Annotated in this window: 103 protein-coding genes, 1 tRNA gene, 2 rRNA genes and 5 pseudogenes (1 of these 111 only partly in view); 64 read left to right on the plus strand and 47 right to left on the minus strand. The window is 67.1% G+C overall.

All coding sequences use genetic code 11. The features are described from left to right. The 6 genes and pseudogenes from CYR75_RS14165 to tnpC all read left to right on the plus strand — a co-directional run. Nucleotides 1-1,093, plus strand: a 23S ribosomal RNA gene (locus tag CYR75_RS14165); it begins 1,740 nt to the left of the window's first position. 102 nt (nt 1,094-1,195) lie between these two features. Continuing rightward, nucleotides 1,196-1,310, plus strand: a 5S ribosomal RNA gene (rrf, locus tag CYR75_RS14170). A gap of 54 nt (nt 1,311-1,364) precedes the next feature. Continuing rightward, nucleotides 1,365-1,441 (plus strand) — tRNA-Met (locus tag CYR75_RS14175). 228 nt (nt 1,442-1,669) lie between these two features. Next, on the plus strand, nt 1,670-2,065 hold the full coding sequence (tnpA, locus tag CYR75_RS14180; protein ID WP_101498326.1) for an IS66-like element accessory protein TnpA: 396 nt from the start codon (nt 1,670-1,672) through the stop codon (nt 2,063-2,065). Next, a pseudogene (gene tnpB, locus CYR75_RS14185) lies at nt 2,062-2,407 on the plus strand (IS66 family insertion sequence element accessory protein TnpB). The gene tnpA and the pseudogene tnpB overlap by 4 nt, the downstream one beginning before the upstream one ends. Before the next feature lie 60 nt (nt 2,408-2,467). Next, nucleotides 2,468-3,964, plus strand: a pseudogene (gene tnpC, locus CYR75_RS14190) (IS66 family transposase). A 136-nt stretch (nt 3,965-4,100) separates the two neighbouring features. On the opposite strand, the pseudogene CYR75_RS14195 reads toward tnpC, so the two are convergent. From CYR75_RS14195 to CYR75_RS14215, 5 genes and pseudogenes are all read right to left on the minus strand, one after another. Continuing rightward, nucleotides 4,101-4,775, minus strand: a pseudogene (locus CYR75_RS14195) (transposase). A 239-nt stretch (nt 4,776-5,014) separates the two neighbouring features. Then, nucleotides 5,015-8,164: an efflux RND transporter permease subunit gene (locus tag CYR75_RS14200; protein WP_101500630.1), complete on the minus strand. Its 3,150-nt coding sequence runs from the start codon at nt 8,162-8,164 to the stop codon at nt 5,015-5,017. Beyond that, complete coding sequence (locus tag CYR75_RS14205; protein WP_225972749.1) at nt 8,161-9,414, minus strand: efflux RND transporter periplasmic adaptor subunit; 1,254 nt, start codon at nt 9,412-9,414, stop codon at nt 8,161-8,163. Before CYR75_RS14205 ends, CYR75_RS14200 begins: the two co-directional genes overlap by 4 nt. A 121-nt stretch (nt 9,415-9,535) precedes the next feature. Further along, on the minus strand, nt 9,536-10,297 hold the full coding sequence (locus CYR75_RS14210; protein ID WP_101500631.1) for a SpoIIAA family protein: 762 nt from the start codon (nt 10,295-10,297) through the stop codon (nt 9,536-9,538). Beyond that, entirely contained in the window at nt 10,291-11,049 is a 759-nt protein-coding gene (locus CYR75_RS14215; protein WP_225972750.1) for a TetR/AcrR family transcriptional regulator, read from the minus strand. The genes CYR75_RS14210 and CYR75_RS14215 overlap by 7 nt, the downstream gene beginning before the upstream one ends. Before the next feature lie 209 nt (nt 11,050-11,258). Here CYR75_RS14215 and CYR75_RS14220 point away from each other — a divergent pair, with 209 nt between their 5' ends. The 18 genes from CYR75_RS14220 to CYR75_RS14305 all read left to right on the plus strand — a co-directional run bounded on the left by CYR75_RS14220 (nt 11,259) and on the right by CYR75_RS14305 (nt 28,521). After that, the gene (locus CYR75_RS14220) at nt 11,259-11,561 is read left to right on the plus strand and encodes a recombinase-like helix-turn-helix domain-containing protein (protein ID WP_101500633.1); all 303 of its coding nucleotides are present in this window, start codon (nt 11,259-11,261) and stop codon (nt 11,559-11,561) included. Next, nucleotides 11,545-12,321, plus strand: a complete 777-nt coding sequence (locus CYR75_RS14225; RefSeq protein WP_225972751.1) for an ABC transporter ATP-binding protein — start codon at nt 11,545-11,547, stop codon at nt 12,319-12,321. The genes CYR75_RS14220 and CYR75_RS14225 overlap by 17 nt, the downstream gene beginning before the upstream one ends. A gap of 30 nt (nt 12,322-12,351) precedes the next feature. After that, nucleotides 12,352-13,323 carry an ABC transporter substrate-binding protein gene (locus CYR75_RS14230; protein WP_101500635.1) on the plus strand — a complete coding sequence of 324 codons (972 nt, stop codon included), beginning with the start codon at nt 12,352-12,354 and terminating at the stop codon, nt 13,321-13,323. Further along, complete coding sequence (locus CYR75_RS14235) at nt 13,320-14,135, plus strand: ABC transporter permease (RefSeq protein WP_101500636.1); 816 nt, start codon at nt 13,320-13,322, stop codon at nt 14,133-14,135. Before CYR75_RS14230 ends, CYR75_RS14235 begins: the two co-directional genes overlap by 4 nt. 42 nt (nt 14,136-14,177) lie before the next feature. After that, nucleotides 14,178-14,744 carry a cupin domain-containing protein gene (locus CYR75_RS14240; RefSeq protein ID WP_101500637.1) on the plus strand — a complete coding sequence of 189 codons (567 nt, stop codon included), beginning with the start codon at nt 14,178-14,180 and terminating at the stop codon, nt 14,742-14,744. A 74-nt stretch (nt 14,745-14,818) separates the two neighbouring features. Beyond that, complete coding sequence (locus CYR75_RS14245) at nt 14,819-15,862, plus strand: Rieske 2Fe-2S domain-containing protein (protein ID WP_101500638.1); 1,044 nt, start codon at nt 14,819-14,821, stop codon at nt 15,860-15,862. Continuing rightward, a complete protein-coding gene (locus CYR75_RS14250; RefSeq protein WP_101500639.1) occupies nt 15,862-16,599 on the plus strand; it encodes an SDR family oxidoreductase in 738 nt (245 codons plus the stop codon). Before CYR75_RS14245 ends, CYR75_RS14250 begins: the two co-directional genes overlap by 1 nt. 9 nt (nt 16,600-16,608) lie before the next feature. Beyond that, nucleotides 16,609-17,415 carry an alpha/beta fold hydrolase gene (locus tag CYR75_RS14255; RefSeq protein ID WP_101500640.1) on the plus strand — a complete coding sequence of 269 codons (807 nt, stop codon included), beginning with the start codon at nt 16,609-16,611 and terminating at the stop codon, nt 17,413-17,415. A 28-nt stretch (nt 17,416-17,443) separates the two neighbouring features. Continuing rightward, entirely contained in the window at nt 17,444-18,358 is a 915-nt protein-coding gene (locus tag CYR75_RS14260; protein WP_101500641.1) for a VOC family protein, read from the plus strand. After that, complete coding sequence (locus CYR75_RS14265; RefSeq protein WP_101500642.1) at nt 18,358-19,146, plus strand: SDR family oxidoreductase; 789 nt, start codon at nt 18,358-18,360, stop codon at nt 19,144-19,146. Before CYR75_RS14260 ends, CYR75_RS14265 begins: the two co-directional genes overlap by 1 nt. A 12-nt stretch (nt 19,147-19,158) precedes the next feature. Then, complete coding sequence (locus CYR75_RS14270) at nt 19,159-21,666, plus strand: thiamine pyrophosphate-binding protein (protein WP_158644667.1); 2,508 nt, start codon at nt 19,159-19,161, stop codon at nt 21,664-21,666. An 18-nt stretch (nt 21,667-21,684) separates the two neighbouring features. Beyond that, on the plus strand, nt 21,685-23,184 hold the full coding sequence (locus CYR75_RS14275; protein WP_225972752.1) for an aldehyde dehydrogenase: 1,500 nt from the start codon (nt 21,685-21,687) through the stop codon (nt 23,182-23,184). Beyond that, nucleotides 23,184-24,401, plus strand: coding sequence for an FAD-dependent oxidoreductase (locus CYR75_RS14280; protein WP_101500644.1), 1,218 nt, complete (start codon nt 23,184-23,186; stop codon nt 24,399-24,401). Before CYR75_RS14275 ends, CYR75_RS14280 begins: the two co-directional genes overlap by 1 nt. A 9-nt stretch (nt 24,402-24,410) precedes the next feature. Continuing rightward, nucleotides 24,411-24,878 (plus strand): flavodoxin domain-containing protein, encoded by a 468-nt coding sequence (locus tag CYR75_RS14285; RefSeq protein WP_101500645.1) that lies wholly within the window; start codon nt 24,411-24,413, stop codon nt 24,876-24,878. Then, nucleotides 24,878-25,477, plus strand: a complete 600-nt coding sequence (locus tag CYR75_RS14290; RefSeq protein WP_101500646.1) for a pentapeptide repeat-containing protein — start codon at nt 24,878-24,880, stop codon at nt 25,475-25,477. Before CYR75_RS14285 ends, CYR75_RS14290 begins: the two co-directional genes overlap by 1 nt. A gap of 12 nt (nt 25,478-25,489) precedes the next feature. After that, nucleotides 25,490-26,620: an FAD-dependent monooxygenase gene (locus CYR75_RS14295; RefSeq protein WP_101500647.1), complete on the plus strand. Its 1,131-nt coding sequence runs from the start codon at nt 25,490-25,492 to the stop codon at nt 26,618-26,620. Nucleotides 26,621-26,642: 22 nt separating this feature from the next. Then, nucleotides 26,643-27,626 (plus strand): MBL fold metallo-hydrolase, encoded by a 984-nt coding sequence (locus CYR75_RS14300; RefSeq protein ID WP_158644668.1) that lies wholly within the window; start codon nt 26,643-26,645, stop codon nt 27,624-27,626. 94 nt (nt 27,627-27,720) lie between these two features. Further along, a complete protein-coding gene (locus CYR75_RS14305) occupies nt 27,721-28,521 on the plus strand; it encodes an IclR family transcriptional regulator (protein ID WP_101500649.1) in 801 nt (266 codons plus the stop codon). 209 nt (nt 28,522-28,730) lie between these two features. Here CYR75_RS14305 and CYR75_RS14310 read toward each other — a convergent pair whose 3' ends face one another. Then, nucleotides 28,731-29,678, minus strand: coding sequence for a cupin domain-containing protein (locus CYR75_RS14310; protein WP_101500650.1), 948 nt, complete (start codon nt 29,676-29,678; stop codon nt 28,731-28,733). A 72-nt stretch (nt 29,679-29,750) separates the two neighbouring features. Between CYR75_RS14310 and CYR75_RS14315 the strand changes: the two genes are divergently transcribed. The 4 genes from CYR75_RS14315 to CYR75_RS14330 all read left to right on the plus strand — a co-directional run bounded on the left by CYR75_RS14315 (nt 29,751) and on the right by CYR75_RS14330 (nt 33,260). Then, nucleotides 29,751-30,566 carry an IclR family transcriptional regulator gene (locus tag CYR75_RS14315; protein WP_225972753.1) on the plus strand — a complete coding sequence of 272 codons (816 nt, stop codon included), beginning with the start codon at nt 29,751-29,753 and terminating at the stop codon, nt 30,564-30,566. Nucleotides 30,567-30,658: 92 nt separating this feature from the next. After that, nucleotides 30,659-31,678: an ABC transporter substrate-binding protein gene (locus tag CYR75_RS14320; RefSeq protein WP_101500652.1), complete on the plus strand. Its 1,020-nt coding sequence runs from the start codon at nt 30,659-30,661 to the stop codon at nt 31,676-31,678. Continuing rightward, complete coding sequence (locus CYR75_RS14325) at nt 31,678-32,484, plus strand: ABC transporter ATP-binding protein (protein WP_101500653.1); 807 nt, start codon at nt 31,678-31,680, stop codon at nt 32,482-32,484. The genes CYR75_RS14320 and CYR75_RS14325 overlap by 1 nt, the downstream gene beginning before the upstream one ends. Then, nucleotides 32,481-33,260 carry an ABC transporter permease gene (locus CYR75_RS14330; RefSeq protein WP_101500654.1) on the plus strand — a complete coding sequence of 260 codons (780 nt, stop codon included), beginning with the start codon at nt 32,481-32,483 and terminating at the stop codon, nt 33,258-33,260. The genes CYR75_RS14325 and CYR75_RS14330 overlap by 4 nt, the downstream gene beginning before the upstream one ends. 80 nt (nt 33,261-33,340) lie before the next feature. On the opposite strand, the pseudogene CYR75_RS16760 reads toward CYR75_RS14330, so the two are convergent. The 4 genes and pseudogenes from CYR75_RS16760 to CYR75_RS14350 all read right to left on the minus strand — a co-directional run bounded on the left by CYR75_RS16760 (nt 33,341) and on the right by CYR75_RS14350 (nt 36,568). Further along, nucleotides 33,341-34,299: pseudogene (locus CYR75_RS16760) on the minus strand (DUF5996 family protein). Continuing rightward, entirely contained in the window at nt 34,296-34,922 is a 627-nt protein-coding gene (locus tag CYR75_RS14340) for a glutathione S-transferase family protein (RefSeq protein ID WP_101500655.1), read from the minus strand. Before CYR75_RS14340 ends, CYR75_RS16760 begins: the two are co-directional and overlap by 4 nt. A gap of 181 nt (nt 34,923-35,103) precedes the next feature. Next, a complete protein-coding gene (locus CYR75_RS14345) occupies nt 35,104-36,069 on the minus strand; it encodes an arsenic resistance protein (RefSeq protein WP_225972754.1) in 966 nt (321 codons plus the stop codon). Nucleotides 36,070-36,079: 10 nt separating this feature from the next. Continuing rightward, nucleotides 36,080-36,568: a cytochrome b gene (locus tag CYR75_RS14350; protein ID WP_101500657.1), complete on the minus strand. Its 489-nt coding sequence runs from the start codon at nt 36,566-36,568 to the stop codon at nt 36,080-36,082. A gap of 82 nt (nt 36,569-36,650) precedes the next feature. On the opposite strand from CYR75_RS14350, the gene CYR75_RS14355 reads away from it, so the two are divergent. The 10 genes from CYR75_RS14355 (at nt 36,651) to CYR75_RS14400 (ending at nt 44,940) form a co-directional block, all read left to right on the plus strand. Next, nucleotides 36,651-37,289, plus strand: a complete 639-nt coding sequence (locus CYR75_RS14355; protein ID WP_225972755.1) for a TetR/AcrR family transcriptional regulator — start codon at nt 36,651-36,653, stop codon at nt 37,287-37,289. Then, on the plus strand, nt 37,286-38,662 hold the full coding sequence (locus CYR75_RS14360; RefSeq protein ID WP_225972756.1) for an NAD(P)/FAD-dependent oxidoreductase: 1,377 nt from the start codon (nt 37,286-37,288) through the stop codon (nt 38,660-38,662). Before CYR75_RS14355 ends, CYR75_RS14360 begins: the two co-directional genes overlap by 4 nt. Nucleotides 38,663-38,674: 12 nt before the next feature. Further along, entirely contained in the window at nt 38,675-39,031 is a 357-nt protein-coding gene (locus tag CYR75_RS14365; protein WP_101500660.1) for a DUF5368 domain-containing protein, read from the plus strand. Nucleotides 39,032-39,063: 32 nt separating this feature from the next. Then, nucleotides 39,064-39,522, plus strand: a complete 459-nt coding sequence (locus tag CYR75_RS14370; RefSeq protein WP_225972757.1) for a hypothetical protein — start codon at nt 39,064-39,066, stop codon at nt 39,520-39,522. A gap of 7 nt (nt 39,523-39,529) precedes the next feature. After that, a complete protein-coding gene (locus CYR75_RS14375; RefSeq protein WP_101500661.1) occupies nt 39,530-39,886 on the plus strand; it encodes a hypothetical protein in 357 nt (118 codons plus the stop codon). Beyond that, on the plus strand, nt 39,883-41,112 hold the full coding sequence (locus CYR75_RS14380) for an HlyD family efflux transporter periplasmic adaptor subunit (RefSeq protein WP_101500662.1): 1,230 nt from the start codon (nt 39,883-39,885) through the stop codon (nt 41,110-41,112). The genes CYR75_RS14375 and CYR75_RS14380 overlap by 4 nt, the downstream gene beginning before the upstream one ends. After that, nucleotides 41,109-42,281 (plus strand): FtsX-like permease family protein, encoded by a 1,173-nt coding sequence (locus tag CYR75_RS14385; RefSeq protein ID WP_101500663.1) that lies wholly within the window; start codon nt 41,109-41,111, stop codon nt 42,279-42,281. The genes CYR75_RS14380 and CYR75_RS14385 overlap by 4 nt, the downstream gene beginning before the upstream one ends. Further along, the gene (locus tag CYR75_RS14390; RefSeq protein ID WP_101500664.1) at nt 42,281-42,994 is read left to right on the plus strand and encodes an ATP-binding cassette domain-containing protein; all 714 of its coding nucleotides are present in this window, start codon (nt 42,281-42,283) and stop codon (nt 42,992-42,994) included. Before CYR75_RS14385 ends, CYR75_RS14390 begins: the two co-directional genes overlap by 1 nt. 219 nt (nt 42,995-43,213) lie before the next feature. After that, nucleotides 43,214-44,260 carry an NADP-dependent oxidoreductase gene (locus CYR75_RS14395; RefSeq protein WP_101500665.1) on the plus strand — a complete coding sequence of 349 codons (1,047 nt, stop codon included), beginning with the start codon at nt 43,214-43,216 and terminating at the stop codon, nt 44,258-44,260. Next, nucleotides 44,257-44,940 carry a type 1 glutamine amidotransferase domain-containing protein gene (locus CYR75_RS14400; RefSeq protein WP_101500666.1) on the plus strand — a complete coding sequence of 228 codons (684 nt, stop codon included), beginning with the start codon at nt 44,257-44,259 and terminating at the stop codon, nt 44,938-44,940. The genes CYR75_RS14395 and CYR75_RS14400 overlap by 4 nt, the downstream gene beginning before the upstream one ends. 96 nt (nt 44,941-45,036) lie before the next feature. On the opposite strand, the gene CYR75_RS14405 is transcribed toward CYR75_RS14400, so the two are convergent. Further along, nucleotides 45,037-45,630 carry an EF-hand domain-containing protein gene (locus tag CYR75_RS14405; RefSeq protein WP_101500667.1) on the minus strand — a complete coding sequence of 198 codons (594 nt, stop codon included), beginning with the start codon at nt 45,628-45,630 and terminating at the stop codon, nt 45,037-45,039. 200 nt (nt 45,631-45,830) lie between these two features. Between CYR75_RS14405 and CYR75_RS14410 the strand changes: the two genes are divergently transcribed. Both CYR75_RS14410 and CYR75_RS14415 read left to right on the plus strand, forming a co-directional pair. After that, entirely contained in the window at nt 45,831-46,544 is a 714-nt protein-coding gene (locus CYR75_RS14410) for a response regulator (protein ID WP_101500668.1), read from the plus strand. Beyond that, nucleotides 46,541-47,875 (plus strand): sensor histidine kinase, encoded by a 1,335-nt coding sequence (locus tag CYR75_RS14415; RefSeq protein WP_158644669.1) that lies wholly within the window; start codon nt 46,541-46,543, stop codon nt 47,873-47,875. The genes CYR75_RS14410 and CYR75_RS14415 overlap by 4 nt, the downstream gene beginning before the upstream one ends. A 404-nt stretch (nt 47,876-48,279) precedes the next feature. Here CYR75_RS14415 and CYR75_RS14420 read toward each other — a convergent pair whose 3' ends face one another. The 14 genes and pseudogenes from CYR75_RS14420 to CYR75_RS14490 form a co-directional block, all read right to left on the minus strand. Then, nucleotides 48,280-49,602, minus strand: a complete 1,323-nt coding sequence (locus CYR75_RS14420; protein ID WP_101500670.1) for a hypothetical protein — start codon at nt 49,600-49,602, stop codon at nt 48,280-48,282. A gap of 94 nt (nt 49,603-49,696) precedes the next feature. Then, nucleotides 49,697-51,565, minus strand: coding sequence for a glycosyltransferase family protein (locus tag CYR75_RS14425; RefSeq protein WP_158644670.1), 1,869 nt, complete (start codon nt 51,563-51,565; stop codon nt 49,697-49,699). Between the two features lie 54 nt (nt 51,566-51,619). After that, a complete protein-coding gene (wecC, locus tag CYR75_RS14430) occupies nt 51,620-52,900 on the minus strand; it encodes a UDP-N-acetyl-D-mannosamine dehydrogenase (RefSeq protein WP_101500672.1) in 1,281 nt (426 codons plus the stop codon). Beyond that, nucleotides 52,897-54,225 (minus strand): non-hydrolyzing UDP-N-acetylglucosamine 2-epimerase, encoded by a 1,329-nt coding sequence (gene wecB / locus CYR75_RS16710; RefSeq protein WP_158644671.1) that lies wholly within the window; start codon nt 54,223-54,225, stop codon nt 52,897-52,899. Before wecB ends, wecC begins: the two co-directional genes overlap by 4 nt. Nucleotides 54,226-54,263: 38 nt before the next feature. Further along, nucleotides 54,264-55,451: pseudogene (locus CYR75_RS14440) on the minus strand (IS3 family transposase). A 42-nt stretch (nt 55,452-55,493) separates the two neighbouring features. Beyond that, nucleotides 55,494-55,718, minus strand: a complete 225-nt coding sequence (locus CYR75_RS14445) for a hypothetical protein (RefSeq protein ID WP_101500673.1) — start codon at nt 55,716-55,718, stop codon at nt 55,494-55,496. 15 nt (nt 55,719-55,733) lie between these two features. After that, nucleotides 55,734-56,498: a glycosyltransferase family A protein gene (locus tag CYR75_RS14450; protein WP_101500674.1), complete on the minus strand. Its 765-nt coding sequence runs from the start codon at nt 56,496-56,498 to the stop codon at nt 55,734-55,736. Next, on the minus strand, nt 56,495-58,726 hold the full coding sequence (locus tag CYR75_RS14455; protein ID WP_158644672.1) for a glycosyltransferase family protein: 2,232 nt from the start codon (nt 58,724-58,726) through the stop codon (nt 56,495-56,497). Before CYR75_RS14455 ends, CYR75_RS14450 begins: the two co-directional genes overlap by 4 nt. A 211-nt stretch (nt 58,727-58,937) precedes the next feature. Then, nucleotides 58,938-60,485 carry a glycosyltransferase family 4 protein gene (locus CYR75_RS14465; RefSeq protein WP_101500677.1) on the minus strand — a complete coding sequence of 516 codons (1,548 nt, stop codon included), beginning with the start codon at nt 60,483-60,485 and terminating at the stop codon, nt 58,938-58,940. Between the two features lie 278 nt (nt 60,486-60,763). Further along, complete coding sequence (locus tag CYR75_RS14470) at nt 60,764-61,801, minus strand: glycosyltransferase (protein WP_101500678.1); 1,038 nt, start codon at nt 61,799-61,801, stop codon at nt 60,764-60,766. Further along, nucleotides 61,798-62,361 carry an SAM-dependent methyltransferase gene (locus tag CYR75_RS14475; RefSeq protein WP_101500679.1) on the minus strand — a complete coding sequence of 188 codons (564 nt, stop codon included), beginning with the start codon at nt 62,359-62,361 and terminating at the stop codon, nt 61,798-61,800. The genes CYR75_RS14470 and CYR75_RS14475 overlap by 4 nt, the downstream gene beginning before the upstream one ends. Continuing rightward, nucleotides 62,358-63,050, minus strand: a complete 693-nt coding sequence (locus tag CYR75_RS14480; protein WP_225972758.1) for a PIG-L deacetylase family protein — start codon at nt 63,048-63,050, stop codon at nt 62,358-62,360. Before CYR75_RS14480 ends, CYR75_RS14475 begins: the two co-directional genes overlap by 4 nt. Beyond that, nucleotides 63,047-64,132 (minus strand): acyl-CoA dehydrogenase family protein, encoded by a 1,086-nt coding sequence (locus CYR75_RS14485; protein ID WP_101500680.1) that lies wholly within the window; start codon nt 64,130-64,132, stop codon nt 63,047-63,049. Before CYR75_RS14485 ends, CYR75_RS14480 begins: the two co-directional genes overlap by 4 nt. A gap of 305 nt (nt 64,133-64,437) precedes the next feature. Then, nucleotides 64,438-64,644, minus strand: a complete 207-nt coding sequence (locus CYR75_RS14490; protein WP_101500681.1) for a cold-shock protein — start codon at nt 64,642-64,644, stop codon at nt 64,438-64,440. Between the two features lie 356 nt (nt 64,645-65,000). Here CYR75_RS14490 and CYR75_RS14495 point away from each other — a divergent pair, with 356 nt between their 5' ends. Both CYR75_RS14495 and CYR75_RS14500 read left to right on the plus strand, forming a co-directional pair. Next, nucleotides 65,001-66,347 carry a hypothetical protein gene (locus tag CYR75_RS14495; RefSeq protein ID WP_101500682.1) on the plus strand — a complete coding sequence of 449 codons (1,347 nt, stop codon included), beginning with the start codon at nt 65,001-65,003 and terminating at the stop codon, nt 66,345-66,347. An 89-nt stretch (nt 66,348-66,436) separates the two neighbouring features. Further along, on the plus strand, nt 66,437-66,985 hold the full coding sequence (locus tag CYR75_RS14500; RefSeq protein ID WP_101500683.1) for a metallophosphoesterase: 549 nt from the start codon (nt 66,437-66,439) through the stop codon (nt 66,983-66,985). Nucleotides 66,986-67,004: 19 nt separating this feature from the next. Here the strand turns inward: CYR75_RS14500 and CYR75_RS14505 are convergent, their stop codons facing one another. Next, complete coding sequence (locus CYR75_RS14505; protein ID WP_225972759.1) at nt 67,005-67,970, minus strand: ADP-ribosylglycohydrolase family protein; 966 nt, start codon at nt 67,968-67,970, stop codon at nt 67,005-67,007. A gap of 76 nt (nt 67,971-68,046) precedes the next feature. Between CYR75_RS14505 and CYR75_RS14510 the strand changes: the two genes are divergently transcribed. Beyond that, entirely contained in the window at nt 68,047-68,643 is a 597-nt protein-coding gene (locus tag CYR75_RS14510; protein WP_101500685.1) for a hypothetical protein, read from the plus strand. 5 nt (nt 68,644-68,648) lie between these two features. Here the strand turns inward: CYR75_RS14510 and CYR75_RS14515 are convergent, their stop codons facing one another. Together CYR75_RS14515 and CYR75_RS14520 are read right to left on the minus strand one after the other, a co-directional pair. After that, the gene (locus CYR75_RS14515; RefSeq protein WP_101500686.1) at nt 68,649-70,091 is read right to left on the minus strand and encodes a glycosyltransferase family 39 protein; all 1,443 of its coding nucleotides are present in this window, start codon (nt 70,089-70,091) and stop codon (nt 68,649-68,651) included. Beyond that, nucleotides 70,088-70,471: a GtrA family protein gene (locus CYR75_RS14520; protein ID WP_101500687.1), complete on the minus strand. Its 384-nt coding sequence runs from the start codon at nt 70,469-70,471 to the stop codon at nt 70,088-70,090. The genes CYR75_RS14515 and CYR75_RS14520 overlap by 4 nt, the downstream gene beginning before the upstream one ends. Before the next feature lie 151 nt (nt 70,472-70,622). Between CYR75_RS14520 and CYR75_RS14525 the strand changes: the two genes are divergently transcribed. The 7 genes from CYR75_RS14525 (at nt 70,623) to CYR75_RS14555 (ending at nt 79,844) form a co-directional block, all read left to right on the plus strand. Beyond that, on the plus strand, nt 70,623-71,639 hold the full coding sequence (locus CYR75_RS14525) for a glycosyltransferase family 2 protein (protein ID WP_101500688.1): 1,017 nt from the start codon (nt 70,623-70,625) through the stop codon (nt 71,637-71,639). Beyond that, complete coding sequence (locus tag CYR75_RS14530; RefSeq protein ID WP_101500689.1) at nt 71,636-72,400, plus strand: ChbG/HpnK family deacetylase; 765 nt, start codon at nt 71,636-71,638, stop codon at nt 72,398-72,400. Before CYR75_RS14525 ends, CYR75_RS14530 begins: the two co-directional genes overlap by 4 nt. Continuing rightward, nucleotides 72,397-74,178, plus strand: a complete 1,782-nt coding sequence (locus CYR75_RS14535) for a sensor histidine kinase (RefSeq protein WP_158644673.1) — start codon at nt 72,397-72,399, stop codon at nt 74,176-74,178. The genes CYR75_RS14530 and CYR75_RS14535 overlap by 4 nt, the downstream gene beginning before the upstream one ends. After that, nucleotides 74,168-74,785 carry a response regulator transcription factor gene (locus CYR75_RS14540; protein WP_101500691.1) on the plus strand — a complete coding sequence of 206 codons (618 nt, stop codon included), beginning with the start codon at nt 74,168-74,170 and terminating at the stop codon, nt 74,783-74,785. Before CYR75_RS14535 ends, CYR75_RS14540 begins: the two co-directional genes overlap by 11 nt. A gap of 94 nt (nt 74,786-74,879) precedes the next feature. Continuing rightward, nucleotides 74,880-75,632, plus strand: a complete 753-nt coding sequence (gene dsrO / locus CYR75_RS14545) for a sulfate reduction electron transfer complex DsrMKJOP subunit DsrO (RefSeq protein WP_101500692.1) — start codon at nt 74,880-74,882, stop codon at nt 75,630-75,632. A gap of 13 nt (nt 75,633-75,645) precedes the next feature. Then, a complete protein-coding gene (nrfD, locus tag CYR75_RS14550; RefSeq protein ID WP_101500693.1) occupies nt 75,646-76,764 on the plus strand; it encodes an NrfD/PsrC family molybdoenzyme membrane anchor subunit in 1,119 nt (372 codons plus the stop codon). Between the two features lie 11 nt (nt 76,765-76,775). Continuing rightward, nucleotides 76,776-79,844, plus strand: a complete 3,069-nt coding sequence (locus CYR75_RS14555) for a molybdopterin dinucleotide binding domain-containing protein (RefSeq protein ID WP_101500694.1) — start codon at nt 76,776-76,778, stop codon at nt 79,842-79,844. Nucleotides 79,845-80,006: 162 nt separating this feature from the next. Here the strand turns inward: CYR75_RS14555 and CYR75_RS14560 are convergent, their stop codons facing one another. The 10 genes from CYR75_RS14560 to CYR75_RS14605 all read right to left on the minus strand — a co-directional run bounded on the left by CYR75_RS14560 (nt 80,007) and on the right by CYR75_RS14605 (nt 90,207). Next, complete coding sequence (locus CYR75_RS14560) at nt 80,007-80,933, minus strand: FAD:protein FMN transferase (protein ID WP_101500695.1); 927 nt, start codon at nt 80,931-80,933, stop codon at nt 80,007-80,009. Beyond that, complete coding sequence (locus CYR75_RS14565) at nt 80,930-81,490, minus strand: nitrous oxide reductase accessory protein NosL (RefSeq protein ID WP_101500696.1); 561 nt, start codon at nt 81,488-81,490, stop codon at nt 80,930-80,932. Before CYR75_RS14565 ends, CYR75_RS14560 begins: the two co-directional genes overlap by 4 nt. Beyond that, complete coding sequence (locus tag CYR75_RS14570; protein ID WP_101500697.1) at nt 81,487-82,308, minus strand: ABC transporter permease; 822 nt, start codon at nt 82,306-82,308, stop codon at nt 81,487-81,489. Before CYR75_RS14570 ends, CYR75_RS14565 begins: the two co-directional genes overlap by 4 nt. After that, the gene (locus CYR75_RS14575; protein ID WP_101500698.1) at nt 82,305-83,204 is read right to left on the minus strand and encodes an ABC transporter ATP-binding protein; all 900 of its coding nucleotides are present in this window, start codon (nt 83,202-83,204) and stop codon (nt 82,305-82,307) included. The genes CYR75_RS14570 and CYR75_RS14575 overlap by 4 nt, the downstream gene beginning before the upstream one ends. Beyond that, on the minus strand, nt 83,170-84,510 hold the full coding sequence (locus tag CYR75_RS14580; protein WP_101500699.1) for a nitrous oxide reductase family maturation protein NosD: 1,341 nt from the start codon (nt 84,508-84,510) through the stop codon (nt 83,170-83,172). Before CYR75_RS14580 ends, CYR75_RS14575 begins: the two co-directional genes overlap by 35 nt. Then, nucleotides 84,510-86,441 (minus strand): TAT-dependent nitrous-oxide reductase, encoded by a 1,932-nt coding sequence (nosZ, locus tag CYR75_RS14585; protein ID WP_101500700.1) that lies wholly within the window; start codon nt 86,439-86,441, stop codon nt 84,510-84,512. The genes CYR75_RS14580 and nosZ overlap by 1 nt, the downstream gene beginning before the upstream one ends. Before the next feature lie 2 nt (nt 86,442-86,443). After that, nucleotides 86,444-88,654, minus strand: a complete 2,211-nt coding sequence (locus CYR75_RS14590) for a NosR/NirI family protein (protein ID WP_101500701.1) — start codon at nt 88,652-88,654, stop codon at nt 86,444-86,446. Then, the gene (locus tag CYR75_RS14595; RefSeq protein ID WP_101500702.1) at nt 88,651-89,004 is read right to left on the minus strand and encodes a hypothetical protein; all 354 of its coding nucleotides are present in this window, start codon (nt 89,002-89,004) and stop codon (nt 88,651-88,653) included. The genes CYR75_RS14590 and CYR75_RS14595 overlap by 4 nt, the downstream gene beginning before the upstream one ends. Nucleotides 89,005-89,086: 82 nt before the next feature. Further along, nucleotides 89,087-89,620, minus strand: a complete 534-nt coding sequence (locus tag CYR75_RS14600; RefSeq protein ID WP_225972760.1) for a hypothetical protein — start codon at nt 89,618-89,620, stop codon at nt 89,087-89,089. Beyond that, complete coding sequence (locus tag CYR75_RS14605) at nt 89,620-90,207, minus strand: helix-turn-helix transcriptional regulator (protein WP_158644674.1); 588 nt, start codon at nt 90,205-90,207, stop codon at nt 89,620-89,622. Before CYR75_RS14605 ends, CYR75_RS14600 begins: the two co-directional genes overlap by 1 nt. Before the next feature lie 597 nt (nt 90,208-90,804). On the opposite strand from CYR75_RS14605, the gene CYR75_RS14610 reads away from it, so the two are divergent. From CYR75_RS14610 to CYR75_RS14635, 6 genes are all read left to right on the plus strand, one after another. Further along, nucleotides 90,805-92,685 (plus strand): hypothetical protein, encoded by a 1,881-nt coding sequence (locus CYR75_RS14610; protein ID WP_158644675.1) that lies wholly within the window; start codon nt 90,805-90,807, stop codon nt 92,683-92,685. 138 nt (nt 92,686-92,823) lie between these two features. Beyond that, nucleotides 92,824-94,788: an autotransporter outer membrane beta-barrel domain-containing protein gene (locus CYR75_RS14615; RefSeq protein WP_158644676.1), complete on the plus strand. Its 1,965-nt coding sequence runs from the start codon at nt 92,824-92,826 to the stop codon at nt 94,786-94,788. Continuing rightward, nucleotides 94,785-96,755, plus strand: coding sequence for a type I secretion system permease/ATPase (locus CYR75_RS14620; protein WP_101500706.1), 1,971 nt, complete (start codon nt 94,785-94,787; stop codon nt 96,753-96,755). Before CYR75_RS14615 ends, CYR75_RS14620 begins: the two co-directional genes overlap by 4 nt. Further along, complete coding sequence (locus CYR75_RS14625; RefSeq protein WP_101500707.1) at nt 96,752-98,083, plus strand: HlyD family type I secretion periplasmic adaptor subunit; 1,332 nt, start codon at nt 96,752-96,754, stop codon at nt 98,081-98,083. The genes CYR75_RS14620 and CYR75_RS14625 overlap by 4 nt, the downstream gene beginning before the upstream one ends. A gap of 84 nt (nt 98,084-98,167) precedes the next feature. Beyond that, entirely contained in the window at nt 98,168-98,566 is a 399-nt protein-coding gene (locus CYR75_RS14630) for a DUF2177 family protein (RefSeq protein WP_101500708.1), read from the plus strand. After that, entirely contained in the window at nt 98,563-99,225 is a 663-nt protein-coding gene (locus tag CYR75_RS14635) for an SDR family NAD(P)-dependent oxidoreductase (protein ID WP_101500709.1), read from the plus strand. The genes CYR75_RS14630 and CYR75_RS14635 overlap by 4 nt, the downstream gene beginning before the upstream one ends. A 62-nt stretch (nt 99,226-99,287) precedes the next feature. Here CYR75_RS14635 and CYR75_RS14640 read toward each other — a convergent pair whose 3' ends face one another. From CYR75_RS14640 to CYR75_RS14680, 9 genes are all read right to left on the minus strand, one after another. Continuing rightward, nucleotides 99,288-100,820, minus strand: a complete 1,533-nt coding sequence (locus CYR75_RS14640) for a cryptochrome/photolyase family protein (RefSeq protein WP_101500710.1) — start codon at nt 100,818-100,820, stop codon at nt 99,288-99,290. Beyond that, complete coding sequence (locus tag CYR75_RS14645) at nt 100,817-101,380, minus strand: glutathione peroxidase (RefSeq protein ID WP_225972761.1); 564 nt, start codon at nt 101,378-101,380, stop codon at nt 100,817-100,819. Before CYR75_RS14645 ends, CYR75_RS14640 begins: the two co-directional genes overlap by 4 nt. Beyond that, on the minus strand, nt 101,377-102,087 hold the full coding sequence (locus CYR75_RS14650) for a hypothetical protein (RefSeq protein WP_101500711.1): 711 nt from the start codon (nt 102,085-102,087) through the stop codon (nt 101,377-101,379). The genes CYR75_RS14645 and CYR75_RS14650 overlap by 4 nt, the downstream gene beginning before the upstream one ends. Further along, nucleotides 102,084-102,812: an SDR family NAD(P)-dependent oxidoreductase gene (locus CYR75_RS14655; RefSeq protein WP_192876662.1), complete on the minus strand. Its 729-nt coding sequence runs from the start codon at nt 102,810-102,812 to the stop codon at nt 102,084-102,086. The genes CYR75_RS14650 and CYR75_RS14655 overlap by 4 nt, the downstream gene beginning before the upstream one ends. Continuing rightward, on the minus strand, nt 102,809-104,104 hold the full coding sequence (locus CYR75_RS14660; RefSeq protein ID WP_101500712.1) for an MFS transporter: 1,296 nt from the start codon (nt 104,102-104,104) through the stop codon (nt 102,809-102,811). The genes CYR75_RS14655 and CYR75_RS14660 overlap by 4 nt, the downstream gene beginning before the upstream one ends. Then, a complete protein-coding gene (locus CYR75_RS14665) occupies nt 104,097-105,254 on the minus strand; it encodes an SAM-dependent methyltransferase (protein ID WP_101500713.1) in 1,158 nt (385 codons plus the stop codon). Before CYR75_RS14665 ends, CYR75_RS14660 begins: the two co-directional genes overlap by 8 nt. 1 nt (nt 105,255) lies before the next feature. After that, the gene (locus CYR75_RS14670; RefSeq protein ID WP_101500714.1) at nt 105,256-106,038 is read right to left on the minus strand and encodes a DUF1365 domain-containing protein; all 783 of its coding nucleotides are present in this window, start codon (nt 106,036-106,038) and stop codon (nt 105,256-105,258) included. Next, a complete protein-coding gene (locus CYR75_RS14675) occupies nt 106,035-107,318 on the minus strand; it encodes an NAD(P)/FAD-dependent oxidoreductase (protein WP_225972762.1) in 1,284 nt (427 codons plus the stop codon). The genes CYR75_RS14670 and CYR75_RS14675 overlap by 4 nt, the downstream gene beginning before the upstream one ends. 142 nt (nt 107,319-107,460) lie before the next feature. Continuing rightward, nucleotides 107,461-107,985, minus strand: coding sequence for a fasciclin domain-containing protein (locus tag CYR75_RS14680; protein WP_101500715.1), 525 nt, complete (start codon nt 107,983-107,985; stop codon nt 107,461-107,463). A 165-nt stretch (nt 107,986-108,150) separates the two neighbouring features. On the opposite strand from CYR75_RS14680, the gene CYR75_RS14685 reads away from it, so the two are divergent. The 8 genes from CYR75_RS14685 (at nt 108,151) to hpf (ending at nt 113,652) form a co-directional block, all read left to right on the plus strand. Beyond that, nucleotides 108,151-108,696 (plus strand): sigma-70 family RNA polymerase sigma factor, encoded by a 546-nt coding sequence (locus CYR75_RS14685; RefSeq protein ID WP_101501076.1) that lies wholly within the window; start codon nt 108,151-108,153, stop codon nt 108,694-108,696. Next, nucleotides 108,689-109,405, plus strand: coding sequence for an anti-sigma factor (locus tag CYR75_RS14690; protein ID WP_225972763.1), 717 nt, complete (start codon nt 108,689-108,691; stop codon nt 109,403-109,405). Before CYR75_RS14685 ends, CYR75_RS14690 begins: the two co-directional genes overlap by 8 nt. A 122-nt stretch (nt 109,406-109,527) precedes the next feature. After that, entirely contained in the window at nt 109,528-110,142 is a 615-nt protein-coding gene (locus tag CYR75_RS14695) for a ribonuclease D (RefSeq protein WP_101500716.1), read from the plus strand. A 9-nt stretch (nt 110,143-110,151) separates the two neighbouring features. Next, nucleotides 110,152-111,096, plus strand: coding sequence for a KpsF/GutQ family sugar-phosphate isomerase (locus CYR75_RS14700; protein WP_101500717.1), 945 nt, complete (start codon nt 110,152-110,154; stop codon nt 111,094-111,096). A 2-nt stretch (nt 111,097-111,098) separates the two neighbouring features. Then, the gene (locus tag CYR75_RS14705) at nt 111,099-111,665 is read left to right on the plus strand and encodes a hypothetical protein (protein WP_101500718.1); all 567 of its coding nucleotides are present in this window, start codon (nt 111,099-111,101) and stop codon (nt 111,663-111,665) included. Nucleotides 111,666-111,719: 54 nt separating this feature from the next. Then, nucleotides 111,720-112,202, plus strand: a complete 483-nt coding sequence (gene lptA / locus CYR75_RS14710; RefSeq protein WP_101500719.1) for a lipopolysaccharide transport periplasmic protein LptA — start codon at nt 111,720-111,722, stop codon at nt 112,200-112,202. Beyond that, nucleotides 112,202-112,951 carry an LPS export ABC transporter ATP-binding protein gene (lptB, locus tag CYR75_RS14715; protein ID WP_101500720.1) on the plus strand — a complete coding sequence of 250 codons (750 nt, stop codon included), beginning with the start codon at nt 112,202-112,204 and terminating at the stop codon, nt 112,949-112,951. Before lptA ends, lptB begins: the two co-directional genes overlap by 1 nt. A 122-nt stretch (nt 112,952-113,073) precedes the next feature. Next, on the plus strand, nt 113,074-113,652 hold the full coding sequence (gene hpf / locus CYR75_RS14720; RefSeq protein ID WP_101500721.1) for a ribosome hibernation-promoting factor, HPF/YfiA family: 579 nt from the start codon (nt 113,074-113,076) through the stop codon (nt 113,650-113,652). Nucleotides 113,653-113,694 lie beyond the last annotated feature (42 nt).

A 113,694-nucleotide genomic window follows, 5' to 3' on the forward strand; every position in this document is an offset into this window, starting at 1 on the left:
AAACACAGGGCTCTGCGAAGTCGCAAGACGACGTATAGGGTCTGACGCCTGCCCGGTGCCGGAAGGTTAAAAGGAGATGTGCAAGCATTGAATTGAAGCCCGGTAAACGGCGGCCGTAACTATAACGGTCCTAAGGTAGCGAAATTCCTTGTCGGGTAAGTTCCGACCTGCACGAATGGCGTAACGACTTCCCCGCTGTCTCAAATGTGGACTCAGCGAAATTGAATTGTCTGTGAAGATGCAGACTTCCCGCGGTTAGACGGAAAGACCCCATGCACCTTTACTATAGCTTCGCACTGGCATCAGGATTGCGATGTGCAGGATAGGCGGTAGGCTTTGAAGCGGGGACGCCAGTTCCCGTGGAGCCATCCTTGAGATACCGCCCTTCGCACTCTTGATGTCTAACCGCGGTCCGTCATCCGGATCCGGGACCCTGCGTGGTGGGTAGTTTGACTGGGGCGGTCGCCTCCCAAAGAGTAACGGAGGCGCGCGAAGGTTGGCTCAGAGCGGTCGGAAATCGCTCGTTGAGTGCAATGGCAGAAGCCAGCCTGACTGCGAGACTGACAAGTCGAGCAGAGTCGAAAGACGGCCATAGTGATCCGGTGGTCCCGAGTGGAAGGGCCATCGCTCAACGGATAAAAGGTACGCTGGGGATAACAGGCTGATGATGCCCAAGAGTCCATATCGACGGCATCGTTTGGCACCTCGATGTCGGCTCATCTCATCCTGGGGCTGGAGCAGGTCCCAAGGGTACGGCTGTTCGCCGTTTAAAGAGGTACGTGAGCTGGGTTTAGAACGTCGTGAGACAGTTCGGTCCCTATCTGCCGTGGGTGTAGGATACTTGAGAGGAGTTGCCCCTAGTACGAGAGGACCGGGGTGAACGTTCCACTGGTGGACCAGTTGTCGTGCCAACGGCAGTGCTGGGTAGCTATGAACGGACAGGATAAACGCTGAAGGCATCTAAGCGTGAAGCCCCCCTCAAAACCAGGTATCCCTTGAGAGCCGTGGAAGACCACCACGTCGATAGGCCGGAGATGTAAGCGCAGCAATGTGTTCAGTTGACCGGTACTAATGGCTCGATAGGCTTGATTTGATCCGGAAGTGGCCAGATCGCAAAAAAACGATCCCCGCTTCCAAAAGCATCCTTGGACAACAACCCGCATGTCACGCGGAACGCTGAGCGTTTCTTCTCCGATCTGGTGGACATAGCACGAGCGAAACACCCGATCCCATCCCGAACTCGGCCGTTAAGCGCCGTCGCGCCAATGGTACTGCGTCTCAAGACGTGGGAGAGTAGGTCACCGCCAGATCTGAAAAGAAACGCAAATCTCTCGAACGATAAAAAAACGCCAAAACACAAATGGCGCGGGGTAGAGCAGCCCGGTAGCTCGTCAGGCTCATAACCTGAAGGTCACAGGTTCAAATCCTGTCCCCGCAACCAAAATACCTACGCAAGGCCAAAAGCCAATAGCCTCCCTCACGGGAGGCTATTTGCATTTGGTAACAACCGAGGTTAGTTTCGCACTGAGAATCGGAGAAAAACCGTTTGGAATAGCCTTTGCAACCGCTGGGAATAACAAGGGGTGCAGACGCGACCTGTCCGACGGCGCTAATTCTGATGGTAAGCGTCCGGCCTGACCGCCCTGCCGCGTGGTGAAAGAGGCGGATAGTGTCCACCATTGATAGTGGACACTATGGTGATGGCGTGGCGCGTCGGACGAAGCGACTTTGGACGGATGAGGAGAAGCGTTCGATCTGTTTCCAGACGGCGGCGCCGGGCGTTTCCGTGGCTCAGGTGGCGCGGCGCTACGCGGTGAACGCGAACCTGATCTTCAAGTGGCTGCGCGATCCCCGTTATGCGCCGGACCCCACCTCGGTTGCGCCCCCAGCAGAGGAGGCGCGGTTTCTGCCCGTAGAGATCGTCGCGGAGACCAGGTCTACTCCGGCGGCACCTGCCGCCGAGAACCACATCGAGATCGAGCTGGCGGGCGGTCACCGGATGCGGATCAGCGGCAGCTATGATCCTGAGGCGCTGGCGCGGCTGATCCGGGGACTTTCGGCGTGATCCCGGTTCCGGCCAACACGCGGGTCTGGCTGGCTGCCGGGGTCACCGACATGCGCAAGGGCTTTGCTTCCTTGGCGGCGCAGGCCGAGGCGGTGCTGAAGCAGGATCCTTTCGGCGGGCATCTCTTCGTCTTCCGCGGCCGTCGCGGTGATCTGGTGAAGGTCATCTGGTGGGATGGCCAGGGGCCTGCATGTTCATGAAGCGGCTGGAGCGGGCCGGTTCGTCTGGCCCTCGGCCAAGGAGGGGAAGGTGGCGCTGACACCGGCGCAGTTGTCGATGCTCCTGGAAGGGATCGACTGGCGTGCCCCGGAGCGAACGTGGCGGCCCTTGGCAGCGGGATAATCAGGGGGGGGCCACAAGAGAATGATTCCCATAAGGAATCCCGTGGGATAAACTCCTTGCATGCTCGATCAGACCCTGACCCTGCCGGAAGATCCCGAGGAGTTGCGCAGCTTCACCGCGCGGCTTCTGGCCGAGGTGAAGGCGCAGGCGATCCTGATCGAGAAGCTGCGGCACCAACTGGCCGGGCACCGGGCACACCGGTTCGGCGCGTCCTCGGAGACGGCAGAACAGCTTCAGTTGGCTCTTGAGGCCAGCGAGATCGCGGCCGCCGCGATGACGGCGCGGATGCGTCTGCCGGACATCGAGGAGAAGGGCAAACCCAAGCGCCGTCCGATCCCGGATCATATCCCCCGGATGGAGGTGGAACTGATGCCCGGCGCCGATGCCTGTGCCGATTGCGGCGGTCGCCTGCGCCGGATCGGCGAGGACGTCACGGAAGAGCTGGAGTATGTTCCTGGGCGCTTCATCGTGAACCGGATTGTCCGCCCCGGCTGACCTGCGCTTGCTGCGAACGCTTCGTCCAGGCCCGCTGCCGTCGCGCCCGATCGAGCGCGGTCGCCCCGGGCCGGGTCTGCTGGCCCATGTGCTGGTCAGCAAGTATGCCGACCATCTCCCCTCTATCGCCAGAGCCAGATCTTCGGCCGCGAAGGGCTCGATCTCGACCGATCGACCCTGGCCGACTGGGTCGGCAAGACCACCACCCTTCTGGAGCCACTGGCCGAGGCCATCGGGCGCCATGTCCTGTCGGCCGAGGCGATCTTCGCCGACGATACGCCGGTGCGGATGCTGGCGCCCGGCACCGGCAAGACCCAGACGGCCCGGCTCTGGACCTATGCCCGCGATGAGCGCCCATGGGATGGCGATGCTCCGCCTGCCGCATGGTATCGCTTCTCGGGCGACCGCAAGGGTCAGCACCCCAAGGATCATCTGGCCCGTTTCCGCGGCTGGATGCATGCCGACGGCTATGCCGGGTTCGAGGATCTCTACCGTTCCGGCGCCATCCGCGAGGTCGCCTGCATGGCCCATGTCAGGCGCAAGTTCGTGGACATCCACCGATCGCAAGGTTCGCCGATCGCTGAGGAGGCCATCGGCCGCATCGCCCGGCTCTATGCCGTCGAGAAGGAAGCCCGAGGTTCGCCACCGGACCGCCGCGCCGAACTCCGTAAGGCACATGCCGCCCCGGTCTTCGATGACCTGGAAGTCTGGCTGGCCATGCAACTCACCACGATCTCGGGGAAATCCCCGCTAGCGGCCGCCATCCGATACGCCCTCACCAGGATGGAACGCCTGCGCCCCTACCTCGACAACGGCATCCTCGAGCTCGACAACAACGCCGCCGAACGCGGCATGCGCGCCATCGCCCTCGGGCGGAAAAACTACCTATTCGTCGGTTCCGAGGCAGGTGGAAAGGCCGCCGCCATCGCCTACACCCTGATCGAAACAGCCAAGCTCAACGCCATCGATCCCCATGCCTGGCTCGCCGACACCCTGGCCCGTATCCCTGATTACAAGATCACAAAGGTCGATGACCTGCTGCCTTGGAAATGGCGCGGGTAGCGGTCAGGCCGGACGCTTACTTCTGATGCAGTCATCACCTGAGAGATGCAGCGAACAAATGCGCCCCGACCAATAAGAGAATGGCGGATTAGCGTTAGCGGGTCCCTTCTGATCTTGCCTCCGTTTCACCGGACACTCAGGCGGTTGCGGTTTGGGCTGCGATGAACTCGCGTGGTGAGTGCATCGTCAGCCCCAAATGGGGTCGTTCTCATTGTAGTCTTCGAACCATCCGGCAATCAGTCCAAGGACGGTGACGGCGTTTGGCAGCGGAGTGACGTTCACGTAGTCCCGCTTGAGTGTGTTCACGAATGCCTCGGATATCCCATTGCTCTGCGGGCTCTTCACCGGCGTATAGCAGGGTTTCAGGCCGAGCTGGCGGGCGAAGATGCAGGTTTCCCTGGCGGTGTAGGGCGAACCGTTGTCGCTGAACATCTCGACCTGGTGCGGTGCGCGGTAATCTGCAAACCGCGCCTCTACCGCTGCCAGCATCATGTCGCATACGTCCGATCCGCTGCTGCTTGCGTCCACGACGGCGCACCAGGCGATGATCTCGCGGTCATGGGCGTCGATGATGAATGCCGGACGGCGCGATTGCTTGTGACGTCATCGTCTCCTGACACGGCCACGGCTCCCCCTTCCAGCATCAGCCGCCGCCAACGATACGAGCCGGGTTCGGCGCAACGCCATTACGGCGCGCAACAACCGAGATGCTGGCAGTCTCGTCCAGCGTCTCCTCAACGATCCGCAGCTTCTCGGACGACGTCCAGCGACGCCTGCGGCCGCCATCGCTGATGATTTCATAGTCAGACATAAGCACGTGCCTGGGGCTATCCCTAAGCCTCCATGGTTATGCCTGAGTGTCCGGTCGAAAGGGGGGCCCGTTCACAACGCCCATGGCGAGGATCGCTATTGGCCTGACTGGGTCTCAGCAAGAGCATGGTTATTTGCTGGGCTCAATGGCGGAGACGGTCGTGCAGTTGGTGGTAGCAAGCAATGTCCGTGCCGGACCTTAGTGAGCGCAGGAGAAACATACAGCCTCGCATCCCCCCTTCACCCGCCCCGCACCGCCTCCCCGCGCACCGCTCCCTCGCCAACCGCCCCCCTCTCCCTCCGCCGCGCCTTCTTCTCGCCCAGCATCAGCATCGCGGGGGTCACGATCAGGGTCAGGACGGTGGCGATCACCAGGCCGCCGGCGATGGCCGAGCTGAGTTCGGTCCACCACTGGGTCGAGGGGGCGCCGTAGACGATCTCGCGGGTGAAGAAGTTGAGGTTTACGCCGATCACCATGGGCATCAGGCCCAGGGCCGTCGTGACCGAGGTCAGCACCACGGGGCGCAGGCGCTGTGCGCCGGTGCGCAGCGCGGCCTCGAGCGGGGACAGGCCGGCCTTTTTCAGATCGTTATAGGTGTCGATCAGCACGATATTGTTGTTCACCACGATCCCCGCCAGCGCGATCACGCCGATCCCGCCCATGACGACGCCGAAGGGGCGTCCGGTGACGATCAGGCCGAAGAGGACGCCGGCGATGGAAAAGACGATGGCGCTCATCACGATCAGGGCCTGAAAGAAATTGTTGAACTGGATCAGCAGGATCACGAACATCAGGAAGACCGCGGTGATGAAGGCGCCGATCAGGAAGCGCGTCGCGTCGGTCTGGTCCTGCGCCTCGCCGGCGAAGGAGGCCTCGATGCTGGGGGGCAGGTCCAGCGCCTCGATGGCGGCTTGCAGGGCCACCACCTGGTCGTTGACCAAGAGGCCTGGGGCGACATTGGCCTCGATGGTGATGACCCGCTGCTGATCGACGCGGGTGATGGTGCCGGTGCGGGGCGCGGGCTCGAAGGTGACGAAGTTCGAGATCGGCACCAGCCCGGCCGAGGTCGGCACGCGCAGCGATTGCAGCTCCTCGAGCGTGCGGTCGTTGGAGGGGAAGCGCACATTGATATCGACCGAACCCTCGGCATCGTCGGGGCGATAATCGGCCACCGTGATGCCGCGCGTCAGCAGTTGCACGGCCTGCCCGAGGCTGGAGATATCCGCCCCGAACCGCGCCGCTTCCGAGCGGTTGACCGAGATGAGCCACTCCACCCCCGGCAGCGGCCGGGTGTCGGTGATGTCGGTAAAGCCGCCGATATCGTCCATCGCCTTTCGGATCGCCTCGACCGCGGCGGCCTGCGCCTTGGGGTCGTCGGCCGCGACGCGCAGGCTGATCGGCTTGCCGGCCGAGGGACCCTGCGAGGCGGTCTGCACCTGCACGTCGATGCCGGGAATGGTGGCCATTTCGGCCCGGATCTGCTCGCCGATCTCGTCGGCGGTGCGGCGGGTGTCCCATTCGGTCAGCTCGATCTGGATGGTACCGATCAGGTCGGCATCGGTGCGGTTGCTGCCGCCCGACCGGGCATAGACCGAGGCGATCTCGTCGTAAGCGAACAGCCGCTGCTCGACCCGGCGGACCAGCGCGTCCTTCTCGAAGATCGAGAAATTGTCGCGGGCGCGGACCTGCACCTGCGCGAATTCCGGCTCGACCGAGGGGAAGAAGCTGATCCCGGTGCCGAACTGACCATAGGCGCCGAAGGCGCCCAGCAGCAGCGCCACCGCCATGATCAGCGTGGCCCAGGGCCGCAGGATGGCGAATTGCAGCACCCGGACATAGCCGCCGGTAAAGCCGCCCAGCTCGCGCGGATCGCCCTTTTCGGCGGCATACAGCGCCTGTTTCGCCGCCGCCGATTGCGGGGGCTTCTTGCCGATCAGCCCGCCGACCACGGGGATGAAGATCAGCGCCATGAACAGCGAGGCGGTCAGCGTCAGGATCACGGTGATGGGCAGGAACTTCATGAACTCGCCCACCGTCCCGGTCCAGAACAGCAGCGGAAAGAACACGCTGAGCGTGGTCGCGGTCGAGGCGATGATCGGCCAGGCCATGCGTTTGGCGGCCGCGGCATAGGCGACCTTGGGCGGGTCGCCTTCCTGCAGGCGGCGGTCAGCGAACTCGGTGGTGACGATCGCGCCGTCGACCAGCATCCCGACGACGAGGATCAGCGAGAACAGGACGACCAGGTTCATCGTGTAGCCCATGAACAGCAGCGCCGTGACCCCGGCCAGGAACGCGCCCGGAATGGCAAGTCCCACCAGCAGCGCCGAGCGGATGCCAAGCGCCCAGACGATGACGATCATCACCAGGATCACGGCGGCGATGACGTTCGCCTCAAGGTCGCTCAGCATGGTGTCGACCTGCTCGCTTTCGTCCTGCATATAGTCGATCTTCACACTTTCCGGCCAGTCGGCCTGCGCGGTCTGGATCAGGTCGCGCACCGCGTCCACGGTCTCGATGATGTTCGACCCCGAGCGTTTCTTGACCTCGAGCGCCAGCGCCGGCTGGCCGTCGATGCGGGCAAATCCGGTCGGGTCCTCGAAGGTGCGGCGGATGGTGGCGACATCGGCGAAGGTCACGACCGTATCGCCGCGCACCTTGACCGGCAGCGCCATGACGTCGGCGACATCCTCGATCAGGCCGGGCACCTTCAGCACGATGCGCCCGGCGCCGTTTTCTATGGCGCCGGCGGCGATCAGGCGGTTGTTGCGGTTTATCTGGCCGATCAGCTCTTCAAAGCTGATATTGTAGGTCTCGAACACGGTCGGGTCGATCAGCACTTCGAGCAGCGCATCGCGCGAGCCCCCGACATCGACCTCGAGCACGCCGCTCAGCGCCTCGATCCGCTTGGCCAGATCCTCGGACAGGCTGTTCAGCGTGCGTTCGGGCACCGGGCCGGACAGGATCACGGTCAGGATCGGAAACAGCGCGGTGTTGATCTCGGTCACGCGGGGGTCGGTGGCGTCCTCGGGCAGGTCGGGGGTGGCGCGGTCCACGCCTTCCTTGACCTTGTCCAGCGCGGCCACGGCATCGAAGCCCGGCTCGAATTCAAGCTGCAGGCTGGCATAGCCTTCGCCCGCGTTCCCGGTCATCTGCTTCAGCCCGGTGATGGTCGACAGCTCGGTTTCCAGCGGTTCGATCAGCAGGCGCTCGGCGTCCTCGGGCGAGATGCCGTCGAGCCCGGTCGAGACATAGAAGATCGGGATCGGGATTTCGGGCGAGCTTTCCTTGGGAATCGTCACATAGGCATAGGCGCCAAGTGCCAGGATCATTAGCAGCGACAGGATGACCACGCGGCTGCGGCTGAAGGCGGCGTCGATGATGCCGTTCATTGCGCGGGCCCGGCATTGGCGGCGACGGGGGTCCCGTCACCGGGCGCGGTGGTGATGATCGGCCCGGCCGGGTCGGCGGGTGCCGCGGCCTCGGGCGTGTTGGGTGCGGGCTGCACGGCGGGCAGGTCATCGCCGTCCTGTTCGGGTTGCGGATCGACCGTCTCGCCGTCATTCACGAAGCCTTGCCCGATCGAGATGATCTGCGCCTCGTCCGGCAGCCCGGCGACCCAGATCCCGTCGGTCTGGGCGCGGACGATGTCAATCTTGTGGAACTTGACGCGGTTGTCGTCACTAACGGTCTTGATCCCCAGCGTGCCGTCAGTGTCCAGCGACAGGATCGCGGGCGAGACGAAATGCGCCGTCAGCTCGCCGGTCAGGATGCGCAGTTGCGCGCTGATGCCGGCAGGGATGGCGCCGTCCTCGTTCGCCACCTCGATCCGGGCGCGAAAGGTGCGGGTTTCGGGGTCGGCGCTGGTGGCCACGAAGGTCACCGTGCCGGTCGTCGTCTCGCCGGTGATGAAGGCCACCTCGGCGATCTGGCCCACCCGGACGTCGCGCAGCGATTGCTGCGGCACCTGGATGCGGATGTTCAGGGGCGTGTTGTCCACGATCCGGCCGACATCGGCCCCCAGCGAGACGAACTCGCCCAGATTGATGTCCAGCGATTCCAGCCGGCCGGCAAAGGGGGCGCGGATCTCGGTATCCTCGATGGCCTTCCGGGCGGAACTGACGCCCGCCTCGGCCGCCGCCAGCGTCGCCCGCGCCTGCGAGACGCGGTCCAGCGTCGCCACGCCGCGTTCCAGCAGCGAGCTGGCATTGTCGAATTCGCGCTGCGCCCGGTCGCGCTCTTGCTCGGCGCGTTCCAGATCCGCCTGCCTTGCGGCGATGTCAAAGCGCGCGATGACCTCGCCCGCCTCGAGATCGGCGCCCATATCGACCAGCACCTCGCCGATCTGGCCCGAGGTTTCGGCCCGCAGCATGGTGTCGCGGTCGGGCAGGGCCTGACCTTCGGCGACGAAGACCTGCTTGACCGGCTCGGCCACCGATTTGCGGACGGCGACCGTCACCGGGCGCGGGGCGACGGGCTGTTTCGCGCTCTGCTCGGCCTGTTCCGAGGGCAGGATATAGCCGCTGCCCATCCAGCCGATGATGGCCAGCGCCAGCCCGCCCGCGACCCATCTGGATCGGGTCGATCCGGGGTCGCTTTCGAAGGTCAGTTCTTGCCGATCGTCAGTCGGGGTGTCGGTCATCGTCTGGTCTCCTCGGACGAACGCGTCCGAGCCCCGGGACGGTTCCAGTCAGCAATGGTGTCGCCGCAACCCCACTTGCGGTTCGTTCTAGCTGCAGGCCGGCGCCCGGCCAAGCGCGCGATCAGGTCCAGCCGACCCAGTCGCGGGCGGCGTCCTCGTCCGCCGCGTCGAAGCAGCGCATCTCGAACGGCATCGCCGCGCCCATGGCCGAGATCACGCCCTGCATCCAGGACGGCGCGCCGACCACGGCATAGCGCTTCAGATGCCCGATCATGGCGAATTTCGACCCGAAGATCCCGGCATCGGTCAGCAGCGCCGGATCGAAGCCGTCCCAGCGTTTGAACCGGGCGAGCAGATTGACCTTGGCATCGCCCTGCATCACCGTCTGAAGCCGCGCGAACAGGGCCTCGACATCCTTGGGCGTGATGCGGCCATCGACCTCGAACGCCACCACCCCGTCCGACCCATCGGCCAGCAGCGTCAGCCCGCCGTTAGCCGCGGTGTCGCGCTGATCCGGCAGGTCCGAGGCAAAGGCCTCGGCCGCCGCGACGTCCGAGGAGGGAAAGCTGCGCATCTCGATCATCGGCAGGATCGGGTCGATCCACCGCAGCAGCGCCGACACCGCCTGAAGGTCCGTGACCACGGCCATGCGCGCGATCTTGGCCCATTGCGTCAGCATCCCGAACTCGAATTTCATGTCCTCGGCCAGCGCGTCGGCGGTCATGTCCTGCCAGTGCTCGGCGCGGATGATCAGCCCAAGCGGACCATCGCCTTGCAGCACCGGGGTCAGCTCGCGCTCCATCGTCTCGATGTCGCGTTTCTCCAAGACGCCCTGCAGCGTCAGCTCATAGACATTCGATTTCAGTGTCTTGACGGTCAGCATGTTCGCTCCTGTCGTGTGATGTGGGTGCCGCCTGCCGCGCCGGTGATGGCGCGCAGCATCAGGCGATATTCGGTCGGGTTCGACAGGATGATGCTGCCCGCAGGCAGGCCCAGCATCCGGTCGATCAGCGCCCCTTCGGCCCGCATCCGCTGGTCCAGCGCGGCCACCGCCCGGTCCATCCGACCCGCCTCGGCGTCGCGGATCGCGGCGGTCAGCACCGCGCGCCGGCCCTGCGACATGGCGATGATGGTCTCGCCCACCAAGCCGATCTCGGGGACGTCAAAGGCGCCCTCATCGACGCCCTGCGCGATCATCTCCAGCAGGACGGGCATGGCGGCCGCACTCGCCGCGGCGGTGATACGGGCAAAGAGGATATCGTTGCCGGGGCGCAGCATCACGTCGAGAAAGAACTTCATCTGCGGCGCCTGCTCGGCCTTCCAGCGGCTCGATTCGGCCAGAAAGGCGTTGAAGCGCGTCAGCGCATCCCCCGACGCCGCCGCCCGCGCCGCCTGCGCCGAGATCAGCGCGGCGGTGGTGAACCGCTCGACCACGCCGTCCAGCAGATCCTCCTTGGCGGCGAAATGGTGGTAGAAACCGCCCTTGGAAATCCCGGCCCGGGCCAGAACATCGGCGATGGTGACGTCGTCCCAGCCGCGGGCAAAGAACAGCCCCTGCGCCGCGTCCAGAATATCCGCCCGCCGCTGATCGGGTGCCATGCGCAGACGTTTGTGGGGTTCGGGCGGATTATCCATTCGGTCAATATACAGACCAGTGGTCGGTAATTAAAGGGCGACACGAAATCGTCACCGATAATCCATGCGCGACCTGCCGCGCGACCTGTCGGACGACGCCCTTCGCGCCGCTTCTCAAAAAAATGTTGACTCGACGCGACTCAAAGTTCATTCTCTTTTGAACAAAGTGTTCGTATATGAACACACCTGCGGGATGGAGGAGACCAAGGGTGGATGCTTTCAAAGATCGACTCGCGCAGCATGGTCGCGACAACGCGCGCCCGGCGCTGGCGCATCAATGCCGGGGCCGCGAGCTGGAGCCTGCCGAGGCGGTATTGACCGACGCGCTGATGCAGATCTATGCCGCCGGCACGCATGATTACGCCGATGTCGCCGTGGCGTTGACCGAGCAGGGCGTGACCGCCCCCCGCTCTGGCCGCACCGATTGGAGCGAGGCGCTGCTGGCGCAAGAGCTTGCCGAAATCAACGCGTCGCTCGATGCGGCCTATGCCGAGCATGGCTATGGCGCTTGAGTTCCGGAACCTGACCAAGCAGTTCGCGACCAATTCGGGCGCCGTGCTGACCGCCATCCGCGATGTCACCTTCACCGTGAATACGGGCGAGTTCGTCTCGGTCGTGGGGCCGTCGGGCTGTGGCAAATCCACGCTGCTGTCGATGACGGCGGGTCTGTATCAGCCGACCTCGGGCGAGGTGCTGGTCAGCGGAGAGCCGGTGAACGGCCCCAACGATCACGTCGGCTTCATGCTGCAAAAGGATCTGCTGCTGCCCTGGCGCAATATCGTGTCAAACATCGAGTTCGGGCTGGAGTCGCGCCCGGTTTCCAAGGCCGAGCGGCGCGAGCGGGCGATGTTCGAACTGCGCCGCTGCCATCTGGACGGGTTCGAGCATCAATACCCCTATCAGCTTTCGGGCGGGATGCGTCAGCGCGCGGCGCTGGCCCGGACGCTGGCCATCGACCCCGAGATCATCTTGCTGGACGAGCCGTTCTCGGCGTTGGACGCGCAGACCAAGCTGCTGCTGCAGAACAGCTTTGCCGAGACCATCGCGGAAAGCGGCAAGACCACGCTGCTGATCACCCATGACCTTGCCGAGGCGGTGCTGATGTCGGACCGCATCTTCGTGCTGTCCGAGCGTCCCGGCCAGATCGTCGCCGAGATCCGCGTCGATCTGCCCAACCGCAACCATCCGTTGAAGCGGCGAATGATGCCCGAGGTCGCCGATTATGCCTCGCAACTGTTCCGGCATCTGAAGCTCGAAGAAAAAGCCATCTGAAGACTCCCACTTCCAACCGAGGACGATGATATGAACCGCCTGCTTATGACTGCCGCAGCCGCCGCGATCGCCTTGGGCGCCATGTCTGCCCAGGCCGCGGAAAAGGTGAATTACCTGTTCCCTGCGCCCGACTTCCTGCCCGCCTTCGCACCGTTCCAACTGGCTGAATCCAAAGGCTATTTCGACGAGGCCGGGCTGGACGTCACCTTCCGCACCGGCAAGGGCGGCGCCGATGTGGCGACGCAGGTCGCGGCCGGGAACGTCGATATGGGCGGCGGCATGGGCGACACCGCGATCATCGTCCGGCCCAACGGGCTGGAGGTGCGCGGCGTGGCGCTGCTGGGCGGCAAGGGCCTGACCCAGCTGGCTTGGCGCGCCGATAGCGGCATCACCGGCCCCGAGGATTTCAAGGGCAAGAATATCGGCGTCATCTCGTTTCAGGATACCGCCTATTACAACCTGCTGGGCGTGCTGGCCTCGGTCGGGCTGGACAAGTCGGATGTCAGCATACAGGCCGTGGGCGCGGGCGGGATCATCCAGCTGATGATCGCGGGCCGTCTGGACGCCATGTCGGGCGTGCCGGAATGGGTCGCGGCCATCGAAGGGGCCGGCGTCGAGATCGGGCAGGCGCCCGTCGACACCATCTTCCCGGCCATGGCGCAGGCGATCATCGCCTCGGACAAGACCATCGCCGAGCGTCCCGAGATGGTAAGGGGCTTTGTCGGCGCCGTCCTGCGCGCGGTGCGCGACATCGAGGCCGATCCGGCCCAGGCTGCCAAGGATTTCGTCGCCGTCGTGCCCCAGCAGACCGGCAAGGAAGCCGAGATCGAGGCGATCATGACCGCCTATGCCAACAAGGTCTATCCCGAGGGCGAGGGCCAGCCGCTGGGCGCCTTTGATCCGGCGCGGATCGAGGCGGTGCAGGATTTCTATGTCGAGGCCGGCATCATCCAGTCGCCCAGCCCGATCGATAGCCTGTACACCAACGAGTTCGTCCAATGAGCAGCGCCACCGCCACCGCCGGGGTCGCCCCCGCCCCGGTGCGGATCCGCCCGCCGCGCACGGCGATGTATGTAAGCCTCGGCTTCCTCGCCGTTCTGCTGGCAGCGTGGCAGATCCTGCCGCCGGCGCTGGACGTCCCGCGCTATATCATCCCGACGCTGTCGGAATGTCTGGCAGAGTTCGGCCGCATGTGGGCCAATGAGGGGCTGCTGGGCCACACGCTGTCGACGGCGCTGTATACCGTCCTCGGCTTTGCCATCGGCAGCGCGCTGGGTGCGGTGCTGGGCTATCTGCTGGGCATGTCCGAATTCTGGGAAAAGGTGCTGTCGCCCTACATCCTGGCCCTGCAGATCGCGCCCAAGGTCGCCTTCGCGCCGCTGTTCATCATGTGGTTCGGCTATAACGCCATGCCCAAGCTGCTGGTCACGGTGCTGATCGTGTTCTTCCCGGTGCTGGTCAACGTGCTGCAGGCGATGCGGACCATCGACCGCGATCTGGTCAACCTCGCCCGCGCCTATAACCTGTCGCGCTGGAGCATCTTTCTGAAGGTCGAGATGCCCTCGACCCTGCCCAACCTGATGGCCGGGCTGCGCATCGCCTCGACCCTTGCGGTGATCGGCGTGACCGTGGGCGAGCTCGTCGGCGGCAACACCGGTCTGGGCTTCCTGATTTCCTATGGCGGGGGGCAGGCCAATGCCGCGATGGTCTTTGACGCGATCATCCTGCTGACCGTCATCGGCATCCTGCTTTATTTCGCCATCGTCCGGGTCGAGACGCGCCTGCTGCACTATCTGCCGCGCGCCCAGGTCTGATCCGTCACCCCCTGCCAACCGTCACATCCGAAGGAGAAGTCCATGTCTGCCGCTCCAAAGAAGTTTCCGTCGGTCGAACCCGACGACGTGGTGATCCCCGAAGGCAAAAGCCTTGGCGAATGGGTCGAAAGCCGGACCGCGCGTTATGAGACGCGGACGCTCGACTGGGACGCGCTGAAGTTCCAGGCGGACTACGACCCGATCTATCGCCGTGCGCAGATGCGCTATATCGGCACCGGCGCCACCGGCGTCGCCGATGACGAGAACGTCGTCCCGGCCGAGAACTTCACCTTCTCGACCATGGTGCTGCCGGCCGGCTGCGAAGGGCCGCTGCACATCCACCGCGACGCCGAAGAGGTGTTCTTCATCCTCAAGGGCCACAAGATCCGCTTCTTCATCGAGCACAAGGGCGAGATGGTCGAGACGGTGCTGACCGAACGCGATCTGGTCTCGGTCCCGCCCGGCGTCTATCGCGGCCTGCGCAACGAGGGCATCGAAGAGGCGCTGATGTGCGTGCTGATCGGCAACCCCAAGCCGGTCACCCCGACCTATCCGCCCGATCACCCGGTCTCGAAGATCAAGCGCGACAAGAAACCCGACGCCGCCTGACATCGCCTGACATCGCGGGGCAGGGCGCCATCGCCCGCCCCCCTTTGGCCCCGGCCGCAAGGAGAGAGAGAGACATGACCGCCATCGACAAGAAGTCCCTCATCGAACAGCGCGTGAATACCGGCCTGCTGGGCCAGTGGTATCCGGTCGCCAAATCGGTCGAGGTCAAGGGCACGCGCCCGCTGGGCATCACCGCGCTGGGGCAAAAGCTGGTGCTGTGGCGCGACGGCGCCGGCCAGATCCAGTGCATCGAGGATTTCTGCCCCCATCGCGGCGCACCGCTGTCCTATGGCGAGGTGCATGAGGGCAATATCGGCTGCCGCTATCACGGCGTCGTCGTCAATGGTGAAGGCGTGGTGGTGCGGGTTCCGGCGATGCCCGAATGTGCGCTGGAAGGCCGCAAGGCGCTGGCCTCGTTCGAGGTCTTCGAATCCAACGACGCGGTGTTTGTCTATATCCCCTCCGCCGAACAGCCCGAGGCGCCCGAATTCGTGCTGCCGCAGGAACTGGCCTCGGACGAATGGACCGGCTTTCTGTGCACCGCCGTCTGGGGCACGAATTACCGCTATGCGCTCGATAATCTCGCCGATCCGATGCATGGCTGCTATCTGCATTCCGAAAGCTTCACGCTGGCCTACGGCTCGAAACAGGACCTGATGAAGCTCGACAAGACCGAGTCCGGCTTTCACATCAGCCGCGTCGGTCAGGTGGGCGAGAACTTCGACTGGAGCGAGTTCGAGGTCCATCCCGGCAACATGTTCTGCTTTCTGGACATCCCCTATCCGCCGGCCGCCGGTCCGGGCGGGTTCATGCGGATCGTCGGCATGGTGCTGCCCATCGACGAGACGCATTGCAAGGTGTTCTTCTGGCGGCTGCGCAAGGTCTCGGGCCTGGCCCGCGACAGCTGGCGCCTGCTGTATCGCGCCAAGCTGGAAGAGAACCACTGGAACGTGCTGGAACAGGACCGGGTGATGCTGGAAGGCATGCCCGACGACGCCCGCAAGCGCGAGATGCTGTATCAGCACGATATCGGCGTCAGCCGCATCCGCCAGATGCTGACCCGCGCAGCCAAGTCGCAGGTCGAGGCCGAACTGGCCCAGTCGCAGGCGGCCGAGTGATGCTGGCCGGTCGCACCATCCTTGTCACCGGCGCGGCGCGCGGTCTGGGGGCGGAAATCGCCCGCGGCCTCGCCCGACACGGCGCGACGCTGATCCTGGCCGACATCGCCGAGGATGAGGGCCGCGCCACCGCAGACGAGCTGGGGGCGAGCTTTCTGCCCGTCGATCTGGGCGATCCGGCCTCGATCACGGGGCTGGCCGAGGCTGTTGCCGACGCAGGCGGCGGGCGGCTGCACGGGCTGGTCAATAACGGCGCCATCGCCACCGGCATCGGCGGCATCGGCTTCGACGAGATCGAGATCGACAGCTGGGACCGGGTGATGCGGGTCAATGTCCGCGGCACCTGGCTGATGACCCGCGCCGCCGCGCCGCTGCTGCGGGCTTCCGGCTCAGGTCGGGTGGTGAATGTGGCTTCCGACACGGCGCTGTGGGGCGCGCCCCGGCTGCTGTCCTATGTGGCGTCCAAGGGCGCGGTGATCTCGATGACCCGCTCGCTGGCACGAGAGCTGGGCCCCGACCGGATCGGCGTCGCTGCCGTCGCGCCGGGCATACTGACCACCGCCTCGACCGAATACGTCCCCGAGGCGCGTCACCGGCTGTATGCCGAGGGTCGCGCCGTCCCCGGTCCGCAGCGCCCCGAGGAGATCGTCGACACCATCGCTTTTCTGCTGACCGAAGGGGCGCTGACCCTGACCGGGCAGCTTCTCCCGGTCAATAACGGCTTCGTCTTTGCCTGAGGAAACACGATGTTCACGCCGCGCCATTCCTTGCAGATCGACTATCGCGAACGGGCCGGGACCGGTCCGGCGCTGGTGCTGCTGCATGGCATCGGCTCGAACGCCGAGTCATTCGCGGGCCTGTTGCCGTTCCTGCCGATGGATTGGCGCGTGATCGCGTGGAACGCGCCCGGCTATCTCGGCTCGGCCCCGCTCGACACGGATTGGCCCATGGCTGCCGACTACGCGCAGGCGCTGGCCGGGTTGCTGGATCGGCTGGATCTGGACCGGGTGACGCTGGCGGGGCACTCGCTGGGGGCGCTGATGGCGACGGCCTATGCGGTCGCGCATCCGGACCGGGTCAGCCGTCTGGTGCTGGCCTCGCCCGCGCTTGGCCACGGCATCGCGCTGGGCGCGACCCTCAGCCCCGCCGCGCAGGACCGCATCGACGAATTGGCGCGGCTTGGCCCGCAGGAATTCGCGAAAGCCCGCGCGCCGCGCCTGGTCTTTCGTCCGCAGGACAACCCTGACCTTCTGGCCGCCGTCGAGGCCGGCATGGCGCAGGTGACAAGCCCCGGCTACGCGCAGGCGTCGCGGATGCTGGCCTCGGGTCGGCTGCTGGACGACGCGGCGCGGCTTGCGGTCCCCACCGACGTCATCGTCGGGGTCGAGGATGTCGTGACCCCGCCCGAGGGCGCGCGCCGGCTTTACGCGGCCATCCCTGCGCCCCTTCGCGGCCAATTGACCGAAGTGCCCGCCGCCGGGCACGCGCTGGCCACCCAGGCACCCCTCGCCTTCGCTCAGGCGGTGGCGGCCCAGAACACGCCGGTCCTGTGACCGGCCCGAACCAGAGAGGACACATGCGATGACAGAGCCAGTCCGAGTCGGATCGCTGCGCGGCATCATGATGCGCGGCCCGGATGTCAGCGCCACGCTGCCATTCTATCAGGACATGTGGGGGCTGAGCCTGTCCCATCAGGAAGACGGCCTGGCCCTGCTGCGCGGCACCGGGACCGAACCCTTCCTGTACGGGCTGAAGGACGGCCCGGTCTATGGGATCGAATATGTCCATTTCGCCATGCCCGACCGCGAGTCGATGGACGCCCTGCACGCGCAGATCGTCGCCCGCGGTCACACGCCCCTGGGCCAGCCGGCCGAGTTCGACGACTGGGTCGGCGGCTATGGGTTCGAGACGCTGGACCCGGACAACCGCCGGCTGCGGTTTCGCACCGACGCCCGCGTGCTGGACGACCAGAAGGACTGGGCCAAGCCGAAAAAGGTCAGCCATGTGGTGCTGAACACCCCCGACATGGAAGGCACGCAGAAATTCTATGAGGACGTGCTGGGCTTCCGCACCTCGGACTATTCCGCCGACCAGATGGTCTTCCTGCGCTGCAATTCGGACCACCACTCGATCGCGCTGGTCCGCGCCAATTACCCCAGCGTCAACCATGTCGCCTTCGAGATGCCGACGCTGGACGAGTTCATGCGCGGCATCGGGCGGATGAAGCAAAAGGGCCATGTCCCGACCTGGGGTCCGGGCCGCCACGGCCCCGGCAACAACCCGTTTGCCTATTTCGTCTCGCCCTCGGGTTTCGTGATCGAGTTCACCTCGGAACTGCAGCAGATCGACGAGGCGACGCACGAACCCAAGGTCTGGTCGCGCGCCGACCCCGAGGCGATGGACCGCTGGATGACCGCCGGCCCACCCACCCCGGCGCAGCGCGCCGTCATGCAGGGCCGGCCCGATCCCGGCTTTCCCGAGTTGAGGACCGAGTGATGGATTACGGCTATCAGGGCAAGGTCGCGGTCATCACCGGCGGATCGTCCGGCATCGGTCTGGCGACCGTGCGCTTTCTGCTGGAACAGGGGGCAAAAGTGGCCTTCTGCGCCCGCAATGAAGGGCGGCTGGACGATGTGCGCCGGGTGCTGGCGCGCGATCACGACGACGACCGCATCCTGACGCAGGCGCTGTCGGTGCTGGACCCGGAAGCGGTGGGCGCGTTCGCCGACGCCGTGAGGGACCGCTGGGGCAGTTGCGATCTGCTGGTGAACAATGCCGGGCAGGGCCGGGTGTCCACCTTCGCCGACACCACCGACGCCGACTGGCGCGAGGAATACGAGCTGAAGCTGTTCAGCCAGATCCACCCGATCCGGGCCTTCCTGCCGCTGCTGCGCGAAAGCCACGGGTCGATCGTGGCCGTCAACTCGCTGCTCGCCTACCAGCCCGAGCCGCATATGGTCTGCACCTCGTCGGCGCGTGCCGGGGTGCAGAACATGCTGAAATCCCTCAGCCTCGAACTGGCGCCCGAGGTCCGCGTGAACTCGGTCCTGCTGGGGCTGATCGAATCAGGGCAATGGACCCGCCGCTTTGCCGAGCGCGAGGACCAAAGCCAGAGCCGTGCCGAATGGTACGGCAATCTTGCCGCGAAAAAGGGCATCCCCCTTGGCCGCCTTGGCGACCCGACCGAAGCCGCTGCGGCCATCGCCTTTCTCGGCTCAAGGGCCGCCAGCTACATCACCGGTGCCCAGCTCGACGTGTCGGGCGGCCTTGCGCGCCATATCTGAAGGACAATGACCATGCTGCTTCAGCCGATCGACGAGACCGAGGCCCAGACCGAAACCGTGGGCGACTTCATCGCCCGCTATCTTGCCGGCATCGGCGTCAAGGCCATCTTCGGCGTGATCTCGATTCACAACATGCCGATCCTGGATGCCGTGGCGCGACAGGGCAAGATCCGCTTCATCCCCGCCCGGGGCGAGGCCGGGGCCATGAACATGGCCGATGCCTATGCACGCGTGACGGGGGGGCTGGGGGTCTGCATGACCTCGACCGGGACCGCCGCCGGCAATGCCGCCGGCGCGCAGGCAGAGGCGCTGACCGCGGGCTCGCCCGTGCTGCACATCACCACCCAGGTCGACAGCGAATTCGCCGACCGCGACCGCGCCGCCATCCACGACGTGCCGCGCCAGCCCGAGATGCTGCGCGGCGTGTCCAAGGCGGTGTTCCGCATGTGGGACGCCAATGGCGCCATCGGCGCGCTGACCGCCGCCGTGTCCGCCGCGCTGTCCGCGCCCACCGGCCCGGTCAGCCTGGAGATCCCGGTCGACGTCCAACGATCGCAAGCGCGCGGCCCGGCCCGCATCCACGTCCCGCAGCCGGTGCGGCCGCTGGCCCCGGATGCGGTGATCGACGAGCTGGCCGAACTGGTCAAACAGGCGCGCCGGCCCTTGCTGTGGCTGGGCGGCGGTGCGCGCGGTGCGGGCAAGCAGGCGACCGAGCTGCTGCATCGCGGCTTCGGCGTCGTCACCTCGACCAATGGCCGCGCCGTGGTGTCCGAGGAAGAGCCGGGCAATCTGGGTGCCTTCAACATGACGCCCGAGGCGGCCGAGCTGTATCAAAGCTGCGATCTGATGATCGTCGTCGGCTCTCGGCTGCGCGGGAACGAGACCCGCAACAACAAGATGCCGCTGGCGCGCCGGCTGGTGCAGATCGACGCCGACCCCGCGCAGGGCGGGCGCAACTATCCGGTCGATCTGTTTGCCCATGGCGATGCCGCCGACACGCTGCAACGCCTGCTGGACCGGCTGCCGCAAAAGCTGGACACCGATCCCGACCTGCCCTTTGACATCGCCCGCGTCCGGGCGCAGGCCGAGGGCGGGATGCGCGACCTGCTGGGCCCCTATGCCGCCATTGCCGAGGCGCTGACCGAGCGCGTGGCCGCCGGTGGCCGGCCCTGGGTGCGCGACGTCACCATCTCGAACTCGACCTTCGGCAACCGCTATGTTCGCATCGCCGCGCCGCGCGACGGTGTGCACGCGCTGGGCGGCGGCATCGGGCAGGGGATCGCCATGGGCATCGGCGCGGCGCTGGCATCGCCGGGGCCCAAGGCGGTGACGCTGCTGGGCGATGGCGGCGCGATGCTGGGACTGGCCGAGATGATCACCGCCGTCGATGAAAACGCGCCGCTGGTCTATGTGCTGATGAACGATCAGGCCTATGGCGTGATCCAGAACATCCAGGACGCGCAATACGACAGCCGCCGGCATTACTCCAAGGTCGCAGTGCCGGATTTCGGGCTGTTCTGCCGCTCGATCGGGATGCCGCATCAGGTGGTCCGCTCGCCCGAGGATTTCGCCGCCGCGCTGGATACCGCGCTGCAGGCCGACGGCCCGCAACTGGTCGAGGTCGACATGTGCAGCATCGGCCCCTTCGCCGAATCCTTTGCCGGCCCGCCGCCGGTGCCGCCGGCAACAAGGACTGATGCCATGCGTCTGGGTCTGATCGGCTTTGGCAATATCGCGACGGCGGTTCTGGACCTGCTGGGCCGGGACACACCGCCCGCGCATGTCGCGGTGCTGACCCGGCCCGGTTCGGTGGAGGATGTCCGTCGTCGGCTGGAGAGCGATCTGGCCCCGCCCGCGCCCAGCCATGCGGTGGTGACCGACGCGGCGGGGCTGCTGGCCGAGCGTCCGGATCTGGTGGTCGAATGTGCGGGCCACGCCGCCGCAACAGCTTATGTGCCGGCGATCCTGCGGGCCGGGACGGATGTGGTGCTGGTCTCGGTCGGTGCGCTGGCCGATCCCGATCTGGAAGCCGCGCTGACACGGGCCGCGACCGAAGGCGGTGCGAGTCTGGTCCTGCCCGCCGGGGCCATCGGGGCGGTCGACCTGCTGTCGGCCCTTGGGGCGGCGGGCGATCTGGCCGTGCGCTATCGCGGGATCAAGCCGCCCGGCGCCTGGGCCGGGACGCCTGCGGCAGAGATCCTCGATCTGGACAGCCTGACCGAGGCGCGGCGCTTTTTCACCGGCACGGCGCGCGAGGCGGCCACCGAATACCCCAAGAACGCCAATGTCGCGGCCACGCTGGCGCTGGCCGGGGCGGGTTTCGACGCGACCGAGGTCGAACTGACCGCCGACCCCGCCGCGCCGGGCAATGTGCATGAATACAGCGTCACCTCGCCGCTGGCGAATTACACCATCCGCATCGAGAACAAGCCCTCGCCCGGGAATGCCAAGACCTCGGCCACCACGATCTACAGCGTGGTGCGGGAAATCCGTAACCGGCTTGGCCCGATCGCGATCTGAGAGAAGGGGGCTTTCACCATGAGGGGAGACGTCATGACCGATCTGCCAGAGGGCAAGCTGTTCGTTGCCGGCGAATGGGAGCAGGGCAGCGGCGCCGAGATCACCTCGATCTTTCCGGCAGACGGCTCTGTCAACCGCGTCCTGAACGGCGCCTCTGAAAGCGACGGGCTGCGCGCCATCGAACGCGCGAAACAGGCGCAGGCCGACCCGGCCTGGCTGAACCTGCGCCCGCATGAACGCGCCCGGTTCCTGTATCGCATCGCCGACGGGATTGAGGCGAATATCGACCGCATTTCGCAGATTCAGACCCGCGATACGGGCAAGACGCTGCGCGAAACCAGTGCGCTGGCCGCGTCTGCGGCGGGCACGTTCCGGTATTTCGGTGCCGTCGTGGAAACGCTGGACGAAACCCTGACCACCCAGCGCGGCGACGCGCTGACGGCGTCGGTCCACGAACCGCTGGGGGTGGTCGCCGCGATCACGCCGTGGAACTCGCCCATCGCGTCCGACGCGCAAAAGGTCGCGCCCGCGCTGGCTGCGGGGAACGCCGTGCTGCTCAAGCCTGCCTCGTGGTCGCCGCTGGTCAGTCTGGAACTGGCGCGCATCATTGAGGAATCCGGCCTGCCCAAGGGGCTGTTCTCGGTCCTGCCCGGTGCGGGGCGCGAGATCGGCAACCTGCTGGTCGAACATCCCGACATCGCCAAGGTCAGCTTCACCGGCGGCACCTCGACCGGCCGCACGCTGGCGCGCAAGGCGGCGGAAAAGCTGATGCCGATCTCGCTGGAACTGGGCGGCAAATCCCCGACCATCGTCTTTGCCGACGCCGATCTGGATCAGGCGGTGGCGGGGGTGCTGTATGGGGTGTTTTCGTCGACCGGGCAAAGCTGCATCGCGGGGGCGCGGCTGTTCGTGCAGCGCGCGATCCATGACGAGTTCGTCGCGCGCCTTGTCTCTGCCGCCGAGCGGCTGCGCGTGGGTCACCCCTTCGACGCCGCGACGCAGGTCGCGCCGATGATCCATTTCGACCACCGCGACGCCGTGGCCGAGCACGTCAGATCGGCCCTGTCCGAAGGCGCCGAACTGCTGACCGGCGGCGCGCCGCCCACGGGCGAGGATTACGACCGCGGCGCCTATTACAGCCCGACCATCCTGTCCGGCGTCGACAACACCGCCCGCATCTGCCGCGACGAGGTGTTCGGCCCCGTGCTGGTGGTGCTGCCCTTCGACGACGAGGCCGACGTGATCGCGCAGGGCAACGACAATGATTACGGCCTCGCCTGCGGCATCTGGACCCGCGATTTCCCCAGAGCATGGCGCGTCGGGCGGGCGATCCGCACCGGCACCGTCTGGATCAACACCTACAAGCAGTTTTCCATCTCGACCCCCTTCGGCGGCGAAAAGGACAGCGGCATGGGCCGCGAAAAGGGCCGCGACGGCGTCCGCGCCTATATGGCGCAGAAATCGATCTATACCGACCTGACCGGCCACCCGCTGGCCTGGGCCGGGGGAGTTGCGTGATGCCGGCCTCGGTCGCCATCGTCGGGACCGGCCCCTCGGGCTGCTATCTGGCGCAGGCGCTGCTGAAGGCGCGGCCCGATCTGCGCGTCGATCTGATCGACCGGCTGCCGGTGCCCTATGGCCTTGTGCGCTATGGCGTCGCGGCCGATCATCAAGGCACCAAGGCCGTGACCCGCCAGTTCGAGCGTTTGTTCGAGCGGCAGGGCGCGCGGTTCATCGGCAATCTGGACATCGGCGCCGATGTGACGCTGGACGATCTGCGCGGCTGCTATGACGCGGTCGTTCTGGCCGCCGGGCTGTCGGTCGACCGCTGCCTGCAGATCCCGGGCGAGGATCTGGCCGGCGTCGCCACCGCGGGCGAGGTGATCCGCGCCCTGAACGAGCACCCCGACAGCAAGGCCTTGCCGCCGCTGGGGCGGCGCGTGGTGGTGATGGGCAATGGCAATGTCGCCATCGATCTGGTCCGCCTGCTGGCCAAAAGCGGCGAGGAACTGGCCGGCACCGATCTGGGCGAGGGGCCGTCGGCCTGGCTTCAGTCCGCCGGGGTCGAGGCCATCGACATCATCGGCCGTTCGCCCGCCGCGCAGGCCAAGTTCGATCCGGTGATGGTCAAGGAACTGCACCGGCTGGCGCATGTCCGCATTGCCGTCGAGGGCGCGGGCAGCACCGAGGACGCCGAGGCCCAGAAGCGGCTGGACGCGCTGGCGGCCATTGACGGCACCACGCATGGCGACCGTCAACTGACGTTCCGCTTCGGGCTGACGCCGCTCGCGATCGAGGGGCAGGACGGCCGCGTCACCGCCGCGCGCTTTCGCGACGCCTCGGGGGTCGAGGTGACGATCCCCTGCGACACCGTGCTGACCGCCATCGGGTTTCAAAGCTGCACCAACCTGTCGCGGGACGATCTGCTGGTGGACGCGCTGGATCTGGACGCGGGCGTGCTGGCGGCGGGGCTGTATGCCACCGGCTGGTTCCGGCGCGGCCCGCGCGGGACCATCCCCGACAACCGCACCGACGCGCAGGTTCTTGCCGCCCGCATCCTGAACGATCTGGGCGAGACCGGCGGCAAGCCCGGCTTGCCCGCGACCGAGGGCCTCGTCGATCACGCAGGCTGGAAGCGCATCGACGCGGCCGAGCTTGCCGGCGCCCGCCCCGGCCGCTGCCGCCGGAAGATCGCCGACCGCCAGACCATGCTTGAAATCGCGCAAGACAGGTAAGGGAAAGCCATGAACATCACCGTCCTTTACGGAACCGAAACCGGCAATGCCGAGATGCTGGCCGAAGACGTGGCGGCGCATCTGGAAGGCGCGCACGAGGTCGCCTGCACCAACCTGTCGGACTTCGCCCCCGCCGACTTCGATCCCGGCCAGTTCTATCTGGTCATCTGCTCGACCTATGGCGATGGTGAGCTGCCGGCCTCGGCCAAGCCCTTCGCCGAGGCGATGGAGGCCGAGATGCCCGATCTGGCCGGCGTCCATTTCGCCATCTTCGGCCTTGGCGACACCGAATACGAGGACACGCATAATTTCGGCAGCCGGATCATCGCCGAGATGCTGCAAGCGCGCGGCGCGAGCCAGATCGGAGAGCGCGTGCTGCACGACGCCTCGGGCGGCGATATGGCCGACGATCTGGCGATGGACTGGGCCGACAGCGTGGTGGAACTGGCCGCGCAGCAGATGAAAGAGGATGCGTGATGAACGCCGCTGACATCCTCGAACGCCTCTCGGTCCCCTGGCGGCATGGCGCCCATGTCGATCTGACCGGCATCGTCTGCGCGGATCGGCTGGACCTGTCGGGCCGCGACCTGCCGGGGGTCGATTTCTCGGGCGCGCGCTTCCCGCAGGGCATCGACGCCCAAGGCGCGCGTTTTCAGGGGCTGGCATGGTTCCGGGGCGCGGTCTTCGGCGGCCCCAGCCTGTTCCAGCGCGCCAGATTCGTCAGCGACGCCCGGCTCGAGGAGACGCAGTTCGATCACCTCGCCGATTTCACCGAGGCCGAATTTCGCGGCATCGCCCGGTTCGACGCCGCCCGCTTTGCCCAAGGCGCCAGCTTTGCCGGATCGGTGTCCTATGGCAACGTCTCGCTGGCCCATGCGGACTTCGGGGCGGCGGCGAATTTCCATGACGCCGAATATCTTGGCGGCATCTGGTGCGACCACACCACGTTCGCCGCCAGCACCGACTTTACCGGAATCCAGATCCACGGACGGCTCTGGCTTCGCGGCGCGCAGGTTCAGGGCGCGCGCCTTAACGCCGACAGGTTTCCCCTGTCCTATGGCTATGCATATACGTGACAGGAGTAGCAAATGAGCCTTAAAATCGGTATCTGCGGCGGCGGCGTCGGCGGGTTGACTGCCGCCATCGCCCTTGCGCGTCAGGGGCACGACGTCACCGTGAACGAACAGGCCCGCGCCTTCGCGCGCATCGGGGCGGACGTCAACCTGACGCCCAACGCGGTGCGTGCGCTGGACCGGCTGGGGGTGGGCGAGACGCTGCGAGAGACGGCGGCGCGGCCGGCATTCCGGATCAGCCGCACCTGGGACACGGGCGAGGAAACCTCGCGCCTGCCCATGGGTGACACGGCCGAGGAACGCTATGGCTCGCCGCAACTGACCATCCACCGCGGCGACCTGCTGCAGGCGCTCGAGGCGCAGGTGCCCGAGGCGTCGATCAAGCTGGGGCGCAAGGCGGAAACCATCTCGGGCGGCACCGTCACCTTTGCCGATGGCAGCACCGAAACCTATGACGTGGTCATCGGCGCGGACGGCATCCATTCGGCGGTGCGGACGGCGATCTTTGGCCCGGACAGCCCGCGCTTTACCGGGCTCGTGTCCTATCGGGCGGTGGTGCCGCGCAGCTCGGTCGAGGCGGAAAACCTGGACAGCTTCACCAAATGGTGGGGGCCGCAGCCCGATGTGCAGGTGGTCGTCTTCCCGCTGACCCGTGGCGAGGAGATCTTCATTTTCGCTACCACCCCGCAGGATGACTGGCGCGAGGAAAGCTGGACCATGCCTGGCGATGTCGAGGAACTGCGCGAGGTTTACCGCGATTTTCACCCCGATGTGCGCGCGCTGCTGGCCGCCTGTGAAACCGTGACGAAATCCGCGCTGTATGTCCGCGACCCGATGCCGCGCTGGTCGTCCGACCACGCCACGCTGCTGGGCGATGCGGCGCATCCGATGGTGCCGTTCATGGCGCAGGGCGCCTGCATGGCGATCGAGGATGCCGTCGTGCTGGCCCGCGCGCTGGACGGTGTCGGCACATCCGACGTCCCCGCCGCGCTGCGCCGGTACGAGGATACGCGCCGCGATCGGACCGCCAAGATCCAGGCCGGCTCGCTGGCGAATGACTGGATGAAGGGGCAGGGCAACGCCGACTGGGTCTATGGCTATGACGCGTGGAACGTGCCGCTGGCCGAAGCGACCGAATCCGTCTGATCGAGGCAAAAGGGGAATGGACATGGCACTGCAACGACGCACGATTCTTGGCGCCGGTTTCGGCATGGTCGGCAGCACCCTGCTGCTGGCCGGCGCGGCCGGCGCGCAAACCGCAGCCGCCCATGCCGACGCGGCCCAGCCGGTCGGGTTGCCGGACAGCGGCACGCATCTGCTGCTGCTCGGGACGATGGCGGGGCCGGTCCTTGACCCCAGCCGCATGATGGCCAGCCAGGCGGTCATCGTCGACGGCGCGGTCTATCTGGTCGATTGCGGCTATGGCACCATCCTGCGGATGATCGAGGCCGGGCTGCGGCCGGCGGATGTGAAGGCGATCTTCGTCACGCATCACCACTCGGACCACAACGCGGATTACGCCAATCTGGTGCATCTGGCGTGGATTCAGGGGATCGAGGACCGCATCGTCAGCATCGGCCCGCCGCCCTTCCAGGCGATCCACGACGCCGCGCTGGCCTTCCACCACGAGGATATCCGCATCCGCATCGAAGGCACCGGCCGCAAGCCGATCGAGGGGTATTTCGAGGTGCGCGAGGTGACAGAGCCGGGGCTGGTTTACGAGGACGACAAGATCCGCGTGACCGCCGCCATCGCCACCCATCCGCCGTTTTCGACGGCGCTTGGCTTCAGGTTCGAAACCCCCGACCGCAGCATCGTCTTTTCCGGCGACACGGTGGCCAGCGAGCAGATCACCGCGCTGGCCGAGGGTGCGGATGTGCTGGTCCACGAGGCGATGTATGTCCCCGGCATCGACGCGATGCTGGCGAAACGCCCCTATGTGCCGCCGAAGCTGCGCGATTTCCTGATGGACGGTCACACCACGGCCGAGGATGCCGGCCGCATCGCGGCGCAGGCAGGGGTGGCTACGCTGGTCCTGACCCATCTGCTGCCCGGCGATCAGCCCCAGGTGACGGACGAGATCTGGGCGGCAGAGGCGGCCAAAGAGTTCGATGGCCGGATCGTCGTCGGCCACGACCTGTTGCTGCTGTGACGCCTGATCCGGCGGTCAGGCGCATGGCGGGCCTGCGGCAAGTTGCAGGCTTTGCGCCGGCCGCCGGCATCGGCTACCAAGCGGCGGACTGACGATGTTGGAAAGCAAGACCGTGCCGGCAGATGACATCATCTATGGCGTGCCCCCGGTGGCCCGCGCCTTCGCGCTGCTGCGCCATATCGCCGCCGGGAACCGCTGCCGCAACATCAGCAGCGTCGCGAAGGAAACCGGCATCAACCGCACCACGCTGATCCGCCTGCTGGCGACGCTGGAACAGGAAGGCATGATCGAGGCGCTGGCCGATGAGGGCGGCTATCGTCTGGGCACGGGGCTGGTGACGCTGGCCCAGAACGCGCTGCACGAACGCAGCATCGCGCAGCTCGCGCCGCGCTTTCTGGCCGATCTGGTGGATGAGCTGAACCTGTCGGCGCATCTGGGCGTGCTGGAAGGGCGCGAGATCGTCTATCTGGCGCGCTCGACCCCCAACTCGCATCTGGTCAGCAACGTGAAAGAGGGCACGCGCCTGCCCGCCCATGCGACGACCATCGGCCGCATCCTGCTGGCCGAGCTGCCGCGCGAGGTGTTGGCGGCGCAATATCAGGGCGTGCAGATGGACGCCTATAGCGACAAGACCCGCACCTCGTTGGCCGAGCTGGAACGGCAACTGGCCGAGGACCGGGCGCTGGGCGTTGCCTGGAGCGCGGCGAATTTCGAGCCAGAGATCGGCTCGGCGGCGGTGCTGGTGCGCGATCACCGTGGCGAGGCGGCGGGCGCGATCAACGTCACCGGCCATGTCAGCGCCTTCGCCCCCGGCAGTCCGCGCCTGCCCGAGATCGAGCAGGGGCTGAAGAAATCGGCACTCGGGCTGTCGCGGGCGCTGGGCTATCGCGGCTGACGTCGAAGCGCTCACAACGGCATGTCAGGTTTCGCGACGCGGTCGGGCGTGGCGTCGTATCCGCCCGGCCGCACATCCGGCTGAGAACCCGCAAACAGCGACAGCCCCGCTCGGCCAGTCGGGCAGGCTTCATCAAACGGGTGGCGTCACAGATGAAGCACCCGCCGGAAGCCGGCGGGCGCTTTGACGCGGGGCTGAACTGCTGCCCCTCAGGCGGCTTCGAACTTCACCGTTTCCGGGGCTGCCGAGCCGACGACATACCACACCGTGGCCGCCCCGGCGCCGTCATTGCGGAACCAGTGCTTGCGGCCGGCGGGGGTCTTGACCAGATCGCGCGGGCCCAATTCGGTCTCGACCTGTTCGCCGTCTTCCTCCCAGCCGACGACAAGGCTGCCTTCCAGCACCAGGAACGCGTCCTCGACATCGCGGACAAAAGGTTTGACGCCGACGCGGGACGGGATGCCCAACATCTCTTTGCGGCAGGTGTCGGTCTCGATCCCCCCGGGGCCGCAATAGATCTTGCGGTTGAAGCCGGCCTCTTCCCAATGGGTCTTCAGCCCCGAATGCCGGACGACATGTTGGGCCATCAACTGCTGCAGCGGATCGCTGCTGTTCGGGTCGAACACCTGCGTCTTGCCCGGCGCCGCGCCAAAGGACCGCGCCAGCTCGGGCGGATGGCTTTTCGGGTGATAGTGATAGACCGGCGGCAGCGGTTTGCCGACGTCGACGGAAATCGACATCATCACCGGCTCGACCCCGTCGACGCGGAAGCCGTGGCCGATCTCGCGGGCGTTCAGGATCATGTCCTTGGGGCCAAGGTTCACCTCGACCACCTCGCCGTCCTTCTCCCAACCGACGATCAGCGCGCCGTCGATGATCAAAAAGCTCTCTTCGATCTCGTGGCTGTGGCAGGCGGCGTATTTCCCCGGCTCTTTATAGATCAGGGACAGCGTGAAATGGTCGGGCTTGAGGGTGCTGGTGTCGCCGACCTTGGGCGAGCCGCCGGCGCCGATATAGCGCATCTGCGCGCGCGACAGTTCGGGGAAGCCGACATTGGACGGAAACGCCTCCCAGTCGAATGTCTTGTCGGTAAAGCGGCCGGTATGGGCCGCCAGCTTGTCGGCGAGCGTGCCGATGTTCTGATCCTGAACGGTCATCTGTAAGATCCTCCCGATCCGTGATGGCTGTGTTGGGGTTCCTCATAGCCAAGAAGCGTTTTGCGCACTACCATGCGTTTTGCCTGTAAAGCAGAGGTGGTGCAGATGGAGGAAAAACCCGACCGCTACATGGTGCCCGGACTGGTGCGCGGCCTGAACGTGTTGAAGCTGTTCACGCCCGAAACCCCGGTCCTGCGCCTGTCGGACATCGCGCGCGCGCTGGGCATCTCGCGCTCGGCCGCGTTTCGCACCACCTATACGCTGACCGAGATGGGCTGCCTGCTGCACGATGTCCGCGATCAGAGCTATTCCGTCGGCGCGGGCGTGCTGCGGCTGACCTATGGGTTCGTCGGCGCGCGCGAGATCACCGAGATCGCCCAGCCAGAGCTTGAGGCGCTGCGCAACCGGCTGGGCTGGTCGGCGCATATGGGCATCCTCGACGGGACTTCTGTCCTGTATGTCGTGCGGGTGCCGGCGCTGCCCGGCGACATGTCCATCGTGCAGGTCGGCCGCCGCCTGCCGGCGCGCAGCACGACGATGGGGCGCGTCCTGCTGGCGGATCTGACCGAGGCGCAGTTGATAGACCTGTTCCGCGCCGAGGCCGCGACCGAAAAGGGCCGCTCGATGATGGAGGTGCTGGCCCAGGCCCGCGCCGACCGCACCGCCGAGGCGGTCATCCATGCCGGCGATTTCGAGGCCGGCATCGTCTCGGTGGGTGCGGCAATTCGCGACATTTCAGGCCGGGCCGTGGCCGCTATCAATGTCACGAGTCCGAATCACCCCGAGACCGTCAAGGCCGCCCACGGCCCGGTCAGGCAAGAGGTGGTGCGCGCCGCCTATCGGATCTCTCGTCTTTTGGGCTTTGATACGCCTTCAAGCGCCAAATAGCGTTTTGCCTGCAAAACGCTGCCTCGTTTCCTGCACGAATGGCTTTAGACTTGGGCGCAGCGCAACAGACTTATCAAGGAATCCCCCGGCCAATGAGAGATCTTATTCCGACCATCGACCGTCGTGCATTTCTGGGCGGCACGGCCGCCGGCGTCGCTGTCCTGCTGTCAGGCGGGCCCGGTGCCGCGCAAGGCAAGACGTTCCGCTTTATCACGCCCTTCAACCTGTCGCTGTCCTTCGCGGCGGTGCTGTATGCCGACGCCGCCGGTTATTACACCGATGAAGGCTTGGACATGCAGATCGAATCCGCCAACGGGGCCGCGATGGCCGCGCAGATGGTGCTGGCCGATCAGATGGATGTCGGGCGGACCGGCGGGACCAACTATATCGTCTCGCGCGTGGACAACAGCGCGCCGCTGATCTCGATCGCGACCATCGCGCAGCTGTCGCCGTTCTTCATCATCTCGTCCGACGAAAACCCGGTGACGGGGGTTCAGGACATGCCCGGCCGCACCGTGGGCATGGCCTCGCTGGGCGGTTCGATGGAAGGCACGCTCGATCTGCTGATGATGGCCGGCGGACAGGACCCGTCATCGGTCAACAAGGTCAAGGTCGCCGACAGCGCCGCGTCCTTCGCGCTGATCGAGGCGGGCCGGGCCGGGGCGTTCATCGGCAACACCTCGTCGATGATCAAGGCGAAAGAGGCGCGGCCGAATGTCCACGCCGTTCCCATGGATGACGGCATGCCGGGGCAGGTCTATGTCGCGCGCCCCGACGATATCGAGGCCAATCCCGACAAATACGTCGCCTTCCTGCGGGCCACCCACAAGGCCGCGCTGGAAATCGCCACCACGCAGGATCTGGGCGCGATCATCGACAAGATCGCCAGCGTGCACGAGGTCAACGGGATCGACGATCCGGAAACGGCAAAGATCGACCTGGCCACAAATGCCGAAAACTGGATGGCGAAGGGTAAGGAAAACCTGCTGCGCAACATCCCCGAGGTCTGGGATCAGGCCATCGAACGCCTGCACGAGGCGGGGATGATCAAGACCGCGCCGGACGCGTCCACCCTTTACACCAACGACCTGCTGGACAAGGCCATCGCCTGATGACCGCAGAAACCGTGCTGGCCGACCCGGAGATCCGCATCTCCGGGTTGACGAAGATATTCGGCGAGGGGCAGGGCGCCGTCACCGCCATCTCGAACGCCAATCTGGAAATGCGTCAGGGCGAGTTCATCTCGCTGCTGGGTCCGTCGGGCTGCGGCAAGACCACCTTGCTGCGGATCATCGCGGGGCTCGAGGTGCCGACGCAGGGCGGGGTCGAGGTTCGCGGCCTGCCGATCTGGGTCGGCGGCAAGCGCGACCGGGCGGCGACGCGGCCGGTGTCGATGATGTTTCAAGAGGCGCGGCTGTTTCCCTGGCTGACGGTCGCGGAAAACGTGGCCCTGCCGCTGCGCATCGCCCGCGTCGGTCAGGCGGAACGCATGGCCCGCGCCCGCGACATCTGCGCCACGGTCGGGTTGAAGGGGTTCGAGGATGCGAGTCCCACCGCGCTGTCGGGGGGCATGCGGCAGCGCGCCTCGCTGGCGCGCGCGCTGGTGACCGACCCGCAGGTGCTGCTGCTGGATGAGCCGTTCGGGGCGCTGGACGCGATGACCCGCGACACGCTGAACCTGGAACTGATGGATGTCTGCGCGCGGGCCAAGGTGACGACGATCCTCGTCACCCACTCGATCGCGGAATCGGCGTTCCTGTCGGACCGGGTGGTGGTTCTGGCGCCGCGCCCGGCGCGTATCCTTGACGTCGTGGACATCCCCTTTGCGCGGCCGCGCGACCTGAACCTGCAACGCACCGCCGAGTTTCAGGATCTTGTCGCCAGCCTGCGAACGCAAATGACGGAGGGCGCGGAATGAACCGCAACACCTTGCGCATCGCGCTGCCGATCATCTCGGTGACGCTGTTTCTGGTCGCCTGGTCGCTTTATGTCCGCACGGCGCAGGTCTCGGCCTTTGTGCTGCCGCCGCCCGAGGCAATTGTCGTCGCGCTGTCGGCCATGCTGTTCGACCCCGACCTGTGGGCGCACACGCTGGTCACCGTGACCGAGGCGCTGTCCGGCTTTGGGATCGCCGTCGCACTAGGGCTGACGCTGGGCTTCGTCATGGCCCGCGTCCCGCCGGTGGAATGGGCGCTGAAGCCCTTTGTCGTGCTGTTGCAACTGATCCCCAAGATCGCGCTGGCGCCGCTGTTCATCCTGTGGTTCGGCTTCGGTCTGGAATCCAAGATCGTGATCGCCGCCGCATTGGCGTTCTTTCCGATCTTTTCAAACGCGCTGCAGGCGTTCAAATCGGTCGATCCGGGGGACCGCGACGTGTTCGTGATGCTGCAGGCCAACCCGTTCCAGCGCTTCGTCCTGCTGGACTTTCCCAACGCCCTGCCGGTGATCCTGACCGGGGCCGAGGTGGCCGTGGTGCTGTCGATGATCGGTGCCATCGTGGGCGAGTTCATCGGCGGCAACAAGGGGCTGGGCTATCTGGCCGTGGCGCATCTGCAGAACCTCGCGGTGGCCGAGCTGTTCGGCGTCATCGTCGTGCTGACGCTGGTCGGGCTGGTGTTCTACACGATCATCGGTCGGCTGCGGGCGCTGCTGACGCCGTGGCATGTGTCGAGCGACAGGAACAGGCAGGCGTGAGCGGGACCGCCGATCCTCCGGGTCTAGAGGATCGGCGTGTTATCGCCGCGGATCAGCGCATTTTGCGAAGAGCTGACCCGCTACCCTCGCGGCCCCAGCGGTCGCGGCACGCCCGGCTGACCCATCTCGCATTCCAGCGCGTCGCGGTCCCAGTCGCCGGTGATCGCTGCCGCCTCATAGGTCGATTGCAGGAACGACATCAGCATCGCCTCGGGGTCGTCGCTGTCGCTCACGGCGGCGTAGGGCAGCAGGAACTCGCCCAGCTTCTCGTCGAACCGGGCGGCCGGGGGCTCGACGGGATGGGTCGCAAAGCCGTCGGGTCCGGGGTAGGCATAGGCATAGAACATCGGCTCGTCCACGCCCGCGCCGCCGGGCCAGAACCCGGCCGAGGAGACCTCGTGGCTATAGGCCTCTTGCGCGACATCGTCGGGCAGGTTCGGGACGCCGCCGGGATGCAGCGGCGCGGTCCGGCCCGAGAAGCGCGTCACCGCCAGATCGAACGACCCCCAGAACAGATGCACGGGCGACACCTTGCCGATGAAGCCGGTGCGGAAGCGCTCAAACACCGGCACGATCCGCAACAGCGCGCCGTGGAAACGCGCGACCGCCTGCGCGTCATAGGGGCGGGGGCCGTGTCCTCGGCAAAGGGCAGCGCGTCGGGGATCTCGTTCGGGGCGCCGTGGATGTCGAAATGGCCGCCGACCGCCTCGACCGTCTCGCGGGTGCGGGTCAGGAACTCGGCCACGCTCATCGGCGCGAGCGGAAAGCCCTCGCGGGCGCCGCCATCGGCCTCGGCGATCATCCGGTGCTCGACCAGATCGAGGCTCAGCGTCACGCAGCCGCCGGGTTCGTGGACCGGCCCGGTGGTTAGCCCGTGCGGCGTGACATACAGCGTCGCGTGTCAGGAATGGTTGACCCAGGGCGTGTGCGAAAGCCGGTATTTCCCCAGAATCTGGCACCACAGATGCAGCGCGCGGCAGGTCTCGGCCCAGTCGGGATAGGGCAGGGCCGGCCAGCCGCTCTGGTCCTGCGCGCTCATCCGATGGGGTCCATGTCCTGACGCTTCAGCGCCTGACGCACGCCGTCGTTTTCCTCCATCCGGCGGCGATGCTGTTGCAGGCCCGGATAGTCCGAGATCGACAGCGGCGTCTGCTCGATCCAGCGCGACAGCACATACAGGAACGTGTCCGCGAAGGAGCGCTGGCCCAGATACCACTCGCCACCGTTTTCGGTCAGCACCTTGTTCAGCCGGTCATAATGGCCGGCGAGGGTCTTGTAGGTCTTGGCCTTCACCTCGGCTTGCGCGTCCTCGGTCTCGGCGAAGTTGCCGGGGCCGAAATGGCCACCATAGGCGGCGTGGACTTCGGAGGTCATATAGGACAGCGCCTCGGCCTCTTTCCGGCCCAGAACGGTGTCGCGGGCATAGCCCTCGCTGCCATGCGTGGCGCCCAGCCAGGCCAGGATCGCCGCCGCCTCGGTCAGCACGTCGCCATCGTCGAACCGCAGAGCCGGGACTTTCCCCTTGGGGTTGATGGCGAGGTAGTCGTCCTTCTTGTGGTCGCCGTAGGCCATGTTGTGGATTTCGACCGGGGCGTCCAGCCACGCCACGGCGATGTTGGGCGACAGCGAACAGGTGCCGGGCATCGTGTAAAGTGTGGTCATGGGGCTATCCTTTGCGTTGGGGGTGCAGCGGGTGGTCGGCTGCCGGCTTCTGAACTGTCGGCAGCGGTCCGGCCGCGATCACCGGCGTCCGCGCACAACGCGCCAGAGGCCGCAGGGTTCAACCCTGAGCCCGGTTATATACCCGGTCGCCCGCGCCCACGCTTTCGCCAGATGGTCCGGCTTACGCCTGCCGCGCCCCGAAGACCCGATCCACCAGCCGCACCGACCATGCCGCCGACTGGACCTGCACCACATAGGCCAGCGCGATCAGCAGCGCGGCCTCGGCCCCGCGGGCGCCGAACAGGTTCATCGCCAGCGCCAGCGCGATCGACAGGTTGCGCATCACCGTGCCATAGGTCAGCGCGACCGCATCGCCGCGCGACAGCAGCCGCCGCCCCAGCACCGCCGCCAGCACATAATTGACCGCGTAAAGCAGGATCAGCGGGATCAGCAGCCACAGGATATCGGCCGGGTTCTGCGCCAGCGTCCGGGCCTGCATGGCGATGGCGACGAAGGCGATGCCCAGCACCCCCAGCGTCGAGAAGGGCGGAAAGCGCGGCGCCCATTCCTTCTGGAACGCAGCCAGCCCGCTGCGGCGGATCAGCAGCAGCCGGGTCAACTGCCCGGCCAGCAGCGGCAGCAGCACGATGATGACGATCTGGCGGAACACCCCCACCGGATCGACCGGCACCCGCGCCCCCAGCAGCGCCGACAGATAAAGCGGCGCCGCCAGCGAGCCGAGGATCAGCCCCAGCACCGTCATCTTGATCGCCGCCGGCAGGTTGCCGCCCGCCATGCCGGTCCACGAGATCGTCATCCCGCTGGTCGGCAGCAGCCCCGCCAGCAGCAGCCCGACCGCGGCATAGGGGCGGTCGGGAAAGAACAGCAGACCCAGGCCATAGGCCACGAACGGGATCACCCCGAAATTGATCGCCTGCGTCAGCAGTTGCACGCGCCCGTCGCCCCGCTCGGCCAGTTGCGAGATCTTGAGACCGACCATCATCGGATAGACCATCAGGAAGGTCAGCGGCACGATCAGGCTGCGCAGCCAGCCGGTCGGCATCAGCAGCCCGAACAGCAGCCCGGCCAGCATCGCGACCGGAATGGCGCGGACGAGATTGCCGGTGACGAGGCGGATCAGCTGCATGACGCGACCCTTAGATCCGGGCCGAGCGCATCCGGGCCAGCAGCCCGTCGCGCAGCACGAACTGGTGATAGAGAGCGCCGACGACATGCAACGCGATCAGCGCCAGCAGCACGACCTTCAGGACGTTGTGGCCCGCAGCGGCGGTCTCGACACCGCCGAACCATGCCACCGCGCCGCTGACCGGCAGCAGGATCATTGCCAGATACAGCCCGGCATGGGTGACGCGGGCCAAGGCGACCTGCACCCGACTGTCGCCGGTGATCGCAGGCACGCCGTCGCGGCGACGCAGGGCCAGCCGCCAGATGGCGAAGCCCAGGATCAGCCCGCCGCCGACGATATGGGCGGCGACGGCAATGTTGAAGGTCGCGGCCGCGCCGCTGCGCCAGCCCTCCCACGCCGAGGCGATGCCGTCCTTGAACAGATATTGCATCAGGATCAGCGCTGCCACGATCCAGTGCAGGGCTATCTGGCGGCGCGTATATCCGGTGACCGCTGGCATGGGCTCTCTCCTTCAATGTGAAACCCGGTTGCATTGCGGTCAGATTATGTTAGTGTGTGCTTACTTACAAGAGGGGAAGATCGTGAAGCGCAAACCGGCAGAAGACCGCAAGACCGAGATTGTCGAGGCCGTGCTGCTCCTTGCCGACCTGATCGGCCCGGACCGGCTGACCACCAATGACGTGGCCCGCGAGGTCGGCGTCACGCAGGCGGCGATTTTCCGGCATTTCCCCAGCAAGGACGCGCTCTGGGCGGCGGTCGGGGCCGAGCTGCAGTCGCGCCTGAACGCCGCATGGCAAGAGGCATTGGCGGCGGAAACCGACCCCGAGGCCCGGCTGCGGGCGCTGATCCGCGCGCAATTGACGCAGATCGAGCGGACGCCGGCGCTGCCCGCGATCCTGCACTCTCGCGAGCTGGGGGTCAGCAATGGTGCGCTGCGGGAAAGCTGCCACGGGCTGATGATCTCGTTTTCCGGACTGCTGTCCGAGGGCCTGGCCCACATGGCCGCGCAGGGGCAGTTGCGGCCGCATATTTCACATGCGGATGGGGCGATCCTGCTGATCTCGCTGGTGCAGGGTCTGGCGATCCGCTGGGCGCTGGGCGCGCGGCAGTTCGATTTCTGCGCCGAGGGGATGCGTCTGTTCGAGGTTCAACTGGCGCTGTTCCGCCGTCCCGAGGGGATAGGCGCGGGCGCCGATACGCAGGGGGAGGGCAGGGGATGAGCAATCGATCAGACGGGCCAGAGGCCATGCGCGGCTTGAGCCGCCGCGGCCTGCTGGGCCTTGGCGGCGGCGCGGCGCTGGCGGCGGCGCTGGGGTCAGCCGGGGTGGGCAGCGCCTTGGCACAAGCCGCGCCGCTGCGGGCACCGGGGTCGGCCAAGCTGGTCATCATCGGGGCCGGGGCGGCGGGCATCTCGCTTGCCAACCGGCTGGTGCGGCGGATGGACGCCGCGCAGATCACGGTGATCGACCCCAGTGCGGCGCATCACTATCAGCCCGGTCTGTCGCTGGTCGCGGCGGGGCTGAAGCCTGCCTCTTATGTCGTCAGCCGCACCACCGACTGGCTGCCCGCCGGCGTCACCCTGATCGCGGCCGCGGCCGCGGCGATTGATCCGGTCTCGCGGACGGTCGCGGCGGGCGGGCAGACGGTCGGCTATGATTTTCTGGTCGTGGCGCCGGGGCTGGTGCTGGATCATGACGCGATTGAGGGGTTCTCGCTGGATCTCGTCGGCACCAACGGCATCGGCGCGCTGTATGCCGGGCCGGAATACGCGGCGCGGACATGGAAAGCGGCGCAGGGATTTGCCGAATCCGGCGGCGTGGGCCTGTTCACCCGCCCGAATACCGAGATGAAATGCGCGGGCGCGCCCCTGAAGCACACCTTCCTGATCGACGACATCGCCGGGCGCACCGCGCCGGGCAAGCATCAGATCAACTACCTCTCGAACAGCGGCGCGCTGTTTTCGGTGCCCATCGTGTCGGAAAAGGTGCGGATGCTGTTCCAGTCCCGCAACATCGCGGCGCATTACAACCATGTTCTGACTGGCATCGACCCCGGCCGCAAGCTGGCGACCTTCGCCACCCGCAGCACCGATGCGACGGGGGCCGAGGTCGCGGGCACGACGGAGATGCCCTATGACTATCTGCACGTCATCCCGCCGCAGCGCGCGCCCGAGGTGATCCGCCAGTCGGGGCTGAGCTGGGGCGACAAATGGACCGATCAGGGCTGGGTCGAATGCGACAAGCACACCCTGCGCCACCTGCGCTATCCCGAGATCTTCGCGCTGGGCGACGTCGCCGGCATCCCCAAGGGCAAGACCGCCGCCAGCGTCAAATGGCAGGTTCCGGTAGTCGAGGATCACCTGATCGCCGCCATGAACGGCACCGAGGGGACCGCGATCTATGACGGCTATACCTCGTGCCCGCTGATCACCCGCGTCGGCCGGGCGATGCTGGTCGAGTTCGATTACGACAACAACCTGACCCCCAGCTTTCCCGGCATCATCGCGCCGCTGGAAGAGCTGTGGATCAGCTGGCTGATGAAGGAAATCGCGCTGAAGCCGACCTATCAGGCGATGCTGCGCGGTCAGGCCTGAGGAGAACGTGCCATGAAGGAACTTACCCCCTCGACCCTGCTGGCGGTCTTTACCGAGATGTTCGGCAGCGGGATTTTCTGGGCGATGGTCGGGCTGGCCGCCATGATCACCGCCGCCTATCTGTTCGTGCTGATCCGAGACCGCAAGATGTCGATGCGGAAATTCCTGATCGCGCAGCTTTCCATGCCCTTCGGCGCCATCGCGGCGGTCGTGTTCGTCATGCTGATGACCCATTCCCGCCCCGCCGATATCGGCGGCCCCATCGACGTGATCGTGCTGCTGGGCGTGGCCCTGGCCGGCGCGGTCGGCACCGCAATCCTGGTCTATACCGCGCAATCACTGCTGCGATCCGCGCAGACCGGACACTGAAACCCCATTTCATTCATCTCAGGAGAAACGCCATGAAACTCGCCTCTGCCCTCTCTGCCGCCGTTCTGGCCACGGCCTCTGCCGCCGGTGCCCAGCAGGCCACCCCGGTCCAGGTCGAGAACCCGAACCGCCTGCTGACCATCCTGACCGCCGAGGATCCGCAGACCCAGCTGATGGCCATGGTGCTGACCATGAACGCGATCAGCGCGGGCGCCGAGGCAAAAATGCTGCTATGCGGTCCGGCCGGCGATATCGCGCTGAAGGACGCGCCCGAATCCGCCACCAAGGGCCAGCCGCCCAAGGATGCCAGCCCGCAGGGCATGATGAAGATGATGATGGAACAGAACGGGTTGCAGGTGCAGACCTGCGCGATCTATCTGCCCGGCAAGGGGGCCGATGCCTCGATCCTGCTGGACGGCGTGACGCCCGCGCAGCCCGATGCCATGGGGGCCGAGATCGTGACCCCCGGCACCACCGTCCTCAGCTTCTGACGGCGCCATGACCCGCGCCGCCGCCGTCTTTGCCGTCATCTTCGGATTGCTGACCCTGCTCGCCGGGGGCCGCGCGCTGTTCGGCGGCGCGGATATGGGCGCGGTCTTCGATTTCGTGCTGATCTTCAACTTCCTCGCCGGCTTCGCCTATGTCGCGGCCGGCGTGGGACTGTGGCGCGGGGACCGCTGGGCCGCGCCCCTGTCCATCGCGATCCTCGCGGCCACCCTGATCGTCTTTGCCGCCTTTGGCTGGCAGGTCATGTCGGGCCAGCCTTACGAGGCCCGGACCATGGGCGCGATGATGCTGCGCAGCGTGGTCTGGCTGGCGATTTCCCTCATCGCGCTGAGGGCGCAGCGACGGTGAGCGATGATCCCGACCTTCCGCTGCCGGTGCAGGCCGCGCCTGACAGTGACCCGACGCCAGGCGGCGCGCGGCGTCGCTGGCGCTGGATGGTGCTGCTGCCGCTGATCCCGCTGCTGATCCTGATCGGCGGGATCGTGGGTCTGTATTTCCAGCCGCCGGGGCTGCGTCTGGTCTTTGACAGCACCGGGCTGACGCCGGGGGCGGGGTCGTCGGCGCCCATTGCCCTGCCGCCCGAGATCCGCCTGCCCGCCGATGTGGTCGAGACCATCGTGCCCAGCGATGTCGTGGGCCTTGCCCGGCTGATGCCGCGCGGCGATGTGATCACGGTCGCGCCGCCCTTTGGCGCCGGCGATGCGCGCATTGCTGAAATTCTTGTCAACGAAGGCGACGAGGTGGCGGCCCATCAATTGCTGGCGCGGCTGGACAATGCCGCCCAGTTGCAGGCAGCAGTGCTGGCGGCCGAGGCGAATGTGGCCGTGCGCGAGGCAACTCTGGCCCAGACCGAGGCCGCGATCCGCGCCTCGCGCGACGAGGCCGAGGCGACGCTCGCCCAGGCCGAAGCCGCCGCCGAAGAGGCCGGGTCCGACTATGCCCGCAGCCGCACCCTGACCGACCGCGGCATCGCCACCACCACCCAGACGGACGCGCTGCGCACCGGCCTGCGACAGGCGGAACTGGCCGTCGCCCGCGCCCGCGCCACGCTGGCCCGGTTCAGCGGCGAGGATGGCGGGGCGGCTCTGGATATCGTGGTCGCCCGCCGCAATCTGGACGCCGCCCGGGTGGAACTGACCCGCGCCGAAAGCGACGTGATCCGGTCCGAGGTCCGCGCCCCCGTCGCCGGCACCATCCTGTCCATCGACGCCCGCCCCGGCGAACGCCCGCCTTTGACCGGGATGATGCAGATGGGCGACACGCGCCAGATGATGGCCGAGGTCGAGGTCTATCAGGACCGCATCGCCGCCGTGGCGCCGGGCCAGCCGGTCGAACTGGTCGCCTCGGCCATTGGCGAGACGTTTCTGGGCCGCGTCCAGTCCATCGGGCTGACGGTCGGGCGGCAGGGGCTGCTGCCCGACGACATCGCCGCCAACACCGATGCCCGCGTCGTCACCGTGCTGGTGGCGCTGGAAGGCGACAGGATGCAGACCGCGCGGCGCTATACGGGACTCGAGGTCGTGGCCCGCATCGACACCCGGCCCGGCGGCGCGGCGGCGGACCCGCCGCCATGACGCGATTTCTGACCCGGCTGCTGGGCCGGCTGCCCATCGGCTGGCTGCAGTTGGTCCACAACCGCGCCCGCTTTGCGGCCGCACTGGCCGGTGTGGCCTTCGCCAATGTGCTGGTCTTCGTCCAGATCGCCATCATGGGGTCGATGGCGACGGCCACGATCCAGCCTTACCGGTTCTTCGACGCCGACATCATGATCTCGGCCGCCGATGCCAACGCCATCGCCGAGGGCAGCCACGTCCCCCGGCAATGGCTGTTCCAGTCGCTGGCCCATCCGCAGGTTGCCAGCGGCACGCCGCTGTTCGTGGGCAACGTCTCGCTGCAGCGCCACGGGCGGACGATCAGCCTGACCACCTTTGCCATCGACCCGGCGGCGGCAGAGTTCTATGCCCCCGATATCGCGCGCAAATCCGCCATGCTGCGGCTGCCGGATTCGGGCATCATCGACATCAACACCCGCGGCCTCGACCGGGCCGAGGCCGCGCTGATCCGCCCGCAATCCCCCGATATCGTCGAGGTGCGGGGACGCTCGCTAAGCCTGCAGGACACCTTCGCGGGCGGTGGCGGGTTCGGCGCGGACGGGTTCCTGATCGTGTCCGACCAGACCTTTCAGCATCTGGTGCAGCAGCGCAGCAGCACTGCCCCCGATCACATCCTGCTGCATGTCACCGGCGGCGCCGACGCCGAACGCGTGGCGGCGGATCTGCGCCAGATCCTGCCCGACGACACGCTGCGCATCCGCACCTATGCCGAGGCGCAGCGCGAGGATGTCAGCTATCAGCAGACCAAGCGGCCGACCGGGATCATCTTCGGCTTTGGCGTGGTCATCGGGATTCTGGTCGGGCTGGTCATCGTCTATCAGGTGCTGTCGACCGACGTGGCCGACCATCTGCGCGAATATGCGACCTTCAAGGCGATGGGCTATCGCCACCGCTTCCTGCTGGGCATCGTGCTGGAAGAGGCGGTGATCCTTGCCACGCTGGGCGCGGTGCCCGGCACGCTGATCGCGCTGGGGTTGGTGACGGGGATGCGGGCGGCGACGAACCTGCCGCTGGCGATAACGCCCGCCATCGTGGCCATGGTCTTTGTCGGCACGCTGGTCGCCTGTGCGCTGTCCGGGACGCTGGCGACCCGCCGCCTCGCCTCGGCCGACCCGGCGGAACTGTTCTGATGCCGGCCGATCCAAACCCCCTTGCGCTGTCGGTCGCCGGGCTGAACCACTGGTTCGGCCGGGGCGAGGCGCGCAAGCAGGCCATCCATGATGTGACGCTGGACATCCCGTCGGGCGGGCTGACGGCGCTGATGGGGCCGTCAGGGTCGGGCAAGACGACGCTGCTGACGCTGATGGGCTGCCTGCGCGAGGTGCAGGATGGCGCGGTCGGTCTGCTGGGGCAGGAGCTGCGCGGCGCGTCCGAGGCGCGGCTGGTGGCGCTGCGGCGGCGCCTGGGCTTTATCTTTCAGGCGCATAACCTGCATGAAAGCCTGTCGGCGCGGCAGAATGTGATGATGGGGCTGCAGGTCAAGCCGCAGCGCGACCCGCGCCTCGATTCCGCCGCGGCCGAGCGGGTGCTGGGGCTGCTGGGTCTGGCCGACCGCATCGACTATATGCCCGCGAACCTGTCCGGCGGGCAGAAGCAGCGCGTGGCCATCGCCCGCGCGCTGGTCGGCGGGCCCGAGGTGATCTTTGCCGACGAACCCACCGCCGCGCTGGACCGCGAAAGCGGCATGGCCGTGGTCGCCCTGCTCAAGCGGCTGGGAAAGATGCGGGGGACGACGACGGTGATGGTGACGCATGACAACCGCATCCTCAATCAGGCCGACCGCATCGTGACGCTCGAGGATGGGCGCATCGTCGAGGACCGGCTGCAAGAGGCGGTGGGGTAAGGCGAATGACGCTGGCCGCGCTTGGCTGGCCCCTTGAACACCAACCGACGCTGCGTCGCGGCGCGGTTCCGCGAAACTCTTTCCACCGCTGGGCATTGATCTGGGGCGTCCGGCGCGTGCCGTGCCGAGACCGCTTGGCCTGCACGCGCCGACAGCAGGGACCAGCCCCCGCGCTGCCCGCCCCGCTGACGCCACCCTTGAACCGACGGAGACCCCGACATGACCCAGACCGACAGGACCAACCGCCAATGGCTGCTCGCCGAGCGGCCCAAGGGCGAGCCGAACCAGGACACGCTGCGCCTGAGCGAGGCCGACATCCCCGAGCCGGGCGAGGGGCAGATGCTGCTGCGGACGGAATACCTTTCGCTCGACCCCTATATGCGTGGCCGGATGAGCGATGCGGAAAGCTATGCCGCCTCGGTCGAGATCGGCGATGTGATGGTCGGCGGCACCGTGGCGCAGGTCGTGCGGTCGAACCTTCAGGGCTTCCAGCCGGGCGATTACGTCCTGTCCTTCAGCGGCTGGCAGGATTACGCGCTGTCGGACGGCGCCGGCGTGACCAATCTGGGCCAGTCGCCGGACCATCCGTCCTGGGCGCTCGGCATCCTCGGGATGCCCGGATTCACCGCCTGGGCCGGGCTGACCCAGATCGGAGAGCCGAAATCGGGCGAGACGATCTGCGTCGCCGCCGCCACCGGCCCGGTCGGGGCGACGGTGGGCCAGATCGGCAAGCTGCTGGGCTGCCGCGTCGTCGGCATCGCCGGCGGGCCGGAAAAATGCGCCCATGCCGTCGACGATCTGGGATTTGACGCCTGCATCGACCACCACGCGGCGGATTTCGCCGACCAGCTTGCCAAGGCCAGCCCCGACGGCATCGACGTCTATTTCGAGAATGTCGGCGGCAAGGTGCTGGACGCGGTGCTGCCGCTGCTGAACGACCACGCGCGGGTGCCGGTCTGCGGGCTGGTCTCGCAATACAACGCCACCAAGCTGCCCGACGGGCCGGACCGGCTGAACTGGCTGATGGGGCTGATCCTGCGCAAGAAGCTGAAGATGCAGGGTTTCATCATCTTCGACAGCTTCGGCAGCCTTTACCCCGAATTCGCCCGCCAGATGAGCGAATGGATCGAAGCGGGCAAGATCAAATACCGCGAAGAGGTCATTGACGGCCTCGAAAACGCGCCCGAGGCCTTCATCGGCCTGCTGCGGGGCGACAATTTCGGCAAGCGCGTGATCCGCGTGGGCCAGAAGGAAGGTGACGCATGAAGATTCTGATGGTTCTGACCTCGCATGAGGAACTGGGCGATACCGGCAAGAAGACCGGCTTCTGGCTCGAGGAATTTGCCGCGCCCTATTACGTCTTCAAGGAGGCGGGCGCGCAGGTGACGCTGGCCTCGCCAAAGGGCGGGCAGCCCCCGCTTGACCCGACCAGCGATCAGGCGGACGCGCAGACCGACGATACGCGCCGCTTCAAGCAGGATGACGAGGCGCAGGCGCAGCTTGCCTCGACGCAGAAGCTGTCGCAGGTCAAGGCCGAGGATTTCGACGCGGTGTTCTTTCCCGGCGGCCACGGCCCCTTGTGGGATCTGGCCAATGACCCCGACAGCCGCCGGCTGATCGAGGGCTTTGCCAGCGCCGACCGTCCGGTGGCGGCGGTGTGCCACGGCCCGGCGGTGTTCCGCGACGCGCAGGGGCCGGACGGGCAGCCGCTGGTGGCCGGCCGCCGCGTCACCGGCTTCGCCACTTCCGAGGAAGAGGCCGCGGGGCTGACCGATGTCGTGCCCTTCCTGGTTCAGGACATGCTGACCGAAAAGGGCGGCCGCTATGAAAAGGGCGAGGACTGGTCCAGCTTCGTTCTGCAGGACGGCAAGCTGATCACCGGCCAGAACCCGGCCTCGTCCGCCGAGGCGGCCAAGCGCCTGCTGGAGGTTCTGGGGGACGGCTAAGCGTCCCTGCCCAAGACATGAAGACGCCCGGACGCCTGTTATGACGTCCGGGCGCTTTCGTATGGCGGGCCGGTGCAGCCCGCTAAAAGGGTGCGCCTAGCGGCGCTTGCCCCGGTGATCGGCGGGCGACAGGGCGCCGTCGCCGTCTTGGTCCATCTGCTGGATCATGTTGCCGAAGCGGGCGTCGAGTTCCTCGGGGCTGATCGAGCCGTCGCCGTCGCGGTCGAGGCTTTGAAACGCGCGGACCATGCGGCTGCGGGTCATGTCGCGATAGATGGTGTCGAATTCCTCAAGGCTCAGCGCCCCGTCGCCCGACTGATCGGCGGCCTCGACGGTGGCGGCGCGGAAGGTGTCGATCTCGTCCTGGGTGATCTTCCCGTCGCCATTGGCGTCGATGCGGCTGAACATTTCCTGCATCATCCCGTAATCGCCGCCGCCCTTGCGGCCGCCCTTGTGCTTGTTGTTCCAGCGGTCGCGCATCCCGGGCTTGCCCGGCCGGGCATCGCCGCGCGGGGTCTGCGCCTGCGGTGCCGGCTGCGCCTCGCCCTGCGCTTGCGGTGCGGTCTGGGTCTGCGGCGCCGTCTGCGTCTCGGCCGGGGCGGGCGGGGTCTGGGCGGTGGCGATCATCGCGCCGGTTCCGGCCAAGGTCAGGGCCAGAAAGCCTACGGGCAGCATTTTCGAGAATGTCATGGTTTCGTCCTTTCAGATGCGAAGTGAAGGCGAGGCCCTCATGCATCCGATATGGACCATGCCGCGCCGGAATGTGTGTCAGCGGGGCTGCGGTGTTGTCGCCATCTGTCGCAGCGCCGCGCTTTGCGACAATTCGCGACAAAGCCCTGCCCAAAGCCGCCCTGAAGCGGCTATGAAGGCGGCAGGACAAAGGTTTCGCCATGGACAATACCGCCCCGCAGATCCTGATCGTGGACGATGCCCGCGACATCCGCGAGCCGCTGGCGCAATATCTGCGCAAGCAGGGGTTCCGCACCCAACTGGCCGCCAATGCCGCCGAGGCCCGCAAGATCGTCGAGGATTCGGTGCTGGCGCTGGTGGTGCTGGACGTGATGATGCCGGGCGAGGACGGGCTGAGCCTGTGCCGCTGGCTGGTCGCCCAAGGCGGGCCGCCGGTGATCCTGCTGACCGCCATGGCCGAGGAAACGGACCGCATCGTGGGCCTGGAACTGGGCGCGGATGATTACGTCGTGAAACCCTTCAACCCCCGCGAATTGCTGGCGCGCATCCGCGCCGTGCTGCGCCGCGCGCCGCCGCCGCCCATGCGCGTCGCGTCGGATTGCCGCCGCTTTGGCGGCTGGCACCACGATCCGGCGACGCAGGAATTGACGCACGCGGATGGCCGCCACGTCACCCTGACCAGTGGCGAGGGCAAGCTGCTGGCGGTGTTTCTGGACCATCCCCACATCGTGCTGGGCCGCGACCGGTTGTTGGACCTGACAGCGGGACGGGACGCGAAAGCCTATGACCGCGCCATCGACAACACCGTCAGCCGCCTGCGCCGCAAGATCGAGGACGACCCCAGCGCGCCCCGGCTGATCGTCACCGAATGGGGCGGCGGCTATCGCCTCGCCGTCGATGTCGTGCCGGAATGAGGGCGCTTGGCCGCCTGCTGCCCGATGGCCTCGCCGGGCGCTTTGCGCTGGTGCTGGCGGCGGCGCTGATCGCCGCCAATCTCGCCGCGCTCAGCCTGTTCGCGGTGCAGCGCGCCAGCCTCGACCGGGCGGCGCTGATCGACCGCGAGCTTGAGCGGATCGTCTCGCTGGTGCCGCTGATCGAGGCCGCACCGCCCGAGCAGCAGGCGCTGATGGCGCGCCGGGCCTCGACGCGGATGTCGCGGCTGTCGGTGGACCCGAACCCGGCGGTGCGCGGCGATGCGGGGGCCGGGCGCACGGACGCGCTGCTGCGCGATCTGGCGACGGCGCTGCCGGGGCGAGAGCTGCGAGCAGCGGTGTCGCGTCACGGCGCCTCCCATCGCGGCGCGCGGGTGTCCATCGCCATCGCGCTGCAATCGGGCGCGGGTCCCAACGGTGTCTGGCTGAACGCCACCTCGCGCGGCGAGGCGCCGCCCCGGCCGGCCTTCGACGTCCGCGTTTCGCTGCTGGTGCTGGCGCTGTCGCTGCTGTTCGTGCTGGCCGTCGGGCTGGTCTTCGTGCGCCGTCTGACCCGCCCGCTGGCCGATCTGGCCCGCGCCGCCCGCGCTGCCGGTCGGGGCGACCGCAGCGCCCGCGTGGACGAGCGCGGCGCGCGTGAACTGCGCGAGGCGGCGGCGGCCTTCAACGACATGCAGGCGCAGATCGCCCGCTTCGACGCCGAGCGGATGCGGACCATGGCGGCCCTGGGCCACGACCTGCGCACGCCCATCACCAGCCTGCGCATCCGCGCCGAGCTGCTGGACGAGGCCGAGGCCGCCCCGATGATCCGCACGCTGGAGGAAATGACCGTCATGGCCGAGGGGCTGGTGGCCTGTGCCCGTGGCGCAGGCGAGCCCGAGGACGCCCGCCCGGTCGATCTCGCGCCGCTGCTGCGCCGCCTGTGCGAGGACCGCGGGGCAGAGCTGACGGTCGAGCGCCCCGCCCAGGTGATCGCCCGCCCGGTCGCCCTTGGCCGCGCCCTCGGCAACCTTGTCGACAACGCGATCCGCTATGGCGGGGAGGCGCAAGTGACGCTGGCAACAGGTGCGTCCGAGGCCCGCATCCTGATCGCCGACCGCGGCCCCGGCATCGCACCGGAACGGCTGGACAGCGTGTTCGAACCCTTCGTGCGCGGCGAGGACAGCCGCAGCATGGACACCGGCGGCACCGGTCTGGGCCTGTCCATCGCCCGCACCATCGTGACCTCCCATGGCGGCACCATCACACTTACCAACCGCAAGGGCGGCGGCCTGCTGGCGACGGTCGGGCTGCCGCTGGCGCCGGCTGGCTAGGGGCGCGGCCAGAAGAAAGTTCTTGTCGAGGTGACGGATCTCGTGGCGACTGACAGGTCGCTGCGGGCACTGTCTAGAAGCCCGAACGGGCGCGGGATCTCGGGCAGCTTTGCCGGCTATGGCGTGTATGAGAGCTTCAACAGGGCCGTCATGCTGTATGCCGCAGGCGGCGACGACCATACCTGCCGGCGACGGCCGCAGTATGCCGGGGGACGGTCGCTCGCAGGCGCTGCTGAAAGCAGCAGAGGCAAGCTGACCCGACCGAGGCGTGCCAAACTTCCGCCGGCCGCGCTATGGCGGGTCGACCTGACCGGACAGCGTCATCGGGTCAATCGGGTTCTGGCGGGGCGGCAACCAATCGCAAACGCCCCGGCTCGGCCGACAAAGTCTCTTTCCGCCGCCCGCTACTCTGCGGGGCGGCGTGAAATTGCCGCTTTCAGGCCGCGCATCGGCCGCGTCACGCGCCAGGAGGTGCTGGCGAAGATCTCGCGGAGTGTGTCCTCATGCAGGGCCTGCATCGCCACCAGCTGGCCCTGCAACTCTGCCAGCGCGGCCTCTTGGGTCTCGCGAAGCTGGGCGAGCTGGGCCTTGTGCGCCCGGTCCTGCTCGGCGTTCTTCCTGGTCAGCCGCTCGACCTCGTCACGCAGCCGCGCGGCCTCGTCCGCTGTCTCTTTCTGCCGCAGCTTGTGCTCGCGCATCAGAACGGCGATGTCCTCGATCCGGGTGGCGTGGGCCTCTTCCAACTGCGCGTTCTGCCGGCGCAGTTCGTCAATCTGCGCGTTCGCGGCCTCTGCCTGTCGCTTGGCCGCGTCCAGCTCTGCCGACAGCTCGTCGGCGCGCTCACCGGCTTGGGCGGCGCTGGTGGCCTTTGCGGCCGCACCCGCATCCTTCAGCGTCTGGGCCGAGGACCGAAGCGCGTTGTTCTGAGCCTGAAGCTCGCGCAGGCGACAGGCGTCCTCGACCCCCTTGCCGAGCGTCTTGAAGACCTGACGCGCGGTCAGCCGGATCGGCGAGGTCTCTCCAGCGTCAACCAGATGGCGCAGCCGCTCGGGCTGGACCTCGCCCAGCAGGGTGACGTCGATCATCTCGCCCGCAGGCGAGAACGGGCCTGCCGCCAGAACCGATGCAGCGCCCTCGATCAGGCGGTTGCGCAGGTCGGGATGGCCAAGCACGCGGGCGGCGTCGATGGTCAGGACGACGGCCTTGTTGGACAGTTGCGACAGCCAATGGTCGCTGATGCTTTGGCATTGGTCGCGGTCGAGCGGGGCGTTCAGGATCAGCAGATCGGCCCCGCGGACAAGACCCGCGCCGTCCGAGGGCCAGCCGCCGTGGATCAGGGTCGAAAAGGCGGAATATTCTGCCTGATGCTGGCGGCGCAGCTGTTCCGGCCAGTCGCAGCCGTCCAGATCCACGCCCACGCATAGCGACTGCCCGCCCAGACGCTCGACCGCCTGACACAGCGCCATGTGAATCAAGCCGTCGCCCAGACCCAGCTGGACGATCTTGCGCGGTCGCGTGGTCTCGATCAGCCAGAACAGGAACGGGATGTTGCCAAGCAGCGGCGAGTCGACCGGATGCCGCAGCGGCCAGAACACAGCCGGGCTGCCCGACGCGCCCATCGGACTGCCGATGACGATGCCAGAGGGATCGCCGACAGCCGTCGTGCCCCTGGCCTGAGGGTCGATGGTTTCGATCGCGACGCCGCGCCTGCTCGTGTCAGCTTTCATCTGCCAATATCCTTGTTCTCGCAAAATCCTGAACGGTCCGATCACCGACTGGTCTTGCCGCAGATCCACGTGACCGGCGGCAAGACCGTCAGGATCAGACCACCCAGTCCTGAAAATCGTCCCTGCGTCCCACCGCCCGTCCGGTCCGTTCAAAAAGATCGGATTCCGCGCGCCAGGTGTGATGACGGACATCCGCTGCCCGGTACTGGATAAAGTTGAAGTGGTCGGCCGAATAGATCTTGCCGCCCGCTGCCAGCGTCCGCTTCAGCACGTCCGTGTCTTCACCCTGACTGCGATCCGCGAAGGGGATCTTTTGCAGCCAGCTCTTCCGGGCGACAAAGGTGGCCCCTGCAACATAGGGCGAGCCGAGACGGTGTTCGTTCCCCGGATTGCGAAGCACCAGCCTGTCCGACCCTTCGAGCCAGACCGGAAAGCTCCACTTTCCGGCAAGATCCGCGCCGGAAAAATCGAAGGTCAGGATCATGTCCTGAAGGTAGTTCGGGAAATACCAGTCGTCATCGTCGAATTTGTCGATGAACTCACCCTTTGCCTCGGCAATCGCGGCGTTCAGCTTGGTCCCCAGGCTGACCGTCCCCGGGAAGCGCAGCACCCGCACGCGCTGGATGTTCGACACCTGCTTGAGCCGGTTTTCCAGCTCGGCGATCCGCTCTTGGGGCCAGGAGTCATGGAAGGCAAAGATGACCTCGATCCGCGGATAGGTCTGCTGCGAGATATTCTTGACGATGCGTTCGAAGAACTGCGAACGCTTGGTCGACAGCACGATGGTCGCCAAGGGCTGCGTCTCGGCGCTGTCCTGATCGAAGACGACCTTGCGGACCAAATTGCCGCGGTTGGCATATTGGTGCTTCAGCGCGACCTCTCGGATGCCTTTCTGGCTGGTCTTCCACCAGTGCCGGTCATCGTTCAGCAGGCGATCCACCGCATCGCAGGCCTGCCGCGCGGTCGAGGCGGTCGGAACGATGCCGTCGAAATGCGCCTCGATGGCGCGGGACGGCGACGAGACGACGGGGGTGCCGCTGGCCAGAAGCTCATAGACCCGCCGCGACATCATGGTCGGCGATGTCACGATGGTATTGACGTTCAGGAACACCTTGAAGCGCCGATACAGCTGGGTCATCTGCCGGAAATCGACCGCCGGCCGGACAAAGGGTCGGAACCTTTCGGGGAAGTGATAGCGGGGATTGTCGTGCACCGACATCCGGTCGAAGATGGCGCCCTTGAACTCGACAATCGGCTCGAGCATGTAGCCCATCTGCCGCTTTCGCTCGTCATGGCCTTCGGAATAATAGGACCCGGCAAAGCACAGATCCTCGGTCTGTTCCCTGACCCGGTTGACGGGGTTGGTCAGCGCCATGTTCGCGGCAAAGGGCATCGCGGTGACGCTGAGCGCGTCGGTGTTCTGGCGATAGCCGTCGATCATGTCTTCGTCGGTGGTGAAGATATGGTCCGCGAACTTCATGATCGGCATGAACTTGTCAAAGTGCAGCGGATCTTCCTTGTTGATCATCACGATCGGCTTGTTCGACGACTCGCGCAGCTCTTCCAGCATTTCCAGCAGGGCACGGGCATTGGCGTGTTTCAGCCCCGGCGACGTCATGGCATAAATCCAGGCGCCGTCATTGCCCTGCCAGGTGCTTTCCATCAGGATGAAATCGTGATCCTCGGCACGGATCTGCGCGGGCCAGCCGGTCCGGTCGAGCGGCACGCCCTGAAACTCTGACGACCAGTTCGCCGCGCTGATCGGATCGAGCAGCGTCAGGCAACGCAGCCGGTCGCCCGCGCTGATGCGGCGTCCGTTCCATTCAGGGGAGTGCTGCGCCGTTCCGGGCGCGCGCCGCAGCTTTTGCAGCTTGCGCAGTGTCGGCAGGTCATGCCGGCCCGGTCCTATCTGTTCCAACAGCGCCAGGACCGAGCGCTCGCGCCCGGCGTCCTGAAGGGTCAATGCGGCCTCTGACAACAAAGAGGCGCGAAGTGCAGGTTCGATCATGTCTCGCTCTCAGTTCGGCAGTCCGGCCCAGACCCCACGGGTATCGATCAGGCGCAACCCCGGGCGCGACGGGGGCGGCATGGACCGGAAGTCGTCATGGTCGACCAGCAGCAGGACGATGTCGCAATCGGCGACCGCGTCGCGCGGGCGGCAGAGTTGCGCCTTGCCGTCCAGCCCGGGCGGCAGCGCATCGATATAGGGTTCGACCACATCCACCTGGCCCGGATACAGCGTCGCCAGCCGGGTCGCGATATCCAGTGCCGGGCTTTCGCGCAGATCGTCGATATTCGGCTTGAAGGCCAGCCCGAGGCAGGCGATCCGCGGCGTCTTGCCGGTCTCGGCCGTGCATTCGGCGACCGCCTGATGGGTCTTGGCCAGCACCCAGTCGGGCTTGTGGTCGTTGATCTCGCGCGCCGTGCGGATGATCCGGGCCTCGTCCGGGGTCTGCGAGACGATGAACCAGGGATCGACGGCGATGCAATGGCCGCCGACACCGGGACCGGGCTGCAGGATATTCACCCGCGGATGGTGGTTGGCCAGCCGGATCAGTTCCCAGACATTGATGCCCTGCTTGTCGCAGATCAGCGACAGCTCGTTGGCAAAGGCGATGTTGACGTCGCGAAAGCTGTTCTCGGTCAGCTTCGCCATTTCGGCGGTGCGGCAATCGGTTTCGATGCAGTTGCCCTCGATCGCCAGCTTGTACAGCTTGCGTGCCCGCGTCGAGCAGGCCTCGGTCATGCCGCCGATGATGCGGTCATTGCTGACCAGCTCCGTCAGCGCGTGACCGGGCAGAATGCGCTCGGGGCAATGGGCGATGCGGATGTCCGAGCCTTCGCCATGGGTCTGCGGGAAGCTGAGATCCGGACGCGCTTCTGCCAGCCAGCCGGCCATCTGTTCGGTCGCGCCGACGGGGCTGGTCGATTCCAGAATGACCAGATCGCCTCTCTTCAGGACCGGCGCGATGGAACGCGCCGCGGCCTCGACACAGGACAGATCGGGGATGCGTTCGTCAGAGTCCTGCCGGAACGGCGTCGGCACCGCGATCAGGAAGGCATCCGCAGCTTCGGGCCGGGTGGTCGCGCGCAGATGCCCGGCGCTGACGGTGCGGCGCAGCGCATCCTCGAGCCCCGGTTCGACAATGTGGGTGCGGCCTTCGTTGATGGTTTCGACAGCCTTCTGGTTCACATCCAGCCCAATGACATTGACGCCGCGCAGGGCAAAGACCACCGCCGTCGGCAGGCCGATATAGCCCAGACCGACCATGCAGATATTGTTGAAAGGTGCCGTCATGTCCTGTCCTTGTAGGCCGCCAATACGTCAAGAATACGGGTCACGGCCTGGCCGTCGCCGTAGGGGTTGTGGGCGAAGCTCATCCGGTCGTATTCCGCCTGATCTTCCAGCAGCTGGGTGACGTTACGTACGATGGCCTCGGTGTCGGTGCCGACCAGCCTGACGGTGCCGGCGTCGACGGCCTCGGGTCGTTCGGTCGTGTCGCGCATCACCAGAACCGGCTTGCTCAGGGACGGCGCCTCTTCCTGGATGCCGCCCGAGTCGGTCAGGATCAGGTGGGCGCGGCTCATCAGCCAGACAAAGGGCAGATAATCCAGAGGCTCGATCAGGTGGATGTTGTCGAAGCCGCCCAGCAGCCGGCCCACCGGTTCCCGGACATTGGGGTTCATGTGCATCGGATAGACGATGTCGGTGTCAGGGAAACGCTCGGCGATCTGGCGCAGCGCCTGGCAGATCCGCTCGAACCCGCCGCCGAAGCTTTCGCGACGATGGCCGGTGACCAGGATGATCCGGCGATCCGGGTCGATGAAGTCGAACCGCGTCGCCGGAACCTCGGCCGGCAGCCCGAGGCGGCGGGAGAGGGCGGCATCGCGCGGCGCCGGGCGCAGCACCTCGGTATCTGCGGCATTGGGCAGCAGGGCGATGCGCCCGGGATCGACCCCGCGCCCGATCAGATCGTCGCGCATCGCGCTGTTCAGCGTGAACACCAGATCAGCCTGCGCTGCCACCGCACCGTCCAGATCGCGCGCCGCCCGATAATCGAGGCTGTCCATATAGCCGGGCTCGCGCGAGGCACGCGACAGTTCCCAGAACCCGCGGACCTCATAGACGAAGGGCAGCCCCAGCCGGCGCGCGGCGAAAAGCGCGGGGATCGCGGTTGTATAATTCGACGCCGCCATCACCCATCTGGGGCGGAGAGGGGACAGGGCCGCAAAAACCTTCGCTTCGGCGGCGAGGTAGTCGGCGGGCAGGCGAGCGGGTCGGTCGGTCGCCTCGCCCGTCCGATGATAGACAATCTCCCCGACGCGGTCCTGCCGGCCAGCATCTGCGTGACCTCTGTCCCATGGAAAGCCCGGCTTGGTCAGGCAAACCACCGATCGCCCCTGAGCCTGCATGGCGCTGACCAGGGCCTGTGTTCGCATGGCGTAACCGGTCTTGTCCTGCGGCAGGCTGAGCCCGAGGATATAGGCAAGTTCCGGGTCGCCCTCTCGATGCGCGGGCGGACGCGGTGGCGGTTCGATCAGGGCCAGTCTTAGCCGCAGCATCGCCGGATCCAGGGGCGTTCGCTGCCGACTGGCGGCGGCCACCAGCTCTGACCACGCCATCTGCGCGTCCTTGCGCCTCCTGACGTTGCCCCCAACTTTTATCCAGCGTGAGCGAGACTCCGGGACTGAGTTTTGCCCATTTGGGCGGGTTGGGCAACGGGGGCTGGCGCGGAGCTTTGCGGATTGCGCAGCGTCAGGCCCCGTTGCGGGGTGAAGGTTTCGGCAAACTCGGCTGGGGTCTGCCAGCTGAGGCGGGAGTGGGGGCGTTCGGTGTTGTAGTCCGTGCGCCAGGCGACCAGCGTTGCGCGGGCATGGTGCAGGGACGGGAACAGCGTTTCGTTCAAGAGTTCGTCTCGCAGGCGACCGTTGAAGCTTTCGATGAAGGCATTCTGGGTCGGCTTTCCGGGCGCGATGTAATGCCAGTCAAACTTGCGGTCATCCACGAATTTGAGGATCGCATTCGAGGTGAACTCGGTTCCATTGTCACTGACCACCGTCTGAGGCTTGCCGCGGGTGTCGAACAGCGTCGCCAGTTCCCGCGCCACCCTTGCCCCGAGAGCGACGTGTCCGCGATCAGCGCCAAGCATTCCCGCGTGCAGTCATCGACCACGGTCATGATCCGGAACCGGCGGCCATCGGTCAGCTGGTCTGACACGAAGTCCAGCGACCAGCGCTGGTTTGGCAGCAAAGGCAGCACCATCGGGCCCGTGTGCCCATGGCCCGCTTGCGCCCGCCCCGGCGACGGACATGCAACTGCTCTTCGCGGTAGATGCGAAACAGGCGCTTGTGGTTGACCTCGTGGCCCTCGCGCCGCAGGAAGACATGCAACCGACGATACCCGAACCGGCGCCGGACCTTTGCCAATTCTTTCAGCCGCTCGCGCAGCACAGGGTCGTCTTGGCGGACCACCTCATACCGCATGGTCATCCGGCAACAGCCGATCACCCGGCACGCCCGCCGTTCGCTCATCTCGTGACTTGCCACTAGATGCGCGACCGCTTGCCGCTTCGCGGCGGGCGTCACCACTTTTTTCCGAGCAGATCCTTCAAGGCCGAATTGTCGAGCATGGAGTCGGCCAGCAGCTTCTTCAGCCTGCCGTTCTCATCCTCAAGCGCCTTCAGACGCTTCGCCTCGCTGACATCCATGCCGCCATACTTGGCTTTCCACTTGTAAACGGTCGCATCGCTGACGCCGTGCTTACGGCAAAGATCGGCAACGGAAATCCCCGCCTCGTGCTCCTTCAGAATGCCGATGATCTGATCCTCGGTGAACCTGCTGCGCTTCATCTCTGGTCCTTTCGGTTAGGCCAGAGTCTACCTCAAACTGGATTAGGCAGAGGGGGCAACGTCACTCCCGGCGTCGATCAGCGCCTCGGCGGCAAGGACGGTCAACTCGGCCTCGACCCGGCGTGCCGTCGACAGCGTCGCGGAACGCAACGCATCCGGCGCTTGTCTCGCCACGCTAGCCAGCAGCGACCGCGCCGAGGATACGCGACCGACCTCGCTTAGCACCCTTGCGGCCGAGAGCAAGGCTTGGACCTGATCGTCATTCATTCGTTTACCTTGGGACTAGCTGGGGATTTCGGGCGGCTGCAGGTGCGGCCCCCAGAACCGATCGATCCGCAGGGTCTCCGACGGCTGGCAGACCGCGCTGATGCGGGCGTTGGCGCGGCTGACGGATTCGGCGCGGCGGCGTTTGGCGATGATCGTGCCAGGGGCGACGCGGTGCAGCACGCCGTGGGCCATGGTAGCGAGGTTCCAGTGCCAGTCCTCATAGCCATACCCCTGCTCCGGGCGGCGCGGCGCATAGGGGACCGCGAGCGCGAGATCGCGGGGATAGACGCTCATCATGTCCCAGTAATTGTTGAAATAGAGATATGCCTTGGAAAACAGCGGGTCGGCCTGATCGACGAGGGTAAAGACATTCTCCTCGCCATCGAAGACCCAGTTCAGCTCGGGGTGGATCACCCATGTCTCGTCCGGCGGCGCGTCGCGCAGCATCTCGCAGGCGGTGACCAGCCAGTTTTCCGAGATCAGATCGTCCCCATCCAGCCACGCCACCCACCGCCCGGTGGCCGCGCGCGCCAGCGCGTTGCGCAGCAGAAACGGGTCCCTGAAGTCATAATCGCGGCAGGGCCAGCGCTCGGCAATCACGGGCTGGGCGCAGAAGCGGCGCGTGGTCTCGGTCGCGGCGTCGAGGCCGATCAGGCGCTCGACGGTGAAACCGGCCGCCTCGGCGGCGGCGATTGCCAGATCGGCGCTGCGCAGGGCGGGGCCGGCCAGATGTGCCTCGTTATGCAGCGTCACCAGCAGGGACAGATCTGGCGTGGTCATGGCTGCACCTCCACCGGTGACCGGGGCGGCAACTGGTCGATGACCGCGTTCAGCGCCCGCGCGTAAGCGCCGGGCGTGCGCTTCTGCAGCATCGTCTGGCGCAGCCGGGCGGCGCGCGCGGCGGCCTGTTCCGGGTGGTCGATGATCTGCCGCAACCCGGCCACATAGGCGTCGATATCGTCGATCTCCGCGACCCCCACGGCCAGATCGGGCAGCAGCACCTCGCCCGTGCCCCCCGCCAGCAAGCCGACCAGCGGCACGCCGAGCGTCGCGATCTCGATCAGCATGTTCGGCACCCCGTCCCATTCCGCAGTGTAAAGCCAGACGTCGCAATCCTGCAGCGGCAGCTCGGCCAGATCCTGATAGGTGCCGTGCAGCATCATGTTGTCCGGCTTATTCCCCGGCCATGCCTCACCGCCCCAGACGTGGAAATTGCAGTCGGGCATCCGCAGGGCGATCCCTTCCACAAGGTCCAGCCGCTTTTGCCGCGCAAAACGCCCGGCCCAGAAGATCGCCGGGCGCGCACCCTCGGGTCGCTGCCGCAGTTGAACCTGCGCCAGCTGCGGATCGGCGGGGGTTTCGAGCACCGTCAGCTTGGACAGGGCAGGGTCCGAAAGAAGGTACCGCTCGGACAGCTCCGCCTTCAGGAAATGGTTGTCCACAAACACGCCGTTTAGAATATCCAGGACCGTGTGATAGGACGAGATCGGATAGCCCGACCAGTGGCCGCGCGCGTCCTTCTCGCCGCAGAACATATAGGCGAGCAGGCGGGTTTCGTTCGACAGCGGCTTGCCGAAATTCTGGAATGTCTCCCAGCAGAGGCGGGAATTGATGTTCAGCACCAGTTCCGGCCGCAATGACCGCAGAAGCTCGAGCAGCACGCGGGATTGCTGTTTTCGCGGCAGGCCGAGGCACGAGGTATAGAGGTCGATGACGCGGATGCCTTCGGGGAACCATTGCGAATACTCGAACTCGGCGCTTTCGGTGTGGATGACGGCGATTTCGTCGGGACCGAACCGATCCGCCAGCAGCCGCGTCGCCATTCCCGCCAGCTTCGACGCGCCGCCGAGATGGCTCCACGGCAGGACAACAACGGCCTTGGCCGGTCGCCGCTGCGCCGCCTGCTGCGCCTCGAGGATGGCGCTGACCTGAAGCATGACCGCTTCGTTGCGGACCGGGGAGATCCCGGGACGCAAACCGGAGCCGAAGGATTTCATCACCAGCGGATCGACCTGTTCCAGCTTTTCAAGCTGTTGCCGCAATGGCCCGGACAAGAGGCTGCCGATCAGCGCCTGCCGGCGATCCCGGACGGCGACGGCCGCTGCCTCGGGCTCCCAGCCATTCAGCTGCGCAAATCTGCGGAAGATGGGGGCATCGGCGCTGGTCATCGATTCCGGCAGACCCCGGTCCCGGCCCTCTTCCAGGAAATGCTGGTAGGCGGATTGACTGGCGTCCAGCGAAGCTCCGGCCGCGCGGCGGTAGTATTGTGGATCGAAATGGGCGTTCGGGAGCCGGTTCTCGTAGAGGCCACGACGCCTGAAATGGGTCAGCGGATCGGTCCCCGCCTTTGCCACGTCAGGGTATCGCGCGAGATAGAAATCAGCATCGAAGTCGCGTGAGATGGCGCGGTCGAGATCGGCCGAGGGCTGGTGCCCAAGCTCGCGCCCCTCCGCCCGGCCAAAGGCGAGATAATGGTAAAACCCGTTCATGCCGGTTGCCGCGACATCCGGGTTCTGGCGCAGATAGGCGATGCCGCTGAAGTCGCGGGTCGGCTGCAGCCCTTCAGCCTCGCCGTGATCGAGATAATGCTGCGCCGCGCCGCCCGCGTGAGTTTCGGCTTCCGGACATTGCTCCAGATAGAAGGCGGTATCGAAATGCGCCGCGACGAGCCCGGCCATGTCCTGTGAGGCTTCGGGCTTGAGTGGTTCAGCTATGGGCGAGGCCGGGCGGTCTTCACCCTGTCCGAACCGAAGGAAGTGATAGAGCGGGTTCAGCCCACTGGCAGCGACGTCAGGATTGGCCCGCAGATACGCGGCGGTATCGAAGCCGGGATTGGGGTTCAGCCCCTCCGCTGCACCGACACTCAGGTAGTGCGCCGCCACACCGCCGGGATGGTCGGCTGCGGACGGGGCTTGGGACAGGTAAAACTCGGCATCGACGTGAGGGCGGATGGTCGAAAGCTGGCGACGTTGCTGCAGATAGGCGCGAAGCTGTCTGATGGGTTGCATGGAAAACCGCCTTCTGCCGACCAGCAATCCCGGCGTAGCAGCGGGGCGGCGCGTTCGCAAGCAGAGGGGTGGCGGCGCGAGTGACGGTGGTGCCGTTCGCAGGAAGGTTGCAAAGCTGAGGCCGGCAAGGCCATGGCGCACCGAGTGGTCAGCCAGAGCCCCGACCGATCAGGTCGAACGAGGTTCCAGAGGCGCGAGCGCTCGCCTGTCGCTATAGCTGATCCATCCACGTCTTGACTCGCTGCCCCATGGTGTCCCAGGTGCGTTCCCTCTGCACAAAGCTGCGCGCGTTGTGGCCGATCGACCTGCGCAACACGGGTTTCTCGATAAGCCGCGCAAGCTGCTGCGAGAGGTCGTCGACGTCCCCCTTGCGGAACAAGAGGCCCGTCTCTCCATCCTGCACCATCTCGGCCATCGCCCGGACTGACGACATCACCACCGCTTTCCCCATCGCCATGGCTTCAAGAGGCTTCAGCGGCGTCACCAACTCGGTCACGATGTGAGGCTTGCGAGGGAACGGGGCGATGTCGATCAGCGAATACCAGGCATCGACGTCGTCATGCGGGACGCGGCCGGGCATGATCAGCCAGTCGTCCAGCCCTGTCTGCTTTGCAATGCCCTCGATCTCTGCCTCGACAGGACCGGCATTTCCGCCAACCAGAACCAGCCTGAAACGGTGGCCCTCCGCGCGCAGCCGCGCACAGGCGCGGGTCAGGTCGTCAAGCCCTTCATACCCCACAAATGAGCCGATATAACCGATAACCGGCACATCGCTCGGAACCTTCCACGCAGCCGCCAGCCGCTCGTCGCGGGGAAGCGGCTGAAACCGATCCGGGTCGCATGAGTTTGGCAGCAGCGAGATCCGATCCGCCGCCACCCCGCGCTTCACCAATTCGTCTTTCATGGGCGAAGCGAGCGTAAAAACATGATCACAGGCAGCGGCGGTACGCGATTCCAGCGCCGTGTGGGTCTTGTAAGCCAACGTCAGGTCATAAGCCGGATCGCGGGCCAAATGGCTCAGTTCCCAGAATCCACGAACCTCATAGGCGATCGGCACGCCGCATCGCCGCGCCGCCAGAAGCGCCGGCAAGGCAGCGATATAATTTGAAGCGACCAGGACGGCTTGCGGCCGGACGCTGCGCAGGCGACGTTCGATCTGATCTGCGGCCTCGGACAGATAGGCTTGGCTGCGGTCGCGGCCTAGGCGCTTTGGGTAAAGGTCCCTAAGGTATGGAACGCCATCGATTACCTCGGCGTCAGGCAAGCTGTCGATATGGTCGACGGTGTCCAGTGGAAAGCCGGGACGGGTGAGGCACAAGAGGTCGATCCCCGCCCCGTTCATTCCTCTCGCCAAGCCGTGGCTGCGCATTGCATAGCCGTTCGTCAGATAGGGCATGCTGTGATGCAAGATGTACAGCAAGCGCCCCGGCACCGACGGAACCGGGTCTGGCACGATGTCGTCGAGCCCGTCCAGAAGCGACAGCCCGAACAGATCGGAGCCTTCCATTGCCGCTATCTCGCGGCTGGTTGTCTGCGTGACGGGGGTGGTGCTTTTCAATAACTCTATGAGGCGCTTGCTCGCCTTGAGCGACACTTCCAGATCCGCGGCATCCTTGGCGTGCGACAGACACCTGCGCGTGCGCGCGACGTTCAAGGCGCCGTTATCCAGCAGCACCTTGAGCAGCGAATAGTCCGAGTCGGTGCGCCCCAGCCCATGCAGGGTGTCCGCTGCCTCTGCCAGGTATTCCGAGTCCGACAAACATACCTCCTGCAAGGATAAGCTCGACAAAAGCCTGCGCTGTCGCTGCCCGGCTAATCGTCAGTATCTAACGCAATGCACAGCCCAGAGGCCAGACCGTCGAGGACGGCGAAGCGGTCGGATTAACGAGAGGACTGTTGCGAGGGGCAGTTGCGTCGATCATGGCGCCGGCCACTCTGGCAGTTGAGCGATCATGCAGCCGCGTCCGACTCAACAAGAAGCCAGCGTGACGGCGGCTATGTTGGGAGAAACGACGCGGCGTAATCTCCTCGGTCTGCCTACACATGCGCCGCTTGCTCGCAGGTAAGACCAGATTGCAAGCCGCGCTCAGTCTCGCCCGCCCGGTTGTGTGAGGGCAGCATCGACGCTTCAACGTCAGCCCGCACCCGCATCGGCCCAACCTCCTCCTCCGATCTCACCGCACCTTCCAGCAGCCGGATGTTCCACGCGAGATCCCGCACGTTCACGCGGCTCTCGGGCGGCACCTGCGGCGGCCACGGGCCGAGGGTGCCGGTCTGCGCGTGCTGAATCAGCCAGGCGGCGGGGGGCAGGCAGTCGTCGATCAGGTAGTCGCGGCGGGCCATGCGTTGCTTCAGCGCGTCGGACATGCCGCCGATGGCGCGGCCGGTCAGGCGGCATGAGGCGCGGACCTGCACATCGTCGGCGTGGCGGACGACATGGCCGGTCTGGCGCAGGGTGCGGATGATCCTGCGGTCCTCGCCGCAGATCATCGGCTCGAAGCCCCCAGCCGCGAGATAGGCGGCGCGGGTCAGGGCGAGGCTTGCGCCGGCGGCCTCGCCATGGGTGCCGAGGATGTCGGGGCAGCCGCCATGGCGGGCATAGAAGGCCTGCACAAGCTGGCGATAGGTGCCCTCTTGCGTCAGCAGCAGGCGGTCCATGCCGTTCAGCAGCTTGGCCTCGGCCTCGATGGGCACGATCTTGCCGCAGACGGCGTCGGCGCAGGTCAGATGCGCCAGGTTGCGCGCGATCCAGTCCTCGGCCACCACGCAATCGGCGTCGGTGGACAGCAGATAGCGCAGCGCGGGCATCGCGGCCAAGGCTTGCGCGCAGCCCATCCGGCGGGCGGTGCCGACGCCCTGACCGGCGGTCAGCTCGCAGGTCAGCACCTCCAGATCGAGGCCCAGCTGCGGCGCCGTCTGGCGGGCAATCGCCTCGGTGGCATCGCTGGTGTTGTTGACCACCAGAACCACCCGGACCCGCTGCGGAAGCTGGCCCGCCAGCGCGGTCAGGCAGGCGCGGATGCGCTTGGCCTCGTTGCGCGCCGGGATCACGATGGCGATGTCCTTGGCGGTCATGCTGGCCCTCTCGGCAGGCCGCGGTCGATGCGGTATTTCTCGGATCTGGTGACGCGGGCAAAGCGGTGCGTGGTCAGGGCGCTGGTCAGGACCGACAGCGCCTCTTCGCCTTGCAGCTCGTTTCCGCTGGGGCCGAGCCATGTGACGCAGATGATCTCGGCCCGGGGCCAGCGGCCGGCGATATCGCGGGCGAGGCGCTGCAGGTCGCCTTCGTCGAGGAAATAGAGGATCTCGGACAGGATCAGCAGGTCGAACGCGCCCTGCGGCAGGTCGCAGGGGTAGAAGCCCTGGATGAATTCTGCCTCGGGCACCGCCAGCCTTGCGGCCTCGAGGGCGACCTCGATTGCGTCCATGCCGACATAGCGGTCGCAGAGCGGGGCGAGGTGACGCGCAAGCTGGCCATTGCCGCAGCCGAGTTCGAAGGCGGCGCGGTAGCGGGGCTGCGACAGGGCGGCGCGGGTGGCGGCAAATTTCGCCTGCTCATAGGCGCTTTCGCGAAAGCCCCACGGGTCCGAGGTCTTGGCGTAGAGGTTTCGCAGGTGATCCTTGCCGACGCTCATGCCGGCATCCTCCAGAACAGTTCATCCTCGCGGGCGAAGGTCTCGACCATCGCGGGGGGCAGGACGAAGCCGGTGGGATCGTCGGTGACGATGCGGCCGAGCTGGCTTTCATGCGCCTCGATCGCCGCGCGCTTGCGGGTGGCGGCGGGGCCGGGCGGCAGGCGGACCGGCGCGAACGGGGCGATGGTGGCGGGGAAATCGGGGTCGTCCCAGCGGCTCCAGATTGGGTAGCTGAAGAAGGACCAGTCGGGGCGTCTTTGGCGCAGGGCGGCGGTGGCGCGGGCGGCGGCCTGGTGGTCCTCGTGGTGGTCCTGAATGGCGGGGGCGAAGATGTGGGTGATGCCCAGATCGGCGATGATGCGTTCCAGCCGCGCCGCCAGGGCGTCGTGATCGCAGCGATAGAGGCCCGCATCCGGCAGCCCCAGCCATGTCAGATCGCGGGCGGTCCCGCCGAGGCAGGCCAGCGCGCGCTGCAACTCGCGCTGCCGGAGCCGGGCCAGATCGGCGGGTGGCCAAAGCCGCGAGCCGGGATGGCTGGCGCTGCCATCGGTCAGGCAGATCACATGCGCGCCCGCGCCCGCCAAGGCGCGCGCCAGCAAGGCCCCGCAGCCGAGGCTTTCGTCGTCGGGATGCGGCGCGATGACGGCGATGGGCACCTCGCCGCGAAAGACGTGGTCCGGGGCGCTCAATCGAAGACCCCCCAGACCGTGCCGTCCTGCCCCAAGGCGTGATCGGCCGCCCGCTGCAGGAAGGCATCGCGGGCGGCCTGTCGCAGATAGACCGACAGATCGCGCGCCATGCGGCCGGTCGTGGATTCGCTGTCGAAATGCCGCAGGCCGAGGCTTTGTTCGACCGCCTTGATCGCGCCGAGGGCGGCTTCTTCGGTCAAGAGCCGGGCCGAGATCGAGGTGCTGACGATCCGCTCGGCAGGGCCTTCGGCGACGCTGGCCTGCGCGGCGCGTTCGGTCAGGGCCATGCCGGCCCAGACCTGCATCAGCGCGGTCATCAGCCGGGTTTTCTGCGCCTCGGCCTGCATCCGGCCCATCTGACGCAGGGTCGCCGCCGCCTGATCCAGCAGACCGGCTGCCGCCCCCGCCTGCAGGGCCGCGATGCGCCAGACGCCGCCGACGAAATGCGGTTCTTGCAGGTAATCGCCGGGCACGCCGATCCACTCGATGTCCTGCGCGGGGAGTCCCGCGAAATCATAGCTGCCCGAGGCGGTGGCCTGCATCCCCAGCATGTTCCAGCCCGACAGATCCGCCCGCGCCGGATCGGTGACATCGATCAGCGCCAGCCGCACCTCTGGCCCGGAATTCACGGTGACAAGGGCATGGGTGACGGTGCCGAGCCCGGAGGCGAAGTTCTTGGAGCCGTCCAGCTGCGGGGTCGGGCTGTCCTTCAGCGTCGCCGGCACCGGCCCATCCGCGCCCCAGACGCCGAAGAAGCCGCCATTGTCGAGAAGCTGCGTGGTGCTGCGCTGCTGCGTGTCGCTGCCGTAAAGGCGGATCAGCCGCAGCGCGTTCATGTGCCCCTCGAACAGCCGCCCGACGGGCAGGTTCGCCGCACCGATCCGCATCAGCAGCCGCGCAGACTGGACCAGGTCGCTGGCACCGTCTTGGGTCAATGCGCCGGCGCGTCGCAGCAGGTCGATGGAGTGGGCGATAGGACGGGTGCCGCGTTCCTCATCCGCGGCGGCCGCGAACAACTCGTCGCAGAGTTCGGCGATATCGGTGGGGGCAGAGGGGCGAAGGGGCGGGGTCGGCACGTTCATCCGGCGACGCGCCCCGCGACAGCCATACGCGTCATGAATGTCGCCGCACCGACCCAAAACGGGATCAACAAGGCAACAGCGGCAAGAGCGGTCGGGTCCATCGCAGATCCTGTGCATGTCGCCCGGTGGGCGCAAAAGGGACTGCCGGATCAATCGCGAAGCGGCGGCATCGGTTCCGCGGCGGCGGGTAAATCTATGCTAATGCCCGCGCCCTCGCGACGCTGCCACGCCGTCCTGCGCATAAAAAAAGACGGAGGCGACTTTCGTCGCCCCCGCCCTGATCTTGGGTTCGTGTGAACCAGCGCTTATGCGAGCGCCAGGTTCGTCGCCGATTCGCGACCGTCACGGCCGGATTCGATGTCAAAGGTCACGGCCTGACCGTCGTTCAGGTGCTGGATGCCAGCACGCTCAAGCGCGCTGATATGCACGAACACGTCGCGCGACCCACCCTCGGGGGCGATAAAACCAAAACCTTTGGTGGAATTGAACCATTTCACGGTGCCATTAGCCATCGTGATGTCTCCTTGCTTGTTTGCCTTCCGCATGATTGCGACGGCCCGGCTCAGTATCGTCAGAATCACAACTGAAGCCGAAAGCAAACAGAAGGTCGTTCGAAAAATCTTAGCTCATCACATATGGACCAGCAGGGCGCAGATTGCAAGGTTTATCGCAGATCGGCCGCGAAACCCGTGGGCGTATTCCCGCGCATCGGGGTTTTTCACGGCGCATGGGGCCGCGACCCGGCTGCTTGCGGCACCTTGGCGCGGGCTGCTACATCCGGGCGGGCGGCACGGGTCATTCCTCGGGCGGCATGACAGGTCGCGGCCGCTGATCCAGCATCGGCCGGGACTGCGGAAGGGGATGCGCGATGTCGTCGGAAACCAACGCCAACACCTGCGACATACGCAGCCTGAGGCCGATCTACGCCCATCTTCGCCCCAGCTTTCAGCCACGCGGCCAGATGCGGCAGCGCGGGGTCGAGATCGCGTGGGGCTTCCAGATCGCCTGCCGGCACGAGGGCAGCGGGCCGCCACGCATCCGCGTCTCGGGCTGGGCGCTGGCGCCCGACACCGCGACGCCGGCGCAGGTGATCCGCTTTCGCGAGCCGTCAGGGCAGGATCACGATTTTCTTCCCGACCGCCGCCGTCTGGATGTGCTGCGGGCGCTGGGAATCGACGCGACAATTAAGGACCCGGTCGCGCAATGCGGCATTCTGGGCGAGTTCGAGACCCGCGCCACGCGCCTGTCGGTGCGGATTTCGACAGGCGAGCAAGAATTCGACATCGGCACTGTCGAGGTCAAGCCGCAAGAGGTGCTGGCGGGGCAGGATGGCTGGCTGTTTCTGACCGGCGACACCAATGACAGCCTGACCCAGCATTGCCGCGACTATCGCCCCGCGAGCGATTGGCTGGCGGCTTGGGACCGTTATTTCGCCGCCGTCGAGACGCAACCGGTCGGCAAGACGGTCTTTGTCGTGGCCCCCGCCAAGGAAAGCGTCATGCCCGACCGCCACCCGGTGCCGGTCCGCGCCAAGGGGCCGATCACGCATCTGCTGTCGCGCCATCCCGGACACATCATCTACCCGGTCGAGAGACTGGGCGAGGCGCGCGATCTGGCCTATGACCGCGTCGACACGCATTGGACCGATTTCGGCGGCCGGATCGCAGCGGAACAGGTGCTGCAAGAGGCGGGCGAGGAGCTGCCGCCGATCCCGGACCTGTATCACATCGCCACGGGCCGGGGCGATCTGGGCGACAAGCTGGCGCCGCCCGAAACCGCGCTGCGCGCCTCTGCCGCATGGCCCGATACCTCGCGCTGCGTGTTCGAGAACTTCGTCACCCATCACGGCAATATCCGCATCTTCCGGAACGATCAGGCGCCGCTGGACCGCACGGTGCTGCTGTTCGGGGGCAGCTCGGCCAATTACATGATCCGCTATCTCGCCGCTGCCTGCCGCCGTCTGGTCAGCGTCTGGAGCACCGGCGCCTGGGACGACGAGATTATCGCCCATGAGCAGCCCGACATCGTGATCCTGCAAACCAATGAGCGTTTTCTGGTCACCCCGCCTGCGCCCCGGATGAACACGTTTTCCATGGTCGCCCGCAAGATCGCCCGCGGCCAGACCACCCCGCCGCCCGATGTCGCGGCGGTCATGGCGGGTTTCGCCGAGGCGGGCGAGGGCTGGTATGTCTCGCGCCACCCGCGCCTGACATGATCGGTTAACCGCCCGCAACTTCAGGGCTTTCTGCAGCCCTGTCAGAACGCTAGAACCGATCCCGCGACTCTTATCTGGCAGGATCACGCATGCCCCATTGGTACACCGCCGACACGCATTTCAACGATGACGGCATCCGCCGCTTTTTCGCCCGCCCCTTTGCCAGCACCGCCCAGATGGACGAGGCGATGATCGCGCGGGCCAGCGATGTCGTGGCCCCGCAGGATGATTTCTGGATCATCGGCGACTTCGCCTGGTGCGAGGATGACGCCGGGCGCGCGGCGGCCACCGCGACCTTCAACCGCCTGCCCGGCCGCAAGCATCTGGTGCAGGGCAATCACAATCCGGTCTGGCTGCTGGACGCCGTCGACTGGGCCAGCACCCATCACCTTGTCGAGGTGCAGGACGAGGATCAGCTGTTCGTGCTGTGCCACTACCCGCTGGTGACGTGGAATCACGCGCGCTCCGGCTCGGTCAACCTGTTCGGGCATGTGCATCTGAACTGGCAGGGGGCGGCGAACCAGATCAATGTCGGCGTGGATTGCTGGGATTTCGCGCCCGTCTCGCGCCGCGACGTGCTGCTGCGCGGGTTCGAACTGCCGGAAAGCGAGCTGTTCCTTCAGGTCGAGCGGGTCTGAGGGCGGGAAGCCGTCACCCTCACCAGCCCTGATAACGCGCGGAGAGGTCGGGGCTCAACGCATCGGCGCGGGCAAGGGTCAGGTCGCGGGCGACGCCCTCGATCAGGTCGCGTTCGCGCAGGGGCGGGCAGGTGGCCAGCACCTGCTGGCTGTGCAGCAGCCCCAGCAGGTTTCCGGCAATGGCGGCGGTGCTGTCGCTGTCGCCGGAATGGATCGCGGCAATCCGCAGCCCGTGGTCCGGATCGCGCCCCACCCGCGCGGCATAGACGGCGATGGACAGCGCCTCTTCGGCCACCCAGCCTTCCCCCAGCCTCTCGACGGTGTCCGGCTTGCCGTCGTCCGGTGCGGTCATCGCGGCATCCAGCGCCCGCATGATCGGCGCGGACAGCGCCACCGCGCCCACCGCGTCGGCAAGCGAGGCGCCATGCAGCAGTTCGAACAGGATGCGCGCCTGCGCGACGGCTGCCTCGATCCCCAGAACATGGCCGTGGGTCAAGGCCGAGGTGTCGTGGGCCAGCTGTTCTGCCTGCCGCGCGTCGCTTGCGATCAGGGCGCAGGGGGCGACGCGCATGATGGTGCCGCAGCCCTTGCTGTCATTCAGCGCCGGTTCACCAAAGCGCGTCGCCTCGGCCAGCGCCGACAGGCAGGTCAGCCCCGGCGCGCGGCGGCGGTGCAGGCGCGGATCGGTGATCAGGCCCCGGTCGCAGACCTGCATCTGCGGTCTGCCGCCTTGGGTCACATACCAGCGCAGCAGGGCGTGGTGGACGACCGCCTCGGGCGCGCAGATGCCGCGTTCGGCGACCCGGACCCGGGCGCGGATCAGCCCTTCGGCGGTGAACAGCGTCATCTGAGTGTCGTCGGTGATGCTGTCCGAGGCACGGACCCCCTCGCGGCGGATCTGGTCGAGGCTCCAGAACTCGATATCTGCCCCCATGGCGTCGCCCATGGCCCCGCCCAGCAGGCAGGCGCTGATCTTGTCTTGCATGATCTTTCCTTTCATTAACCTGTCCTTAACATGCCATGGCGGCCCGCCCTTGGGTCGATCTGTCGGGATTTTCCGCATGCAGGGCTATTTCGGGATCTACTGGACCTATCCGGTGCCGTGGCTGGGCTTTACCCGGTTCGACGGCGTGGACCACGCCGCCCGGATCAGCCGCACCATCCGCTATCAGCGCGATATCATCCGGCGCGAGGTCGCGGCGCTGCATGGCGTGCTGGCGGCAGAGGCCGCCTTTATGGAGAACGCGCCCGACCGTGGCACGCCCGAGGTCGCGGCCGAGATCGCGCAGGCGGCGAAGGCCCGGCCAGAGCTGGTGCCGGTGCTGGTCGATTTCGGGCAGGTGCTCGGCTGGCGGCGCCACCCCGACCTGATGCGGCTGATGAACGACGCGGGCGCGCATTTCGCCGCCCCGGACCCGATCTTCCTTGCCGGGGTGCGCTTCGATCCGGCGGCGCATTTCCGCGACTGGGCCAGCCGCTGGCAGGATCATGCGCAGCGCAAGGACAGCCACCGGCAGGACGTGCTGGCGGCGCTTGCCGCGGCCCCGCACGGGGGCAACGCGGCGCTGGCGGCCTATCTCAACGCGGAAGGGCTGCGGACCCATACCGGCAAGGCGTGGAGCGCTGACAATCTGCGCAAGTTCCGCGCCAAGGGCTGATCGGCTCAGCGTCCCGCGTGCGGATGGCAGACAAAGGCGGCCATCGGCGGCAGGTGCGGCTGCGCGGGGTCGATGGGGTGCGCCGGACCATGGACCGGGCACAGCTCGGCGGGCGGCGCGGCTGGCGGCTGGACCAGATACAGCATCCCATGAGCCGCGAGATCCTGGGGGGTGATCCATGGCGAATCGGACAGATCGTCGGTGACGGCGACAGCCGGCGCGGGCGACAGCGCGATGCTGACCAGCCCCGCCAGCCAGCGATCGCCGCCGACGATGCGCAGGGGCGTGTCACGCTCGGATTGCCACGCGGCATGGGCTTGAGCAGCGATCTGCTGCATGGGCCAGAAGGGGCGGGCGGGCCGGTGATCGGTCGCGCGCCACGCCTGGGCGGCAAAAGCCACAGCCGCCAGCGTCACGATCCCCGCCGCCGTCCAAGCCAGCCGCCGCAGCCGGTCGGTGGGCCAGTCGCGCGCGAATTCTGCCACGATCCACAACCCCAGCATGGTGAACATCGGCATCCCCCACATGTCGCGGGGCGAGGCGCCGGTCAGCGCGCTGCCCAGCACGACCAGCAGCACCGGGCCAAAGGTGAAGACCCGCAGGAACAGCAGGCTCTGCGCGGCGGGCAGGGCAAAGGGCTGCGGGCGCGGCAGCTTGCGCAGACCTGCCACCGCCAGCAGCACCAGCATCGGCAGGTGATTGAGCAGCTGCGCCGCCAGAAACGCCAGCGGCCCCCACGCCCCCGCCTTCTCGACCGAGCGGTCGGCGGCATAGCCGAGCGGCTTTAATTCATGCGTCGCCAGCCACAGCAGATGCGGCGCAAAGACCAGCAGCGCCGCGCCCATGGTCAGCCACGGGCGCAGCGTCCGATAGTGCGGGCGGGTGGACGGAAACAGCAGCCCGGCCAGCCCCGCCACCACCGCCAGCACGATGATCGAGTATTTCGCATGCATTCCGCAGCCGATCAGCACCCCCAGCAGCAGCCACAGCGCGGTCCGCTGCGGGCTGCGCAGGATGCGGGCAAAGACGTGGATGATCGCGGCCCAGAAGGGCAGTTGGATGACGTTGTGATTGAACTCCAGCGTCAGGAAGGTCAGATACAGCGACCCCGCCAGCAGCAGGGTGCCCGCCGCGGCGCTGCGGGCGTCCATCAGCAGCCGCCCGGTGCGATAGACCAGCAGATAGGTCACCGCCACCGCCAGTTGCGACAGCAGATAGGGCGTCCAGATCCTGTCCGGCAGCAGCAGATAGCCGGCCTGCAGGAACCACGCCGGCATCGGCGGGTGCTTGTGCGTGCCCAGCAGCCAATGCGGCGCCCAGCCCCAGCCCTCGACCACATCCAGCGGCGGCGAGGTGCTGAGCCATGCCGGCACCACCGTCAGCACGACCAGCTGAAACAGCACGAACAGCCCGACCAGGCGCGCGGGCGAGGGGCGGGTGACGCTCATGCCCGGCGGCCCCGCGCGGATTCGATCGACCACAGCGCGACCAGGAAATTCAGCGCCGCCGCGACGACGGTCCCAACGATCTTGGCCGGCCACAGCCCGATCCAGCCGGTCATCAGGCCCAGAGACAGCGAGGAGATCGCCAGCGACACCAGCGCGCCCCCCATGACGAAACGCGGCAGCGCCTGCCAATGGCTGCGACCGCGCTGGAAGGTCCAGCTTGAATTCAGCGCATAGGAAAACAGGACCGCGACCCCCCAGGCGATGACATTGGCCAGCAGCGGCGCCAGCCCCTGCAGCAGCCAGAAGACGGCGAAATCGACCGCCGTATTGCCGACGCCCACGATCAGAAAGCGCAGGATCTTGGTCAAATTCAGGCTCATGATCCGGGTCCGTGGCGGGGCTGCGGGTTCGGGGGGTCTGTAAGCCCTTCGGCGGCGGATTCCCAGCGCTGCCGTTCGCGGGCCGATTGTGCTTGGGCGCGGGGTTAACTAGGTTGGGCCAGCCCCTTGTCAGCAGCCGAAAGAGCCCGGAATGAAAAGCCTGGCGTTTGTCATTCCGATCTACAACGAAGCCGAGAACATCGCCTCGCTGCTGGACCGGCTGCTGTCGGTCGCCGACCGGCTCGAGCGGTTATTCGCGTTGCAGGTCCGGCTGGTCTTCATCGACGATGGCAGCGCCGATGACAGCTATGACATCCTGAAGGCGCAGGAGTTCGGCGGCCGTCCGGCGCAGATCGTGCAGTTTTCGCGCAATTTCGGGAAAGAGGCGGCGCTGTCGGCAGGGCTGGAAGCTGCGGCCGATGCCGATGCGGTGATCCTGATGGACGCCGATCTGCAGCACCCGCCCGAGGCCGCGCTGGACTTCGTCACGGGCTGGCTCGAAGAAGGCTATGACAGCGTCTATTCCTACAAGGATCAGCGCCGGAAAAGCGAGGGCGCGCTGCGGGCGCTGATGTCCTGGCTGTTCTATCGCACCATCAATCACGGCGCGCGCTTCGTCATTCCGCGCGACGCGGGCGATTTCCGGCTGCTGACGCAGCCGGTCTGCCACGCGCTGCTGGCGATGCCGGAAAACCAGCGCTTCATGAAGGGGCTGTATGGCTGGGTCGGGTTCCGCCAAAAGGCCATCCCCTTCACGCCCGAGCCGCGCATGGCCGGCACCTCCAGCTTTCGCCCGGCGCAGCTTTTCGCCATGACGCTGGATGCGCTGACCAGCTTCACCATCGCGCCGCTGCGGTTCATGGCGCTGTTCGGGCTGATCATCGCCTGCCTCAGCACCCTTTACGGCATCTTCATCGTGGTCGAGCGGCTGCTGGTCGGCGGCAACCCGGCGGGGATCGCCTCGGTCCTGACGCTGATCTCGTTCTTCGGCGGGATGCAGATGCTGGCACTGGGGCTGCTGGGCGAATATGTCGGCAAGGGCGTGCTCGAGGCCAAGAACCGCCCCAGCTTCATCATCCGCGACCGGGTGACGATCAACGCCGACGGGGCTGCGACAGGGGCCGAACCGCAGGTCGCGCCGCTGTCAAAGGCAGGCCGCGGGCGGTGAGGGGCGTTCTGGTCGCCGACGATTTCGGGCTGGGGCTGCGGCACAATCAGGTCATCCTGACCCTGCTGGAAAACGGCGCGATCGACGCGACGTCGGTGATGATCGACGGCGCGCTGCCGCCGGATCATCTGGCGCGGCTGGAACGCTGCCGGCGGCAGGGCGCGCAAATCGGGCTGCATCTGAACCTGACCCACAGATTTGACGCTGACCCCGCCGCGCCCACCATCTCGCAACTGCTGCGGGACGCGCTGCGGGGGCGGGTGCCGGCAGCGCTGCTGGGGGATTTCGCGCGGCAGGCGCAGGCGTTTCAGGATCGGTTCGAGCGGCTGCCCGATTTCTATGACGGTCATCAGCATGTCCACTGCCTGCCCGGCTTTGCCGCCGCCGCGGCCGCGTTGCCGAAAGGCGAGGCGACATGGCTGCGCGTCCCGCTGCCTCGTGGGGCGGGCGGGCTGCGCCGCAATATCCGCGCGGGTGGGCCAAAGACGCTGCTGGTCGCCTCGCTGGCGCGGGCGGCGCGGCGGCGTTTCCGGCGAATGGGCTGGCGCGTCAACGAGGATTTCAGCGGGTTTCTGCGGCTGGACGATCCGGTCAGCGTGCGGCGTTGGCTGCCGCGTCTGCTGGATGCAACCGGCCCCGATTGCGTTGTGATGGTGCATCCGGGGGCGCAGGACGACCCGGCGCAATGTCCCGGTCATGCAGCGGCCGCGCGGCAGGTGGAGGCGGAGATCCTCGCAGGCCGGAAAGAGCACGAGCCATGAGGGCGCTGCTGGCGGCGCTCTGCCTTTCCGCGATCCCGGTGCAGGCCGCGGCGGAAGAGCTGCGGATCGGCGTCCTCGATTATGCCGGGGCCGATTACGCGCTGTCACATTGGGCGTACACGGTTCAGGGGCTGAACGCGGCGCTGCCCGATCATCACTTTCGGCTGGTGGCGCTGGACATGCCGGCGCTGGATGCGGCGCTGGCCGAGGGCGCTGTGGATTTTGTGATCACGAACCCCGGCCACTACGCGCAGCTTGAATACGGCCACCGCATCAGCCGCATCGCGACGACCGAGGACGACGCCCCGGTGGCCGGCAGCCTGATCACGACGCAGGATCTGGACAGCCTTGACGATCTGGCCGGCAAGCGCCTCGCCGTGGTGTCGACCGAGGCGTTCGGCGGCTTTCGCCTGATCTGGGGCGAGATGATGGACTCCAACCCCCGCCTGCCGTCGCGTATCGAGCTGGTCGAGACCGGCTTTCCCATGCAGCGCGTGGCCGATGCGGTGCTGGACGGGCAGGCCGATGCCGGGGCGATGCGGGCCTGCATGCTGGAACAGCTGCAGGCCGATCATCCCGGCCGCTATGACGCGCTGCGGGTGTTCGCGCAGCGCGATTCCGGCGGCTCGGACTGCGCCGTCTCGACCCGGATCTATCCCGGCTGGCCCTTTGCCAAGACCGAGGCCACGCCGCCCGACACCGCCAAGCAGGTGGCGCTGGCCCTGCTGGCGATGGGCGGCGACACGCGCTGGACGGTGCCGGTCGATTACCAGCCCGTCCACGACCTGCTGCGGCGGCTGCGGATCGGCCCCTATGCGCGCGGCCCCGTTTCGCCCGGCGACGTGGTCGAGGATTACCGCGACTGGCTGATCGCGCTGGCGCTGGCGCTGCTGTTCTGGGCGATCTATTCCGTCCGGATCGAGCGCCGCGTGCGCCAGCGGACCCGCGAGCTGGACGACAGCAACCACCGCCTGCGGCTGGAAATGGCCGAGCGGCAGCGCATGGAAGAGGCCGAGCGCCAGCACCGGCGCGAGATCGAACATGTCGCCCGCCTCTCGATCCTGGGCGAAATGGCGTCGAGCATCGCGCATGAGTTGAACCAGCCGTTGGCGGCGATCTCTGGCTTTGCGCAGGGCAGCCTGATCCGGCTGCAGGGTGGCACCATGACCGCGCCCGAGATGCAGACCGCCGCCACCCGCATCGCCGAGCAGGCCGAGCGCGCGGCGACGGTGATCCGCCGCATCCGCGCCTTTGTCCGCAAGCGCGAGGTCCAGATGCAGCCCCTGCGCCCGGCCGATCTGCTGCGCGACTCGCAGGCGCTGTTCGCGCCGGCCGCCAATCGCGGCGGGGTCAGCGTCACCATCGACGCGCCCGACAACCTGCCGCGCGTGCTGGCCGACCCGATCCAGATGCAGCAGGTCTTGCTGAACCTGGTCCAGAACGCCATCGACGCCATGCAGACGACCCCGCCCGAGGACCGCCGCATCGACATAACCTTGCGCTCGGACACGACGCCCAAGCCCGGTGTCACGCTGCGGCTGCGCGATCACGGCACCGGCATGGACCCAGCCGCGCTGGCCCGCTTTGCCGAGGCGTTCCACACCACCAAGCCCGACGGGATCGGGCTGGGGCTTGCGCTGTCGCGGTCAATCGTCGAAGCCCATGGCGGCACCATGCAGGCCGGGCCGCCGGCCACGGGGTCGGGGCTGGTAGTGACGATCTGGCTGCCGGTGGCCGGGGACGATCTGGAACGGAAAGGGGCCGACCATGACGGATGAGGCGGTCATTCACGTCGTCGACGACGATCAGGCCGCGCGCGAGGGGCTGGCCTTTCTGCTGTCAGCGCTGGGCCTCGACGTGCGCTGCCATGCGGGCGGGGCCGAGTTGCTGGCGGTGCTGGACCCGGACCGGCCGGGCTGCATCCTCGCCGATCTGCGGATGCCGGGCATGTCGGGGCTGGAACTGCTGGACGCGCTGCGCGACCTCGACTGCCCCCTGCCGGTCATCATGATCACCGGGCACGGCGATGTGCCGGCGGCGGTGCGGGCGATGCAGCAGGGGGCGCTGGATTTTCTGGAAAAGCCGGTCAACGGCATGGCGCTGGTCAATCGCGTGACCGAGGCCATTGCGATCAGCCGCGACACCGCCGCCGCGCGCCGGATGCGGGCGGCGCTGGACGACCGCCTTGCCAGCCTGACCGCGCGCGAGGCCGAGGTCGCCCGCGCCGTGCTGGCCGGGCGGCTGAACAAGCAGATCGCGGCCGATCTGGGGATCAGCCAGAAAACCGTCGAGATTCATCGCCATAACCTGATGGACAAGATGGGCGCGGGCAGCGCGGCGGAACTGGTGCGACGGCTTGTCGCGGCCGGATGGGGGCAGGATTAGGGGTTTACCCCTAGCCCTTGCGGGTTTGCCCCGATGGCGCGCCGACCCGCCCGCGCCCTAGATCGAGAGTGTTCCACAAGAAGGACACTCGAAGATGAACACCACCAACCGACGCGGCTTTCTGGAGGCGCTGGGCAGGGTCAGCATGGGGGCCGCGGCTTCGGTCGCCGGCGCCGCCCATGCCGGGGGTGCCGCCCATGCCGCGGGTGCCGCCGCTGAAACCGGCCCGAAATGGGGCATGGTGGTCGATCTGCGCAAATGCATCGGCTGCCAGGCCTGCACGGTCGCCTGCATCATGGAAAACGACGTGCCCGAGGGGGCGTTCCGCACCCATGTCTCGGTCTATGAGGTGCTGCAGGATGGCGGCGACCCGGCCATGGTCATGCTGCCGCGCCTGTGCAACCACTGCGAAAACCCGCCCTGCGTCCCGGTCTGCCCGGTCGATGCCACCTTCAAGGTCGAAGGCACGGGCGAGGTGCTGGTCGATGCCAGCCGCTGCGTCGGCTGCGCCTATTGCGTGCAGGCCTGCCCCTATGACGCGCGGTTCATCAACCACGAGACCCAGGTCGCGGACAAATGCACCTTTTGCTATCACCGCACCGCCGTCGGCCTGCTGCCGGCCTGTGTCGAGACCTGCGTCGGCGGCGCCCGCAACTTCGGCGATCTGAACGACGCCGACAGCGAGGTGTCGCGGATGCTGGCCGAGAACCCGGTCTCGGTGCTGCGGCCGGAAATGCACACCAATCCGAACGTCTATTACATCGGGCTCGATGAAGCGTTGCAGGGGCGCGTGGCCGGTGAGGCCGCCTATCGCCCGCCGCTGAACCTGCCCGCCGATCACGTCTGAGGGGGATGATCTGATGCAGGTTCACGAGCTTGTCGGGACCGTTCACGAGGCCGCTTGGCTGCCTTGGGCGGTGCAATATTTCTTTCTGATCGCAATCTCCACCACGGCGCTGCTGATGACGCTGCCGGTGCTGGCGCTGGGGCGGCAGGGCTCTCTGCCGCTGGCCCGGCTGGCGCTGATGGTGGCCGTCACCACCGGCATCACCGCGCCGGTGGCGCTGCTGGCCGACCTTCACCAGCCGTTCCGCTTCTGGCATTTTTACGCCTTCCCCAATCTGCGGTCGTGGATGGCCTGGGGCGCGTGGTTCGTGCCCGGCTATGTCGCGCTGCTGCTGGGCTTTGCCTGGGCGGTCCATCGCCCGCAGTTTCACGCCATGGGCCAGCGCGACTGGCGCTTTGCCTGGCTGTTCCGCTGGCTGAGCCTGAATGGCGCGGGCAACGGCTTCGCGCCGCTGCTGGGGATCGGTGCGGGCGTCCTGGCGCTGATCGTGCTGCTCTATACCGGGGTCGAGGTCTTCGTCGTCCGCTCTCGCCCGCTGTGGAACACGCCCTTCCTGCCGCTGCAGTTCCTTGCCACCGGCTTTGTCGGCGCGCTGGGGGTGATGCTGGTCCTGGGCCGCGCGCTGCACTCTGGCCCGGCGGTCGAGACGCGGCTGAACCGCCTGCTGGCGATGTGGCTGCTGCTGGTCGCGGGGCTGGGGGCGGCGTGGTTCATCGTCTCGATGTCGGGGCTGAGCCCGCGTCACAGCGAGGCGCTGGCCTCGGTCGCGGGCTTTGTCGTCTGGCAGCGCATCGCGATCTGGGGCGCGCTGACCATCGCGGTCACGCTGCTGGTGGCGCTGGTCTGGCCGCATCGCAGCGGCTGGGTCACCGGGCTGCTGGCGATCCACGCCGCCTGGATGTTTCGCTGGGTGGTGTTCATGGGCGGTCAGGCCGTGCCCAAGGTCGGCTCGGGTCTGTATGACGCGCTGATGCCGACCGGGATCGACGGGCTGATGGGGGTCATCGGGACCTTCGGCCTGTGGCTGTTCCTGCTGATCGCCTACACCACCTTCATTCCCTGGGACGAGGCCACCGCGCCCGCGCGACCCGCGCGCCTGCGCCCTGCGCCCGTCCCGGCCCGCCCTGTGTAAGGAGACATCCCATGTCCACACGTCGCAACATCCTGAAAGGCGCCGCTGCCACCGGGGCGCTGGCCACCTTCGGCGCGGGCTATGCCGACACCGCCCGCAACCTGGTCAAGGGCAAATGGGCGGGCGCCGTGCCCGCCAGCGCCCTGACCGGCAACTCGCAGGCGCCGGAATTCAGCATCGACCCGGTGACCGGCGATCTGGAACTGAACCCCGACATCGCGGTCAGCTATGCGATGTGCATCGGCTGCACGACCATGTGCGGGGTGCGCGTCAAGATCGACCGCAAGGAAAACCGCGTGCTGCGGGTGACCGGCAACCCCTATAGCCCGCTCAGCACCAAAGATTATCTGCCCTATGAAACGCCGGTCCGCGACAGCTTCAAGGCGATGGCGCAGGTGGGCGCGCGTCAGGGTCACGGCGCGCGGTCGACCGCCTGCGGGCGCGGCAATGCGGTGCTGCAGCAGGTCGAGAACCCGCGCCGCGTGCTGCAACCGCTGAAGCGTGTCGGCCCGCGTGGTTCGGGCGAGTGGCAGACGATCAGCTTTGAGCAGCTGGTTGCGGAAATCTGCGACGGCGGCGATCTGTTCGGCGAAGGCCGCGTCGCCGGCCTGCGCGAGATCCGCGATCTGGACACCCCGATCCGCGCCGACGCGCCCGAGATGGGGCCGCGCGCCAACGGTCTGGCGATGCTCAGCTCGGTCGATGACGGGCGCGACGTGATGAACCTGCGCTGGCTGAAGCAGGGCTTCGGCTCGACCAACTATGTCCGCCACGGCTCTTATTGCGGCGGCTCGTATCGGTCGGGGTCGGGGGCGCTGTTCGGGGACGTCAAGAAGATGCCCCACGCCAAGCCCGATTTCAGCGAGGCAGAGTTCATCCTGTTCGTCGGCACCGCGCCGGGCAACGCCGGCAACCCCTTCAAGCGCATCGGCGCGCTGCTGGCCGAGGCGCGCAGCACCGGCAAGCTGGATTATGTCGTCGTCGATCCGGTGCTGAACAACGCCGACAGCGGCCCCTCGGGTCAGCGCGCGCGCTGGCTGCCGATCATCCCGGGCACCGACGGCGCGCTGGCCATGGGCATCATCCGCTGGATGTTCGAAAATGACCGCGTCAACCAGCCCTATCTGGCCCAGCCAAGCGCCGACGCGGCCGAGGCGGCGGGCGAGGCGAACTGGACCAACGCCACCCATCTGGTCATCACCGACCCCGACCACCCCCGCATCGGCCGGCATCTGCGCGGCTCTGACCTGGGGCTGACGGTCGAGGGCGAGGCTTACGGCGAGGCCGACCCCTATACCATCGCCGCTGCGGGCGGGGCCGAAGCCGCGGGCGACCGCGCCGCGCCGCTGTTCTTTCAGGGCCGGATTGAGACGCCGCAGGGCCCGGTCGAGGTCGCAACCGGCCTCAGCCTGCTGCGGGCCGAGGCGATGTCACGCAGCCTGGACGACTATGCCGCCGATTGCGGCATCTTGGCCGCGACCATCGCCGATCTGGCGAACCGGCTGACCAGCCACGGCCGCAAGGCCGCCGTCAACAGCCATGGCGGCATGATGAGCGGCTCTGGCTTCTACAACGCCTGGTCGCTGATGACGATCAACGCGCTGATCGGCAACCTGAACCACAAGGGCGGGACGGTCATCTCGGGCGGCTGGTTCCCGGACAGCAAGGGTCCGGTCTATGATCTGGAAACCGTGCAGAACGAGGTGGTGCCGACCGGCCTGCCTCTGGGCCGGAACGTGCCGTATGAAAAGACCTCGGCCTTCAAGGCGGCGAAGGCGGCGGGCAAGCCCTATCCGGCGAACTCGCCTTGGTATCCCAACGCGCCGGGGCTGGCGACCGAATGGTTCGCCTCGATGCTGGGCGGCGATCCTTACGGCGTCGAGGCGCTGTTCCTGCGCAACGCCAACCCCGTCTATGGCATCGGCGGCATCCAGCACATGCTGGACAAGCTGCGCGATCCGGCGGTGGTGCCGCTGATCGTGGCCATCGACCCCTTCATCAACGAAAGCTCGGCGCTGGCCGATTACATCGTGCCCGATACGGTGATGTATGAAAGCTGGGGCTTCGCCAAGCCGTGGAATGGGGTGCCGACCAAGGTGACGACGGCGCGCTGGCCGGTGATCGAACCCCGCGTCGGCCGCACCGCCGAGGGCGTGCCGATCGATTCCGACATGTTCCTGATCGCGCTGGCCAAGCGGCTGGACCTGCCCGGCTTTGGCGAGAACGCGATTCCCGACGCGGACGGCAATCTGCACCCGCTGAACCGGCCCGAGGATTTCTATCTGCGCGGCGCGGTCAACGTGGCCTCGCTGGGAACGCCGGTCGCGGATGCCAGCGACGACGATATCGAGGTCTCGGGCGTGACGCGGATTCTCGACAGCCTGCAATCGGTGCTGCGCCCGGACGAATGGCGGCGCGCGGCCACCATCTATGCCAAGGGCGGCCGCTACGAGAACAAGAGCCAGAGCCACGAGGGCGAACTGGCCCGCCACCGCTGGCAGCAGCCCCTGCAGATCTATAACGAGGGCGTGGGTGCGGCGAAAAACGCCATGACCGGCCAGCGCAGCCCCGGCACGGCAGGCTGGCGCGAACCGGTCTTTGCCGATGGCACGCCGGTCGCGCAGCACTACCCGGCGGGCGAATGGCCGCTGAAGGTGGTCAGCTTCAAGTCGCCGCTTCAGAACTCGTATTCCGTGGGCGCCAAGGTGCTGCTGCGGATCGTGGGGTCCAACCCGGTCCATGTCGGGTCGGCGGTGGCCGAGGCACATGGGCTGTCCACCGGCGACCGGGTGCGGCTGTCGACGCCGGGCGGCAATCTGGAAACCGAGGTGGTGGTCCGCGAAGGCGTCGCCCCCGGCACCATCGCCATCGAGCACGGCTTTGGCCACCGCGCCTTCGGCGCCTCCGACATCACCATCGACGGCAACGTGACCCCGGCCGACCCAAGGCTGGCCAGCGGCGTGTCGCAGAACGATCTGGGGATGCTGGACCCGACGCGGAACCAGCCGGGCGTCTGGGTCGATCCGATCTCGGGCGCGACGGTGCGGCAGGGCCTGCCGGCGCGGATTGAGCGGATCTGAGCGAAGGAAACAAGCAAAGGCCCGGCAGCAGAGGTGCTGCCGGGCCGTTGGCGTTTCGGGGTGGGGTGGGACCTAATCAACTGTCAGTGTGGCAGGCTCACGCACAGTCTGAAACAGTGATGCTGACTGGAACCGCAGCGATTAGCCGCAGACCGGCCTCGCTCAGGCCGCCAAGGCCTGCGTCAGGCTCGCATCCGGCAGTTTCGCGCAGGCGGCTTCGATGCTGGCGCGGTCGGGCATCAGGCAGGCGGCGGTCGAGAGGCCGTCGGCGATTGCGGCCAGTCCGGCCGTCACCGTGACCGAGCCCCAGACCGCGCCCGCAGGCTGACCCCTGCGGGGGTCGAGGATATGCCCCGCCTTGCCGTCGAAGCTGGTGCCCATGGGCGAGGACGTGGCCATGGCGCGGTCGCGCAGCGTGGCGGTGGCGCCGCCGGGCAGGGTGGCTTCCCACTCGCGGTCGGGGGCGCGGCGGCCCATGGCGCGGAACTCGCCGCTGTCGATGAAGACATCGCCCAGCCCGCGCGCGGTCATCAGCGCCGCCACCCGGTCGGCGATATAGCCCTGCGCGATGCCGTTCAGCGTCAGCGCCGCCCCCTGCGGCAGCGCGATGCGGTCGGTCCCGACGCTAACCCGCTGCCAGCCGGTGACATTTCGCGCGGCGGTCAATTCGGCGGCCGTAGGCTGCCGTCCCTCGGCCGCGGCACGCGCCCAGGCGGCCCAGAGCGGTTGCACGCTTGGGTCGAACAGCCCGTCGGTCACGCGATGGATCTGCCCGGCCAGCGACAGGCATTCGACCAGTTCCAGCGCCGGGGCCTCAAGCGCGCCGTCGCGGTTCAGGCGCGACAGCTGCGACTGGGCGTCGAACAGGCTGAAGACCTGCTCGAGCCGCGCGATCTCGGCACGCGCGGCGTCCAGATGCGCCTGCGCGTCGGGGGCGGCGATGGCGATGGTCGCGGCCGAGCCGATGGCCGTGCCGCGCCAGACCGAGAGCTGCTCGGCCGCCGGTGATGCGGCGGCAAACGCTGCGCCGGGCAGCGCGCTGGCGCCGGCGAGACCGGCGGTGATGGTCAGAAAGCGGCGACGTTTCATGGCTTTACCTCGTTCGATAGGGCGCGCAGGCGGGCGGCGTAGTCGCCCTGATCCTGCGGGCTTTCAGGTTCGGCGCCGACCGGGGCCAGGGCCGCGCTGTCGGGGATCTCGGCCAGTTGCATGACCGAGCCGCCATGCTGATCGGCAAAGGCATCGGCATCGGCGCGCTGGCTGAAGGGCACGATCTCGGGCGCGCCCATCCCGCCGGCCCGGGCCGAGCCTACGACATAGAACGCATCCTCGGCCCGCATCCAGTTGTCCACGCCGGGATGTTCCCAGCTTGGCGCCTGCGACATGTCGTTGACATAGGCGACGACGATCTCGTGGCTTTGCTCGGGCATCCGCTGATAGGCGACGACGTCGCGGACCTGGCTGAAGAACAGCGGCGACAGCACGTCCTTGAGCCAGATCTGCCCCTTGGGGCCGGGATGTTCCAGCACGTTCATCTGGCAGAAATGCCCGACCGCGCTTTCGGTCATGGTCGCGGGTTCGGGCAGGGCTGCGGTTTCGGTCCGGCAGGCGGCCAGCAGCAGCAGGGCAAGGATCGCACCCCTCATGGCGTCACCTTGCGGAACGCGGCCCAGGCGGCGGCAAAGGCGGCCAGCACCCAAGCCAGCATCGCGGCAAGCGCGGCCAGCGGCGAGATCGCGTTCGCCGCCCCGCCCAGACCGGCGGCGGCGGCCGTGGCTTCGGAGGCAGCGAGGTTATACAGCCGGAAGGCATCCGCCGGGTTGGCCAGCAGCAGCGCGGGCAGTGCGCGGGTGGTGAAGGCGCCGCCGCCATCGGCCACGACCGCGGCCAGCAGCCCCAGATCATACAGCACCACCAGCCCCAGCCACAGCCCGATCGCCAGCCCCGCCGCGCCCGAGGGACGCCGCGCCAGCGAGGACAGCGCATAGCCAAGCGCGATGAAGATCAGCCCCAGCACGGCGGACGTCCAGAACAGCCGCAGCAGCGCCGGCAGCCCACTGACGGCCGAGCGGTCGGCGAGGAACGCGGCGATCCCGGCCAGACCGTAACCCACGGCCAGCGCCACGGCGAGCACCGCCAGATGCGCCAGCGCCTTGCCGGCCAGCACCTCGGCGCGGGTGACGGGATAGGTCAGCAGCAGGGGCAGGGTGCCACGCTCGACCTCGCCCGCGACGGCGTCAAAGGACATCAGCAGCGCCACCAGCGGCACCAGATAGACGGCAAGGCTGGTCAGGCTGGCGACCACCACCGACAGCCGGTCTGCGCCAAGCGCGCCGGTGGGGGCAGAGCCCGCCGCCGACAGCACCAGCGAAAACACCGCCATCAGCAGGACCGCGATGGCCACCCAACGGTTGCGCAGCGCGATGCGGAACTCGGTTCCGGCGAGGGAGAGGATGCGGTTCATGCGGCCTCGCTTTCAGCGGGGCGGCTGAAATGGGTATAGATGTCTTCAAGGGTGGGGGGCGCGATGTCCACATCCTCGACCGCCGCACCCAGCTGCGCGATCCGACCCAGCGTCGTCAGCTTGTCGGTCTGGGCCACGGACAGCGTCAGCATCCGCCCGTTCACCACCGCCTGCGGCAGGCCCGCGCGCACGGTGCCCTCGTCGCGCGGTGTGATCGTCACCGTCACCGGCAGATCGGCGCGGCGGCGCAATTCGGCGATGCTGCCCTCGGCCACCATGACGCCGCGCGACAGGATCGCGATGCGGTCGGTGCGGGCCTCGACCTCGGTCAAGGCGTGAGAAGAAAGCAGGATCGCCGTCCCCTGCGTCGCCAGATCGTCGAGCAGCGCATAAAAGCCGCGCCGCGACACCGGGTCGAGGCCGCTTGTCGGCTCGTCCAGCACCATCAGCGCGGGCTGGCCGATCAGCGCCTGCGCCAGACCGACGCGCTGGCGCATGCCCTTGGAATAGGTGCCGATGCGGCGGTGCATGGCCTGCGCCAGATCCACACGCTCCAGCAGCTCTTCGGCCTTGCGCGGGTCGTGGCCGCGCAGCCGCAGGTAATGGCGCACCGTCTCGGCCCCGGTCAGCGCCGGGTGAAAGGCCACGTTTTCGGGCAGATAGGCGGTCGCCTGCCGCGCGGCGCGGCTGCCGGGCGCGGCACCGGCGACGCTGACGCTGCCGCTGTCGAAATCGATCAGGCCCAGGATGATCTTCATCATGGTGGATTTGCCGGCGCCGTTATGGCCCAGCAGGGCGACGCGCTGGCCGGGTTCGACCGTCAGCGACACGTCAGACAGTGCAGCGACCCCGCCGAACCGCTTAGTGAGCTGCAAGAGGGTCAATCTCGGGTTCATCGTAATTTCCTGAAAGCCAAGGAGGGTTGGCCGCGTCTTCCATCGCGGCCACATCGTCGGGCACCGCGATCTCGGGTGCCGTCATCAGCGGAAAACTGTCCAGGACGCCACCGGGCAGGGTGGCCGGAAAGCTGGATTGCGACCAGCGGATCAGCGCCACGGCCGGGCTGCCGGTCAGCAGCGCAGCGGCGGGTTGCGACCACAGGATATGGTCCATCAGATCGTTGGGGCGAAAGGCGCTGTCGGCGATGCCGTCGCCGTTCAGATCGAAGGCCGGGTGGTCGGACCAGTAATTGCCGCGCCCCTCGACCGACCATTCCAGATCGCGGCTGCCGACATATTTGACCTGGTTACGATTGCCGAGGAATCCGTTGCCGGTGAAGCCGTTACGCTCGGACCCGGCGGTGAAGTGGATGCCGATATCGCAGCCCTGATAGACATTGCCCGCGATCAGGTTCTTGTGCGCGTTATAGATGAAGGTGCATTTCTCGACCCCGCCGCGGACCAGATTGCCCACCACGTCGCCGCCATTGGCGAAGTTCAGCATCACGCCGTGGCTGCGGTCGCGCAGGGACATATTGTTCAAGACCTGCACGCGGTCGGAATACATGATCGCATAGCCCAGGTGATTGCCGATCGAGACATTGCCCGAGACCTCGGAATCATGGGTGTACATATAGTGGACGGCAAAGCGCAGGTCGCGGAACAGGTTGTTGCGGAACATGTTGCGGCGCGAGCTGTTGGCGAAGATGCCGTCGCGGCCATAGCGGATGTCGTTGCCGTCGATCTCGGCGCCGGGCGCGTTCCAGACATAGATGCCGTTGCCGCGGTCGTTCATGCGGTGGTCGCGGCGGCCGATGATGGTGTTGCCGCGCACGATGCTGTCTTCGGCACCGTGGATGTCGACGCCGTACAGATTGCCCTCGATCCGGTTGTTCTCGACCAAAGCGCGGTGGGCATCGCGGGTCAGTTGCACGCCGCTGTCGATGTCGCCATGCGACGACCCCGATCCGGTCAGCGTCAGGCCGCGGATCACCACGTCATCGGCGGTCACCTGAATGACCGAGCCGCGTCCGCCTGCGTCGATCCGGGCGGCGCCGTCGCCGCCATCCAGCGTCAGCGCCTTGTCGATCACCACCGGCCCACGATGCAGGCCGGGGGCAAGTTTCAGCACATCGCCGGGCGAGGCCGCGGCGATGGCACGCGCCAGCCCCGTGCCGCCGGCGGTATCGCCGGCAGGCACCCCGATTTCGGCGGCCCCGGCAGGGACCGCCCAGATCAGGCAAAGGGCAAGCGCGCGGATCATCAGGCCGCCTTCGGCTTGACGAACATGCGGCCGCGCATTTCCATGTGCAGCGCGTGGCAGAACCACTGGCAGTAATACCAGTAGACGCCCGGCCGGGCGGCCACGAAGGTCACCGACGAGGTCTGCTGGGGGCTGATCTCCATCGCGACGCCGTGGTTGCCCATGGTGAAGCCGTGGGTCAGGTCGTCGATGTCGTCGAGGTTGGTGATGATCACCGTGACCTCGTCGCCCTGCTCGACCTCGAAGCTGTCCAGCGCGAAGGTCGGCGCCTGCGAGGACATGTAGACCCGGACCTTGTTGCCGTCGCGGATCACCGTGTCCTGCCAGTCGTCCAGATCGATGCCATCGGCCTCGGCCTGCTTGCGGGTCTCGGCCCACATCGGGTCCTGACGGTCCCAGACCGACTTGATCCCGGTCATGATCGAGCGGTGGACACCGATGGCGTCATGCGGCTCGGCAAAGTTGGGGCCGTCATGGACCAGCACCATCTCGTCGCTCGAAATGTCGATCAGCTGATCGTTTTCGGGCTTGAGCGGGCCGACGTTCAGGAACCGGTCCTTCGAGAATTTGGACAGGCAGACCAGCCATTTGCCGTCGGCGTCCAGGGTCTCGCCCATGGTCGTCTTGAGGTGGCCGGGCTGATACTGGACGTCCAGCTTCGAGATGATCGGATCGACATTCTCGCCGTTATGGGCGGCGATGGCCTTTTCGATGTTCCACTTGACCACCTGGCTGTCGAGGAACAGCGAGGTGAAGGCGTTGCCCGAACCGTCAAAGGCGGTGTGCAGCGGACCCAGACCCAGTTCGGGCTGCGCCACGATCACCGATTCCGGCTCTGCCTCGTCGTTGAACACGGGTTCCAGCTTGGTCACGTCGATCACGGTCACGGTCGGCGACAGCTTGCCCGCGATGCACAGGTGCTTCTTGTCGGGCGCCATGTTGCAGCCGTGGGGGTTGTTCGGCACCGGGATATAGCGGGTGTATTTCTTGGCCGCGTTTTCCTTGCGCCCGTCCAGGATCTTGACGCCGTTCAGCTCTTGATAATCGCCGGCTTCGATGCCTGCCTCGATGTTCGGGATGTTGAAGACGACGACGTGATCCAGCTCGGCCGAGGTCATCTCGGCCTGGGTCATGCCCATTTCCGAGTTGTAGCTGGTCGAGAAGGCGTATTTGCCCTCGTAATCGCAATCGGTGTTGTCGAGGTTGCCCGACACGATCACCTGCCATGCGACCTGCATGCTTTCGGTGTCGACCGCCGTGTAGATGTTCACATAGGTCGATTCGTCGTGCATCGTGCTGCCGTCATTGACCAGCGGGGCTTCATCCTCGCCGTTGCAGAACAGATATTTGGACGACGGCACCTTTTGCGGACGCATGCCGTGAATGGCCTTGGCGTTCGGGATTTCCAGGATCTTGTCGGTCTTCATCACGTCGCAGCGGACGCGCGCCACGCGGGTATTGGCCTTGTCCTGCATATACAGGTATTTGCCGTCATAGCGGCCGTCCGTATAGGACATGTGCAGGTGGTGCAGGTCGCCATTGTCATGCATTTCCTTGCCATTGGCCTCGAGGAAGGCCTTGGTCGCGGGCAGCATGTTTTCCTTGATGATCCGCTTGGACTCGTTGGTCTGGCCCCAGCCGGTGGCCGAGCAGCGGTTGAAGACCGGGATGCGCATCAGTTCGCGCATGGACGGGATGCCCAGGATGCGGACCTCGCCGGTCTGGCCAGAGGACCAGAAGCCGTAATATTCGTCCAGCTCGCCCGGCTTGGGGTTCCAGCTGGCGCCCTCGGTCGCGGCGGCGGCGGGCTTGGCGCCCCCGGTCAGCAGCGCGGCGGTGCCGCCGATGCCGACGCCGCCCAGGACGGCGCCGGTCGCGGTCGCGCCCAGCAGGCCGCGGCGGCTGATGCCGGATTTCGTGTGGTCGGTCATTGTCATGCTCCCTTGTGTTGCATGTTCGGATGATTGGACAGGCCCTCGCGCGGGGACAGGTCCGGCATGGGCGGTTTCGCCAGGCTGGCACGGCGCTTGTCGCGCTTGATGACGACCGGGCATTTCGTGTGGCTGTGATACAGAACCTGACAATGCATGCAGTTCAGGCATTCGTTCGGGTTGATCTCGCCGGTGGGGTGGATGGCCTGAACGAAGCACTCATTGGCGCAGGTCTGGCACGGGTTGCCACATTCCTTATAGCGTTTCAGCCAGTCGAACATCCGGATTCGTGCCGGGATCGCCAGACCGGCCCCCAGCGGGCACAGATAGCGGCAATAGAAGCGTTCGACGAAGAGCCCCGCCATCAGCAGGCCGACCGCATAGACCACAAAGGGCCAGGCGCGGACGAATTTCAGGATGATCGCGGTCTTGAACGGCTCGACCTCGGCCAGCCGCTCGGCATAATCCAGCGACGCCAGCGAGACGCCGAACAGGCCCAGGAAGATCATGTATTTCACCGGCCACAGGCGTTCATGCAGGCCCCAGGGCAGGGTGTATTGCGGGATGCCCAGCCGGCGGCCGATCTGGTTCAGCAGTTCCTGCAGCGCGCCAAAGGGGCACAGCCAGCCGCAATAGGCCCCGCGTCCCCAGAAGATCAGCGCCGCCGCCACCGCGAACCACAGGATGAAGGTCAGCGGGTCGAGCAGGAAGGCCTGCCACGAGAACCCCGTCGCCAGCGAGTTCGCCAGCGCCATGATGTTCACGACCGAAAGCTGCGCGTTCCACATCCAGCCCAGCACGACCAGCGTGACGGTCAGGAAGGACATGCGGAACCAATAGACCGCGCGTTCGGACCGGGTCAGGTATTCCTGGAAGAAGAAGGCCCCGGTCAGCACCGTCAGCATCGCCGTCAGCACGATGATCTGCGGCTTCTTGCCGTCCCAGATGCGCTTCCACAGCTGCGCCTGCGCGGTCGATTCGTCGGTCTTGGCAGCGTCCTGCGCGGCCGCGACCTCGGGCGTCGGGGGGACGGGCGCAAGCTCGGTCAGATAGCGCTCGGGCAGGCGGTAATCGAGGTCGAAGGTCAGGAACGCCTTTTCGATGGCCGCCACGTCGCGCTGGACCAGCAGCTGGATGCGGAAGGGCTGGGTCGGGTCGAACCCGCTATCCGCCGGGATGCGGAACAGGTCCATTTCCTTGAATTCGGGCGCGTCGGCAGGGGCCACGCTGGCGCGGCGGTGCTGCTTGTCGTGGAAGCGGACCGAGACGTCGCCCTGCACCAGCTGGATGCGGTCGAAGATGCCGCCCCGGACATAGCCCGAACCCTTGAAGCTATAGATCCCGCTGCCGACGATCAGCAGCGCGCTGTCGCCCTCTTCCAGCCAGCTTTCCAGGTTGGCATATTCCGCCGGTCCCAGCAGTGGCTGGCCAATGGTCGGCAGGCTGACCAGGGCCGCGTGCATGTCGATGAAGCTGGCCTCGGGCGGCTCGTTGATTGGGCGCTGCGAGGCGCGGGTGTCGGGGTGGGCATCGAAGGCTTCGTTGATCTCGCCCACGGTCAGGGACAGCTTGCGCACGGTGCCGTCGCCCTCGGCCTCGGCCCAGCTGTCCACCGGTTCGGCATCGGCGTTGATCTCGTATTGCGGGCCGGTAGATTCGGCCTCGACGGACAGCCCGCCCAGACCCAGCGCCCGCGCCACCTGCAGGCCGGAACGCACGATGGAATCGTCGATGACCATGACCGTCACGGTCGCGCCGGAGATGATGTTCAGATCATGCGCCGAGCCGCCCGCCGCGGCCTCGGCCACCAAATCGAGACCGGCGTAATCGGCCGCCAGCGCCCGCATCTTGGCGTCGGGAATCCCGATCAGCACGATGGGTTCCGAGTGCTTGACCAGCTTGACGCCCAGCACCTTGGCATCCGGGCCGACAGCAACAAGGGTGTGGATGGGTTTGCCCGAATAGCCGGTCGTGCCGACGAAATCGCTGGTCACGAAGGCCCAGCCAATGGTCTCGCCGCCCTTCAGCACCGGCGCGATGGGCATGTCGTCACGGATCGGGCCGAAGCTGTCGGCACCCGGCGCCAGTTCGGCGGCGCTTTCCTCGGGCAGGAACTGCGACAGGACCGATGCCGCCGAGGCTGGCAGGATCAGGACCAGCGAAAGCAACAGGGAGAGGGCGAAAGCGGCGGCAAAGCGGTAAGCGATAGTCATATGGTATCCTGCGGCGACGGGGGCCCTCGCGCGGGGCAGTGACGTGGCGTTGCGGAATGAAGGATCTGCACCGGCGCCACGGGGCGCGGCAGCGCGGTCGCGGTGGGCCGGGCCGCCGCCCTTTGGGCGGTGGGCGGTGGGGCGGCGTGGACGAGGCAGGCCGCGCAATGGCCCTGTTCGCACGCGTCGTCTGAAACCGGGGTGCCGTTCTGGTCGACGCGAATCGTCTGCGCGCCAGCGTCACCGCAAATCGTGACCAGCTGCGTGCCCGCCATGGCCGCCCCGGCCGGGACGGCGAGGGCAAGGCACAAGGCGGTGACGATCATCAAGACGCGGCGCAGCGATTCCATGGCGCAAACATAGAAGCGGCGCGCCCGATGGCATTGATCTAGGTCAACGCTGGAATCGCCGGCGGCCTGCGCCCGCCCGCCGCTATTCGATGGGAAAGCCGGTCTCTTGCAGGAACAGCCAGATCTCGCGGTTCAGCTCGGACAGGTCCTGGATCACGGTGTCGATGCGGCGCAATTCCTCGTCATCCAGCGCCTCGCGCGCGCCCATGCGGATGCGGTCGCGGCGGTCCGCGATGCGCATGAGGATGGTCGAGATCGAGCCATCCTCGGCAAAGGACCAGATGCTGTGATTGTAACGATTGCGCGAGGCCGACAGCCGCGAGAAGCGTCCCATCAGCGGCAGCAGCCGGTCGCGCAGCGCGCTGTCGGTGCCGTCCAGCTTGGCCAGCCGCTCGACCAGATCGACGCGGCCCTTGGTCCCGCCAAGCGACAGGAACACCACCACCGACTGCTGCTGCGTCATGCCGGTCAGCCCGGCGATCAGGTGGATCAGCAGGCTTTCGGTATTGCTCCAGACATAGTTCAGCCGCCCGACGCGCAGCAGGACATCATCCAGCCGGGCCTGCATCTCGGCCGGGTCGGGGGTGGGCTGGGCAGGCTTTTCGGGGGCGCTCATCAGCGGATCGACCGGAACCGCATGGCCGCCTCGGTCCGGTTGCTGGCACCCAGACGGCGGTTGGCGTTGTGCAGGTGCAGCTTGACCGTGTGTTCCGACAGGCCAAGCGTGGCGGCGATTTCCTTGTTGCAGCGCCCTTCGGAGACGAGCTTCATCACCTCGCGCTGGCGCGGGGTCAGGGTGATGTCCAGCCGCGCGCCGTCATCACCATCAGGCACCGGGGGCGGGGCGTGATGGACCACATGCGGGCAGACATAGACCCCGCCATGCAGAATCAGCCGCAGAATCGTCACCCACAGATCGAGTCGCGTGTTCAGCGCGAAGACGCTGCCGTTCCGGGGCGCGAGCACGGTGCGATAGCTGGTCGCGGCATAGCCGATCGAGTTGTAGGCAAGCGCCAGCGCCGTCCAGTGCAGCGCGTTCAGCTGTTCCAGCTGGCTGTCGGTCAGGCTGCCAAGTGTCTGTTCATCCATGACAACCAAATTGGGCGCGCGGTCCTGGGTGGCGGCGAAATCGGTCAGAAAGTCGGGGTCCGGCACCACCGAAAGCTGCACATCGTCCAGATCCTGCCCCGTGGCGGCGATCAATCTGGGCGAGAAGTTGGATGATTTTCCGACAAACAGGACTGAGGGAGTTCCAGGCGCACAGGTCTGCTCGCCGCGATCCGGCATAGACATCTCTCCTCCCCGGAACTAGTGACCCACACAGCAGATGACGAATGTTAACACATTGGCAAGAAATTTCCAGCTTTCCGCGGAACTGGGTGAATCGCCTGCACAAAGACATCGTCAATTCGGTCAGGAATGACCTAGCCGAATGAACTAGTCCTACAATGGCCCCCGCGCCCCGGATCATTTGCCCCCACCATAGCAATTCGACCAGGGGGACTAATTCCCCGGACCATAAGTCATAGGCCGAGCGGGTTAGTCTCTATTTCCGGCTATTAACAATTTCTGAACGGCGTTTACTCTACTCTCAGCGGATCTGGCATTTGCAACGCCGGGACGCGCCGTTTCAGCCGAAGTGGGGGTTGAATCTGGAAAGCAGCGGAAATCGGACAGACGCGCCGCGAATGCGGTGAGCAGTTGCTCGGCGACTGGGCGGTCCCGCTATATCCACTGTGAAACGAACGGGCGGCTTGTGATTTATTTGGCCATGCCCGTTCAAACTTGGGAGCGAGTAACATGGCTGGTAGCCGCAACATGAACCTGTTCACCCTGCCCACGCACGGTCTTCCGCACGGGCCGGGACATCCAAGCCACGGATCTGGTTCGCAGAACCAGGATCAGAACCAGGATCAGACCCAAAGTCAGACGAACAATTCTGACAACAACAACGACAACGACAATACCAATGGCAATGCCAGCGGTAACCTGAATGGCAACGCCAACGGGAATCTGAACGGCAATCTCAACCTGAACGGGAATGTCGCGCATAACGGTGCTGGCAACAGCGCCAATAACGGTGCCAATAACGGCGCCCATAACGACGCCATGAACAACTCGTTCAATGGCGCCAAGAACTATTCGGACAACGCCGCGAATAACGGCGCGTCGAATACGGCCAACAACAACAGCAACTCCAATACCAACGCCAACAACAATGCGACGAACAGTTCGACGCAGGACACCGATGTCAATACGGCGGTGAATACGGCGGTCAATACCACCGTGAACACCAATGTCGATTTCGGGTTGGATGGCTGGGTGCCGACCGACAATGATTTTGCCGATCTCGACTTCAACAACTTCAGCGGCACGATGGGCAACCTGAACATCATCCGCGACGGCAAGATGAACACCCACGACACCAACATCGAGAACCTGCTCAACAACTCGTTGAACGGGGCCGGGAACGATTCGGCCAACGTCCTGTCGCAATCCTCGAACCTGCGCGACAACGACACGCTGAACAACCCGAACGTGTCGAATGACGGTGGCACGTTCAACCAGAACGGCGACAGCACGGGCGGCACCGCCACGGCTGAAGACGGCATCGACGCCGATCCGATCGGTGGCACCGGTGGCGCTGCGGGCAATGCCAATGGCGGCAGCGGCTCGGCACGGGCCAGCGGCGGTGACGGCGATGCCGAAGGCGCAAGCGCCCGCACCGGCAATGGTGGCAGCACCAGCGCCGAGGCTGGCAACGCGACGGGCGGCGACGCCACGGCCGCGGCGCTGGCAGCCGGGATCGGCGGCACCGCGAATGGCGCAGCCGGTGGCGCGCTGGGCGTGGGTGTCGGCGCGGGCCTCGGCGGTGACGCCGATGGCGGTCAGGCCGCAACCATCGGCGCGACCGGTGCTCTGGGTGCCGGCATGGGCGGCGACGGCGCGGATGGCGGCGACAGCGGTGACGCTGGCGACGGCGGCGATGCCGGCGACGGCGGAGCCGGTGGCGCGGCCACCAGCGCGGGTCTGGGCCTTGGCCTGGTCGGGCTGGGCAACCTGGGCGACAGCAATGGCGGTGACGGCGGGGCCAGCAATGGCGACGGCGCTGCCGGCGGCGGTGTCGGCGCAGGCGGCAACGGCGGGGCGGGTGCCGGCGGCTACGGCCTTGGCGCCGCGGCGACCGACATCGACACCCTGATCGGTGAAGCTCTGGCCGGCGACGGCATGGGCGCCGGGATGGGCAATGCGATGGGCATGGGCGGCGACGGCGGCAGCGCCGGCGGCGCTGGCACCGGGATGGCTGCGGCCATGGCGGGTGACGCCATGGGCGGCTCGACCGGTGCGACCTCGGGCGGCGGAACCGGCAGCGCTTCGGCGGATGGCGGCACGGCCTGGGGCGGCGATGCGATGAACTTCGACAGCGGCAATGGCGCCATGGGCGGTCAGGTGATGACCGGCAATGGCGGCTGGGCCGATGCCGGAAGCTGGGGCTCGGGCAATGGCGATGACGGCTACGTCAACGGCTACTCGAACGCTTCGGCGGATGCGCTGCTGAACACCAGCGCGTTCAACCAGAGCATCGTCATGGGCGCCAACGTACTGGGCAACACGGTCGACATGACCGTGGTCGGCGGCAACATGTCGTCCACCATGGTCGGCGACGACGACATGTCCTGACCCTCGCCCACGAAAAGACCCTGCGCGACACCTTCGCGCAGGGTTCCTGTTTTGTAACGAGTGCTGCGCATCCGGGTCGTTTCATGCCCGTTTCGCTTCCTGACAGTTGGGGAAAAGCCGATGCTGGTGATTGGTCCCGTGGATGAAGCCATCTGGCATTTCATCGGTCTGTTCAGGATCAGCGAAGAAGCGGGCCGGATGCGCGTTGACTATGATCCGATGCTGGGACGGCTTCAGGATCAGCAGCTCGATCCGATCCCGACGCAGGATTATGTGCCCGTCCTGCTGGCGACCAAGGGCGATTTCGAGGCCAGCTTCCGCAACATCGTGACCCCGACGCTACCGGCCCCGACGGCCGAGGGCGTGGAGCTGTCATGGATCGCCCCGACCGCGCCGATGAAGGTCTGGTCCGGCGGGCCGTGGGTCTCGCTGCCGGCGGGCGATTCCGTCGCCTCGGCGGCGGGTGCTGCGGCGCCGGTGCATTGGGTCCTGACCCCGCCGGGATCGGTGGTGGCGGTGATCCTGCAGCAGAACGCGCTGTTCGACGATGATTTCCTGAACCCGTCCGAGTTCGGCGACGCGCTGATCCCGGACACCGCCATCCTTGCGCGGCTTGAGACCCTGACCGAGGCCGCGCAGGCGCTCGGCGTCTCGCTGGCACTGGAGCTGCCCGAACATGAATCCGATTTCGTCGCCATGGCCGCGCAGGTCCAGCAGGCGTCGGTTGAGGCGATGGACGCCGAGGCCCCTGCCGGAGCCGTGGTCGCGCAGATCCATGGCGAGGACACCATCGGCCTGCACATCAATGGTGAGTTGGCCGAAGAGCGGCCCGAGGTGGACAGCCTCAAGCCCGTCTATCTGCGCCCCCAGCCCGAGCCAGAGGACGACGCGGCGCCTGATGACGGCCCCGCGCATGAGGTGGTCGCCGGGGCCAATGTGCTGGTCAATCAGGTCGCGCTGACCGCCAGCTGGATTTCCGCGCCGGTGCTGTATGTCGCCGGCCAGTCGATCAGCCACAACCTGATCAGCCAGGTCAATGTCGTCAGCGACATGGACAGCATCCACGTCGGCGGCTTTGGCAGCGGGCCGGTCAGCGGCCGGATCGGGGGCGAGGGGACGACGCAGAGCTTCAACATGGCCTCGATCACCGTGGTTTCGACCAGCGGGACCGGCACGGCCTCGACCGGCCATGCGGGCGGCGGGCCGATCTATGCGGTGGCGACGCTGGATGCGAGCCTTATCAGCCTCAACTGGGTCGATCAGCGCAACTTCGTCAGCGACAATGACGTGGCCTCGCTGACCCTGACCGGGTCCGAGACGCTGCTGGTGACCGGCGCCAATGGTGTGACCAGCACCATCTCGCTGCTGGAGCTGGGGGCGCAGTTCGACGTCATCGTGGTCGATGGCTCGATGATCAACATCAACGCGGTGCTGCAGACCAATGTGCTGCTGGATGACGACCGGATCAGCGTCAGCGGCGCGAATGGCGTCTCGATCAGCAGCGGCGACAACCTGCTGGTGAATGACGCGGTGATCTATCAAAGCGGCGCGATGCAGGGCGGGCAGCTGACGCAGGTGCAGATGCAGAACCTCGCCCATCCGCCCGGCACCGATCTGTCGTTGCCGGCGGTGACGCTGCAAGACCCCGCGCTGGCCGGGCTGGATGTTGTCCGCGTGCTGCACATCACCGGCGATCTGGTGTCGATGAATGTCATCCGCCAGACCAACATCCTGGGCGATTCCGACCAGATCCAGCTGAGCCTGTCCGAGGCGCAGCAGGCGATGGGCGACGCCGCGCATCTGTCGGTCGTCACCGGGTCGAACATGCTGGTCAATGCCGCCACCTTGGCCGAGTTCGGGGTCGATGCCACGGTCCATACCGGGCAGGGCTATTACAGCGACGCGCTGCTGCATCAGGCCGAGCTGATCTCGACCGACGATCCGCTGGCACCGGGCGCAGGCGCGCTGGCCAGCGAGGCGGTGCTGTTCCTCGCCGATTCCATGTTGGGCGACGATGATCCGGGCGGCGGCGATGTGACCTTCGGCCCGATGGCCGCGATGACCAGCGTGCCCGCCGACGTGATGCAGACGGTGCTTTCATGAGCCCGCGTGACGACACGATCACCGCAGAACCCCGTCCCCGCTTGCGTCTCGACAGCACCGCCCGCGTCGATCACCCCGATGTCGCCCGCACCGATGCGCCGCTGGGCACCGGCGCGACCATCGAGGGCAAGGCCGGACGCCTGCCGCCCCTGCCGGAAAACCCGAAGACCGCAGGCGGGCATGGCGGCGGCAAGGGGCCGGGCGGTGTCTTTCACAAGCGCACGACAGAACCCGATCTGGCCGCCGCGCTGCCGGCCAGCCTGCGCGCGATCTGGCCCAGCATCCTTGGCGTCGCGCTGTTTTCCAGCGTCACCAACCTGCTGGTGCTGGCGATCCCCATCTATCTGTTCCAGATCTCGGACCGGGTGCTGACCAGCCGGTCCAACGATACGCTGATCATGCTGACCGTGGTCATCATCGGCGCGGTGCTGCTGCAGGTGGTGTTCGATTCGCTGCGGCGGCTGATGCTGCTGCGGTGTTCCGTCGACATGTCGGCCCGGCTGGGCGCGCCGATCCTGTCGGCGGCGGCGCGGGCCTCGCTGCAAAGCAACGGGCGCGAGTATCAGATCCTTGGCGATCTGCAGCAATTGCGGGCGTTTCTCGTCTCGCCCACGCTGCTGTCCTTTCTGGACCTGCCCTTTGCGCCGCTGTTCATTCTGGCGATCTTTCTGGTCCACCCGCATCTGGGGCTGATCGTCATGGCAACGGCGCTGGTGCTGATGGTGATCGCGCTGCTGAACCAGCGGGCCACCGCGACGCCGTTCGGGCTGGCGAACCAGCATCAAAGCCTTGCCAACCTGCATCTCGATTCCATGGCCCGCAATTCGCAGATCATCAACGCTCTGGCCATGATCCCCGAGGCGGTGACGATCTGGGGCCGCGAGGCGTCGGGGTCGATGGCCGCGCAGGTCAAGGCGCAGGACCGCAACATCATGTTTTCCGGCGCGTCCCGCGCGGTGCGGCTGCTGACGCAGGTCGGGCTGCTGGGCTGGGGCGCCTATCTGGCGCTGCATGGCGAGATCACCGGCGGCATGGTCATCGCGGCCTCGATCATCGCCGGCCGCGCGCTGGCCCCGATCGAGGGCGCCATCGAGGGCTGGAACATCGCGCTGCTGGCGCGGGCATCCTATGGCCGCATCTCGAACCTGCTGAAATCCTCGGTCCTGAACACGCAGCGGCTGCGCCTGCCCAAGCCGGAAGGCCGGCTGGATGTCGAACGCCTGCTGTATGTGCCGCAGGGGACCAAGCGCGTGGTGCTGAACTCGCTGACCTTCTCGCTGCGGCCGGGGGCCTCGCTGGGGATCGTTGGCAATTCCGGCGCGGGCAAGACGACGCTGGGCAAGATGCTGGTGGGGTCGGTCCTGCCGACCTCGGGTGCGGTGCGGATGGACCTGATGGACCTGCGCAACTGGGATCAGCGGCAGCTGGGCCAGTCCATCGGCTATCTGCCGCAGGACGTGCAGCTGTTCCCCGGCACGATCAAAAGCAACATCGCCCGGATGCGCAGCGACGCCAGCGACCAGGACATCTATGACGCCGCCATCCTGGCCGATGTCCACGACATGATCGCCCGCCTGCCCGAGGGGTATGAGACCTTCGTCGCCGCCGACGGCTCGCCCCTGTCCGGCGGGCAAAAGCAGCGCATCGGGCTGGCGCGGGCGTTTTTCGGCAATCCGCGCATGGTGGTGCTGGACGAGCCGAACTCGAACCTCGACGCCGCCGGGGACAAGGCGCTGTCGCAGGCGCTGGCGCTGGCCCGGCAGCAGGGGATCACGGTCATCGTCATCACGCAGAAATCCTCGATCCTGCGCGATGTCGACAACATCATGCTGCTGGCCGACGGGCAGATCGCCATGTTCGGGGCGCGCGAACAGGTGTTGCAGCAACTCGCGCAGCGCCGGGCCGGGGCGGACACCACCGGCCGCACCAACCCGCAGACCCTGCCCGAAAGCGGAGTCACCACATGACCGACGCCACCGATTTCGAACAGCTCTACAGCGCGGTCCCGCGCTCGACGCGCTGGCACATGCTGCTGGGGCTGCTGCTGCTGGCGCTGTCCTTTGGCGGCTTTGGCGTCTGGGCCTTCCGCGCGCCGCTGGCGGCGGCGGTGATGGCGCCGGGCAGCTTTGTCGCCACCGGCCGCAACAAGATCGTGCAGCATCTGGAAGGCGGCATCATCAACGAGATTCTGGTGGAAGAGGGCGATTTCGTGGCCGCGGGCGAGACGCTGCTGGTGCTGGACCAGACCGCCGCCAACGCCAATCAGCGCGAGCTGGAACTGCGCCGCGCCCGGCTGGAGGCGATCACCGCGCGGCTGAGCGCCGAGTATCGCGGCCTCGACCAGCTGGACTTCCCGCAGGCGCTGCTGGACCGCCGCGACCTGCCGGAAATCGACGCCATCCTTGACGAACAGCATGCCGCCTTCGCCGGGGCCAAGGTCCGGCTGCAGGGCGAAATCGCGCTGCTGGAAAGCAACACCATCGCCAACCAGTCCCGCATCGCCGGGTTTCAGGGCCAGCTTGCCGCTGTCCAGACCCAGATCGACCTGCTGGAAGAGGACTTCGTCGCGCGCGAGGCGCTGCTGGAACGCGGCCTTGTCCGGCGCAGCGAGGTGAACCAGCTGGCCCGCGCCGTGGCCGATGCCAAGGGGCAGGCCGACCGGCTGCGCTCGCAGATCGCCGAGACCGAAGAGGCGGTGGCCAAGACCAACCGCCAGATCGAACAGACCCTGACCCAGGCCCGCCAGACCGCGCTTGAGGAGCAGCAGCTGATCGAGGCCGATCTGGACAGCATCCGCGAACAGGCCTCCAAGGCCCATGACGTGCTGACCCGCGCGCAGATCCAGTCGCCGGTCGCCGGGACCATCGTGCGGATGCACTATCACACCACCGGCGGCGTGATCGAGGCCGGCAAGCCCATCTTCGAGATCCTGCCCCAAGACGCCCCCCTGCTGATCGAGGCGCATGTCTCGCGCGGGGATGTCGATGATGTGCGCGTCGGGCACCGCGCCTCGGTCCGGCTGACGTCGCTGAACCAGCGCACGACGCCGGTGCTGGAAGGCGAGCTGGTCTATCTGTCCGCCGACGCGCTGACCACCAGCACCCAGGCCGGCGCGCAAGAGGTGTTTGTCGTCCGCATCCAGTTGCCGCCCGAGGAGCTGTCGCGCGTCAAGGGCTTCCGCCCGACGCCGGGGATGCCGGCCGAGATCATGATCGAGACCGCCTCGCGCACCTTCGCGCAATATATCATCAAGCCCATTCAGGACAGCCTGTCCCGCGCCTTCCGCGAGAACTGACCGCGCCCCCGCCGGCCCGATGCAACTTTTCCGCCTGCCGATCCGTCATCTAATGTGACGCATCTGAACAAGCGGAGAGAATTCATGTCCCTGATCGTGCTGTATCTGTCCAGCCTGACCGTGTTCCTTGTCCTCGACATGATCGGGATCACCCAGATGATCCGGCCGATCTTCGAACGCCATGTCGGGCATCTGCTGGCCGATCCGCTGCGGCTGGGACCGGCGGCGGGCTTCTATGCCGCCTATGTCGCGGGGCTTTTGTATTTCGTCTCGGTCCCGGCGCTGAACGCCGACCGGCCCTTGCAGGCGCTGCTGGGCGGGGTGCTGATCGGGCTGATGGCCTACGGCACCTATGAGTTCACCAACCTCGCCACCCTGCGCGACTGGAGCTGGAATCAGGTCATTGTCGACACGCTGTGGGGCGCCAGCCTGACCGGCGTCACGGCCTGGGCCGGGGTGCTGTTCACCCGCGCCGTCACATGAGGGCGCTGGTGCTGGGCAGCAGCGGCGGCATCGGGGCCGCGCTGGCGGATGCCTTGCGCAGGCAGGGGGCCGAGGTCACGGGGCTGTCGCGCAGCGGCGACGGGCTGGACCTGACCCGGCAGGAGTCGGTGGCGCAGGCTGCCGCTGGGCTCGACGGCGAATTCGACCTGATCCTGAACGCGACCGGCGCGCTGGTCATTGACGGTTATCAGCCGGAAAAGAGCCTGTCATCCGTCGAAGCTCAGGGCATGGCCGCGCAATTCGCGCTGAACGCCACCGGCGTGGCGCTGGCGCTGCGCTATTTCAGCCCGCTGCTGCGCAGACAGGGGCGGTCGGTCTTTGCCTCGCTGTCGGCGCGGGTGGGGTCCATCGGGGACAACCGGCTGGGCGGCTGGATCGCCTATCGCGCCGCCAAGGCCGCGCAGAACCAGATCATCCGCACCGCCGCCATCGAGATCGCCCGCAAACGCCCGCAATCCATCGTCGTGGCCTTGCACCCCGGCACGGTCGAGACACCCCTGACCGCACGTTATGCCGCAAACCACCCCACCATCACCCCCGCGCAATCGGCCCAAGCCCTGCTGGGCGTGATCGAGGCGCTGACCCCGCAGGACAGCGGCAGCTTTCACGACTGGAAGGGCCAGCCGGTCGTCTGGTAGCGGCCGCATGGCGCTTCGACGTCACGCGCAGCCCAGGGCGAACAGGGCCGCCACCCTGACCCTCACCCGCCATAAGGCTGCAGCGCCGCCAGATGCGCCGCCGCCGCCTCGCGCAGCGCCTTCTGCTCGGCCTTGGGCTTGCGGCGCCAGCTCTGCACGATCACCTTCATGCGATGGTTCTGCGCCCAACGATCCTCGTGCCGGGCGATGAAATCCCAATAGAGCGCATTCCACGGGCAGGCGTCGGGCCCGGTCCGTCGCTTCGGATCAAAGGCGCAGCCGCCGCAATAATCCGACATCTTGTCGATGTAGTTCGCGCTCGCCGCATAGGGTTTGGTCCCCAGCAAGCCGCCATCGGCATATTGCGACATCCCCAGCGTGTTCGGCAGCTCGACCCATTCATAGGCGTCGGCATAGACGCCCAGATACCAGCGATGAACCGCCACCGGATCGGCGCCGATCAGCAGCGCATAGGTGCCGGTGATCATCAGGCGCTGGATGTGGTGGGCGTAAGCGGTGTCGAGCGTCTGGCCGATCACCTGCGACAGACAGCGCATGTTGGTCTCGCCTGTCCAATAAAAGCCGGGCAGGGGCCGCTCCGCGCCCAGCACGTTCATCGCGGCATAGTCCGGCATCTTCAGCCAATAGACCCCGCGCACATATTCGCGCCAGCCGATGATCTGGCGGATAAAGCCCTCGACCGCATTCAGGGGCGCGCGGCCGGCCTGCCACTCTGCCTCGGCCCGGCGGCACAGGTCCAGCGGGTCCAGCAGCCCGAGGTTCAGATAGGGCGACAGCAGCGAGTGATACATGAACGGCCGGTCGGCCAGCATCGCGTCCTGATAGCGGCCGAAATCGGGCAGGGCGTCGCGCAGGAAGGCGTCGCGGGCGGCCTCGGCACCCGCGCGGGTCACCTGCCAGTGAAACGGGCGCAGGCGGCCGAAATGGTCGGGGAACTGCGCCTCGACCATGTCCAGCACCTCGGCAGTGACGGGGTCGTCGGCGCCTGTCGGGGGCGCGGGCAGGAACAGGCTGTCGCGGGGCGGGTTGCGGTTTTCGGCGTCCAGGTTCCAGACCCCGCCGGCGGGCTGGTCCTCCTGCATCAGCAGCCCGGTCTGGCGGCGCATGACGCGGTAGAAATGCTCCATCACCAGCGTCTTGCGGTCGGCCGCCCAGTTGGCAAAGGCATCGCGGCTGCACAGAAAGCGGCTGTCGTCGCGGATCAGGATAGGCCGGTGCAGACGCGCCTCCCAGCCCTGCATCGTGTCCCACAGCCGCCACTCGCCCGGTTCGGTGATGACCACGGTTTCAGGGTCATGGGCGGCGATGGCGTCGGCAAGCGCGCTTTCCAGATCAGGCAGGCCCTCGGTCAGCTTGCGGTAATCGACCTGCCAGCCCGCCTGCCGCAGCTCTTGCGCGAAATGGCGCATGGCGGCAAAGACCAGCGCCAGCTTTTGCTTGTGGTGGTCGGCGTAAGCCGCCTCGGCCGCGACCTCGGCCATCAGGATGACGTCGCGGGACTTGTCGCCCCCCAGCAGCGAGGAAATCCCCGGCGTCAGCTGGTCGCCGAGGATCAGGACCAGCCTGCGCGTCATGCGCGCGGCAGCAGCGGCAGGAAGGCGTCGGATATCCGCGCCGAGCTGGGTTTGGTGAACGAGCCCCAGGTCGCCACCACCTGCCCCTGCGGGTCCAGCAGCACCTTGTTGAAGTTCCATTTCGGCACGAAACCCGCCGTCTCGGCCAGCCAGCGATAGAAGGGATGCGCCTGCGCCCCCGTCACCGGCAGGATGTCGGTCATCGGCAGGGTGATGCCATACTGGATGGTGCAGAACTCCTTGACGCGCTTGGCGTCGTCATATTCCTGCGCAAAGGCGTCCGAGGGCACCGCCAGCACCACCAGCCCGCGCGGGCCATAGGTTTCGTGCAGCGTCTGCAAGCCGGCCAGCTGCGGGGTGAAGCCGCAAAGCGAGGCGGTGTTGACCACCAGCACCGGGCGGCCGCGCCAATCGGCGGTGTTCAGCGTGCCGCCGTCGATGGACGGAAAGCTGAAACTGGGCGCGGCCCCGGCCCCGGCGGCAAGGCCGCGGCTGGGCAGCAGCCCCGACATCAGCGCCAGGGCCGACAGCGAGGTCAGCGTGAAACGGCGTCGGTTCATGTCATGTCCTTTCCCGAGAAATAGCGCCATGCAAGCGCGACAATGCCAAGCGCGGCCAGCGCCGCGACGGGCCAGTAATCGGCACGGAAATTGGCGGCGACGATGCCAAGGGCGGCCCAACCGACGGCCAGCGGATAGCTCCAGACATCGGGCCGCCGCGCCTGCACGATCAGCGCCACGGCCAGCACCAGCGCCAGCAGGATCAGGGCGGCGGGCTGCGGCGACAGCACGGCATGGCCCGACAGCGTCACCGCCAGCGCCACGCCGCTGGCCGCCGTCAGCCAGCCCGCGTAAAGCCCGATGGGCTGGGCCTGCAGCAGCGGATCGCGGTGGCCGGCGCGCAGCATGGCCGCAATCGCCGCCGCCGCCATGATCAGGATCATCACCGTGGCCGCGATGGGCGCCATGTTGGCGACCGCGATCCACGGCACGCCCACCGCCAGCGACAGCGCCAGCGCCGGCCGCGCAGGCTGCCAGTCCGGGTCATCCGCCCGCCGCCAGACGCCATAGCCAAGCCCGATGATCAGCCACAGATAGATGATGCCCCAGATCGAGAACGCCCAGCCGGCAGGCTGCGCGGGCCAGTGGTCCAGCACGACCGGAAACTGGTCCTTGGTGAACCCGTTGAAGCCGTCGCTGAACAACGGCGACACCGCAAACGCCACCGCGAGGATCAGAACCAGCCACGCCCAGATACGATCGGTCATCTTACCAGCCTCTTTGTGATCGGAATCAATGCCCAATATGGCAACAGGCGCAGCAGCTTCAGCGCAAGGGTCAATCGGCGCGGAAAGTGGATCTCGAACCCCTTGCGGTCCAGCCCGCGCAGGATCGCCGCTGCCGCCTGATCGGGCTGAATGATGAAGGGCATGTCGAACTCGTTCAGGCGCGTCATGCGGCTGTCGACAAAGCCGGGGTTGATGATCCGCACATCGGTCTGGCCGGCAAGCTCGGCCCGCAGCGTCTCGGCGAGGTTGATGATCCCGGCCTTGGTCGCGGAATAGATCTGCCCCTGCGGCAGCCCCACATAGCCCGCGACCGAGCCGGTCAGCGCAAGCTGGCCGCGCTGCCTCAGCAGCGGTTGCGCCAGATGGACGAAGTTCAGCGTGCCGGTCAGGTTCACGGTGACGATCTGCGCGGCCTGTTCGGGGTCGGCCTCCATCGCCTTGCCCGGCGCATAAAGGCCCGCCAGCGTGATCGCCCGGTCCAGCTTGCCGCCCGCCGCGATGATCTCGGCAGCGGCGGCAAGGCTTTCGCGGTCGGCGATGTCGGCGGGAACCACCTGCGCGCCGGGGCAGTCGGCGGCGACGGCCTGCAGCGCCTCGGCGCGCCGGGCCGAGAGGATCAGCGCGGCCCCGCGCCGCGCATAGGCGCGGGCGAGTTCCGCGCCGATGCCGTCGCTGGCCCCCATGATCCAGATCCGTTCGGTCATATCGCACCCCTCCGCCAGAACCACGCCAAGACCGCGATGGCCGCCGCGCGCAGCAGCAGCGGCGCCCCGGCATAAAGCAGCAGCAACAGCCGCAGCGCGGCGCCGTCGTTGTCCGCCCCCGGCTGAAACCCCGCGCCCTGCAGCAGCGGCAGGGCAATCGCGCCGGCCAGCGCCAGCGCGGCCTTGGTCAGAAACCCCAGCGCGGCATAGGCGCGGCCGGCGGCACGCTCGGTCGCGGTGGCCTCGATCCGCGCCGACAGGATGGCGGGCGGCAGCACCAGATCGGCCCCGAAGCAGAAACCGGTGGCAACGCAGATCAGCGCAAAGGCCGCGACATCGCCGTGCCCCAGCGTCAGGGCAAAGGCAAAGCCCGCGACCGACAGCGCGAGCGAGGCGCCCCAGACCGGCACCGCGCCGAACCGCCCGGCCAGCCGCCCGGCAAGCGCCGCACCCGGCAGGGCGGCGAGGAAATAGCACAGCAGCAGCGCCCCGGTCAGCCCCTCGGCGCCCAGCAGATCGCGGATCAGCATCAGGATCAGCGTGGCGGGCAGCGCCGCCGACAGCAGGACCAGCGCCGCGATGGCGTAGAACGGCGCCAGCGCCGGCCAGTCGGGCGCGGCCTCGGCGGCCGGACGCAATTCCAGCCGCGCGCCCTGGCGCCAGCGGCGAAAGAGGGGCAGGGTCACCGCCAGCGCCACCGCCAGCAGCAGCGCCGTCACCAGCAGCCCGGCCTGCCGCCCGATCAGCGGCGCGAGGAAGGCGGGCAGCACCACCGCCGCGATCAGCCCGGCGAGGCCGAACCCCTCTCGCACAGCGCTGATCCGCGCCTTGTCGGCCGGATCGCGCCGCCACAGCCCGCCCAGCGTCATCAGCGTCACCGAGATCAGGCTGTGCCCGACCGTCGCCACCGCCATCGCCAGCGCGAACCAGACCAGCGGCGCAGGCCCGGCGGGCGCGAACAGCGCCGCGACCCCCGCCGCCAGCAGCACCGCGCCGCCGGTCAGCAACACGCCGCGCGCAGCCGGCCAGCGGTCGCCCGCCCAACCCGCCAGCGGATCGAGCGCGGCATCCAGCAGCCGCAGCCAGAACAGCGTCACCCCCAGCGCCGCCAGCGGCACGCCCAACTGCGCGGCATAGAAATCCGGCGCGTGGATATAAAGCGGCAACCCCCCGAAGGCGAGCGGCAAAGCCAGCGCCCCATGCGCCGCCAGATCGCCGCGCGACAGCGCCGCGCCTCGGGCGCGACCCCCGCCCGCAGCGACCGGCGCGCCTGGGGCGAGTGCCTCAGCCATGGCTCAGCCGGTATTGCACCACATCGGTGCGCCCGACGTCGAAGGCCGCGGCGCAGGCGGCCAGATAGAACCGCCAGACCCGGATGAAGCCGTCGTCAAAGCCCATCTCGCGGATCTGCGGCAGGCGCGCGTCGAAACGGGACAGCCACTCGGTCAGGGTGCGGGCGTAGTCCTTGCCAAAGCCATGCGCCTCGTCCACGCGCAGGCCGGCGGCGGTGGCCTCGGCCTCGAACCGGGTCGGGCAGGGCAGCATTCCGCCGGGAAAGATGAAGCTGCGGATCATGTCGCCGCCCTTGCGATAGCGGTCGAAATAGCGGTCGGCGACGGTGATGGTCTGGATCATCGCCCGGCCCTTGTCCGACAGCAGCTCGGCCAGCTTGCCGAAATAGACCGGCCAGAAGCGCTCGCCCACCGCCTCGAACATCTCGATGCTGACGATGTGGTCGAAGCGGCCGGACTGGTCGCGATAATCCCGCAAGGCGATCTCGGCCTCGCCCTGCAGCCGCTCGCGGGCGTATTCCGCCTGCTCTTGCGACAGGGTCAACCCGCGGGTGTGGAAATCGCCGCGTTCCAGCGCGCGTTCGGCAAACCCGCCCCATCCGCAGCCGATCTCGAGCAGCCGGCCCGATCCGGTGTCCAGCCCGTCGATCAGCCGGTCGTATTTGCGCCGCTGCGCCGCCGCCAGATCGTCGCCGGGGGCATAAAGCGCCGAGGAGTAGGTCATCGTCTCGTCCAGCCACAGCCGGTAGAACTCGTTGCCCAGGTCGTAATGGGCGGCGATGTTGCGGCGCGCGCCGCGGCGGGTGTTGCGGTTCAGCAGATACAGCGCCTGCATGGCCAGCCCCTGCAGGCGGTGGCCATAGATATAGCGGTCGAGTGCGGCCTCGTTCATCAGGCCGAAGGTCAAGAGCGCGGTCAGGTCGGGGCTGTCGACCCAGCCGTCGCGGTAAGCCTCGGTCAGCCCGACATCCCCGCGCGAGGCGAGGGCGGGGACCATCCGCCAGTCGGTGATCTGCATCTCGGCATCCGGGCCGGGGGCGGCGCCGGCAAAGACGCGGGTCGTCCCCTCGGGCGTGGTCAGGCGCAGGCTGCCATGGCTGACGCCGTCCAGCGCGCGCAGGAATTCGTCACGGATATGGCGTTCGAACATGCTAACTCTCCGTTGTCTCGCTGGCGTCGGACCGTGTCCGCGCCAGTTGTTCCGGCTTGCGTCGATAGGCGACGCCGCGCGCCGCCAGCTTCAATGCCTGCCAGTATATCAGCCCGATGACCTTCTGGCTTTGCATCGGATGGCGCAGCATGGCGCGGCGCAGGCTGGTCCGCGTCAGCGCGCGCGCCGGCCCGGTCATCGCGGTCCCCAGCCGCAGCGAGCCATCCGCGCCCAGCCAGTCGATCCAGGCGCCGAAGCGGTCGGGGCCGGGGTGAAAGCGGAAGCGATAGCTGCCGCCGCGCGGCAGGAAGGGCGAGACGTGGAACAGCTTTTCGCCGCTGAGCCGGTCGCTGCGGGTGATCGGGCGGTTGTCGGGGTGGCGGCACAGATACAGATGCCGCTCGCCAAAGGTGTTGGACACCTCGGCCAGCACCGCGCGCAGGCCCCGTTCGTCGCGGGCCAGCCAGAAGCTGACCGGGTTGAAGCCGTAACCGGATGTGCGCGGCAGGGTGATCAGCGTCACGTCGCAATGCGCCAGCCCATGCGGGTCCAGCTGCGCTGCGATGAAGTCCTGCAGCGGCCGGCCGTCGCAAAAGCCGTAATCGCGCCGGCGCAGCGACCATAGCCCCGCCCGGTCGGGGGCCAGCGGCAGGCGCGCGTCTTCCAGCGCTGCCAGCGGGGTCGCCAGATAGGTGGCGCGATAGCGGAACTGGCGCGAGACATCGCCCGACCGGCCGTGCCAGATCGTCGCATCGATCAGCGCGCCGTCCCACAGATCGCTCATGCCGGGATCTCGGCCAGCGGCGCGGCCCAGGGATCGGGGCCAAAGGGCCATTTGACGCCCATCGACTGCGCGACGCGCAACGCCGACAGCAGCCCGTCCTCGTGAAAGCCGTATCGCGTCCAGGCGCCCGCGTAATGGACCCCGCCGCGCCCTTGGATCAGCGGCAGGCGTTCCTGCGCGGACAGCGCCGCGTCGTCGAATTGGGGGTGGTGAAACACCTCTTCGTCGTGGATGTGACGCGGCTCGATCTCCGGGTTCAGGGTCACGATCAGCGGCTGCGGCGTGTCGAGGTTCTGCAGCCGGTTCATCCAGTAGGACAGGCTGATCGGCCGGTCGGTGGGCGGGGTGTCGCCCTGCGTGACATAGTTCCACGCCGCCCATGCCGATTTCCGGCGCGGCATCAGCTTTGGGTCGGAATGCAGCACCATGCGGTTCGGCTGCGTGCGCAGCGCGCCCAGGATCGCGCGTTCCTGCGCGTCGGGGCGGTCCAGCATGGCCAGCGCCTGCGGCGCATGGGTGGCCAGCACGACGCGGTCGAAGCGTTCGACCCCGCGCGGGCTGGTGACATCGACCCCGGTTTCGGTGCGCTGGACCGAAAAGACCGGGCAGCCCAGCCGCACCTCGCCCCGCAGCCGCGACAGGATGGCGTCGACATAGACGCGCGCGCCGCCAGTGACGGTTAGCCATTGCGGCTGGCCGTTGACCGACAGCAGCCCGTGATTGTCGAAGAACCGCACGAAGGCGTCGGCGGGGAAGTTCATCATCCGCTCGGTCGGGGTCGACCAGATCGCGCCCGAGATGGGCAGCAGGAAGCGGTCGCGGAACTCGTCCCCCAGCCGCATGGCCGAGATCATCTCGCCGATGCTGCCGCCGGAACTGGCGTAGTCGGGGGCTTCGCGGAAAAAGCGCATGATGTCGCGGATCAGCCGCCAGTGCCCGGCCTCGACAAGACACATCGGGCGGGCGAACATGGCGCGGGTGCTGAAGGTGCCGTATTCATAGGCGCCGGCGCCGAAGCTGGCGGAAAACGACATGTCGCTGCGTTCCAGCGCCACGCCCAGATGTTTCATCAGCGGCACGAACAGCGGATAGGTGCGGCGGTTGCAGACGATGAAGCCGGTATCGACCGACACCCCGCCTGCGGTGACGGTGCGGGCATGGCCGCCGGCGCGGGGCGCGGCCTCGAACAGGGTGATGTCGTGATGGGGGTCCAGCAGAAAGGCGCTGCCAAGCCCCGAGATGCCGCTGCCGATGATCGCGGTCTTCAGCCGAGTGTTCAAGCCATCGCTCCGATTGGGTAGGGTGGTCCAGTCGGCACAAGGGGCGCTTGCGCGCCCCTTGGCCTGGCCGGTGGGGTCTGCAACCGTGGGGCGTTGCAGGGGCTGGTGGGGTCCAGCGGCACCGGCCGGTGCGTTGCCTGCCTTACATGGCGGGCATCAGCACTCCGTCGATGACATGCACGACGCCATTGCCGGCCTCGAGATCGGCGGCGGTGACGGTGACGCTGTCATTGATCTTCACCATGCCGTCCATGACGCTCAGCTTGAGCGCGCAGTTGCCGATGGTGGTGACTTCGGCCATGCCGTTGCCATCCGCGACCATCTTGACGACATCGGCGGCCATCGCCTTGGCGCCGACGACGTGGCAGCCGAGGATGCTGGTCAGCATTTCCTTGTTCTCGGGCTTCAGCGCGTCTTCCAGCGCACCGGCGGGCAGGGCGGCAAAAGCCTCGTCGGTCGGGGCGAATACGGTGAACGGACCTTCGCCCGAAAGCGTCTCGGCCAGACCGGCGGCGATTACGGCCGCTTCCAGCGTGGTGTGGGCGTCCGAACCGACGACGATATCCACGACGGTCGCGGGCATCGCATCCTGCGCCGGTGCCATGGTCGCAAAGCCGGTCAGCGCAAGGGCGGTGGCGGCGGCGGCGGTGGTTTTCAGAAAGGTCATTGGTGGTTCCTCCATTTGTGGGACAATGAAGGGACGGGAGGGGTTTGCGATTTGTTGCACCGCTCACAGTTTCGTGATCAGATTGCGCCGATTGGCCGCAACACAGGGCGGTTGTATGCCGCCGCGCCCTGTCGCAAACTGCCCGCGACCCTGTCTGGAGTGTCCATGCCCGTGCCCAACGACCTTGCCGACATGCTAGCGCGGGTGGCCATGCGCGACCGGGCGGCGTTCTCGCGCCTGTATCAGGCGACGGGGCCGAAACTTTTCGCCATCTGCCTTCGTATCCTCAAGGACAGAACCGAGGCCGAGGACGCGTTGCAGGATATTTTCGTCAAGATCTGGCATAGCGCCGACCGCTATAGCACCGCCATCGCCAGCCCGCAGGCCTGGCTGAACACGGTGACGCGCAACCATGCCATCGACCTGCTGCGCGCACGCAAGCCCGGCGGCGGCGATCTGGACGCGGCCGAAACGCTGGCCGACGACGCCCCCACGCCCGAGGACAGCGCCGTCACCGCCTCGGAAGGGCGGCGCATCGACGCCTGCATCTCGGCGCTGAACCCGCCGCGGGGCGAGGCCGTGCGCCTCGCCTATGTCGAGGGCGACAGCTATATCGAGCTGTCGCAGCGGTTCGACGTGCCGATGAACACCATGCGGTCATGGCTGCGCCGCAGCCTGATCCAACTGCGCGAGTGTCTGAGCCATGGCTGAGCGCGATCCGATGCAACCCTCCGATTCGGACATCGCCACGGCGGGCGAATATGTGCTGGGCACCCTGCCGCAGCCCGAGCGGCAGGAATTCGCGCGCCGTCTGGAAACCGACGAGGCGCTGCAGCATCAGGTCAGGCTGTGGCAGACGCAGTTCTCACCCCTGACGGACGAGGTGACGGCGGTGCCGGTGCCGCAGCATGTCTGGGCCGGTCTGCAGGCGCGGCTGTTCAGCGATACCGCGACGCCGGGGCAGACGGGGGTGCCGCGCTTCTGGCGCTGGCTGGGCATCGGCTCGGCGCTGGTCGCGGCCTCGCTGCTGGCGGTGGTGCTGCTGGACCCGCTGTCGACCATCGGCCCGCAGGCGCCGGCGGATGAGCGGCTTTGGGTGTCGGACATGGTCTCGCAGGATGGCGAGATCCGGCTGGCGGCGCTGTATGACGAGGACAAGGGCGAGATGCGCGTCTCGGTCGGCGGTCAGGCGCCGGGCGAGGGCCGCGATTGGGAGCTGTGGCTGATCAAGGACGAGATGGCGCCGATCTCGCTGGGGGTCATGCCCCGGCAGGGCACCGCCGCCATGCCGATCCCGGACGAATTGCGGGCGCTGGTCGCCGATGCGACGCTGGCCATCACCGACGAACCCGCCGGCGGCTCGCCGCAGGGGGTGGCCACCGGGCCGGTCGTCGCCGCCGCGCAGCTGCGCCGGATCTGACGCGGGGCCGGTCGAGGCGGGCGTTTCCGCGCCCGCCGCGCCTTTTCCGGCCCGCCGTGACGGCAAAGGGCTGACCCCGGCCCGAAACCCGCCTATAGACGCCGCAGACAAAGGGATCTTGCATGGCCAATCATCTGTATCAGAACGACCTGCCCGACGAGCTTGACCTTGGCCCGGTGGTGGCCATCGACACCGAGACGATGGGCCTCGACCCGCGCCGCGACCGGCTGTGCCTGGTGCAGATGTCCTCGGGCGATGGCGACGCGCATCTGGTCCAGATCGCCCAGGGCCAGACCGAGGCGCCGAACCTGACCCGGATGCTGGAAGATCCGCGCGTGCTGAAGCTGTTCCATTACGGCCGTTTCGACATCGCGATGCTGGAAAACGCCTTTGGCGTCACCACCGCGCCGGTCTGGTGCACCAAGATCGCGTCCAAGCTGATCCGCACCTATACCGACCGCCACGGGCTGAAATACCTGCTGCAGGCGCTGGCGGATGTCGACATCTCGAAACAGCAGCAGACCTCGGACTGGGGGGCCGTCGAACTGACCGAGGCGCAGATCGAATATGCCGCCTCCGACGTGCTGCACCTGCACAAGCTGCGCGACAAGCTGGAAGCGCTGCTGATCCGCGAGGATCGTCTGGCGCTGGCGCAGGCCTGTTTCGACTTTCTGCCCACCCGCGCCCGGCTGGACCTGCTGGGCTGGGGGGATGACAACGACATCTTCCACCACTAGATGCCGGGGATGAGCATCTATCTGGACACCGCCCGCCGCGTCATCGCGACCGAGGCCGACGGGCTGGCCGCCCTGTCGGACAGCCTTGGCGACAGCTTCGACCGCGCCGTGGAAACCATCCTCGCCGCGCGGGGCCGGGTCGTGGTCTCGGGCATGGGCAAATCCGGCCATATCGGGCGCAAGCTGGCGGCCACGCTGGCCAGCACCGGCACGCCGGCGCAGTTCGTCCACCCCGCCGAGGCCAGCCACGGCGATCTGGGCATGGTCACGCAGGGCGATGTGGTCATCGTCATCTCGAATTCCGGTGAGACGCCCGAGATCGCCGATATCGTGGCGCATACCCGCCGGTTCGAGATCCCGCTGATCGGCATTGCCGGTCGCCCTGGCTCGACCCTGATGCGGCAAAGCGATGTCGCGCTGCTGCTGCCGCAAGCGCCCGAAGCCTGCGGCAAGGACATCGTGCCCACCACCTCGACCACCATGACGCTGGCGCTGGGCGATGCGCTGGCGGTGGCGCTGATGGAGCATCGGCGCTTTACCCCCGAACATTTCCGCACCTTCCACCCCGGCGGCAAGCTGGGCGCCAAGCTGGCCCGGGTCGGCGACCTGATGCATCAGGACATGCCGCTGGTCGGTCTGGACACGCCGATGACCGAGGCGCTGCTGACGATCAGCCAGAAGGGCTATGGCGTGACCGGCGTGACGCATCAGGACGGGCGGCTGGCCGGGATCATCACCGATGGCGACCTGCGGCGGCACATGCAGGGGCTTCTGGACCTGCGGGCCGCCGATGTGATGACCCCCAGCCCGCGCACCATCCTGCCCGATCAACTGGCCGAGGCGGCCTTGGCGGAAATGCAATCGCGCAAGATCACCTGCCTTTTCGCGGTCGAGGACGACCAGCCGCGCGGCATCCTGCACATCCATGACTGTCTGCGCGCCGGGATCGTCTGACCATGCGCTCGCGGCTGATCGCCTGGCTGCGCGTGATCCTGCCGCTGGCGGCGCTGGCGATCCTGTCGACGCTGTTCCTGCTGGGCCGCAAGCCCGATCCTGACGCCGCGATCCCCTATGCCGAGGTCGATGCCCAGGATCTGGCCCGCGACCCGCGAATGACCCGCCCCGAATTTGCGGCCGTCACCGATGGCGGCGCGGCGGTGACGCTGACCGCCGAGCAGCTGCGCCCCGGCGCCGACGATTCGGGGGCGGCGCAGGGGTTGCGGCTGACCTGGCGCGCGGCCGAGGGGCTGGCCGCCGATCTGACCGCCCCCACCGCGCGGGTCGAGGATCAGGTCGTGCACCTGTCGGGCGGGGTGCGGATGACCACCTCGGACGGCTGGGCTATGACCATCCCGCAGATCGAGGGCGATCTGGTCGGCGACAGCATCTCTGGTTCGGGCGGGTTGCAGGGATTCGCGCCGCTGGGCCGGGTGCGGGCCGACAGCCTCGAATGGACGCGCGGCGATGACGGGCAGCAGCACTTGCGTTTGAACGGCGATGTGCGTCTGCTATACCAGCCCTGACGTCGCTATTTCCTGCCTGCCGACCGACCCCAAGCGTCCCGAAAGGAACCCCAGATGCGCCGCGCCGTGACCCTTGCAACCCTGCTGATGCTGGCCGCGCTGCCGGGGCTGGCGCAGACCGTGGCCTTTGGCGGGATCAAGGCAGATGTCTCGGCGCCGGTCGAACTGTCGGCCGACAGCCTCAGCGTCAATCAGAGCACGGGGCAGGCGGTGTTCAGCGGCAATGTCCGCATCGGACAGGGCGAGATGAAGCTGGCCGCCGACGAGGTCGTCGTGCACTACGCCAAGGACAGCCAGCAGAAAATCGACACGCTCGAGGCCACCGGCAACGTCACCCTGGTCAGCGGCCCCGACGCGGCCGAGGCAGAGCGGGCGGTCTATGACGTGGCCACGGGCAACATCACCCTCAGCGGGCAGGTGTTGCTGACGCAGGGCCAGAACATCCTGTCGGGCGACAGCATGCAGGTGAACCTGGCCGACGGCACCGCGCAGGTGACCGGGCGGGTGCGGTCGGTCCTGCAACCGGGCGGCAACTGATGCCGCCGGTCGCGGGCGCCGTGCCCAAGGGGCTGTCGGTCCGCAACCTGCGGAAATCCTATAGCCGCCGTCTGGTCATCCGCGATGTCGATCTCGATCTGGCGCAGGGCGAGATCGTGGCCCTGCTGGGCCCCAATGGCAGCGGCAAGACCACCTGTTTCTATTGCATCGCCGGTCTGGTCGCGCCCGATTCGGGGCAGGTCAGCATCGACGGGCAGGATGCCAGCTTTCTGCCCATGTATCGCCGCGCCCGGCTGGGCATCGGCTATCTGCCGCAGGAAATGTCGATCTTTCGCGGGCTCACGGTGGAACAGAACATCGCCGCCGTCCTCGAGGTGGTCGAAGGGAACGCCCACCGCCGCCGCGAGCGGTTGGAGGAGTTGCTGGGCGAGTTCTCGATCGGCCATATCCGCCACGCCTCGGCCATGGCGCTGTCGGGCGGCGAGCGCCGCCGGGCCGAGATCGCGCGCTGCCTTGCCGCCGGGCCGCGCTATCTGCTGCTGGACGAACCCTTTGCCGGGGTGGACCCCATCGCGGTGGCGGATATCCGCGGGCTGGTGCAGGATCTCAAGACCCGCGGCATCGGCGTGCTGATCACCGACCACAATGTCCGCGAGACCTTGGGCATCGTCGACCGCGCCTATATCCTGCATGACGGCCATGTGCTGATGTCGGGCACCACCGACCAGATCATCGCCGATCCCCGCGTCCGCGAGGTCTATCTGGGCGACACCTTCAGCATGACCTGACGCTTTGGCGCGATGTCGCATCCGGCTGTCGTTGACAGTCCCGCAGGCCGGTCGCAGACTGGAATCATCGGTGAAATTCCGCCCCTATTCCGGCGGGAGCCGATGATGAAAGGGAAAAGAGAATGCGTTACCAGATCAGTGGAAAACAGATCGATATCGGCGAGGCCCTGACTCAGCACGTCAAGACACAGCTGGGCGAGACCATCGAAAAATACGCACAGCGCCCGACCGAGGTCATCGTCACCTTCTCGAGAAAGGCGCATATGCTGACCTGCGACGTGCTGGTGCATCTTTCCACGGGACTGAACGTGCAATCCAAGGGCGAGGCCCCGGAAATCTACGCCGCCTTCGAGGCCGCGCGCGAGCGGATGGACAAGCAGCTGCGCCGCTACAAGCGCCGGCTCAAGGATCATTACAAGGACCGCTCGTCGCCGGTTGAATTCGGCGCCGCCGGGCTATATGTGCTGCCCGCCGACGAGGACGAGTGGGAATCGCAGGACGAATCCGGCCTGCAGCCCGTCATCGTGGCCGAAATGGAATCGCGTGTGCCGACCCTGTCCGTCGGTGACGCCGTCATGCAGATGGAATTGGCAGGCGCGCCCCTGCTGGTCTTCCGCAACGAGAAACATGGGGGCGTGAATGTCGTGCACCGCCGCGATGACGGCAATATCGGCTGGATCGACCCCCGCAACCTGAAATAGCCGCGCCTGGACGCGGCAGGCGCCCCGCCAGTGCGGGCGGGG

The sequence above is a fragment of the Paracoccus jeotgali genome (genome assembly GCF_002865605.1).
GTDB lineage: Bacteria > Pseudomonadota > Alphaproteobacteria > Rhodobacterales > Rhodobacteraceae > Paracoccus > Paracoccus jeotgali.

Coding starts and splice junctions, on each gene's coding strand:
- CYR75_RS14200 (WP_101500630.1), bottom strand. CDS start 8,164: ATGAACGGCATCATCGACGCCGCCTTCAGCCGCAGCCGCGTGGTCATC.
- CYR75_RS14205 (WP_225972749.1), bottom strand. CDS start 9,414: ATGACCGACACCCCGACTGACGATCGGCAAGAACTGACCTTCGAAAGC.
- CYR75_RS14210 (WP_101500631.1), bottom strand. CDS start 10,297: ATGCTGACCGTCAAGACACTGAAATCGAATGTCTATGAGCTGACGCTG.
- CYR75_RS14215 (WP_225972750.1), bottom strand. CDS start 11,049: ATGGATAATCCGCCCGAACCCCACAAACGTCTGCGCATGGCACCCGAT.
- CYR75_RS14225 (WP_225972751.1), top strand. CDS start 11,545: ATGGCTATGGCGCTTGAGTTCCGGAACCTGACCAAGCAGTTCGCGACC.
- CYR75_RS14230 (WP_101500635.1), top strand. CDS start 12,352: ATGAACCGCCTGCTTATGACTGCCGCAGCCGCCGCGATCGCCTTGGGC.
- CYR75_RS14235 (WP_101500636.1), top strand. CDS start 13,320: ATGAGCAGCGCCACCGCCACCGCCGGGGTCGCCCCCGCCCCGGTGCGG.
- CYR75_RS14240 (WP_101500637.1), top strand. CDS start 14,178: ATGTCTGCCGCTCCAAAGAAGTTTCCGTCGGTCGAACCCGACGACGTG.
- CYR75_RS14245 (WP_101500638.1), top strand. CDS start 14,819: ATGACCGCCATCGACAAGAAGTCCCTCATCGAACAGCGCGTGAATACC.
- CYR75_RS14250 (WP_101500639.1), top strand. CDS start 15,862: ATGCTGGCCGGTCGCACCATCCTTGTCACCGGCGCGGCGCGCGGTCTG.
- CYR75_RS14255 (WP_101500640.1), top strand. CDS start 16,609: ATGTTCACGCCGCGCCATTCCTTGCAGATCGACTATCGCGAACGGGCC.
- CYR75_RS14260 (WP_101500641.1), top strand. CDS start 17,444: ATGACAGAGCCAGTCCGAGTCGGATCGCTGCGCGGCATCATGATGCGC.
- CYR75_RS14265 (WP_101500642.1), top strand. CDS start 18,358: ATGGATTACGGCTATCAGGGCAAGGTCGCGGTCATCACCGGCGGATCG.
- CYR75_RS14270 (WP_158644667.1), top strand. CDS start 19,159: ATGCTGCTTCAGCCGATCGACGAGACCGAGGCCCAGACCGAAACCGTG.
- CYR75_RS14275 (WP_225972752.1), top strand. CDS start 21,685: ATGAGGGGAGACGTCATGACCGATCTGCCAGAGGGCAAGCTGTTCGTT.
- CYR75_RS14280 (WP_101500644.1), top strand. CDS start 23,184: ATGCCGGCCTCGGTCGCCATCGTCGGGACCGGCCCCTCGGGCTGCTAT.
- CYR75_RS14285 (WP_101500645.1), top strand. CDS start 24,411: ATGAACATCACCGTCCTTTACGGAACCGAAACCGGCAATGCCGAGATG.
- CYR75_RS14290 (WP_101500646.1), top strand. CDS start 24,878: ATGAACGCCGCTGACATCCTCGAACGCCTCTCGGTCCCCTGGCGGCAT.
- CYR75_RS14295 (WP_101500647.1), top strand. CDS start 25,490: ATGAGCCTTAAAATCGGTATCTGCGGCGGCGGCGTCGGCGGGTTGACT.
- CYR75_RS14300 (WP_158644668.1), top strand. CDS start 26,643: ATGGCACTGCAACGACGCACGATTCTTGGCGCCGGTTTCGGCATGGTC.
- CYR75_RS14305 (WP_101500649.1), top strand. CDS start 27,721: ATGTTGGAAAGCAAGACCGTGCCGGCAGATGACATCATCTATGGCGTG.
- CYR75_RS14310 (WP_101500650.1), bottom strand. CDS start 29,678: ATGACCGTTCAGGATCAGAACATCGGCACGCTCGCCGACAAGCTGGCG.
- CYR75_RS14315 (WP_225972753.1), top strand. CDS start 29,751: ATGCGTTTTGCCTGTAAAGCAGAGGTGGTGCAGATGGAGGAAAAACCC.
- CYR75_RS14320 (WP_101500652.1), top strand. CDS start 30,659: ATGAGAGATCTTATTCCGACCATCGACCGTCGTGCATTTCTGGGCGGC.
- CYR75_RS14325 (WP_101500653.1), top strand. CDS start 31,678: ATGACCGCAGAAACCGTGCTGGCCGACCCGGAGATCCGCATCTCCGGG.
- CYR75_RS14330 (WP_101500654.1), top strand. CDS start 32,481: ATGAACCGCAACACCTTGCGCATCGCGCTGCCGATCATCTCGGTGACG.
- CYR75_RS14340 (WP_101500655.1), bottom strand. CDS start 34,922: ATGACCACACTTTACACGATGCCCGGCACCTGTTCGCTGTCGCCCAAC.
- CYR75_RS14345 (WP_225972754.1), bottom strand. CDS start 36,069: ATGCAGCTGATCCGCCTCGTCACCGGCAATCTCGTCCGCGCCATTCCG.
- CYR75_RS14350 (WP_101500657.1), bottom strand. CDS start 36,568: ATGCCAGCGGTCACCGGATATACGCGCCGCCAGATAGCCCTGCACTGG.
- CYR75_RS14360 (WP_225972756.1), top strand. CDS start 37,286: ATGAGCAATCGATCAGACGGGCCAGAGGCCATGCGCGGCTTGAGCCGC.
- CYR75_RS14365 (WP_101500660.1), top strand. CDS start 38,675: ATGAAGGAACTTACCCCCTCGACCCTGCTGGCGGTCTTTACCGAGATG.
- CYR75_RS14370 (WP_225972757.1), top strand. CDS start 39,064: ATGAAACTCGCCTCTGCCCTCTCTGCCGCCGTTCTGGCCACGGCCTCT.
- CYR75_RS14375 (WP_101500661.1), top strand. CDS start 39,530: ATGACCCGCGCCGCCGCCGTCTTTGCCGTCATCTTCGGATTGCTGACC.
- CYR75_RS14385 (WP_101500663.1), top strand. CDS start 41,109: ATGACGCGATTTCTGACCCGGCTGCTGGGCCGGCTGCCCATCGGCTGG.
- CYR75_RS14390 (WP_101500664.1), top strand. CDS start 42,281: ATGCCGGCCGATCCAAACCCCCTTGCGCTGTCGGTCGCCGGGCTGAAC.
- CYR75_RS14395 (WP_101500665.1), top strand. CDS start 43,214: ATGACCCAGACCGACAGGACCAACCGCCAATGGCTGCTCGCCGAGCGG.
- CYR75_RS14400 (WP_101500666.1), top strand. CDS start 44,257: ATGAAGATTCTGATGGTTCTGACCTCGCATGAGGAACTGGGCGATACC.
- CYR75_RS14405 (WP_101500667.1), bottom strand. CDS start 45,630: ATGACATTCTCGAAAATGCTGCCCGTAGGCTTTCTGGCCCTGACCTTG.
- CYR75_RS14410 (WP_101500668.1), top strand. CDS start 45,831: ATGGACAATACCGCCCCGCAGATCCTGATCGTGGACGATGCCCGCGAC.
- CYR75_RS14415 (WP_158644669.1), top strand. CDS start 46,541: ATGAGGGCGCTTGGCCGCCTGCTGCCCGATGGCCTCGCCGGGCGCTTT.
- CYR75_RS14420 (WP_101500670.1), bottom strand. CDS start 49,602: ATGAAAGCTGACACGAGCAGGCGCGGCGTCGCGATCGAAACCATCGAC.
- wecC (WP_101500672.1), bottom strand. CDS start 52,900: ATGACGGCACCTTTCAACAATATCTGCATGGTCGGTCTGGGCTATATC.
- wecB (WP_158644671.1), bottom strand. CDS start 54,225: ATGGCGTGGTCAGAGCTGGTGGCCGCCGCCAGTCGGCAGCGAACGCCC.
- CYR75_RS14445 (WP_101500673.1), bottom strand. CDS start 55,718: ATGAATGACGATCAGGTCCAAGCCTTGCTCTCGGCCGCAAGGGTGCTA.
- CYR75_RS14450 (WP_101500674.1), bottom strand. CDS start 56,498: ATGACCACGCCAGATCTGTCCCTGCTGGTGACGCTGCATAACGAGGCA.
- CYR75_RS14455 (WP_158644672.1), bottom strand. CDS start 58,726: ATGCAACCCATCAGACAGCTTCGCGCCTATCTGCAGCAACGTCGCCAG.
- CYR75_RS14470 (WP_101500678.1), bottom strand. CDS start 61,801: ATGACCGCCAAGGACATCGCCATCGTGATCCCGGCGCGCAACGAGGCC.
- CYR75_RS14475 (WP_101500679.1), bottom strand. CDS start 62,361: ATGAGCGTCGGCAAGGATCACCTGCGAAACCTCTACGCCAAGACCTCG.
- CYR75_RS14485 (WP_101500680.1), bottom strand. CDS start 64,132: ATGAACGTGCCGACCCCGCCCCTTCGCCCCTCTGCCCCCACCGATATC.
- CYR75_RS14490 (WP_101500681.1), bottom strand. CDS start 64,644: ATGGCTAATGGCACCGTGAAATGGTTCAATTCCACCAAAGGTTTTGGT.
- CYR75_RS14495 (WP_101500682.1), top strand. CDS start 65,001: ATGTCGTCGGAAACCAACGCCAACACCTGCGACATACGCAGCCTGAGG.
- CYR75_RS14500 (WP_101500683.1), top strand. CDS start 66,437: ATGCCCCATTGGTACACCGCCGACACGCATTTCAACGATGACGGCATC.
- CYR75_RS14505 (WP_225972759.1), bottom strand. CDS start 67,970: ATGCAAGACAAGATCAGCGCCTGCCTGCTGGGCGGGGCCATGGGCGAC.
- CYR75_RS14510 (WP_101500685.1), top strand. CDS start 68,047: ATGCAGGGCTATTTCGGGATCTACTGGACCTATCCGGTGCCGTGGCTG.
- CYR75_RS14515 (WP_101500686.1), bottom strand. CDS start 70,091: ATGAGCGTCACCCGCCCCTCGCCCGCGCGCCTGGTCGGGCTGTTCGTG.
- CYR75_RS14520 (WP_101500687.1), bottom strand. CDS start 70,471: ATGAGCCTGAATTTGACCAAGATCCTGCGCTTTCTGATCGTGGGCGTC.
- CYR75_RS14525 (WP_101500688.1), top strand. CDS start 70,623: ATGAAAAGCCTGGCGTTTGTCATTCCGATCTACAACGAAGCCGAGAAC.
- CYR75_RS14535 (WP_158644673.1), top strand. CDS start 72,397: ATGAGGGCGCTGCTGGCGGCGCTCTGCCTTTCCGCGATCCCGGTGCAG.
- CYR75_RS14540 (WP_101500691.1), top strand. CDS start 74,168: ATGACGGATGAGGCGGTCATTCACGTCGTCGACGACGATCAGGCCGCG.
- dsrO (WP_101500692.1), top strand. CDS start 74,880: ATGAACACCACCAACCGACGCGGCTTTCTGGAGGCGCTGGGCAGGGTC.
- nrfD (WP_101500693.1), top strand. CDS start 75,646: ATGCAGGTTCACGAGCTTGTCGGGACCGTTCACGAGGCCGCTTGGCTG.
- CYR75_RS14555 (WP_101500694.1), top strand. CDS start 76,776: ATGTCCACACGTCGCAACATCCTGAAAGGCGCCGCTGCCACCGGGGCG.
- CYR75_RS14560 (WP_101500695.1), bottom strand. CDS start 80,933: ATGAAACGTCGCCGCTTTCTGACCATCACCGCCGGTCTCGCCGGCGCC.
- CYR75_RS14565 (WP_101500696.1), bottom strand. CDS start 81,490: ATGAGGGGTGCGATCCTTGCCCTGCTGCTGCTGGCCGCCTGCCGGACC.
- CYR75_RS14570 (WP_101500697.1), bottom strand. CDS start 82,308: ATGAACCGCATCCTCTCCCTCGCCGGAACCGAGTTCCGCATCGCGCTG.
- CYR75_RS14575 (WP_101500698.1), bottom strand. CDS start 83,204: ATGAACCCGAGATTGACCCTCTTGCAGCTCACTAAGCGGTTCGGCGGG.
- CYR75_RS14580 (WP_101500699.1), bottom strand. CDS start 84,510: ATGATCCGCGCGCTTGCCCTTTGCCTGATCTGGGCGGTCCCTGCCGGG.
- nosZ (WP_101500700.1), bottom strand. CDS start 86,441: ATGACCGACCACACGAAATCCGGCATCAGCCGCCGCGGCCTGCTGGGC.
- CYR75_RS14590 (WP_101500701.1), bottom strand. CDS start 88,654: ATGACTATCGCTTACCGCTTTGCCGCCGCTTTCGCCCTCTCCCTGTTG.
- CYR75_RS14595 (WP_101500702.1), bottom strand. CDS start 89,004: ATGGAATCGCTGCGCCGCGTCTTGATGATCGTCACCGCCTTGTGCCTT.
- CYR75_RS14600 (WP_225972760.1), bottom strand. CDS start 89,620: ATGAGCGCCCCCGAAAAGCCTGCCCAGCCCACCCCCGACCCGGCCGAG.
- CYR75_RS14610 (WP_158644675.1), top strand. CDS start 90,805: ATGGCTGGTAGCCGCAACATGAACCTGTTCACCCTGCCCACGCACGGT.
- CYR75_RS14620 (WP_101500706.1), top strand. CDS start 94,785: ATGAGCCCGCGTGACGACACGATCACCGCAGAACCCCGTCCCCGCTTG.
- CYR75_RS14625 (WP_101500707.1), top strand. CDS start 96,752: ATGACCGACGCCACCGATTTCGAACAGCTCTACAGCGCGGTCCCGCGC.
- CYR75_RS14630 (WP_101500708.1), top strand. CDS start 98,168: ATGTCCCTGATCGTGCTGTATCTGTCCAGCCTGACCGTGTTCCTTGTC.
- CYR75_RS14635 (WP_101500709.1), top strand. CDS start 98,563: ATGAGGGCGCTGGTGCTGGGCAGCAGCGGCGGCATCGGGGCCGCGCTG.
- CYR75_RS14640 (WP_101500710.1), bottom strand. CDS start 100,820: ATGACGCGCAGGCTGGTCCTGATCCTCGGCGACCAGCTGACGCCGGGG.
- CYR75_RS14645 (WP_225972761.1), bottom strand. CDS start 101,380: ATGAACCGACGCCGTTTCACGCTGACCTCGCTGTCGGCCCTGGCGCTG.
- CYR75_RS14650 (WP_101500711.1), bottom strand. CDS start 102,087: ATGACCGATCGTATCTGGGCGTGGCTGGTTCTGATCCTCGCGGTGGCG.
- CYR75_RS14655 (WP_192876662.1), bottom strand. CDS start 102,812: ATGACCGAACGGATCTGGATCATGGGGGCCAGCGACGGCATCGGCGCG.
- CYR75_RS14660 (WP_101500712.1), bottom strand. CDS start 104,104: ATGGCTGAGGCACTCGCCCCAGGCGCGCCGGTCGCTGCGGGCGGGGGT.
- CYR75_RS14665 (WP_101500713.1), bottom strand. CDS start 105,254: ATGTTCGAACGCCATATCCGTGACGAATTCCTGCGCGCGCTGGACGGC.
- CYR75_RS14670 (WP_101500714.1), bottom strand. CDS start 106,038: ATGAGCGATCTGTGGGACGGCGCGCTGATCGATGCGACGATCTGGCAC.
- CYR75_RS14680 (WP_101500715.1), bottom strand. CDS start 107,985: ATGACCTTTCTGAAAACCACCGCCGCCGCCGCCACCGCCCTTGCGCTG.
- CYR75_RS14685 (WP_101501076.1), top strand. CDS start 108,151: ATGCCCGTGCCCAACGACCTTGCCGACATGCTAGCGCGGGTGGCCATG.
- CYR75_RS14690 (WP_225972763.1), top strand. CDS start 108,689: ATGGCTGAGCGCGATCCGATGCAACCCTCCGATTCGGACATCGCCACG.
- CYR75_RS14695 (WP_101500716.1), top strand. CDS start 109,528: ATGGCCAATCATCTGTATCAGAACGACCTGCCCGACGAGCTTGACCTT.
- CYR75_RS14700 (WP_101500717.1), top strand. CDS start 110,152: ATGAGCATCTATCTGGACACCGCCCGCCGCGTCATCGCGACCGAGGCC.
- CYR75_RS14705 (WP_101500718.1), top strand. CDS start 111,099: ATGCGCTCGCGGCTGATCGCCTGGCTGCGCGTGATCCTGCCGCTGGCG.
- lptA (WP_101500719.1), top strand. CDS start 111,720: ATGCGCCGCGCCGTGACCCTTGCAACCCTGCTGATGCTGGCCGCGCTG.
- lptB (WP_101500720.1), top strand. CDS start 112,202: ATGCCGCCGGTCGCGGGCGCCGTGCCCAAGGGGCTGTCGGTCCGCAAC.
- hpf (WP_101500721.1), top strand. CDS start 113,074: ATGCGTTACCAGATCAGTGGAAAACAGATCGATATCGGCGAGGCCCTG.